Source organism: Lysinibacillus sp. NPDC098008, assembly GCF_044760715.1.
GTDB lineage: Bacteria > Bacillota > Bacilli > Bacillales_A > Planococcaceae > Lysinibacillus.
On the sequence record NZ_JBIWBA010000010.1, the window covers coordinates 1 to 112,387 of the forward strand.

Annotated in this window: 118 protein-coding genes, 1 pseudogene and 2 riboswitches; of the genes and pseudogenes, 85 read left to right on the forward strand and 34 right to left on the reverse strand. The window is 39.3% G+C overall.

Going from position 1 to position 112,387, the window contains the following annotated elements:
• Window positions 1–412 precede the first annotated feature (412 nt).
• The gene (locus ACIQVU_RS10445; protein ID WP_402895377.1) at window positions 413–1,312 is read right to left on the reverse strand and encodes a DMT family transporter; all 900 of its coding nucleotides are present in this window, start codon (window positions 1,310–1,312) and stop codon (window positions 413–415) included.
• A gap of 134 nt (window positions 1,313–1,446) precedes the next feature.
• On the opposite strand from ACIQVU_RS10445, the gene ACIQVU_RS10450 reads away from it, so the two are divergent.
• The 3 genes from ACIQVU_RS10450 (at window position 1,447) to ACIQVU_RS10460 (ending at window position 3,557) form a co-directional block, all read left to right on the forward strand.
• Window positions 1,447–2,325, forward strand: a complete 879-nt coding sequence (locus ACIQVU_RS10450) for a LysR family transcriptional regulator (RefSeq protein WP_340805335.1) — start codon at window positions 1,447–1,449, stop codon at window positions 2,323–2,325.
• 69 nt (window positions 2,326–2,394) lie between these two features.
• Complete coding sequence (locus ACIQVU_RS10455) at window positions 2,395–3,075, forward strand: phosphopantothenoylcysteine decarboxylase domain-containing protein (protein WP_340805336.1); 681 nt, start codon at window positions 2,395–2,397, stop codon at window positions 3,073–3,075.
• A 180-nt stretch (window positions 3,076–3,255) separates the two neighbouring features.
• A riboswitch (SAM riboswitch) is annotated at window positions 3,256–3,342 on the forward strand.
• 59 nt (window positions 3,343–3,401) lie between these two features.
• The gene (locus ACIQVU_RS10460) at window positions 3,402–3,557 is read left to right on the forward strand and encodes a YezD family protein (RefSeq protein ID WP_340805337.1); all 156 of its coding nucleotides are present in this window, start codon (window positions 3,402–3,404) and stop codon (window positions 3,555–3,557) included.
• An 89-nt stretch (window positions 3,558–3,646) separates the two neighbouring features.
• On the opposite strand, the gene ACIQVU_RS10465 is transcribed toward ACIQVU_RS10460, so the two are convergent.
• Window positions 3,647–4,132: a flavin reductase family protein gene (locus tag ACIQVU_RS10465; RefSeq protein WP_340805338.1), complete on the reverse strand. Its 486-nt coding sequence runs from the start codon at window positions 4,130–4,132 to the stop codon at window positions 3,647–3,649.
• Window positions 4,133–4,247: 115 nt separating this feature from the next.
• On the opposite strand from ACIQVU_RS10465, the gene ACIQVU_RS10470 reads away from it, so the two are divergent.
• Window positions 4,248–5,033, forward strand: coding sequence for a VOC family protein (locus ACIQVU_RS10470; RefSeq protein WP_340805339.1), 786 nt, complete (start codon window positions 4,248–4,250; stop codon window positions 5,031–5,033).
• Between the two features lie 50 nt (window positions 5,034–5,083).
• Here the strand turns inward: ACIQVU_RS10470 and ACIQVU_RS10475 are convergent, their stop codons facing one another.
• Window positions 5,084–5,362 (reverse strand): amphi-Trp domain-containing protein, encoded by a 279-nt coding sequence (locus ACIQVU_RS10475; protein ID WP_340805340.1) that lies wholly within the window; start codon window positions 5,360–5,362, stop codon window positions 5,084–5,086.
• 125 nt (window positions 5,363–5,487) lie between these two features.
• Between ACIQVU_RS10475 and ACIQVU_RS10480 the strand changes: the two genes are divergently transcribed.
• The 3 genes from ACIQVU_RS10480 to ACIQVU_RS10490 all read left to right on the forward strand — a co-directional run bounded on the left by ACIQVU_RS10480 (window position 5,488) and on the right by ACIQVU_RS10490 (window position 7,136).
• Window positions 5,488–6,270 (forward strand): NRDE family protein, encoded by a 783-nt coding sequence (locus tag ACIQVU_RS10480; protein ID WP_340805341.1) that lies wholly within the window; start codon window positions 5,488–5,490, stop codon window positions 6,268–6,270.
• Window positions 6,248–6,712, forward strand: a complete 465-nt coding sequence (locus ACIQVU_RS10485; RefSeq protein ID WP_402895382.1) for a hypothetical protein — start codon at window positions 6,248–6,250, stop codon at window positions 6,710–6,712. Before ACIQVU_RS10480 ends, ACIQVU_RS10485 begins: the two co-directional genes overlap by 23 nt.
• A gap of 292 nt (window positions 6,713–7,004) precedes the next feature.
• The gene (locus ACIQVU_RS10490; protein WP_340805343.1) at window positions 7,005–7,136 is read left to right on the forward strand and encodes a hypothetical protein; all 132 of its coding nucleotides are present in this window, start codon (window positions 7,005–7,007) and stop codon (window positions 7,134–7,136) included.
• Between the two features lie 152 nt (window positions 7,137–7,288).
• On the opposite strand, the gene ACIQVU_RS10495 is transcribed toward ACIQVU_RS10490, so the two are convergent.
• Window positions 7,289–7,489, reverse strand: a complete 201-nt coding sequence (locus ACIQVU_RS10495; RefSeq protein ID WP_340805344.1) for a cold-shock protein — start codon at window positions 7,487–7,489, stop codon at window positions 7,289–7,291.
• Window positions 7,490–7,674: 185 nt separating this feature from the next.
• On the opposite strand from ACIQVU_RS10495, the gene ACIQVU_RS10500 reads away from it, so the two are divergent.
• From ACIQVU_RS10500 to ACIQVU_RS10515, 4 genes are all read left to right on the forward strand, one after another.
• Window positions 7,675–9,354 carry a formate--tetrahydrofolate ligase gene (locus tag ACIQVU_RS10500; RefSeq protein WP_402895385.1) on the forward strand — a complete coding sequence of 560 codons (1,680 nt, stop codon included), beginning with the start codon at window positions 7,675–7,677 and terminating at the stop codon, window positions 9,352–9,354.
• A gap of 88 nt (window positions 9,355–9,442) precedes the next feature.
• Window positions 9,443–9,892 (forward strand): GNAT family N-acetyltransferase, encoded by a 450-nt coding sequence (locus ACIQVU_RS10505; RefSeq protein ID WP_402895388.1) that lies wholly within the window; start codon window positions 9,443–9,445, stop codon window positions 9,890–9,892.
• 51 nt (window positions 9,893–9,943) lie between these two features.
• Window positions 9,944–10,243 (forward strand): cupin domain-containing protein, encoded by a 300-nt coding sequence (locus tag ACIQVU_RS10510; RefSeq protein ID WP_340805347.1) that lies wholly within the window; start codon window positions 9,944–9,946, stop codon window positions 10,241–10,243.
• Window positions 10,244–10,417: 174 nt separating this feature from the next.
• Window positions 10,418–11,041: a group-specific protein gene (locus tag ACIQVU_RS10515; protein ID WP_340805348.1), complete on the forward strand. Its 624-nt coding sequence runs from the start codon at window positions 10,418–10,420 to the stop codon at window positions 11,039–11,041.
• A gap of 88 nt (window positions 11,042–11,129) precedes the next feature.
• Here the strand turns inward: ACIQVU_RS10515 and ACIQVU_RS10520 are convergent, their stop codons facing one another.
• Window positions 11,130–11,549: a hypothetical protein gene (locus tag ACIQVU_RS10520; RefSeq protein WP_402895392.1), complete on the reverse strand. Its 420-nt coding sequence runs from the start codon at window positions 11,547–11,549 to the stop codon at window positions 11,130–11,132.
• A 156-nt stretch (window positions 11,550–11,705) separates the two neighbouring features.
• Complete coding sequence (locus tag ACIQVU_RS10525) at window positions 11,706–12,443, reverse strand: hypothetical protein (RefSeq protein WP_402895395.1); 738 nt, start codon at window positions 12,441–12,443, stop codon at window positions 11,706–11,708.
• 161 nt (window positions 12,444–12,604) lie between these two features.
• On the opposite strand from ACIQVU_RS10525, the gene ACIQVU_RS10530 reads away from it, so the two are divergent.
• From ACIQVU_RS10530 to ACIQVU_RS10565, 8 genes are all read left to right on the forward strand, one after another.
• Complete coding sequence (locus ACIQVU_RS10530; RefSeq protein ID WP_402895398.1) at window positions 12,605–14,641, forward strand: hydantoinase/oxoprolinase family protein; 2,037 nt, start codon at window positions 12,605–12,607, stop codon at window positions 14,639–14,641.
• A gap of 2 nt (window positions 14,642–14,643) precedes the next feature.
• Entirely contained in the window at window positions 14,644–16,323 is a 1,680-nt protein-coding gene (locus ACIQVU_RS10535) for a hydantoinase B/oxoprolinase family protein (RefSeq protein WP_402895508.1), read from the forward strand.
• Between the two features lie 159 nt (window positions 16,324–16,482).
• Entirely contained in the window at window positions 16,483–18,057 is a 1,575-nt protein-coding gene (locus tag ACIQVU_RS10540; protein ID WP_340805352.1) for an OPT/YSL family transporter, read from the forward strand.
• Window positions 18,058–18,074: 17 nt separating this feature from the next.
• A complete protein-coding gene (locus ACIQVU_RS10545; protein WP_340805353.1) occupies window positions 18,075–19,118 on the forward strand; it encodes an S-methyl thiohydantoin desulfurase domain-containing protein in 1,044 nt (347 codons plus the stop codon).
• A gap of 697 nt (window positions 19,119–19,815) precedes the next feature.
• Entirely contained in the window at window positions 19,816–20,430 is a 615-nt protein-coding gene (locus tag ACIQVU_RS10550; RefSeq protein WP_402895403.1) for an HD domain-containing protein, read from the forward strand.
• Window positions 20,431–20,681: 251 nt separating this feature from the next.
• A complete protein-coding gene (locus ACIQVU_RS10555; RefSeq protein WP_340805355.1) occupies window positions 20,682–22,568 on the forward strand; it encodes an ABC-F family ATP-binding cassette domain-containing protein in 1,887 nt (628 codons plus the stop codon).
• A gap of 12 nt (window positions 22,569–22,580) precedes the next feature.
• Window positions 22,581–23,708 (forward strand): conserved virulence factor C family protein, encoded by a 1,128-nt coding sequence (locus ACIQVU_RS10560; RefSeq protein WP_340805356.1) that lies wholly within the window; start codon window positions 22,581–22,583, stop codon window positions 23,706–23,708.
• Window positions 23,709–23,911: 203 nt separating this feature from the next.
• Window positions 23,912–24,343 (forward strand): GNAT family N-acetyltransferase, encoded by a 432-nt coding sequence (locus ACIQVU_RS10565; protein WP_340805357.1) that lies wholly within the window; start codon window positions 23,912–23,914, stop codon window positions 24,341–24,343.
• 61 nt (window positions 24,344–24,404) lie between these two features.
• On the opposite strand, the gene ACIQVU_RS10570 is transcribed toward ACIQVU_RS10565, so the two are convergent.
• The 5 genes from ACIQVU_RS10570 to ACIQVU_RS10590 all read right to left on the reverse strand — a co-directional run bounded on the left by ACIQVU_RS10570 (window position 24,405) and on the right by ACIQVU_RS10590 (window position 29,024).
• Window positions 24,405–24,800 carry an RDD family protein gene (locus ACIQVU_RS10570; RefSeq protein ID WP_340805358.1) on the reverse strand — a complete coding sequence of 132 codons (396 nt, stop codon included), beginning with the start codon at window positions 24,798–24,800 and terminating at the stop codon, window positions 24,405–24,407.
• Window positions 24,801–24,894: 94 nt separating this feature from the next.
• Complete coding sequence (locus ACIQVU_RS10575) at window positions 24,895–25,773, reverse strand: DMT family transporter (protein ID WP_340805359.1); 879 nt, start codon at window positions 25,771–25,773, stop codon at window positions 24,895–24,897.
• Between the two features lie 27 nt (window positions 25,774–25,800).
• Window positions 25,801–27,051 (reverse strand): glutamate-5-semialdehyde dehydrogenase, encoded by a 1,251-nt coding sequence (locus ACIQVU_RS10580; protein ID WP_340805360.1) that lies wholly within the window; start codon window positions 27,049–27,051, stop codon window positions 25,801–25,803.
• Window positions 27,052–27,063: 12 nt separating this feature from the next.
• Window positions 27,064–28,158, reverse strand: a complete 1,095-nt coding sequence (gene proB, locus ACIQVU_RS10585; protein ID WP_340805361.1) for a glutamate 5-kinase — start codon at window positions 28,156–28,158, stop codon at window positions 27,064–27,066.
• A 479-nt stretch (window positions 28,159–28,637) separates the two neighbouring features.
• Window positions 28,638–29,024 carry a sodium:proton antiporter gene (locus tag ACIQVU_RS10590; RefSeq protein ID WP_340805362.1) on the reverse strand — a complete coding sequence of 129 codons (387 nt, stop codon included), beginning with the start codon at window positions 29,022–29,024 and terminating at the stop codon, window positions 28,638–28,640.
• Window positions 29,025–29,244: 220 nt separating this feature from the next.
• Here ACIQVU_RS10590 and ACIQVU_RS10595 point away from each other — a divergent pair, with 220 nt between their 5' ends.
• Both ACIQVU_RS10595 and ACIQVU_RS10600 read left to right on the forward strand, forming a co-directional pair.
• Window positions 29,245–29,868: a LysE family translocator gene (locus ACIQVU_RS10595; protein WP_340805363.1), complete on the forward strand. Its 624-nt coding sequence runs from the start codon at window positions 29,245–29,247 to the stop codon at window positions 29,866–29,868.
• A gap of 12 nt (window positions 29,869–29,880) precedes the next feature.
• Window positions 29,881–30,678 (forward strand): DUF1835 domain-containing protein, encoded by a 798-nt coding sequence (locus ACIQVU_RS10600; RefSeq protein ID WP_340805364.1) that lies wholly within the window; start codon window positions 29,881–29,883, stop codon window positions 30,676–30,678.
• Between the two features lie 38 nt (window positions 30,679–30,716).
• Here the strand turns inward: ACIQVU_RS10600 and ACIQVU_RS10605 are convergent, their stop codons facing one another.
• Window positions 30,717–31,610, reverse strand: coding sequence for a LysR family transcriptional regulator (locus tag ACIQVU_RS10605; protein ID WP_340805365.1), 894 nt, complete (start codon window positions 31,608–31,610; stop codon window positions 30,717–30,719).
• 283 nt (window positions 31,611–31,893) lie between these two features.
• Between ACIQVU_RS10605 and ACIQVU_RS10610 the strand changes: the two genes are divergently transcribed.
• Both ACIQVU_RS10610 and brnQ read left to right on the forward strand, forming a co-directional pair.
• Window positions 31,894–32,646 carry an alpha/beta hydrolase gene (locus ACIQVU_RS10610; RefSeq protein WP_340805366.1) on the forward strand — a complete coding sequence of 251 codons (753 nt, stop codon included), beginning with the start codon at window positions 31,894–31,896 and terminating at the stop codon, window positions 32,644–32,646.
• Window positions 32,647–32,850: 204 nt separating this feature from the next.
• Window positions 32,851–34,200 carry a branched-chain amino acid transport system II carrier protein gene (gene brnQ, locus ACIQVU_RS10615; RefSeq protein ID WP_340805367.1) on the forward strand — a complete coding sequence of 450 codons (1,350 nt, stop codon included), beginning with the start codon at window positions 32,851–32,853 and terminating at the stop codon, window positions 34,198–34,200.
• 91 nt (window positions 34,201–34,291) lie between these two features.
• On the opposite strand, the gene ACIQVU_RS10620 is transcribed toward brnQ, so the two are convergent.
• A complete protein-coding gene (locus ACIQVU_RS10620; protein WP_340805368.1) occupies window positions 34,292–35,050 on the reverse strand; it encodes an SDR family oxidoreductase in 759 nt (252 codons plus the stop codon).
• A gap of 145 nt (window positions 35,051–35,195) precedes the next feature.
• On the opposite strand from ACIQVU_RS10620, the gene ACIQVU_RS10625 reads away from it, so the two are divergent.
• A complete protein-coding gene (locus ACIQVU_RS10625; protein WP_340808557.1) occupies window positions 35,196–35,771 on the forward strand; it encodes a TetR/AcrR family transcriptional regulator in 576 nt (191 codons plus the stop codon).
• 96 nt (window positions 35,772–35,867) lie between these two features.
• Here the strand turns inward: ACIQVU_RS10625 and ACIQVU_RS10630 are convergent, their stop codons facing one another.
• Window positions 35,868–37,040, reverse strand: a complete 1,173-nt coding sequence (locus ACIQVU_RS10630; RefSeq protein WP_340805369.1) for a YhgE/Pip domain-containing protein — start codon at window positions 37,038–37,040, stop codon at window positions 35,868–35,870.
• A 59-nt stretch (window positions 37,041–37,099) separates the two neighbouring features.
• The gene (locus tag ACIQVU_RS10635) at window positions 37,100–37,699 is read right to left on the reverse strand and encodes a TetR/AcrR family transcriptional regulator (protein WP_402895414.1); all 600 of its coding nucleotides are present in this window, start codon (window positions 37,697–37,699) and stop codon (window positions 37,100–37,102) included.
• A gap of 161 nt (window positions 37,700–37,860) precedes the next feature.
• Here ACIQVU_RS10635 and ACIQVU_RS10640 point away from each other — a divergent pair, with 161 nt between their 5' ends.
• The 8 genes from ACIQVU_RS10640 (at window position 37,861) to ACIQVU_RS10675 (ending at window position 46,525) form a co-directional block, all read left to right on the forward strand.
• Window positions 37,861–38,175 (forward strand): PadR family transcriptional regulator, encoded by a 315-nt coding sequence (locus tag ACIQVU_RS10640; RefSeq protein WP_340805371.1) that lies wholly within the window; start codon window positions 37,861–37,863, stop codon window positions 38,173–38,175.
• A 1-nt stretch (window position 38,176) separates the two neighbouring features.
• On the forward strand, window positions 38,177–38,689 hold the full coding sequence (locus ACIQVU_RS10645) for a DUF2812 domain-containing protein (protein WP_402895417.1): 513 nt from the start codon (window positions 38,177–38,179) through the stop codon (window positions 38,687–38,689).
• An 11-nt stretch (window positions 38,690–38,700) separates the two neighbouring features.
• Window positions 38,701–39,606: an ABC transporter ATP-binding protein gene (locus tag ACIQVU_RS10650; RefSeq protein ID WP_340805374.1), complete on the forward strand. Its 906-nt coding sequence runs from the start codon at window positions 38,701–38,703 to the stop codon at window positions 39,604–39,606.
• Complete coding sequence (locus ACIQVU_RS10655) at window positions 39,584–40,834, forward strand: ABC transporter permease (protein ID WP_402895420.1); 1,251 nt, start codon at window positions 39,584–39,586, stop codon at window positions 40,832–40,834. Before ACIQVU_RS10650 ends, ACIQVU_RS10655 begins: the two co-directional genes overlap by 23 nt.
• Before the next feature lie 290 nt (window positions 40,835–41,124).
• Window positions 41,125–42,324, forward strand: coding sequence for a toxic anion resistance protein (locus ACIQVU_RS10660; protein WP_340805376.1), 1,200 nt, complete (start codon window positions 41,125–41,127; stop codon window positions 42,322–42,324).
• 277 nt (window positions 42,325–42,601) lie between these two features.
• Window positions 42,602–43,129, forward strand: coding sequence for a hypothetical protein (locus ACIQVU_RS10665; protein WP_340808558.1), 528 nt, complete (start codon window positions 42,602–42,604; stop codon window positions 43,127–43,129).
• Window positions 43,130–43,227: 98 nt separating this feature from the next.
• The gene (gene rarD, locus ACIQVU_RS10670) at window positions 43,228–44,136 is read left to right on the forward strand and encodes an EamA family transporter RarD (RefSeq protein ID WP_340805377.1); all 909 of its coding nucleotides are present in this window, start codon (window positions 43,228–43,230) and stop codon (window positions 44,134–44,136) included.
• Window positions 44,137–44,620: 484 nt separating this feature from the next.
• Complete coding sequence (locus ACIQVU_RS10675; protein WP_340805378.1) at window positions 44,621–46,525, forward strand: endonuclease MutS2; 1,905 nt, start codon at window positions 44,621–44,623, stop codon at window positions 46,523–46,525.
• Window positions 46,526–46,565: 40 nt separating this feature from the next.
• On the opposite strand, the gene ACIQVU_RS10680 is transcribed toward ACIQVU_RS10675, so the two are convergent.
• Window positions 46,566–47,816: a helix-turn-helix domain-containing protein gene (locus tag ACIQVU_RS10680; protein ID WP_340805379.1), complete on the reverse strand. Its 1,251-nt coding sequence runs from the start codon at window positions 47,814–47,816 to the stop codon at window positions 46,566–46,568.
• 121 nt (window positions 47,817–47,937) lie between these two features.
• Here ACIQVU_RS10680 and ACIQVU_RS10685 point away from each other — a divergent pair, with 121 nt between their 5' ends.
• Entirely contained in the window at window positions 47,938–49,242 is a 1,305-nt protein-coding gene (locus ACIQVU_RS10685) for an MFS transporter (RefSeq protein ID WP_340805380.1), read from the forward strand.
• Between the two features lie 20 nt (window positions 49,243–49,262).
• On the opposite strand, the gene ACIQVU_RS10690 is transcribed toward ACIQVU_RS10685, so the two are convergent.
• From ACIQVU_RS10690 to ACIQVU_RS10705, 4 genes are all read right to left on the reverse strand, one after another.
• Window positions 49,263–49,979 (reverse strand): LutC/YkgG family protein, encoded by a 717-nt coding sequence (locus tag ACIQVU_RS10690; RefSeq protein ID WP_340805381.1) that lies wholly within the window; start codon window positions 49,977–49,979, stop codon window positions 49,263–49,265.
• A complete protein-coding gene (locus ACIQVU_RS10695; protein ID WP_340805382.1) occupies window positions 49,976–51,406 on the reverse strand; it encodes a LutB/LldF family L-lactate oxidation iron-sulfur protein in 1,431 nt (476 codons plus the stop codon). The genes ACIQVU_RS10690 and ACIQVU_RS10695 overlap by 4 nt, the downstream gene beginning before the upstream one ends.
• Before the next feature lie 16 nt (window positions 51,407–51,422).
• On the reverse strand, window positions 51,423–52,139 hold the full coding sequence (locus tag ACIQVU_RS10700) for a (Fe-S)-binding protein (RefSeq protein ID WP_340805383.1): 717 nt from the start codon (window positions 52,137–52,139) through the stop codon (window positions 51,423–51,425).
• A 132-nt stretch (window positions 52,140–52,271) separates the two neighbouring features.
• Window positions 52,272–53,015 carry a FadR/GntR family transcriptional regulator gene (locus tag ACIQVU_RS10705; protein WP_340805384.1) on the reverse strand — a complete coding sequence of 248 codons (744 nt, stop codon included), beginning with the start codon at window positions 53,013–53,015 and terminating at the stop codon, window positions 52,272–52,274.
• A 482-nt stretch (window positions 53,016–53,497) separates the two neighbouring features.
• On the opposite strand from ACIQVU_RS10705, the gene ACIQVU_RS10710 reads away from it, so the two are divergent.
• From ACIQVU_RS10710 to ACIQVU_RS10725, 4 genes are all read left to right on the forward strand, one after another.
• Complete coding sequence (locus ACIQVU_RS10710) at window positions 53,498–55,189, forward strand: L-lactate permease (protein WP_340805385.1); 1,692 nt, start codon at window positions 53,498–53,500, stop codon at window positions 55,187–55,189.
• A gap of 227 nt (window positions 55,190–55,416) precedes the next feature.
• On the forward strand, window positions 55,417–56,127 hold the full coding sequence (locus ACIQVU_RS10715) for a cytochrome c biogenesis CcdA family protein (protein ID WP_340805386.1): 711 nt from the start codon (window positions 55,417–55,419) through the stop codon (window positions 56,125–56,127).
• Between the two features lie 52 nt (window positions 56,128–56,179).
• Complete coding sequence (locus tag ACIQVU_RS10720; RefSeq protein ID WP_402895430.1) at window positions 56,180–56,548, forward strand: response regulator; 369 nt, start codon at window positions 56,180–56,182, stop codon at window positions 56,546–56,548.
• Between the two features lie 24 nt (window positions 56,549–56,572).
• Window positions 56,573–57,067, forward strand: coding sequence for a CcdC family protein (locus tag ACIQVU_RS10725; protein WP_340805388.1), 495 nt, complete (start codon window positions 56,573–56,575; stop codon window positions 57,065–57,067).
• A gap of 128 nt (window positions 57,068–57,195) precedes the next feature.
• Here ACIQVU_RS10725 and ACIQVU_RS10730 read toward each other — a convergent pair whose 3' ends face one another.
• Window positions 57,196–57,624 carry a DUF2621 domain-containing protein gene (locus tag ACIQVU_RS10730; RefSeq protein WP_340808559.1) on the reverse strand — a complete coding sequence of 143 codons (429 nt, stop codon included), beginning with the start codon at window positions 57,622–57,624 and terminating at the stop codon, window positions 57,196–57,198.
• 122 nt (window positions 57,625–57,746) lie between these two features.
• Here ACIQVU_RS10730 and ACIQVU_RS10735 point away from each other — a divergent pair, with 122 nt between their 5' ends.
• The 8 genes from ACIQVU_RS10735 (at window position 57,747) to ACIQVU_RS10770 (ending at window position 64,166) form a co-directional block, all read left to right on the forward strand.
• Window positions 57,747–57,962 carry a DUF1659 domain-containing protein gene (locus ACIQVU_RS10735; protein WP_402895433.1) on the forward strand — a complete coding sequence of 72 codons (216 nt, stop codon included), beginning with the start codon at window positions 57,747–57,749 and terminating at the stop codon, window positions 57,960–57,962.
• Window positions 57,963–57,976: 14 nt separating this feature from the next.
• Entirely contained in the window at window positions 57,977–58,201 is a 225-nt protein-coding gene (locus ACIQVU_RS10740; protein ID WP_340805390.1) for a DUF2922 domain-containing protein, read from the forward strand.
• A 74-nt stretch (window positions 58,202–58,275) separates the two neighbouring features.
• Window positions 58,276–58,398: a YvrJ family protein gene (locus ACIQVU_RS10745; RefSeq protein WP_340805391.1), complete on the forward strand. Its 123-nt coding sequence runs from the start codon at window positions 58,276–58,278 to the stop codon at window positions 58,396–58,398.
• 109 nt (window positions 58,399–58,507) lie between these two features.
• Entirely contained in the window at window positions 58,508–59,116 is a 609-nt protein-coding gene (locus tag ACIQVU_RS10750; protein ID WP_340805392.1) for an SCO family protein, read from the forward strand.
• A gap of 74 nt (window positions 59,117–59,190) precedes the next feature.
• Complete coding sequence (locus ACIQVU_RS10755; protein WP_340805393.1) at window positions 59,191–59,727, forward strand: DUF1572 family protein; 537 nt, start codon at window positions 59,191–59,193, stop codon at window positions 59,725–59,727.
• Window positions 59,728–59,923: 196 nt separating this feature from the next.
• Entirely contained in the window at window positions 59,924–61,879 is a 1,956-nt protein-coding gene (locus ACIQVU_RS10760; protein WP_402895439.1) for a methyl-accepting chemotaxis protein, read from the forward strand.
• Window positions 61,880–62,178: 299 nt separating this feature from the next.
• A complete protein-coding gene (locus tag ACIQVU_RS10765; protein ID WP_402895441.1) occupies window positions 62,179–63,243 on the forward strand; it encodes a DmpA family aminopeptidase in 1,065 nt (354 codons plus the stop codon).
• 20 nt (window positions 63,244–63,263) lie between these two features.
• On the forward strand, window positions 63,264–64,166 hold the full coding sequence (locus tag ACIQVU_RS10770; protein WP_402895444.1) for a S66 peptidase family protein: 903 nt from the start codon (window positions 63,264–63,266) through the stop codon (window positions 64,164–64,166).
• Window positions 64,167–64,197: 31 nt separating this feature from the next.
• Here ACIQVU_RS10770 and ACIQVU_RS10775 read toward each other — a convergent pair whose 3' ends face one another.
• Window positions 64,198–64,983, reverse strand: a complete 786-nt coding sequence (locus ACIQVU_RS10775) for a glucosaminidase domain-containing protein (protein WP_402895447.1) — start codon at window positions 64,981–64,983, stop codon at window positions 64,198–64,200.
• 255 nt (window positions 64,984–65,238) lie between these two features.
• A riboswitch (PreQ1 riboswitch) is annotated at window positions 65,239–65,285 on the forward strand.
• Window positions 65,286–65,375: 90 nt separating this feature from the next.
• Here ACIQVU_RS10775 and queF point away from each other — a divergent pair.
• The 13 genes from queF to ACIQVU_RS10840 all read left to right on the forward strand — a co-directional run bounded on the left by queF (window position 65,376) and on the right by ACIQVU_RS10840 (window position 76,728).
• Window positions 65,376–65,876, forward strand: coding sequence for a preQ(1) synthase (gene queF / locus ACIQVU_RS10780; RefSeq protein WP_340805404.1), 501 nt, complete (start codon window positions 65,376–65,378; stop codon window positions 65,874–65,876).
• A gap of 54 nt (window positions 65,877–65,930) precedes the next feature.
• Complete coding sequence (gene queC, locus ACIQVU_RS10785) at window positions 65,931–66,596, forward strand: 7-cyano-7-deazaguanine synthase QueC (RefSeq protein ID WP_402895451.1); 666 nt, start codon at window positions 65,931–65,933, stop codon at window positions 66,594–66,596.
• Window positions 66,593–67,126, forward strand: a complete 534-nt coding sequence (locus ACIQVU_RS10790; RefSeq protein WP_340805405.1) for a VUT family protein — start codon at window positions 66,593–66,595, stop codon at window positions 67,124–67,126. Before queC ends, ACIQVU_RS10790 begins: the two co-directional genes overlap by 4 nt.
• A 138-nt stretch (window positions 67,127–67,264) precedes the next feature.
• The gene (locus ACIQVU_RS10795) at window positions 67,265–68,323 is read left to right on the forward strand and encodes an AAA family ATPase (protein ID WP_340805406.1); all 1,059 of its coding nucleotides are present in this window, start codon (window positions 67,265–67,267) and stop codon (window positions 68,321–68,323) included.
• A gap of 3 nt (window positions 68,324–68,326) precedes the next feature.
• Window positions 68,327–70,126 carry a DUF2201 family putative metallopeptidase gene (locus ACIQVU_RS10800; RefSeq protein WP_402895456.1) on the forward strand — a complete coding sequence of 600 codons (1,800 nt, stop codon included), beginning with the start codon at window positions 68,327–68,329 and terminating at the stop codon, window positions 70,124–70,126.
• A gap of 31 nt (window positions 70,127–70,157) precedes the next feature.
• Window positions 70,158–71,114 (forward strand): ABC transporter ATP-binding protein, encoded by a 957-nt coding sequence (locus ACIQVU_RS10805; protein ID WP_402895459.1) that lies wholly within the window; start codon window positions 70,158–70,160, stop codon window positions 71,112–71,114.
• Window positions 71,107–72,627 (forward strand): ABC transporter permease/substrate-binding protein, encoded by a 1,521-nt coding sequence (locus ACIQVU_RS10810; RefSeq protein ID WP_402895462.1) that lies wholly within the window; start codon window positions 71,107–71,109, stop codon window positions 72,625–72,627. Before ACIQVU_RS10805 ends, ACIQVU_RS10810 begins: the two co-directional genes overlap by 8 nt.
• Before the next feature lie 204 nt (window positions 72,628–72,831).
• A complete protein-coding gene (locus ACIQVU_RS10815) occupies window positions 72,832–73,026 on the forward strand; it encodes a hypothetical protein (RefSeq protein WP_340805410.1) in 195 nt (64 codons plus the stop codon).
• Window positions 73,027–73,037: 11 nt separating this feature from the next.
• A complete protein-coding gene (locus ACIQVU_RS10820) occupies window positions 73,038–73,247 on the forward strand; it encodes a helix-turn-helix domain-containing protein (protein ID WP_340805411.1) in 210 nt (69 codons plus the stop codon).
• 45 nt (window positions 73,248–73,292) lie between these two features.
• The gene (locus tag ACIQVU_RS10825; protein ID WP_445299975.1) at window positions 73,293–73,619 is read left to right on the forward strand and encodes a DMT family transporter; all 327 of its coding nucleotides are present in this window, start codon (window positions 73,293–73,295) and stop codon (window positions 73,617–73,619) included.
• 1 nt (window position 73,620) lies between these two features.
• Entirely contained in the window at window positions 73,621–73,971 is a 351-nt protein-coding gene (locus tag ACIQVU_RS10830) for a DMT family transporter (protein WP_340805412.1), read from the forward strand.
• A gap of 135 nt (window positions 73,972–74,106) precedes the next feature.
• Window positions 74,107–74,526 (forward strand): hypothetical protein, encoded by a 420-nt coding sequence (locus ACIQVU_RS10835; protein ID WP_340805413.1) that lies wholly within the window; start codon window positions 74,107–74,109, stop codon window positions 74,524–74,526.
• A gap of 30 nt (window positions 74,527–74,556) precedes the next feature.
• The gene (locus ACIQVU_RS10840; protein ID WP_402895467.1) at window positions 74,557–76,728 is read left to right on the forward strand and encodes a YheC/YheD family protein; all 2,172 of its coding nucleotides are present in this window, start codon (window positions 74,557–74,559) and stop codon (window positions 76,726–76,728) included.
• Window positions 76,729–76,785: 57 nt separating this feature from the next.
• Here the strand turns inward: ACIQVU_RS10840 and ACIQVU_RS10845 are convergent, their stop codons facing one another.
• On the reverse strand, window positions 76,786–77,988 hold the full coding sequence (locus tag ACIQVU_RS10845) for an ATP-grasp domain-containing protein (RefSeq protein WP_402895513.1): 1,203 nt from the start codon (window positions 77,986–77,988) through the stop codon (window positions 76,786–76,788).
• Window positions 77,989–78,137: 149 nt separating this feature from the next.
• Here ACIQVU_RS10845 and ACIQVU_RS10850 point away from each other — a divergent pair, with 149 nt between their 5' ends.
• Window positions 78,138–79,532 carry a Mur ligase family protein gene (locus tag ACIQVU_RS10850; protein ID WP_340805415.1) on the forward strand — a complete coding sequence of 465 codons (1,395 nt, stop codon included), beginning with the start codon at window positions 78,138–78,140 and terminating at the stop codon, window positions 79,530–79,532.
• Window positions 79,533–79,568: 36 nt separating this feature from the next.
• Window positions 79,569–80,957, forward strand: coding sequence for a UDP-N-acetylmuramoyl-tripeptide--D-alanyl-D-alanine ligase (locus tag ACIQVU_RS10855; protein ID WP_340805416.1), 1,389 nt, complete (start codon window positions 79,569–79,571; stop codon window positions 80,955–80,957).
• A 45-nt stretch (window positions 80,958–81,002) separates the two neighbouring features.
• Here ACIQVU_RS10855 and ACIQVU_RS10860 read toward each other — a convergent pair whose 3' ends face one another.
• Window positions 81,003–82,349 (reverse strand): C40 family peptidase, encoded by a 1,347-nt coding sequence (locus ACIQVU_RS10860; RefSeq protein WP_340805417.1) that lies wholly within the window; start codon window positions 82,347–82,349, stop codon window positions 81,003–81,005.
• 377 nt (window positions 82,350–82,726) lie between these two features.
• Between ACIQVU_RS10860 and ACIQVU_RS10865 the strand changes: the two genes are divergently transcribed.
• Window positions 82,727–84,067, forward strand: a complete 1,341-nt coding sequence (locus ACIQVU_RS10865; protein ID WP_340805418.1) for a PepSY-associated TM helix domain-containing protein — start codon at window positions 82,727–82,729, stop codon at window positions 84,065–84,067.
• 64 nt (window positions 84,068–84,131) lie between these two features.
• Here ACIQVU_RS10865 and ACIQVU_RS10870 read toward each other — a convergent pair whose 3' ends face one another.
• From ACIQVU_RS10870 to ACIQVU_RS10885, 4 genes are all read right to left on the reverse strand, one after another.
• A complete protein-coding gene (locus ACIQVU_RS10870) occupies window positions 84,132–84,737 on the reverse strand; it encodes a response regulator transcription factor (protein ID WP_340805419.1) in 606 nt (201 codons plus the stop codon).
• A complete protein-coding gene (locus ACIQVU_RS10875) occupies window positions 84,734–85,717 on the reverse strand; it encodes a sensor histidine kinase (RefSeq protein ID WP_340805420.1) in 984 nt (327 codons plus the stop codon). The genes ACIQVU_RS10870 and ACIQVU_RS10875 overlap by 4 nt, the downstream gene beginning before the upstream one ends.
• A gap of 135 nt (window positions 85,718–85,852) precedes the next feature.
• Complete coding sequence (locus ACIQVU_RS10880) at window positions 85,853–86,983, reverse strand: DUF418 domain-containing protein (RefSeq protein ID WP_340805421.1); 1,131 nt, start codon at window positions 86,981–86,983, stop codon at window positions 85,853–85,855.
• A 96-nt stretch (window positions 86,984–87,079) separates the two neighbouring features.
• A complete protein-coding gene (locus tag ACIQVU_RS10885; RefSeq protein WP_340805422.1) occupies window positions 87,080–87,787 on the reverse strand; it encodes a class I SAM-dependent methyltransferase in 708 nt (235 codons plus the stop codon).
• Between the two features lie 110 nt (window positions 87,788–87,897).
• Here ACIQVU_RS10885 and ACIQVU_RS10890 point away from each other — a divergent pair, with 110 nt between their 5' ends.
• The 4 genes from ACIQVU_RS10890 (at window position 87,898) to ACIQVU_RS10905 (ending at window position 91,121) form a co-directional block, all read left to right on the forward strand.
• Complete coding sequence (locus ACIQVU_RS10890) at window positions 87,898–88,128, forward strand: hypothetical protein (protein ID WP_340805423.1); 231 nt, start codon at window positions 87,898–87,900, stop codon at window positions 88,126–88,128.
• A 205-nt stretch (window positions 88,129–88,333) separates the two neighbouring features.
• On the forward strand, window positions 88,334–89,281 hold the full coding sequence (locus ACIQVU_RS10895) for a nuclease-related domain-containing protein (protein ID WP_402895476.1): 948 nt from the start codon (window positions 88,334–88,336) through the stop codon (window positions 89,279–89,281).
• Window positions 89,282–89,490: 209 nt separating this feature from the next.
• Window positions 89,491–89,910, forward strand: coding sequence for a MarR family winged helix-turn-helix transcriptional regulator (locus ACIQVU_RS10900; RefSeq protein ID WP_402895479.1), 420 nt, complete (start codon window positions 89,491–89,493; stop codon window positions 89,908–89,910).
• An 11-nt stretch (window positions 89,911–89,921) separates the two neighbouring features.
• Window positions 89,922–91,121, forward strand: a complete 1,200-nt coding sequence (locus ACIQVU_RS10905) for an MFS transporter (protein ID WP_402895482.1) — start codon at window positions 89,922–89,924, stop codon at window positions 91,119–91,121.
• Between the two features lie 142 nt (window positions 91,122–91,263).
• On the opposite strand, the gene ACIQVU_RS10910 is transcribed toward ACIQVU_RS10905, so the two are convergent.
• Complete coding sequence (locus ACIQVU_RS10910; RefSeq protein WP_402895485.1) at window positions 91,264–92,097, reverse strand: pentapeptide repeat-containing protein; 834 nt, start codon at window positions 92,095–92,097, stop codon at window positions 91,264–91,266.
• Between the two features lie 126 nt (window positions 92,098–92,223).
• On the opposite strand from ACIQVU_RS10910, the gene ACIQVU_RS10915 reads away from it, so the two are divergent.
• The 10 genes from ACIQVU_RS10915 (at window position 92,224) to ACIQVU_RS10960 (ending at window position 101,244) form a co-directional block, all read left to right on the forward strand.
• The gene (locus ACIQVU_RS10915) at window positions 92,224–93,822 is read left to right on the forward strand and encodes a PucR family transcriptional regulator (RefSeq protein WP_402895516.1); all 1,599 of its coding nucleotides are present in this window, start codon (window positions 92,224–92,226) and stop codon (window positions 93,820–93,822) included.
• Between the two features lie 122 nt (window positions 93,823–93,944).
• Window positions 93,945–95,213, forward strand: a complete 1,269-nt coding sequence (locus tag ACIQVU_RS10920; protein WP_340805429.1) for a cytosine permease — start codon at window positions 93,945–93,947, stop codon at window positions 95,211–95,213.
• A complete protein-coding gene (locus tag ACIQVU_RS10925) occupies window positions 95,210–96,313 on the forward strand; it encodes an S-methyl thiohydantoin desulfurase family protein (protein ID WP_340805430.1) in 1,104 nt (367 codons plus the stop codon). Before ACIQVU_RS10920 ends, ACIQVU_RS10925 begins: the two co-directional genes overlap by 4 nt.
• Entirely contained in the window at window positions 96,306–97,856 is a 1,551-nt protein-coding gene (locus tag ACIQVU_RS10930) for a hydantoinase/oxoprolinase N-terminal domain-containing protein (protein WP_340805431.1), read from the forward strand. The genes ACIQVU_RS10925 and ACIQVU_RS10930 overlap by 8 nt, the downstream gene beginning before the upstream one ends.
• 580 nt (window positions 97,857–98,436) lie before the next feature.
• Window positions 98,437–98,961 carry a hypothetical protein gene (locus tag ACIQVU_RS10935; protein ID WP_340805432.1) on the forward strand — a complete coding sequence of 175 codons (525 nt, stop codon included), beginning with the start codon at window positions 98,437–98,439 and terminating at the stop codon, window positions 98,959–98,961.
• Window positions 98,962–99,144: 183 nt separating this feature from the next.
• Window positions 99,145–99,525, forward strand: coding sequence for a hypothetical protein (locus tag ACIQVU_RS10940; RefSeq protein WP_340805433.1), 381 nt, complete (start codon window positions 99,145–99,147; stop codon window positions 99,523–99,525).
• 64 nt (window positions 99,526–99,589) lie between these two features.
• Window positions 99,590–100,066, forward strand: coding sequence for a hypothetical protein (locus ACIQVU_RS10945; RefSeq protein ID WP_340805434.1), 477 nt, complete (start codon window positions 99,590–99,592; stop codon window positions 100,064–100,066).
• 115 nt (window positions 100,067–100,181) lie between these two features.
• On the forward strand, window positions 100,182–100,595 hold the full coding sequence (locus ACIQVU_RS10950) for a YhfM domain-containing protein (RefSeq protein WP_340805435.1): 414 nt from the start codon (window positions 100,182–100,184) through the stop codon (window positions 100,593–100,595).
• 20 nt (window positions 100,596–100,615) lie between these two features.
• A complete protein-coding gene (locus ACIQVU_RS10955) occupies window positions 100,616–100,843 on the forward strand; it encodes a hypothetical protein (protein WP_340805436.1) in 228 nt (75 codons plus the stop codon).
• 23 nt (window positions 100,844–100,866) lie between these two features.
• Window positions 100,867–101,244, forward strand: coding sequence for a hypothetical protein (locus ACIQVU_RS10960; protein ID WP_340805437.1), 378 nt, complete (start codon window positions 100,867–100,869; stop codon window positions 101,242–101,244).
• A 64-nt stretch (window positions 101,245–101,308) separates the two neighbouring features.
• On the opposite strand, the gene ACIQVU_RS10965 is transcribed toward ACIQVU_RS10960, so the two are convergent.
• From ACIQVU_RS10965 to chrA, 3 genes are all read right to left on the reverse strand, one after another.
• The gene (locus tag ACIQVU_RS10965; protein WP_340805438.1) at window positions 101,309–101,731 is read right to left on the reverse strand and encodes a hypothetical protein; all 423 of its coding nucleotides are present in this window, start codon (window positions 101,729–101,731) and stop codon (window positions 101,309–101,311) included.
• A 21-nt stretch (window positions 101,732–101,752) separates the two neighbouring features.
• Window positions 101,753–102,139: a DUF4830 domain-containing protein gene (locus ACIQVU_RS10970; RefSeq protein ID WP_402895493.1), complete on the reverse strand. Its 387-nt coding sequence runs from the start codon at window positions 102,137–102,139 to the stop codon at window positions 101,753–101,755.
• Between the two features lie 74 nt (window positions 102,140–102,213).
• Window positions 102,214–103,407: a chromate efflux transporter gene (chrA, locus tag ACIQVU_RS10975; protein WP_402895495.1), complete on the reverse strand. Its 1,194-nt coding sequence runs from the start codon at window positions 103,405–103,407 to the stop codon at window positions 102,214–102,216.
• A gap of 282 nt (window positions 103,408–103,689) precedes the next feature.
• Here chrA and arsR point away from each other — a divergent pair, with 282 nt between their 5' ends.
• From arsR to ACIQVU_RS11010, 7 genes are all read left to right on the forward strand, one after another.
• Window positions 103,690–104,004, forward strand: a complete 315-nt coding sequence (arsR, locus tag ACIQVU_RS10980; RefSeq protein ID WP_402895498.1) for an arsenical resistance operon transcriptional regulator ArsR — start codon at window positions 103,690–103,692, stop codon at window positions 104,002–104,004.
• A gap of 58 nt (window positions 104,005–104,062) precedes the next feature.
• Window positions 104,063–104,464, forward strand: a complete 402-nt coding sequence (locus tag ACIQVU_RS10985) for an ArsI/CadI family heavy metal resistance metalloenzyme (protein WP_340805441.1) — start codon at window positions 104,063–104,065, stop codon at window positions 104,462–104,464.
• A gap of 14 nt (window positions 104,465–104,478) precedes the next feature.
• Window positions 104,479–105,774 carry an arsenic transporter gene (locus ACIQVU_RS10990; protein ID WP_340805442.1) on the forward strand — a complete coding sequence of 432 codons (1,296 nt, stop codon included), beginning with the start codon at window positions 104,479–104,481 and terminating at the stop codon, window positions 105,772–105,774.
• Between the two features lie 272 nt (window positions 105,775–106,046).
• A complete protein-coding gene (locus tag ACIQVU_RS10995; protein ID WP_340805443.1) occupies window positions 106,047–106,208 on the forward strand; it encodes a hypothetical protein in 162 nt (53 codons plus the stop codon).
• A 27-nt stretch (window positions 106,209–106,235) separates the two neighbouring features.
• Window positions 106,236–106,865 carry a hypothetical protein gene (locus ACIQVU_RS11000; RefSeq protein ID WP_340805444.1) on the forward strand — a complete coding sequence of 210 codons (630 nt, stop codon included), beginning with the start codon at window positions 106,236–106,238 and terminating at the stop codon, window positions 106,863–106,865.
• Between the two features lie 2 nt (window positions 106,866–106,867).
• Entirely contained in the window at window positions 106,868–107,245 is a 378-nt protein-coding gene (locus tag ACIQVU_RS11005; RefSeq protein ID WP_340805445.1) for a DUF4879 domain-containing protein, read from the forward strand.
• Between the two features lie 123 nt (window positions 107,246–107,368).
• Window positions 107,369–107,845, forward strand: coding sequence for a hypothetical protein (locus ACIQVU_RS11010; protein WP_340805446.1), 477 nt, complete (start codon window positions 107,369–107,371; stop codon window positions 107,843–107,845).
• Between the two features lie 115 nt (window positions 107,846–107,960).
• Here ACIQVU_RS11010 and ACIQVU_RS11015 read toward each other — a convergent pair whose 3' ends face one another.
• Both ACIQVU_RS11015 and ACIQVU_RS11020 read right to left on the reverse strand, forming a co-directional pair.
• Window positions 107,961–108,191: a hypothetical protein gene (locus tag ACIQVU_RS11015; RefSeq protein ID WP_340805447.1), complete on the reverse strand. Its 231-nt coding sequence runs from the start codon at window positions 108,189–108,191 to the stop codon at window positions 107,961–107,963.
• Between the two features lie 229 nt (window positions 108,192–108,420).
• Window positions 108,421–109,505, reverse strand: a protein-coding gene (locus tag ACIQVU_RS11020; RefSeq protein WP_340805448.1) for an IS3 family transposase whose coding sequence is annotated in 2 segments (ribosomal slippage) — window positions 108,421–109,304 and window positions 109,304–109,505 — 1,086 coding nt in all. Because the reading frame shifts where the segments join, the coding sequence is not laid out codon by codon here.
• Window positions 109,506–109,864: 359 nt separating this feature from the next.
• Between ACIQVU_RS11020 and ACIQVU_RS11025 the strand changes: the two are divergent.
• From ACIQVU_RS11025 to ACIQVU_RS11035, 3 genes and pseudogenes are all read left to right on the forward strand, one after another.
• A pseudogene (locus tag ACIQVU_RS11025) lies at window positions 109,865–110,989 on the forward strand (IS4 family transposase).
• A 283-nt stretch (window positions 110,990–111,272) separates the two neighbouring features.
• Entirely contained in the window at window positions 111,273–111,911 is a 639-nt protein-coding gene (locus ACIQVU_RS11030; RefSeq protein ID WP_402895505.1) for a DUF2975 domain-containing protein, read from the forward strand.
• A 12-nt stretch (window positions 111,912–111,923) separates the two neighbouring features.
• Window positions 111,924–112,139: a helix-turn-helix domain-containing protein gene (locus ACIQVU_RS11035; protein WP_340805450.1), complete on the forward strand. Its 216-nt coding sequence runs from the start codon at window positions 111,924–111,926 to the stop codon at window positions 112,137–112,139.
• Window positions 112,140–112,387 lie beyond the last annotated feature (248 nt).

Consider the following 112,387-nt stretch of genomic DNA (forward strand, 5'->3'; position numbering starts at 1 on the left):
CGTCAGATGGAAAAGAAACTTCGAAAAAAGATGGTAACGGTAATAGCATTTTGATAAACTTGGAGTACAAAGCGAAAACTCCTCTCGTGGTTTGTCTCGACAACAATTACGATACGTGAGTTTTCGCTTTTCTTCTATAGAAAATATGAAATTATTGAATTAATAGAAAGTCAACCACAAGTTATGGTGAAGAACCATAATTATATGTAAAAGCCATTATTTTGAATGAATATTTCAAAATAATGGCTTTTATAATGAAAGGTTATATGGAATGCATATCAGCCATATTACATAGCAACAACATGGATATTACCAATAAACCTGAAAGTCTTCGCTAGATTCTTGTAAAATAGCTGATGATTGTTTTAAGAAAAATAAGGAAGCTGAAGTTACCAAACCTAGCTTCCTTTTCTTATGGCATCACTTTTTCGTGTGCCTCTTTTTTAATAAAGCGCAATAGATGGAAATGCTCTAATTGTGCCACTATATTACCAAGCAGAATAAAGCTACCACCAATCACTAATTTCATTGTTAGCCCTTCGCCAATAAACATCATCGCAAACATAGCTGCAAAAATAGGCTCTAAGGAAAAAATAAGACCTGTATGTGTAGCAGATGTATATTGTTGTGCAACAGTTTGACCAACAAAGCAAAAAGCACTACAGATAATGCCAAGCCCTAGAATTGCCAGCCAAGCTGTTGGAGAATGGGGCAATGCTGGTGTTTCAAATAAACATGTTAAAATGAGTGCATAGAGCCCTGCAAAGCCGAGCTGATAAATTCCGTAAGAAATAGATTCAACATTGCGCGTAAAGGAGCTATTTAATAGTAAATAAAGGGAATAGCATATTGCCGCAATTGCGACTAATATATCTCCCTTTTGGAAAGCAAATGAACCATTCGCTGTTAGCACCGTAATCCCAATCATTGTACAGATTACGGCAAAGCTCACAGCTCTTGAAGGTAATTTTTTATCAATAAAGCTGCTGAAAATCGGCACTAGCACAACGGTAAGGCTTAAAATAAAGCCTGCATTTGATACGGAAGTAGATTGTAAGCCAAATAAGCTAAGTGCGAACACAATGAATAATAACAACCCTTGAATAGCCGCATATTTTAATGTTTGCCCATTTACTTTAAGCATTCGTTTATAAAAAATAAAACCTGCGATTAAAAATGCGATGATGCAACGCAATGCCACTACATTATAAACCGCCAATGTTTCAAGCCCCATGACCATAAAGGTATAGGATAACCCCCAAAACATTGTCACAATGACCATCAATATATTTGCTTTTCCTTGGATACTCATAATGTTCACCTACGATCTGTGTACTAAAACAGTTTTTCTACTAGAAATTACTATATAGCTTGTCTTGTGATTAGTAAAACGAATGTTTATAATGAATAGGATTAAAAATTTTCATGTAAGTAAAGAGGTAATTCATGAGCTTAGTCAAATATGAGATTTTATCAAAGGTGGCAGAGGTAGCAAGCTTTACAAAAGCAGCAGATGCGCTTGGCTTAACACAATCTGCTGTAAGCCATGCGGTATCAAGCTTGGAAAAAGAATTTGGCTTTGCATTGATTCATCGCAGTCGTGCGGGTGTAACCTTAACAAGTGAGGGGCAGACCATGCTAAGGGCGATGCGTCAGGTTTTGGATGCGCAGGAGCTATTGCAGCAGGAGGCTGCGCATATTCTTGGCGTGACACGAGGCAAGGTACGACTTGGCGTGATTTCAAGTATCTCATCGAATTGGATGCCAGAAATTATTCGTATTATGGATAATCAGTTTCCGGGGATACAGGTGGAATTGCGTGAGGGCGATTATTATGAAATCGAGCAATGGCTACTAAGTGGTGAAATTGAAGCGGGATTTTTAAATGGGCAAAAATCAACGCAATATCAATTTACCGAATTGCAGCAGGACCCTTTGCTGTGCATTGTTTCGGATAAAAGCCCTCTTTATGATAAAACAGAGATTGATATTGCGGATTTGGAAGATATGCCCTTTATTATGACCTCCTATAAGGGAACAAATGATGTAAAGGTTTTGTTAGAGCATTATCAGGTAAAACCAAATATTCGCTTTGAGCTATCAGAGGAGGTTGGGATTCTCTCCATGATTTCTCACCATCTTGGGATTAGTATTTTACCGCAGCTTGTTATTCATAATTTACCGCCAACGTTAAAGGCTATACCGTTAAAGCAGGGTGGCTATCGGACAATTGGTATTGCGATGAAACACCATGCCTCTCCTGTAACGAAGAAATTTGCGGAAATTTTAAGTGCTTGGTTAAAGGAGCAAAACAGCGTGCTGTAGCTCTTGAAGCATATCCTTGCATTACGCTAGAATAAAGGTTGTTAGATATTGTAGAAAATAGGTGAGTGTATGGGGACATTACAAGGGAAAACCGTACTCATTACAAGTGGGGGAACGCTTGAAAAATGGGATCGTGTACGGGGGCACACAAATTTATCGAAGGGAACAATGGGCTGTTATTTGGCAGAGGCAGCACTTGCAGCTGGTGCGCATGTTATCTATATGCATGGCTATTTTGCACAGCTACCAGTTAATCATAGCAAAATGCAAACGATTAAATTTGAGGGCATTGAGGACTTAGGCGATAAAATTCGATATGCTGTGCAGAAGCAGCAGGTGGATATTGTCATTATGGCAGCGGCTGGCTCTGATTGGGTCATTGATAAAGTATATGACCAATCAGGCAACTTAATGGAGGAGGCAGGGAAAATGCCTTCCGATGAGCCACCTATTATTCATTTTAAAAAAGCACCAAAAATATTAGGGCAAATAAAGGGCTGGCAACCAAATGTCACATTAGTAGGCTTTAAGCTGGAAGCAACAGATGATGAGGCATTTTTACTTGCGCGTGCAAGATTGCGTATGGACACAGCACAGGCACAATTTATGGTGGCAAATAGCTCTCAATCATTATATGGCGGAGATGAGCCTCATTGGATTGTACCAGCAGAGGGGCAGCCAATTAAGGTAATGGGCAAAGAACAAACAGCGCAAGCATTGATAGCATGCTTACAACAAGAAACTGTGTAGAGGGGATACTTCTGCACAGTTTTTTTATCGTTAGGTGGCGCTAAATGCGTAATTGCCTGCATACAATGCTAGAAGGAATTGAGATAAATAACACATTACAAAGTATTCGACTAGGTTTTCTAATATTTTATATTGACAATTGTATAGCACAATTATAGAATTATTTCCAAGTAAGCAGGGCTCTTATCAAGAGAGGCGGAGGGACTTGGCCCAATGAAGCCTCGGCAACTAATAGAATAGATGCCAATAGTATCTAAGAGATAAAGGGGCTATCCATCAATTGAACTCTTTTGTAACGGAAGCAAGAAAAAGAAGGGGTGTATTATATGGCACAGTCGGTAAAAGTAGATGATAAGAAGTTAGAGGCTATCGCGAAGGCTATTCAAAATCTTGAATATGGTGAAGTGCATATTACGATTCAGGATGGTGTAATTGTGCAAATTAATAGGCTCGAAAAACAGAGATTTCCACAGAAGAAATAATGATCATTTCAGTCGAACGATGTCATAAGGCCACAACTAAGCATAAAGGATGTCCTATGCTTACAAGTGGCCCTTTTTTTGTGGAATGCTTAACGATAAAAGCTTTTTGGAATCTCACCAATATGACGGCGATGATACAGTAAAGGCTCTTTTGGTGAATTTGTAATATCTAGCACCTGCCCAATAAAAATAGTATGGTCGCCAGCATCAATCTGTTGATATGTTTTACATTGTAAAATGGCTGCTGTATCATGTAAAATCGGTAGGTCAAAGGAGGACATAGACCACTTTGCCTGAGCAAAACGATCTGGCACTTTGCTGGCAAATAATGTACATAAATGCTCCTGATCACTCGCTAAAATGTTGACCGCAAATGTTGGCGCTGCTGTAAAATAAGCATGGAGCTGAGATTTTTTATCGAGTGACCATAAAATAAGGAGCGGGTCAATCGAAACAGATGCAAAGGAGTTAACGGTTAAGCCAATCGGTTGTGTGTCATGGCATGTAGTAACAACCGTTACGCCTGTAGGGTAATTACCTAGTGCTAATTTAAAAGCAGTTACTTGATCTGTCATTCAAATCACCTCGTTATTATTGTCAATGAAGTTAAATAGCTATCATTGTCTTGCATAAATTTTAAACGAATCCGACATATAGGTAAAGGTAATCGGGAAAGAAAGGGGAATGACCATGACTTTATATTTCGATCATTTGGTTCAGCAAGTGGAATCACCAGAAAATATAAAGGTTTTCTTCAACAAACGAAATATCCATACAGTAAACGGTGGTCAGCATACGATGTGGGGGACTTATAATACATTAAGCTATTTTGGCTTAAGCTATATTGAGCAAATTGCGGTATATGATCGTGATTTATTTGAGCGGGCAGCATTAAACCCCTACACGCTACATTATACGTTTAAACAGGACGAGGAGCGCCAAGGGTTTTCACGAATTGCCTTGCGCACAACAAATATAGAGGCAGAGGGACAACGCTTGCGTGCATTAGGCTTTGATGTGTATGGACCTGAGGCTTGTAGTCGTACAAGACCAGACGGCTCTGTTGTAGAGTGGAAGCTGCTGCATTTTGGTAAGCCTGACCATGCCATTGATTTTCCGTTTTTCATTGAATGGGCGGAGGATGATAAGGAGCGCTTGTCACAATTGCAGGCAAGTGGTGCGCTTCATCCACAGCAAAGCATTACAATGGAGGCGGTGCTGTTTGCAGTAAAGGATGTACAGGCAACCGTTGAGCTTTGGCAGAAGGCATTGCAATTGCCAAAGCCTGAACAGCACGAGCAATATGTATCCTTACAGCTACCAAATATACGCTTGGATTTTTATGATGAGGCAGTTGCCACAGCTATAACCCTTACACCTTTAAAGCAAGGCCCATTTGGTGTGCAATTAAAAGACCCGTATCGCGTAAAAGAAACATTGGTTTGTCCAGGTGCTTTTTATTGGATTAATCGCTAGAAAAGCTACGGCAAGGGGAGTGTAGAATGTCCCTTGCCGTAGTTTTTCAATTATTCAATCGTCATTTTCTTTGGTGCTTGTGTGCCTGTGTACCAATCAAATTCAATTTCAAATGAATGCTTGTCGCCCTTTTTTGTATAGGAGTATTCGATTTTAAGTGGTTCTGTAGGGCTAACAATAGTTTGCTCTGTGCCTTGCACAAATGTAAATTCACCGTTTTCCTTTAACTTTTGAGCAATTGCTTCAAGCATTGTTGCAAATTCGAGAACGCTTTGCCGTTCCTTATGCTTTAGAACAACCTCCGTCATCGGTTTCATTTGCTTTTGCATCGAAATCCCTCCCTCTTGTATTGTTACCTCTATTATAGCATAAAATGTTAGCGCTACCATTTGCATTGCACTTGTTTCTTGTGTGCTCTATACTATGTTCAATATAAAGAATAGGAGGGCGCGCTATGTGTATTATTGCCATTGGCTATCAGGTGCATCCACAGCATCCTTTACTGATTGCGGCAAATCGTGATGAATTTTATGCAAGACCAACTGAGCGCATGCATAATTGGCAGGATATGCCGCATATTTGGGCTGGTCGAGATTTAGAGAAAATGGGTACATGGCTAGCTGTGAGTAATAATGGGCGGTTTGCAGCAGTCACCAATTATCGCGATCCACAGCTGCCAATTGTCGGTGAAAAATCGAGAGGAGCCGTTCCTATTGCATTTATGAATAGCTCTGTAAGCGCACAGGATTTTGCTGGTCAGCTACAGCAGGAGCGTTATTTATATGGAGGATTAAACGTACTGCTCTATGATGGAACGGAGCTTGTGCATTATAATAATGTACATAATGTGCAAACAATTATTCCACCGGGTATTCATTGTGTATCGAATGCAACCCTCAATACGCCATGGCCTAAAGTAGAGCGTCTAAAGGCAGCTTTTGCTGAAACGCTTCAAACAACAACAGCGGAAGAAGCATTGTTAGCGATTTTAACAGATCCAACAAAGGCAGCCACGAAAGATTTACCAGCAACAGGTATCCCGCTTGCATTAGAGCAACAGCTTTCCTCTATTTTTATTCATATGGATGGCTATGGTACACGAGCCTCAACCGTTGTGAGGCTGCATCAAGCAGGCTGGGATATAATAGAGCGAAGCTTTGAGCATGGCGAATGGACTGGAGATGTACGATTGAAGGTGACAAAAGAGGGGAACAATGATGATTGCTACAATAAATAAAGCTATTCAACAGCTTCCAACTAAATATAGACAGAACGAATTAGCCTACATATCATTAACGGGTAAAAATGAAAGCTTTCTCAGAGATCAAATGGCGCTATACTTATATAGGCTTGATAAAAGTTGGTGTAGGGAATATAAACGAATCGACTTAGCGCAATTATCCACTGCCCACCCAACTATGGTAGAAAATATTATTGAAATAACAAGTCTATATACGTCAGATATTGTTCACGATGCACATTTTAAGCGAGATTATTTGCGAAAAATTAAAAATGATATGACTAAAAATGGTAAATATACAACAATAGCTACCAATACATTTATCGTTATGATTGCAACACATTTAAAGGATAACAAGCGTGTTGATGATCTAAATATTGGCTATTCATTTGCGTGTTGTGAGAAGGAAAACGCTTTGTCTAAAGCATTCTCTCGTTGATTGGCGTGAAAGGTGGCGACTCTAGCGGAAAAAGTGCGAGCTGAAAATCCATTTATTTCGGCATTTGCCGAAATAAATGAGTTGAAGCCGCACCCGCAGAAAGCGTCCACCTGTAACAGAAATCAACGAATTCTAAGCGATTCTCTGTAAAATAAAGGTTAATCAACACGCCTGAAAGGATAAGATTGATTCTAAACAGAAGCAATTTGTAAAATATGCTGATGGTATCAATAGAGGGTTAGCAAACTTTCGAGAAAAGGCGCAACCACGAAATGCTGAGGAAGAAAAATATATGATTCAGCAAAAGCTAGAAGGCTATTTGAAAAATGAGCCAATCGAGGTTAAGCACGCATGTAGCATACATATTGGACAGGCATTTGGTACAGAGGTGGAGTTATATTATTGGATACTACAAAAGCAGTAGGGCTGGCTATTGCAAAAAATGGATTGGAAAAGCGATAGCACTTTCCAATCCATTTTTTATTGAACCTGTATGAATAGCCTGTAAAAACAACGGTTGGTGAAACGTCCAATCAGTGAGAGATGTGCAAAAGCTTCACTGATTGAAGTTTCATTTTATATCTTTATGACATTTGATGCCTGTGGGCCACGGTTGCCTTCCACTACATCAAACGATACTTTTTGCCCTTCTTCAAGTGTACGGAAGCCTTCCTCTTGTATGCCCGTAAAATGTACAAATACATCTTCTCCATTGTCACATTCAATAAATCCGTAACCTTTTTCATTATTGAACCACTTTACGATTCCTTGTTGCATAAGCCATTCGCCTCCAATGCGCTTGAATGTAAAAAGAAAATATGAAAAAATTGCATTTTCTCTTAGAACATACATGAATTAAACAAAGTTGTCAATTGATTGCCGAAATGCTAGTATAACTGCTTTCTTTTTTTTCATCATAAAGACTATAATGGAAATGAACAACATAGAAAGTAGGATGCCAAATGACAACGAAAAATCAACCATTAACAGATTTAGAAATCGCTAGTCAAGCAGTGATGAAACCAATTACGGAAATTGCTGATGCTGCGGGTATTCCAGCGGATGCCCTTGAACAGTATGGGCGCTATAAAGCGAAGATTGACCCATTAAAAATTACAGCCCAAGGCGAGGATGCAAAGGTTGTATTAGTGTCAGCCATTAGTCCAACCCCAGCAGGTGAAGGAAAGTCAACCGTTACTGTAGGGCTTGCAGATGCGCTTCACCAATTGAATAAGAAAGTAATGGTCGCGTTACGTGAGCCATCTCTTGGTCCAGTAATGGGTGTAAAAGGTGGTGCAACTGGCGGTGGCTACGCACAGGTTGTACCAATGGAAGATATTAATTTACATTTCACTGGTGACCTTCATGCGATTACAACAGCCAATAATGCATTAGCTGCTTTTATTGATAATCATATCCACCAAGGCAATGCATTAAACATTGATCCACGACGTATTATTTGGAAGCGTGTGCTAGATATCAATGATCGTGCACTGAGAAAAGTAGTGATTGGCTTAGGTGGCCCCGTGCAAGGAATGCCGCGTGAGGATGGCTTTGATATTACCGTCGCCTCTGAAATTATGGCTGTGTTCTGTTTAGCAACAAGCATTGATGATTTACGCGAGCGTTTAGCAAGTATTGTTATTGGCTATACATTTTTGCGTGAGCCTGTCTTTGTGCGTGATTTACAAGTAGAGGGAGCACTTACATTATTATTAAAGGATGCCTTTAAGCCAAATCTTGTGCAAACATTAGAAGGGACGCCTGCTATTATTCATGGCGGTCCGTTTGCGAATATTGCTCATGGCTGTAATTCTATTATGGCTACACAAACAGCACGTAAGCTAGCTGATATTGTTGTAACAGAAGCGGGCTTTGGCTCGGATTTAGGTGCTGAAAAATTTATGAATATTAAAGCGCGTAAAGCAGGCTTTAAGCCAAGTGCTGTTGTAATTGTTGCAACGATCCGTGCATTAAAAATGCATGGTGGTGTCGCGAAAACAGCACTTGTCGATGAAAATGTAGAGGCACTTCTACAAGGAATTGCCAACCTTGAAAAGCATGTTGAAACAATTCGTACATTTGGTGTCGAACCGATTATTGCATTAAACCGCTTTATTACAGATACAGAGGCTGAGCTAGCGGCTGTCCTAAGCTGGTGTCAGAAGAAAAATGTGCGTATTGCTCGTACAAATGTCTGGGAAGAGGGTGGAAAAGGCGGTATTGCATTAGCGGAGCAAGTGCTAGCCGTACTGGAGGATGAAAATAACTTCTCACCTTTATATGAGGTAACAGAATCTATTGAAGAAAAAGTTCGTAGCATTGTGCAAAAAGTGTATGGTGGGAAAGATGTCCAATTTACAGACCAAGCAAAAAAGCAAATTGCACAAATTGAAAAATTTGGCTGGGATTCTTTGCCGATTTGTATGGCAAAAACACAATATTCCTTATCTGACCAGCCAACTTTACTTGGACGTCCAGAAGGCTTTACAGTCACGATTCGCGAAGTGATTCCAAAGCTAGGTGCTGGCTTCTTAGTTTGTCTAACAGGCGATATTATGACAATGCCTGGCTTACCAAAAACACCAGCCGCTTTACGCATGAATGTTGATAACGAAGGGCATGCGGTAGGGCTGTTTTAAATGAGAGAGATAGGATTTCCAATATTCATTTGAAATCCTATCTTTTATTAATATAAAATGTATAAATATGCGAAAAGGGGATGGTGCTATGCAAATTCAGCGATGTAAAAATCCAGCAGATATAATCCGCATTATCCATGCGGCATTTCAGCGTTATGACAGTGATCCTGTCCCCTCTAGTGCTTTAAAGGAAACGGCACTCTCTATCCAGCAGGAGCTTGATGAAGGCATCATTGTTTTTAGTGTCATAAAGCAGGCCGCTGTAATAGCCGTTGTAAAATGCAAGCTAGAAATAGATACCGTCTATTTTTCCCGCCTAGCTGTGCTACCTGCTGAGCAAGGGCAAGGTATCGCTACACAATTAGTTCATTTTATTGAACACTATGCGAATGCTCACAATTTTAAGCGTGTTAGCTGCAAGGTACGCAAAAGCGAGGATAACAATATTCGCCTCTATACAAAGCTTGGCTATTCTATTATTGCGGAAGAAATAGACGTTATGGTGCCGAATATAACGATGGAAAAAACAATGGTATGATAGGGATAGAGATGTATTTATAGTCATATTAAATAAAGGGAGGCGTTGGAGATGCAACATATTCAAGTAGAGCAGCTTTTACAAAATAAGAGGAAGCATGCAGGCAAGGTTGCCGTTGGTGCGGGCTATGATATGATGACTATTCAATTAAGAGCAGGTGAATCGGTGGCAGAGCATTCAGCACCTGGTGAGGTAATAATTGTTTGCCGCAAAGGGTGCGTGAAGTTTCAGGTGGAAGGACAACTCACAACGCTTGATGCCAATGCACTATTACTGCTTGAGCCAAACGAAAAGCATAGCCTTGAAGCGCTAGAGGATTGCGAGCTTATCGTTATACGCTTGAAAAAATAAGGAATGGAAAAGTTCTGATTATTGCAAATCAGAGCTTTTTTGTTATTTTCTGTTAGATAGAAGGGAGAGGCATAGAAAAAATAAACATGAATAGTGGCTAATTTTAATGCTTTATGCGTGTGGAGGTGTTATTAGGGGGTTTTCAAATTTAAGGAAGAAAGGAATCGGTAATGAATGTTTCATATAAATGAATTCGAAAATAATAACCTTCTTTTAAAAGTAGATTCACCGTATTCTTTAAACTATTTAGTATTTGTTCAAAATGTTTTTTTAAACAAGAGAGATGGTTCAAATCATTTCCCATCCATAGACAGTTCTAAATGGAGCCTATTACAACAAGATGAATTTCAAGTTAAATTCAAAAGCATTTGGGATGAAGTGATTAGAAAAAATATACAAAGCCCTCACTATGATTATAATGGCGTTCTTGAATCGGATGCTCCATTATATAGACAACTTTTTGAAGGGAATGAAAATGGAGAATATGGTTTTTCCGAGAGTATAAAGTTATTCCAATCTTGGTGGGGTAATATATTCTTTGGAAAGGGAGCTATGGAAATTGTCTATGAAGCTGAAGGAAGCAGAATTTATGATGAGTTAGTAATAGCAATAAAATCGAAGAACCTCATCTTACCAAATAATCAATTAACGATCATGCTCCTATACGATAAACAAACGATCGTTGATAAAAATGTTATGCCATATCACTATGTTTTGCCAATTGAAGAGCTGTTTGTAAATAAAAGCAATATAGTAGCAAATATATTGAAAGATTTGAATGTAAAGGGTCATTGTTAAATAATAAAATGCGCTAATAGCCAATGTTCGTCACATTGATTATTGGTGCATTTTTGAGCGAGAATTTTTAGTATGATATGTGGATCAGTTAGTTCATTGTCTTATTCTCCTGTAGCTTTTTGTTTCTCTCTTCCTCTCCCTTTTTATCCGCAAGATTGAATATACCTGGATAGGCATTTGATACGCCCTTAGCACCAACTATTTCCCCTTCATATTCGTATATGTAGGCTCTATAATTTGTATCTTCAAGGTCTTTTTCAGTTAAGTGATAACTTGTTACCATCAATTCTTGTCCGATATATTGCTCCATAAAAGTAATATTAGCAGCTCTATCGCTTTTGAGAATTTCTGGCGGAATATCATCTATTATGATTTGTTCACTTGAATGAAATGATTTAATTGTCCACCCCAAATTTTCTATATAGGCAAGATGTGCTTTATCAATAGTTTCATTGGTACAGGCAACTAGGATAAGTGTAAAACTTAGCATACTCATCAACTTCTTCATAAGTACCTCCTCCTTTGTAATCAGTATACAGGAAGAGGTCCAAAAGATGCTGCAAGTATTGCCATAAAGGCGCTACCATCGAAATGAACGGGCAATTCATGGATGATTGGGTCGCGAATTGATAAAGCAACTCAATCGACTAGTATATAAGCTTGCTCACTTTATTTCTAGTAGAGGGATATCGTGAATAGGAATAGCGATAGGGGTTGCATAGGCTTGCGTATGATAGCTTGCCGTCCGTGACGTGCGTGGCTTTAAATAGATCACGCCATTCTTTACTGTAATAGAAGATACTAAATAATAAATATCCTCATACATATTCAAGTCTAAAAATGCAGCTTTGCGTGTTAGCTGCTCCTTGTAATCATGGTATTCAATAATGGCTGTTGATTTTTCCTGTAAAGATTGAATTTGATAGGAAATGGTCACTTTATATTGGCTTGTTTCCTTTGTTACATGAATGATTTCCATCTCACTGCCTAATTGAAGCAGGAGCTGATAAACATCTTCTACTAAGCCTGCTTGCTGTGCAGTACTAGCGATTTGCTGTAAAACATTGGCGATCAGCTGTAAGAGATAGACCTCTTTTTCCTTTGCTGTTTGGCTATTAAAAGCATCAATCGCCGCACCTACATTATAATAGCGAATGCGCTGCTCAGTTTCTCGATTGGATGGCTGAATCACTTGCGCCTCCAGTAATGGCGTTAATACGATATAGACATGGTCGAAATCGCCTGTCATAAAACCTCTTTCTCGAAGCTTTCGGGCAAATCGTGCACATATCAAATGTGCATCCTTTGCTACTTTATAGATGTGACCAATATAAGCAGGCAATGATTTTGTGTGCGTGAGCTCTTCAAATAGTCTAATATCTGCAATTTTTTTCTCTTTCATCTATCTATCCCTCCCGCTATTATGATTTCCACTACTAGCATCAATTGTCAAATGAATTTTTATTGAAAAAATATTGAATTTTCTTTTTATTTTCACTATAATTTATTTAATTCTAAATCGGAAACGATGTACCGATAATAGAAACGTGGAGGGATGGTATTTTGAAAATCGCAACAGATATTGGTGGTACTTTTACAGACCTTGTTTACACAGATGAGCAGGGCAATCTTCATTTTGATAAGGGACATACGACACCGGGTCATTTTGAGGACGGTATATTAAATGTATTGGAGCGACATGTGACAGAGGATTCGTTAATTGAATCATTTATCCATGGCTCAACGGTCATTATTAATACTTTAACGGAACGCAAAGGTGGCGTTGTTGGGTTAATAACAACAAAGGGCTTCCGTGACGTCATAGAGATTGCTCGTGGTAATCGACCAGATTTATATAATTTTAAATATAAAAAGCCAAAGCCTTTTGTGGAGCGTTATTTACGACAAGAAATTGATGAGCGCATTGATTATAAAGGAAATATTATGAAAGCGCTTAATACCGAGGAAGTCGGTGACATCGTGCATCAATTTAAGGAATTGGGTGTAGAGGCGATTGCCATTTCATTGATTCATGGCTATAAAAATCCAATTCATGAACAACAGCTAAAGGAAGCGATTTTAAAGCTTTGGCCTGAGGTATATATCACACTTTCAAGTGAAACGATTAAAGAATACCGAGAGTATGAAAGAACAAACACAACAGTCCTTAATTCTTATGTAAAGCCCGTTGCACATGCGTATTTAAAAAGCTTACAAGAGAAGCTAGGCACGATTGGTATTACAGACCATTTAAAAATTATGCAATCGAATGGTGGCACAACAAGCTTTGATAAGGCGATGGAATTACCGATTAATCTTGTAGAATCTGGCCCTGTAGCGGGGATGTTTGGTGCAGCAAAATTAGGAGAGCTGCTTAATGAGCCAAATATTATTGCCTTTGATGTTGGAGGCACAACAGCAAAATGCTCACTAATTACAGATAGCAAAGTGAATGTTACAACGGATTATTATATCGAAAGAAATGAAAAGTTTGCGGGCTATCCGATTAAAACGCCTGTTGTAGATATTGTGGAAATTGGGAATGGCGGTGGCTCCATTGCACGCGTCGATCAATTTGGCTCGTTAAAAGTAGGTCCAGATTCTGCTGGCGCAAACCCAGGCCCTGTTGCTTATGGCTTAGGTAATACACAGCCAACCATTACAGATGCCAATGTTTATTTGGGGAGATTATCATTAGCAAATTTTGATCATCCAGCATCAATTGATAAAGTGGAGGAAGCGCTCACTGAAGCAATTGCCAAGCCGTTTAATGTAACGGCAGAGGAAGCGGCACAAGGTATTTTAGATATTGCTAACTCTAATATGTTAAACGCATTAAAGCTAATTTCCATTCGTAAAGGCTATGATCCAGAAGATTTTACAATGGTTGCCTTTGGCGGTGGCGGCCCATTACATGCGATTTATTTAGCGAAAGAATTAGGCATGAAAAAGGTCATTATTCCATATGGCTCCTCTGTCTTTTCGGCATTAGGTATGATGATGACCGAATATCGACAAGATTATATTCAAACAAGCTTAATGAATTTTGATCATCAGCAGCTTGCAGCTATTCAAGAAAATATTGATCAAGCGATTGCCGATGCCTATGCAGATGCACCGCTCACTCAGGAGCATTATGATTTTGAGATCAATTATGATTTACGTTATAAAGGGCAAGAGCACACGGTGAAATTAAATGCATCAACAACGACAATAAATGAAGCGCATCTGGAGCAATTAGTGCAAGCTTTCCATATTAAGCATAAGCAAGAGTTTTCCTTTGATTTACCAGCTACGCCAATTGAATTAGTGAACTTACACATAACGATTTATGGCAAGGATGAGGCTGTGCAATTTAAGGAGCTTGACTTCTCACATATTGATGCGTCAACGTGTATCAAAGCACAGCGTAACCTATATATGAAGGAAACAGGCTGGGTAGAGGTCAATGTCTTTGACCAGCAAAAGCTAGTGCCCGGCTATGTTATTACGGGTCCTGCTATTGTAGAAAATCCAACATCTACAGTCGTTATAGATGAAAACCAATCAATTGAAATTGATAAGTATGGCAATTTGATTGTAGAGATGGAGGCGAAATAATGATGAAAAAAGATGTTTTTGCAGTAGAGATTATTCAGGATTCGTTACTAGCGATAGGTGATGAAATGTTTGTTGCGCTTGCACGTTCTTCGATGAGTCCCGTTATTTATGAGGTATTAGATTATGCCTGTGGCTTAACAGATGCAAAGGGCAATTTAATTAGCCAAGGCAATGGTGTAACAAGCTTTATTGGGATGCTAAGCCCGATGGTGCAGCGTGTTATTGAAAAATTTGATCATGGCAACAAGCTACGTGAGGGCGATGTCATTATTATTAATGACCCATATGTGGGAGGTGGCTCGCATTTATCAGACGTTGGCTTAGTGCTACCAATTTTCTATAATGGCGAAATTATCGCTTATTCTGCTAATAAGGCACACTGGACAGAGGTAGGGGGTATGGACCCAGGCTCATTTACAAGTAATTCCAATGAAATTTATCAGGAAGGTTTGCAGCTACCGGGTGTTAAGCTTTATCAACAAGGTGAGCTAAATGAAGCAATCTATGAAATTATTGCGACAAATGTCCGTTTACCAGAGCTATCAATCGGTGATATGTTTGCACAGGTAGCCGCCTTAAAAACAGGCGAGAAACGCATCGCAGAGCTTTGTCAGAAATTTGGTGCTGCATCAGTGAAGCTGTCCATTCAAAAATTATTGGACAAGGGTGAAAAAATTGCAGAGCTTGAGCTGCAGCATTTACCGAAAGGCGAATTTTATGCGGAGGACTTTATTGAAGGCGATCCATTAAAGGGTGGACCTTATCCAATTAAAGTGAAAGTCACAATTAGTGATGAGGCGTTTATTTGTGACTTTAGAGGCTCACATCCTGCTGTTCATGTACCGATGAACTGCTCACAATTCGGCTTAATGGCAAGTGTGCGTGTGATGTTCCTAGCATTGCTTGGCGATATTGATGTAATTAATGAAGGCGTGTTTAAACGTTTAACCATTATAACGGATGATAATTCCATTGTTTCGGCTAAACGCCCACACCCTGTATCGATGAACTTTGAGGCGCGCATCGGGGCAGCAGATTTAATTTGGAAGGCACTTGCTCCGCATTTACCTGATCGCCTTACTGCTGGTCATTTACAGTCAGTTTGTACGTTTATTTTAACAGGGAAAAACCCTGATAGTCATGAACCATTTTTAATTGTTGAACCATCTGTTGGTGGCTGGGGAGCAGCGAATGATGAGGATGGGCAAAGTGGTCAATACTGTATGGGAGATGGTGAAACATATAATCTTCCTGTTGAAATTGCTGAAACAAAATACGGTATTCAAATTGATGAATATAGCTTAAACTGTGACGACGCTGGTGTAGGGCAATTTAGAGGCGGTTTAGGTGTACGTCGTGTGTATACGGTGAATCATGATGGGCAAAGAGTGTCCGTTAATTTAGGTAGGCATCAATTTGCACCATTCGGCTTAAATGGTGGTGGCGAGGGCTCCCACAATTATTTAGTGATTCATAAAGCAGATGGAACGAAAGTTGGACCAGTGGGTGTACTTGCTAATTATGCATTGCAAAAGGGTGATCGCATTGAGCTTGTTACAGCAACAGGTGGTGGCTATGGCGATCCATTAGAAAGAAGCAAGGAAGCCATTGAGCGAGATATATTAAATGAATATATTTCAGTAGAAGTAGCAAAGCAGCAATATGGCTATCACCATGGCTAAAAGAAGGAGTCCACTACAAGTGAAGCGGTATTTCTAAGCTTATATAGTGTCAGTGTGCTAATAAGAAAGATATAATGCCATTTCTTGTGGATATGCAAAGGGAGAAATATATGCTTGAAACACAGTGTATCACATATTTCAAATAGGGGAGCTGACACTATGAATAATAAAGTATTACATCCTCGGGCTTTGGAGCCTGTTACATTACTAATGATTGTTTTCACATCTGTAATTGGGGCAATTATTGGGATACAGCTAATTACAACGTTAGGGATTTCTGCGAATACATCCATTGTTGGGGCAATATTTGCGATGATTTTAGGGAGAATTCCAATTGGCAAGCTGATTGCCTTTAAATCTATACATCGACAAAATATTGTGCAAACGGCAATATCAGCAGCTACATTTAGTGCAGCAAGTAGTTTAATGCTGCCAATTGGAATTCCATATGTGCTAGGCTATGAAAATTTAGTATTACCATTGTTTATTGGTGTCGTTTTAGCGATGTTTGTGGATGCTTTATTATTATATAAATTTTTTGATACAAAGGTTTTTCCAGCTGCAGGCACATGGCCACCGGGAATTGCTACCGCTGAGGCAATTAAAGCGGGCGATAAAGGTGGGAAAAATGCCAAAGTATTAATTGGCGGTGTTTTAGTTGGTATTGTAGGGTCTATTTTAAAAATACCGATGTCAGCTTTTGGTGTAGCGTTTATCGGTAATATATGGGCACTAACAATGTTTGGTATTGGTCTGTTACTGCGAGGCTATTCAGTTCAATTATTTAATATTGATTTAAATGAGTATTATATTCCACATGGCATGATGGTTGGTGCTGGGGTTGTGGCATTGTTCCAAGTAGGGTTTTCATTATTGAATAAAAGAGCTGCTAAAAAAGTAGAGGAAGTAAGCTATACGAAGGATGAAAAAGAAATTCGCCAAGGCTTTGGTGTAGGGTTTATTGCTTATTTAGTGATTGCTTTATTAATCGCCTTGTTAGGTGGTTTAATTTCTCATATGTCCTTTGGGATGTTGCTCGGCTTCCTATTATTTGCAGCGGTTGCGGCATTTGTGCATGAGCTTATTGTTGGGATTGCGGCCATGCATGCAGGCTGGTTCCCAGCATTTGCTGTAGCATTTATTACACTGATTGTTGGTATTTTATTGGGCTTCCCAGCACCAGCTCTTGCCCTATTAGCAGGCTATAGCGCAGCGACAGGGGTAGCCTTTGCGGATATGGGCTATGACTTAAAAACTGGCTTTATTTTACGTGGTTATGGTAGTGATCCTGCATTAGAAAAAGAGGGGCGCAAACAGCAGCTCATTGCAGGTATGCTAGCCTTTGCCATTTCAGCAATTGTTGTATTACTATCCTATAAATCTTATTTTGCACAAGATTTAGTAGCACCTGTCAACCATGTGTATGCGGCAACGATTCAATCAGGTGTTACTGGCGATGTAGCAAAGCAATTAATGATTTGGGCAATTCCAGGCGCATTGATTCAATTGCTTGGTGGTGCTAAACGTCAAATGGGTATCCTTTTTGCAACTGGTTTACTATTAGTTAACCCAATTGCTGGATGGGCTGTATTAGTGGGGATTGTACTACGTATTATTTTCACATCTATGACAAAAGGGAAGAAAGAATCTGAAATGACTGTATTTGCAGCAGGGGTTATTGCTGGAGATGCCTTATACAGCTTCTTTACCTCTATTGTGAAAATCGGGAAGTAGAAAGGAGCGTATACTAAATGGTCAAAGCATTAACCTATAACGATGGCATTGCAGCAGTTTATGGAGGTGCAATCCTTGGCGGTGGCGGAGGTGGTCTGCTAGAGGAGGGACTAAAGCTAGTGAAGGAAATCTTTGCGGCTGGGGAGCCTCAATTAGTTGACATAACGGAATTAGATCATAAAGATTTAGTGGCTTGTGTAGCAATGGTTGGCGCGCCTTCAGCAGCCGATCAATATATTTCCAATGAGCAGCTTTGCTGGAGCTACCAAAGCATGAACACGTATATGGACCAACGCTTAAAAGGTATTATTACAAATGAAAATGGAGCCATCACAACGATTAATGGCTGGCTGCAATCCGTCTTAGTAAATGTGCCTGTTGTGGATGCTCCATGCAATGGACGCGCACATCCTACAGGTATTATGGGCTCCTTAAATCTTCATGAACAACAACATTATCAATCACTGCAATTTTATGCAGGTGGTAAGGATCATTTGGCAGTGCAAGGTTTTGTGGAGGGGGATTTACAAAACACGGCAAAAACAGTCCGTCATGCTTCGATTTTAGCTGGCGGCCTCGTTGCCGTTACACGCAATCCTATAACAATTGACTACTTGCGACAACATGGTGCGCCAAATGCGATTACAATGGCTATTGAGCTTGGCTATAGCTTTTTAAATGGACGAACATTTGAGGAGAGATTGTCCAATGTTGTGCAGCAATTAAATGGTGTACACATTGTATCAGGTGAAGTCACAAATTATTCATTAACGAAGGACAATGGCTTTGATATTGGTAAATTAGCGGTTGGTGATTACGAGCTAACCTTCTGGAATGAGTATATGACATTAACGAAGGATGGACAGCTACAGTCAAAATTCCCAGACCTTATGATGACATTTGATATAGATAATATGCTGCCAGTGCCAAGCGCTAGTGTGAAAGAGGGGATGCATGTAGCAGTTATCCATGTGGATCAGCGTTATTTAACCTTAAGCTCAACAATGCAAAATCAAGCATTACTACGAGAAATTGATACAGTGATTGCCAAGATTTTATAAAGCGCATAATAAAAGCTGCCATCATCTACTGAACTGTTAGATGGGCAGCTTTTATTGTTCCTTCAGCGGGAGGGTTAGACATTTTATCAAAATTGTTCCTACTTCCTTTATAGCTTTTATTACCTTTGGCTTATATGAATCATCTATTTTGCTTACACAACTCTACTGGCATTTTCACGTAATGGCTAGCACAAATAGTGCAGGATTTTTCATAAATAGAAGGGGCTACGTTCATATATGCTCAATTGTTGATGCAAAGAAGGTAACAGCTATCCATGAAAAAACGATTACACAAATGCTGCATTAGATGAAAGCCCTTTGGTCGTCCAAACAAGCTAATTATTGTTCACATATTTCAGTATGCACATATTGCTATGTGGGTTTAACAAAAAAATCTTAAGGGAAAGTGTTCACTTTTATTGATTGAGATGAATTAATTTTCTATACATATATCATCTTTAACACAAGCTATTCAATTGCATGCCCGCTGAAGTGAAATTTATATTTGTTGAACACATAGCCTTGTACATCACAGAAATTTGTGAGGCACAGAACAAATTATTTGTTCTGTACATTTATAATACAATATTCAGAAAAATTAGTCAATTGAAATATACAAAATTTTTTTATTTTTTTTGATGACCGACTACTGTTAAAAATACCGTATAATCAAATAGGAAAGGAATGAATGTAGCCTATGAATCAGTTAATGGATCGAGTACGTGAAGTCTATGCGCAATTTGACGCTAGTCATGATTTTCAGCATATTGAACGTGTTTATCAAAATGCTTTAGCCATTTTACAAACAGAGCCTACAGCAGATGCTGAGGTTGTGAAAATTGCCGTGCTTTTGCATGATGTCAGCGATAAAAAATATACCGATAGCAAAGAGCAAGAGGATAAGCTGATTGCAGAGCTGGCGCTTAGTGAGGAAAAAAAGCAGCATATTCGAGATTGCATCGCACAAGTTTCCTTTAATGGTGGCAATGAGCTAGCGGCAACCTCATTGGAGGCGAAAATTGTGCGAGATGCAGATCGCTTAGATGCAATTGGCGCCATTGGCATTGCTCGTACATTCGCATATGGCGGCGCAAAAGGTCGCAAGCTTTACGATAAGGGTGAAGAAGTACGTATGAATATGACAGAGCAGGAATACCGTCAGAAAAATACGGCGTCTGTAACACATTTTTACGAGAAATTATTATTGCTGAAAGATTTAATGGTGACAGAAAAGGGCAAGCAAATGGCACTTGAACGCCATCAATTTATGGAAAGCTTTTTACAACAGCTACAGCATGAAATTGGTCAATAACTAAAAGGCATCGCGGCTGAATTGCTCGATGCCTTTTGCTTTTAGCTAAAGTATATTAAGGGTTTTGGTAAGAAAGCTGATTAGGGTGAAGCCTCGCTCATAGCAAGCGTTCTATTATAGGAGGTAAGTAGGGTGTTGCTCTTTGTTTACCTGTCAATTGGTGTTATGATGAATAATGGATAGCAATAATCGTCTACATAAAAATCGTGTGGGCATCAACATACCTAACATGAAAGAGATGGAATAGTGGAATGAGTCATTTAATTGTACAAAACTTAACAAAAACGGTTGGCGATAAAACGCTTTTTCAACATATTGAATTTACGATTTATGAAGGAGAGCGAGCAGGCTTAATTGGCATTAATGGAACGGGAAAATCGACCCTGTTATCCATTTTAGCGGGGGACATTGAAGCGGATTCGATGACAATGGATCACCCAAATAAATACCGTATCGCCTATTTGCCGCAGGAGCCGACATTTGAGGCTGGCGAAACGGTTTTACAGGCAGTGTTTGCAGGGAACTCGCCCATTTTACAGTTGAATCGTCAATATGAAGAAACCGTTGCTGCACTCGCAGTAAACCCAACATCTGAAGGTCTGCAAAAAGCGTTATTTAGCTTGCAACAGCGTATGGATGAGGAGCAGGCATGGGATGTGAATGCGCTTGCTAAAACGGCATTGACAAAGCTTGGCATCGAAACATTCGACAAGGAAGTGCTAACGCTATCAGGTGGTCAGCAAAAGCGAGTAGCCTTAGCCAAAGTCTTAATTGAGCCTGCTGATTTATATTTATTGGATGAGCCGACCAACCATTTAGATGTACAGTCAACAGAGTGGCTCCAAGAAATGGTGCTACGCTTAAAAGGCGCTGTTATTTTCATCACCCATGATCGTTATTTCTTAGATGAATTAGCAACACATATTTATGAGCTGGCAGATCAAACCTTGTATCGTCATACAGGGAATTATGGCGACTATTTAGAGGCACGTGCAATTCGTGAGGAAATGAAGGCTGCCTCTGCACAAAAGGATCGCAACCGTTATCGCTCAGAGCTAAAATGGATTCGTCGTGGTGCCAAGGCACGTTCAACAAAGCAAAAGGCACGTATTCAACGCTTTGAAAAGCTGGAGGACAACCTAGAGCGTAAAACAGAGGATGTGTCATTAGACATGGGGCTTGCAACAACGCGCCTTGGTCGTAAGGTGCTGGAGGCTGAGCAGATTTCGAAAGCCTTTGGACAGCAAAAAATCGTTGAAAACTTCTCGTTTTTACTACAGCAGGGTGATCGTATTGGTATTATCGGTGCAAATGGTGTAGGGAAATCAACCTTATTAAATATGCTAGCAGGGGAGCTGACACCTGATCAAGGTGAAATTCTTGTTGGGTCAACGGTAAAGCTGGCACACTTTAAGCAAACATTGCCAAAAATGAATGAAAATGAACGTATGATTGAATATATACGCGAGGCTTCCAATGATATTACAGATGCAGAGGGCGTGCGCTATTCAGCAGCGCAAATGCTAGAGCGCTTTTTATTCCCATTGCATACACATGGCACACCCATTGGCAAATTATCAGGCGGAGAGCGCAAGCGACTGCATTTATTGCGCTTATTAATGGAACAGCCAAATGTGCTATTGCTGGATGAGCCAACAAATGATTTAGATATTGAAACATTAGGGGTGCTGGAGGATTTTATTGAGCATTTCCCTGGCGTTGTGATTACCATTTCCCATGATCGCTTTTTCCTAGATCGTATTGCGAAAAAGCTATGGATTTTAGATGGGCAAGGGCATGTTGAGGAAACGCTTGATCTTTACAGTGAATATTTAGAAAAGCGTGAACAGGCAACTACTATTAAAGTGGAAGCGCCAAAAGTGGACAAAGTAAAGGCAGATAAGCCAAAATCAGAGAAGAAGAAGCTATCGTTTAAAGAGCAAAAAGAATGGGAAACGATTACAGAGGATATTGAAAAAGTAGAAACAGCGATTATGGAAACGGAGGAAGGCATTGCACAGGCTGGCTCAGATTTTACTAAGCTACAGGAGCTAACAGCGAAGCTGGATACGTTAAATGCACAGTATGAGCATTTAATTGAAAGATGGTCTTATTTAGATGAAATTGTCAATGGATAAGGAGCGATAAAGATGAAAATTATCACAATTGAACCAACACCAAGCCCTAATTCAATGAAGGTTGTTGTGGACACAGAGTTACCGTTTGGCAAAAGCTATAACTTTACAAAGGATAACAAAGATGAAGCGACTGGCGAAGCAGCAGCGATTTTAGCGATTGAAGGCGTAAAGGGCGTTTATCATGTTGCGGATTTCTTTGCGGTTGAGCGCAATGCTAAATATGCATGGGAAGGCATTTTAGCAAGCATTCGCCAAGTGCTAGGAGAAGATGTACAAGCACAGGATGACACACAAGTTGCCAATGAGTTTTATGGGGAAGTCTATGTGCATGTGCAATTTTATAAGCAAATACCATTGCAGGTAAAGGTTTTTGATAATCAACGAGAGCACCGTGTGAGCTGTGGTGATCGCTTTGTGACTGCATTTAATCAAATTATTGAGTCAGCCGTTGATGAAAACTATATTTTCCAACGTAAATGGATTGACTATGGTGTGCGCTATGGCGAGCTTGAGGATATTGCAGAGGCTGTACAGCAGGAGATTGATGCTACGTATTCCGCAGAGCGTTTAACAGAAATTGTAGCAGCCATTAACAATGATGATGAAAAAGCAGTGATTAAGCAGCAGAAGCAAAAGGTGACGGTGGAGCAATTTATGCAGCCAGAATGGGAGAAGCGCTTCCAGCTATTAGATCAAATGGCTGATCCAGAGCTTGATGATTTACCGTTATTAGATTTAGCACTGCAGGATGAGCAAATGTCCATTCGTCGACTCGCTACTGTATATTTAGGGATGATTGAGGATGTTGCCGTTGTGCCGTACTTAGAAAAAGCCCTACAGGATAAAAGTGCAGCCGTGCGTCGAACAGCGGGTGACTGTATGAGTGATCTTGGCTTTGTGGAATTTGAGTCAGCGATGCAACAAGCGCTACAGGATAAAAACAAGCTTGTGCGCTGGCGTGCAGCGATGTATTTATATGAGGTTGGCACAGAGCAATCTTTACCAGCATTAAAGGCAGCAGAAGATGATAAAGAATTTGAAGTAAAGCTACAAATCAAAATGGCGATTGCACGTATTGAACAGGGCGAGGAAGCAAAAGGCTCTGTTTGGAAGCAAATGACAGAATCTCGTCAGTCATAACTAAAAAGGCCAGCCGCCGATGCTGGTCTTTTTGATTTGCTCAAAAGTGGGGTGTTTCGCTCAAAAAATCAGGAACAGCGCTCAAAAGAGAGGATATTTCCGCTCCAGCTAAAATATATTTTTATTGTAATTGCAATAAAAACCGTTCTATACTAATAATAGCATCTCAAAAAGAGGATGATTGACACAAGGAGGACTCGCAAATGAGCACGAAAAAAATAACAACAGCAGAAGAGCTACAAACAGCATTGGATATTCGCCGAAAAGTTTTTATTGAAGAGCAACAAGTACCAGAGGAAGAAGAAATAGATGGCTTTGATGCATTAGATGCCCCATGTGACCATATTCTTGTGTACTATCAGGAGCAGCCCGTTGGCGCAGGTAGATTACGAGTAGTGGAAGACTTCGGCAAATTGGAGCGTATTTGTATACTGGAGGAGTTCCGCAAATATGGCCTTGGCAAGGAAATTATTCTAGGGCTAGAGCAAATCGCACAGGAGAAGGGCTTAACAAAAGTAAAATTAGAGGCACAAACGCATGCAGAAGGCTTCTATGAAAAATTAGGCTATAAGAGTGAAGGCGAAGAATTTTTGGATTGTAATATCCCACATATTTTAATGAAAAAATATTGGTAATATAAAATAAAAATCCGCGTAGCTGAACTGATTAACAGAAAGCGAGGCGGATTTTTACTATTTATAATGATTGATCTTGAACAATTGTCCCTGCAATGCGGTCATGTGGCAGACGTTGTCCATTTTGCTCAGCAAATGCTTGTCGATTTTTTAGATAATCAAATGTGCTAATAGTATCTCGATAAGCCATGCGCTTAATAATTTGCGAGCTTGTTAATGCCTGCCCATCCTCGCTTTCCAGCGTTAGGCCCATTGCTTGATAGCCAATGGTTTGCCCCTTGTTGCGAAGCTGTGCATATTCCAATGCCCACATCACAACAGTTGGTGTGACAAGTGCATGGACAGCTTCATTTTTCACCTTTTTTCGTAGGAAGTATTCAATGCCAAATGTAACCGTTGTGGAAATGGCTACATCAATCATATAGGCGGCTGTTCGTTTTGTCGTAATAGATTTCATATCTTTCCTCCTTTAATAAATGGCAGATTGATACTGGCAACTGCTCTGTGTATGGCTTATAAATTTTGCGCCGATAAATGCATTCCTCTTATTGCTAAGCTTGAGAAGACCGTTTTTTCTTTGGTATATAAATGGTATAGAAAATACCGCCAAAAATAAGCAGAATGCCGATTGTTTGTAGCAAGCTTGGCATAAAATCAAGCAGCAGTATATCAAGCAGAATTGCCACAACAGGATCAACAAACACTAATACCGATACAAGAATGGTAGAAAGACTGCGAATACTATCAAAAAATAAATAGTAAACAAAGCCTGTATGAATAAAGCCTGTGCCTAAAATATAGAGCCAATTCGTTGTCGTTAAGCCTTCAAATAATGCAACATCAATAAAGGGCAATAATATCACAATACCAACAATTGTTTGCAAGTATGTTAAGGCATAGGCACTAAGCTTGACAATCGTCTTGCTTGTCAGCATTGTCAGGGCATAAAAAATGGCTGATAATAATGCCCAAATAAAGCCCGACTGCATAAACTGTGAGAAGGACACAAAGTTATGCACACCGATAATAAAAATACTACCAATAAAGCATGTTACTGTTGCTACAAGTGCCTGAATGGTCAGCTTATCCTTTAAAAAAAATGCCCCTAAAATTAAGACAAAAATAGGTGCTAAATTATAAATAGAAATCGCAATGGAAATGGACATTTCCTCAAACGCTTTAAATAAAAATACCCAGTTTAAGACAAGAAAGACACCACAAATAAGCGTCTGGAGAACTTCCTTTTTGTCCCAAACCTCTGTTTTATGCCCACCTGTTAGCAGCCACATTCCTCCTAGAAAGAAGGTGGCACAAATGCATCTAACAAAGACAAGTTCTGTTGCAGGGATACCTGTATGAACAGTGAAAAAGCCAATGGAGCCAAAGAGTGCCATGGATGCAGTTAATTTAAGAATGGCTGAAATGTTCATACATAACCTTCTTTCTGCATGTCCTGCTTATTCGCGGATTTGCCCATTGCCATAAATAAAGTATTTTGTAGATGTTAAGGCAGGTAAGCCCATTGGTCCTCGAGCATGTAGCTTTTGTGTACTAATGCCAATTTCTGCACCATAGCCAAATTCAAAGCCATCTGTAAAGCGTGTTGAGGCATTATGGTAAACGGCTGCTGCATCAACACTATTTAAAAATGTATCGGCAACTAATTGATCTTCCGTTATAATGGCTTCCGAATGATTTGTGCCATAGCGGTGAATATGCTCAATGGCTTCATAAACATTTTCAACAAGCTTCACACTGATGGTTAAGTCAAGATATTCTGTTGCATAGTCCTCCTTTGTCGCTGGAAGAGCAGCCTCAAATGCTTGACAGACAGCCTCATCGCCAATAATTGTCACACCTGCTTGCTGAAGGGCTGTTAGTAGCTGAGTGCCGTACGTTTGAAACCAAGCAGGGTGAATCAGTAAGCTTTCTGCTGCATTACAAACAGAAGGACGCTGTGTTTTAGCATTTAAACAAATCTTTTCAGCTTTTATGTAATCCGCCATTTCATCCACATAAATATGGCAGTTGCCCGCACCTGTTTCAAGTACAGGAACAGTCGCCTCATTTACCACTAAATCAATCAGAGCCTTGCCGCCACGTGGAATTAATACATCTAAATAGTCCTTTAAATGAAATAATTCTTTCGCTGTTTCACGGCTTGTATCCTCAATAAGCTGAACCGCATCAGCAGGGATGGCTGTTGTAGCTAGTGCCCGATGAATACTTGCCACAAGGGCAATATTTGAACATTTAGCAGATGAGCTACCACGTAAAATAACAGCATTGCCTGTCTTTAGAGCAAGTGTGGCTGCATCAACGGTTACATTTGGGCGTGCCTCATAAATCATGCCGATAACACCAAGCGGTACATTGCGCTTTTCAATTTGTAAGCCATTCTCTTTTTCAATGCGCTCTACAACTGTTCCTACTGGATCCTCTAATTTTACAAGTAAGTGAATAGCATCTGCCATCGCTGTAATGCGCTCACTATTCAGCATAATACGATCTAATGTAGAGGAAGGGATGCCCTGTGCCTCACCATTGGCTAGGTCTTTGGCATTTTCAGCAATAATTGCTTGCTGATCAATTAATAATTGCTCGGCAATTTTTGTCAATGCCTCATTTTTTTCACTAGTTGTTTTAATGTTTAAAACATAGCTTGCTGCCTTTGCGCGCTTTCCTTTTTCTTGAATTTCACTCGTCATAAAATTTCCTCCTTAATTTGCTTGAATTTTCAGCCATTTATTGCGATGAATAACCTCACTTGGGTATTTCGGCAGGGCATCTGTTCGCTTGCCCATTGCTGAAGCTAGCTCTAGTGAGGAATATAACACTTCACCACGCCCTAATAGTCCATTTTCGCTATATACCTCTACTACATCGCCACTAACAAAATCACCCTCTACACGATAGACACCTGCAGGCAATAAGCTTTTGCCATTAACTAATAATGCTTGTTCAGCACCACTATCTATAAAGATTTTACCAGATACTTCCGTAAGCGCAATCCATTGTTTATGGTTCGTTAAGACAGCTAGCTCATCATGCTCAATATATGTGCCATCTCCCTGACCTGCTAAAATTGTTACAAGTTTATCAGCACCTTGTCCAGTGCCAATAAAGACTTTCACACCTGCCTGTAAAGCTGCTCGTGCTGCTAATAGCTTGGAAGTCATCCCACCTGTTCCAACCTTTGAGCCTGCTCCATCTGTAAAGGTAAGCATATCCTCCGTAATGGCTGTAAGTCGGTCAATACGCCGAGCCTGTGGGTTTTTGGCAGGATTGGCATTATACAGGCCATTAACATCCGTTAAAATAATAAGCTGATCTGCATGAACAAGACCGCTAACAAGCGCCGAAAGCATATCATTATCACCAAATGTTAATTCGCTAATAGATACTGTGTCGTTTTCATTAATAATCGGTAGCATGGAACGCTCTAATAATTCTTCAAACGTAGCATAGGCATTTTTATAGCATTCCTTTTTTGAAAAATCCGTGCGTGTTAGTAAAATTTGAGCAGGGATAATATCGTAAATGCTAAATAAGGCATTGTATGTTTGTAGCAGCAAGCTTTGCCCAACAGCCGCCGCCGCTTGCCTGCCCTTGACTGTGACAGGACGGGCAGGGTAGCCAAGCTGTTTAAAGCCCGCCGCGACAGCACCTGATGATACAAGCAATACTTCATGTCCTTGCTGCTTTAATGTGGCAATTGCCTGCACATGATCCATTAAACGGACTTTATCGATTTCACCTTTTGAATTGGTTAAAGAGCTACTACCAATTTTCACGACAATTCTTTTTTTCTCCATGACACTACCTCCAGTTGCCGTTTATTTCACATTTTTCATAGAATAAAGATAAAAAAGCCTTTTCATCCTAAAATTTAGGACGAAAAGACCTGCTTTCCGTGGTACCACCTACATTGAATATCATTAGACATTCCACTTTACTCATAACGCTGGAGACTGCGCCTAGTTTGGCTAGGACGATACACGAAGTAGGTTCATAAGTCTTTCTTGTACAATGCCTTGCAGCCGATGAACATTGCTCTCTAGTCAAGCCGTTTCTTACTACTAGTCTTCGTTCGTTTTGTATTATTGACTCAAGAATGCACTACTTCGCTTCGTCTGTCAAGATACATTCCTAAAATTACTTGAAAATTTTGATAAAGCAAACCTTCAATTTGTGAGGGCATCCTCGCTAATGAGTAGCTTTACCGATCATTTTTTTATAGGCTATATCTGACGCTACGCTAAGATTGTTAAGACGGGATAAAAAATGAAGGGTTTTAGGATCGAAGCCACCAAATGGCGATGAGAAGTGGTAGCATGGCTAATATCATCACAAAGAAGCTCCAAAGAACTTGTTTAGCGGAAGACATATTTTTCGGTTTAATGCTCATTTGTTCATAAAGCTGATTAATGGCACGCTGTTCTTTTGTATAAAGCATTGCCTGAAATTCCTCATAATCTTGAATATAACTATCTGGAGGGCGCGGACTAAAGCGTAAATCACGAATGGAATCCGTAATTTCCCGACCCTCCATCCAATAGGTAATAACAGGGGCTAAACCTGCATTTTGTGTTGCTTTTACCTCAATATTATGTGATTTCATCTTATAATAAACCTGACCATGCTCATCCTCGTATCGTGTCACAATATCGCTAACTGCCAATCACAACCACCCCTTGTTCACAGAAATTTGATGTTATATGGGTTTCTTCTATATAAGTATAAGGGATTAGGCGAGAAAAGTATTGCGGAAACGAGAAAAATTTGTGACACGAAAATGTATGAAAAGTTTTCGATAAATTCATAAAGTTACAGCAAATGAGAACTATGTCATGTAGTATAATGTAAATAGTTTGTAAAAGAAGTTGAAGGAAGGGAACATATTGGAACTCTCTACAATATTCGCATTTTTAGGAGCTGCGATTATTTTAACGCTAATGCCAGGGCCAGATAATTTATTTGTCCTTGCTCAAAGCATTACACAGGATAAAATAGCTGGTATTGCCACATCACTTGGGCTTTGTACGGGATTGCTTGTTCATATTAGCGCAGCAGTGCTTGGTATTTCTGCCATGATGTATCAATCCACGGTTATTTTTTCGATTGTAAAGTTCGCAGGAGCAGCGTACTTATTGTACTTAGCTTGGCAATCGTTTCGCGCGAAGGAAGATGCCCTGTCATTGCAACAACAAAGCATACAAGCCTATAAGAAGCTCTATAAAAAAGGCATTTTCATGAATATATTAAATCCAAAGGTATCGTTATTTTTCTTAGCGCTCTTGCCACAGTTTGTCGATCCGTCACAGGGGCATGTGGCTTGGCAGATGCTATTATTGGGTATTGTATTTTTAGTGCAGGCACTTATATTATTTTCATTGTTTAGTATATTTGCGGGTAAAGTACGACAAGTTATTATTGGTAAGCCAACAATAGCAAAACGCTTAAATATTGTGCAAGGTATGTTATTTACATTTATCGGTATACAAATTGCATTAAGTAAACAGTAGGGGGGAATAGAGATGGCTATTTTACATATTACCTTAAGCTTAGCGACTCAGGGCTCCATGAAGCTTGCCATACGTCAACATCATTTACAGCGCAGTGAAGCAGTTTTAAATATTCATGATATTTTCTCGATTGGTCCGCTTGAAAACATGGAAGAACGCAAAAGCTGGTTAGCTTCCCATATTTTTAGAGAGCAGGAGGACCAGCAGCTATATGATGATCTTTATGCAAACTGGCAGAAAAAAATTGCGAATGTGCCATGTGATGTAGATGTATGGATTTGGTATAGCCAAAATGCCCATGAACAAATCGGATTGCGCTATGTGATAAGCGAGTTTGTCAATAAATGCAATATGGTCTATGGCGTTGATGCCACAGAGGGCTTGCAGCGTCTACAAGCAAATACAGATATTCGTTATACAGGTGAGCTATCATCTGAGATGCTGATGAGGCTTCGCGCTGATGCCAAGCGCTTTTCGATTCCAATGTGTCAGCGTCTTGCCAAGGAATGGGAGGAGCTAAAGAGATATCCAAGCACATTGCGTCTATGGGATCAGGGGATTGTCCATGTGGAGGAAAATGCGCTGGATGCGATGCTGTTATCCGCCGTACAGGAGTTACATCAACAGCATCAGCAGGAATGGATTGAGCTTATGCATATAATTGGTGCAGCCTATGATACATTCCATGATTATATTAGTGAGGAATTTTTAATAAATCGTATTATGATGTTAAATAAGCAAGGCTCTTTACAGGTGGAGGGAGATTTAACGGATATTCATGCTTGCCGTGTAAAATATATGGAGGCATAGTAGAACAGGGTTGTGCAAAATTTTGCACAGCCCTGTTTTTATAAGGAGGCATTTTTTTGTTCGTAAAAATCAAAGACAAACTGTTGGAATTGGCGTGCAGATGGTGATAAATAGCGGTTATCCACCCAAGCCATACCAATAATACGTTCACATATCATATCATCCACATGAATTTTCACAATTTTTTTCGGATTGAAGTCCTCATCATCTGGCAATAGTGAAACACCAAGACCTGCACCGACAAAACCAGCGATGGTTGAAACCTCATCACCCTCATAAGTAATATTCGGCTTAATGCCTGCTGCTTGCAGCAAACGATCAGCAGTACGACGCAATGCATAGCCCTTTTTCATTAAAATAAAATTTTCATGCTCCAATTCCTTCATTTTAATGCTTTTACGATGTGCCATTGGATGGTCAATGGGCACGATAATAAAAAGCTCATCACGCCATAGCTCCTGCCAGCAAACAGGTGGCTCCGTATCAATTGCCGCAATTAAACAAAGGTCTAGCTCACCAGCGAGCAATTGCTTTACCTGTGAATGTGAATAGTTTTGTGTAAAGTGAAAGTGGATACGGGGGTGCTTTTGACGAAAGGCACGAATCAAGTCTGGTACAATACTCGTCCCAAGTGTATGTAAAAAACCGAGTGACACATCCCCAAACTCTGGATTATTGAGCTCCTGTAATTCTAAAACAGCCTTTTCATATTCTTTACGCATTCGCTGTACGCGATATAAAAATAGCTCACCATAGCGATTGAGCATAATGGAACGTCCCTGTCGGTCGAAAAGCGGCACACCTAATTCTTCCTCTAGCTTAGAAATTGAACGACTGAGGGCAGGCTGTGAAATCGCTAATGCTTCCGCAGCTCGTGTCATATGCTCTAGTTTTGCAACAGTGACAAAATATTCTAATTGCTGCCACTCCATTTTTTCACCTCTTTTCCCCATAGCAATCAGGTTAACTGCATTATAGCGAGAAACCGCTAGGAAGTATAGGGCGTAAAAATTTTTTCAGAGAATGCAGCATTTTACAAACAGCTTGGAAAGTTTAGGCATGGAAAGCATGATAGTAGCGCTGTTAACCTCACATCATTCATGCATAAGGTGGATTGATTTGATAAAAACTATAAATTATACATTATGAATAAAGGATGGTAAGATAGACACATAAAATACACAATTAACATTTCCGCGAAGGGGATATCATAATATGAAGTTGACAAAACCAGAACCTTTAACAATTGAAGGCGGCAAAAAAGCCGTATTATTACTGCATGGATTTACAGGTAGCACAAAAGATGTAAAAAAGCTAGGGGAATTTTTATCCAAGCGAGGGTATACTGTACATGCACCTATTTACAGTGGACATGGTGTAGAACCTGAAGCATTATTAGAAACAAAACCAGAGGACTGGTGGAACGATGCTGTGAAAGGTTACAAATTTTTACAAGAAAAAGGCTACAAAGAAATCGCTGTTGTAGGGATTTCACTTGGAGGGGTATTCTCATTAAAAGTGGCAGAGAAGTTCCCGGTAAAAGCTTGTGTTGCGATGTGTGCACCGATTACACGTGATAACTCTAAAGGCTTATTTACACGTTTATATCATTATGCTCGTTTATATAAACATTTTGAAAATAAATCAAAGGATCAAATTATTTCAGAGTTGCACGAGCTACGTATTTCACCAAAGGACTCATTAGATGGTGTGACACGTTTAACAGAGGAAACACGTAAAGAATTATCAGAAATTCATGCACCAACATTAGTGCTTCAAGGTGCATTAGACGATGATTTATACCAAGAAAGCGCACCTTTTATTTTAAATACTGTGGACACAGATGACAAGGAAATTATTTGGTATGAAAACTCTGGACATATTATCACATTGGATAAAGAGCGTGATAAAGTGTACGAGGATGTTTATAAATTTTTAGACCATGTGGAATGGTCTGTTGCAAACTAAGAAGGTTTAATCCATTGAAAAGCTGGGCGATAGGATGAAATAGTCATTCAATCGTTCAGTTTTTCTATTTTTACTTAAAATTAAGATAATAAAAAAACTATTGTAATTATAATAAATGCCTGCTACTATAGTGAAATTGTAGAGAAAAATCACTTGCTTACAATAATTTGTGATTATTAAAAACTTCTAAGGAGTACATCTAAGATGCAACAAAAAATACCTTTTTCAACGTATGCAGTCATTGGAACAATGCTATTCGGACTGTATTTTGGAGCAGGCAATCTTATTTTTCCGATTCAGCTAGGTCAACTAGCAGGCACTCATTTTTGGTTTGGCTTAATTGGCTTTTTAGTGACAGCGATTGGGCTACCATTCCTTGGTATTTTAGCAATTGGCTTATCAGGCAGCAATGGCTTACGTGATTTAGCAAGCCGTGTTCATCCTGTATTTGGCATTGTCTTTTCATTAGCCCTTTACTTAACAATAGGCCCATTCTTTGCGATTCCACGTACAGCAACAGTGCCTTTTGTAGTGGGCTTTGAACCATATATTCAAGCACAGCATGCAACATGGCTACTCGCTATATTTAGCTTGTTATTTTTCGTTGTTGTTTATTATTTCTCGTTAAATCCAGCCAAAATTATGGATTATGTTGGGAAATATTTAACACCTGCTTTTTTAATTGTATTATTTATATTGATTATTACAAGCATTGTGAAGCCGATGGGGGAGTTTCAGCAACCGATGGGTGATTATATGGATGCTGCCTTTATGACAGGCTTTAAAGAGGGCTATAATACGATGGACGCCCTTGCCTCACTTGCCTTTGGGATTGTGGTGATTCATGCTATTAAAAATGCAGGTATTTCAGATCGTAAGGCAATTGCTAAAGCGACATGGACATCAGGGATATTTGCGATGGCATTAATGATGCTAATTTACGGTTTGATTACGTATATGGGCGCTTCCAGCATTCAGGCAGTAGGCACTTTTGATAATGGTGGTTTAATTTTTGCCGCAGTAGCTGACCATTATTTCGGCTCATTTGGGGCTATTTTATTGGCGCTTATTATTGTGCTTGCCTGTTTAAAGACAAGCATTGGTTTAATTACCTCCTGCAGTGAGTTCTTTCATGAGGTGTTTCCAAAAATTAGCTATAAATGGTTTGTCTTTTTATTATGCTTTGTATCCTTTACCATTGCGAACTTTGGCTTAAACAATATTATTCAATTTGCGATTCCTGTCTTAATGTTTTTATATCCGTTAGCAATCGTATTAATTTTGCTTGCTTTAAGCTCCTCGTTCTTTAACAATAAGCAAACAGTGTATGCCATCGCAATGCTGTGTACATTTTTTATTAGCCTTATAGACGGCTATAAAGCATTGGTGGACAGTGTGCCCGGAGCACAGCTTGGTATGCTAGATGCCGTGGAAAAGCTCTATTCAACAATATTGCCTTTCTATGATATTGGCTTAGGCTGGATTTTACCAGCGCTAATTGGAGCAGCGATTGGCAGCTTATTCCCAGCGAAAAAAGAAACACGCGCAGAGTAGTCATATACTGCGCGTGTATTTTATAATAAAGCGCGAGTAAATGCTTCAGTATCGCAGGTATTTTATAGTAAGCCGCGTGTATTGTTATACCTTAATACGCTGTCCAGCCACCGTCTATGGCGATCACTTGTCCGTTGACAAAGCTTGCTTCATCAGAGCCAAGGAAAATCGCTAATTGCGCAATTTCTTCTGGCTGCCCAGCACGAGGATTAAGGGATAGACCAAGTGCCTGACGTGCAGCTCCTGCCTCACTAATATTTGTCATCGTAGAGGCGATATTTGTCATAACTGCCCCCGGTGCAATTCCGTTGCAGCGAATATTTTTATCCGCATACATAAAGGCTGTATTTTTTGTTAGCCCTACAACCGCATGCTTAGAGGCTGTGTAAGCAGCACCTGCACGTGCACCATACAAGCCACCAGCAGAAATATTATTCACAAAAACACCATGCCCCTGCGTGAGGAAAATGTCTGTAGCCATCCGCATGGCGCGCATAACCGCCGTTGTATTCACCGCAAACACTTTATCCCAGCGCTCATCAGAAATTTCACCAACTGGCTCCATACCATCCATAATGCCTGCATTATTGACTAATATATCTAATTGACCATAGTTCGTTTTTGTTTCATCAAATAAACGTTGTAAGTCTTCTGTTGATGCGACATTTGTTTGAATCGCAAATGCTGCTCCTCCAGCCGCTTCAATACCTTCTACAACTGCTTGAGCACCCTCTAAATTTAAGTCCGATACAACAACCTTAGCACCTTCTTTAGCATACCCTTCCGCAATGGCTTTGCCCATTCCTGAAGCCGCACCTGTCACAATAGCTACTTTTCCTGCTAATCTCATCTCAAAGACCTCCTAGTTAGATATTGAACATCTGTTCATTAAAATCATATAATAAAGCTGAAAGCGATTTCAATATGCAGAATTTCTCGATATGTTGAGTAATCAACGCTTTTTGGAAAAACTGTTGAATAGGGAGCTGAAAAAAATGCGTACAACGGATTTACGTGTGATTAAAACAAAGCAAGCCTTGCATGCTGCTTTATTGACCTTACTTAGCCAAAAGCCATTGGAGCAAATCTCTATTGCTGAAATATGCAGGGAGGCGAAGGTAAATCGAGGAACCTTCTATTTACATTACGAGCAAAAAGAGGGGCTTTTTGAAGAGTATTTTCAGGAAATTATGGAGGATTTATATCAATGCTATGAAGAACCTTATCGTGCTGTTGCGACGCTGGATACCAATCAATTAGACCCCACTACCATTCGTATTTTCCATCATATTGAGCGCTTTAAAATGTTTTATCGTATCGTATTTTCTAAAAATGTGCCATTAACTTACTATTACATGCTATTTGATGGTATTTATGCGCTGTTAAAGCGCGATATAACAGCACAGCACCATCTGGTAGAGGATATTGCCGTTGATTATTACAGTGCTTATCAGGCAAATGCCATTATTGGGCTTATTATTCAATGGTATCGTAGTGATTTCAGCGATAGCATAAGCTTTCTTAATCAACAATTAGCAGCTATTTTAAAAAATATGGGGACTGATGGATAGAATGAGAAAAGAGGTGGAAAGCTCGCCCAAAAGTAATAGCTAAAGTAGCAATTAAATGCGATGGACCATGTGTGCATGGATCCATCGCTTATTAGTTTATTGAACGGGTGCTGGCTTTAGTGCTACTACTGTGGTGGAGATTGCCATTGTTATAAGAATAATGATGGCTAAGGCACTCGTATTTTGGAGTAAATTATCGGCACTTCCGCCAAATATAATCGTGTAATAGCCATCCGCTCCATAAGTGGCAGGTAGCATAGCTGCCACTTGCTTATAGCCCTCAGACAGCATTATTTTAGGAACAAGAACGCCTGATGTAACTAATTGGAGAGAGAGCGCACAAATATTAAAAACCATGCCCAGATTACCAAAGGCAATAACAAAAACCTGCGCTAAGCAAAGGAAGGCTAAAAACATCACAGATTGAAAGCAATAAATAGATAGCAGGCTTTCGTTACTAGCAATCCCAAAAAGATGCATCAAGCTAATTGTTAATAGTGGTAAGGTAAAGGCTACTGCAATATTCAGTAACTGTCTTGCTAAGAATAATTGCCACTTCGATAGGCTAGCTTGCACAATTTGAGCGGCTTGCTGGTGCTGCATAATCATCACCATAGCACCTACAAAGGAAGAGATAATGACCATGAGGGGTATAAAGTTTGCAGCAAATCCTTTCACATTATTTGTTTTAAGAATGGTTTCATCTGCTGCGTGTGCTTTCACATTCATCATAGTCGTTTTGACAGAAGCAGTAATTTGTTGTGCTGTATTTTGCTCAAAAGGAAGCTGTGCAATTTGCTGTGAAAAGGCTTCTATTGCTTGATTTTGCTGTAATGGATAGAGCGTATGATTTAGCTCTTCTGTTATCTGCTTTGCGGCATTCTCCATGATATTTTTCGCTACACTGGCATTTGCCTGATTAATAGCATAAATAATTTCAGCCTCTTTTCCAGCTTGGATATGATGCGTAAAATCGTCTGGAATTTGCACAATCATATTAATTTGTCTGGCGTTTAATGCTCGTTCTGCTTGAGCCATTGATGAATAGTCCTCTATTGAAAATGGAATGGCACTTTTCATATTCTTTGCTACTTGCTGATCTAATTCAGCATCTTCTGAAACAAAGCCAATTGTTAATTGTCCAACTCTTTCATCGACACCATCATAAGCTGTCATCCAGATTGAAAAGAAGATTAATTGAAAGGCAATGGTAGCGACAATGCCAATATAGGTTTCACGAACACGTAATAATGCCTGTAAACCGCTCATTTAGATATCCCTCCTAAATTTAAGTAAGTACTTACTTGCATTTGTAAGAAAAATTTTTTCTAGGAAACGAGTCCCCTAGAAAAAATAGCTACACTTGTTTGTAGAAGCTCTTCAGTCGGAATGTCAGATACAATCGTTCCAAGTCGTGCACGTGACATAAAATGACCAAAATTAAGGGCAATTAGCGATAACGCTGCTGCTTCAAAATCAACTTCTCTTATTTTCCCTCGCTGATGCATTTCTTGAAAGTAGTGAATAAGCTCCTTTTTAATAAGAAGGGGAATATTCGCAATTTCTTCACTAATTTCAGGAAACTGGATAGACTCCTTAAAGCCGATCATGACAAAATCTTTAATCGACATTAAAAACTGAAAATGCTTCAATGAGAAATTTAATAAATCCTTTTCTAATTCCCATGTTACATTTTGATTAATCTCCTGCTGTAAAAGAGGATAATAAGAAAATTGCTCAATAATGGCTTTTAATAAACCACGCTTATTGCCAAAATGTCGGAAAAGAGTGACCTCATTGACACCTGCTAATTCTGCAATGGATTTGGTTGTTGCAGCTGTATAGCCTTTTTCACTAACCAATTGTAACGCTGCTTCAATGATTCTTTCTGCGGTTCCCTTTGTTGCCAAGTATATACTTCCTTTCATGCAAGTAATTACTTACATGCTAACATAGTGCATTATTATGTGCAATATAAATTATGGTTAAACTTTTAACAGTAAGAGCATTGACAACTATATCGAGTGCTGATATATTTTGGATATATCGACTGGTGATATATTGCTAGGCGATATAAAGGAGGGATTGTATGACACAGGAGCATCCGCCATTAACAGAGGGCGTTTATTATATTTTATTAGCTTTGTATAAGGCAAGGCATGGCTATGGCATTATGCAATTTGTGGAGGAAATTAGCAATGGTCGTGTCCGCTTGGGCGCAGGGACCATTTATGGCGCGATTAAAACCTTACAGGACCGAGGCTGGATTGAGGCGCTTGGTGGAGATGGCAGAAAGAAGGAGTATTTGATTACTGAAGCTGGCAAAACAGTGGTGGAATATGAAATTTTACGATTAAGGGAACTTTTTGATAATGGTATCCGTATAACGAAGGGAGCAGAATAAAGTGAACAAACGGGTGTATCGCTTTTTTATTGACTATGAAAAAGAAGAGCAATGGATTAATGACATGGCTGCTCAGGGCTGGCATTTAAAAAAGGCGTTGATCGGCTATTTTATTTTTGAGCAAGGTCAGCCAGGGGAATACATCTATCGCAATGAGCTGATTTTAGGGAAATCAAAGGATTATTTTGAGTTTTTGACATCGATGCATATTGAGTATGTCACGAAAAATGGTGCATGGGCGTATTATCGAAAAAAAGCAGTAGAGGGATCGTTTGAATTACTATCAGATAATCATTCGAAATTGAACTATTTAAGATGGGTTCGCAATATGATGTTAGTGTTTGCGGGCTTCGGTATTTTTGCTGGCTGTATGAATATTGTGCAGGAGCATACCCTCAATAAAGGTATTGGACTAGTAGATGCATTGCTTGTATGTTTGCTAGGCATATCCATTCTACAAGTATGCAAGCGTGTAAAAAGGTTACAAAAAGAAGCACAGTTATTTGAAAGGTAGGAGGAGAAAAGATGACATTACAGCTACAGCATGTCACAAAGAAGTACAAGGATTTTACGGCTGTCAATGATTTGAATTTTACCATTGAAAAGGGTGAAATTTTTGGGCTAATTGGGCAAAATGGAGCGGGAAAAACAACGACATTTCGTATGATTTTAGATTTACAGGAAACAACGGCTGGCACAATTACTTGGGATGATAAGCCCGTAAATGCTATTAATCGTGATATTCTTGGCTATTTACCTGAGGAGCGCGGCATTTTTCCAACGATGAAGGTGGAGGAGCAGCTCTACTTTTTTGGCGAGCTACGTGGCATGAAAAGAGCAGAGCTAAAAAAGGATATTGATTTTTGGATTCAGCGCTTTGAGCTGGAGGAAAAACGCAAAGATAAGGCTGAAACGCTGTCAAAGGGCAATCAGCAAAAGGTTCAGCTGATTGCAAGCTTTATTCATAAGCCACAGTTTTTAATTTTGGATGAGCCGTTTAGTGGCTTAGACCCTGTCAATAAAGATTTATTAAAGGATGCTATTTTACTATTAAAGAAGCAGGGCACAACGATTTTATTTTCCAGTCACCAAATGGATAATGTGGAGGAGCTTTGTGATCATTTATGTCTTTTAAAGCGAGGTGTTTCCTTATTTTCTGGTAGCTTACTAGATTTAAAGAAACAATATGGCAAAACAAAGCTGGCGGTGCGGACAGATTGGTCGACAACGCAATTATTGGCGCTTGAAGGCGTGAAGGATGTGCGCGTGGAAAAGGAGCAAATTGTGTTAATGTTAGAGGACGAGCGCTATGCCCAAAGCATTTTTGAGCAGCTTTCCAATGGCAAGTACATTGAAAAGTTTAGTTTAGATTATTTATCATTGGATGAAATCTTTAAAGACAAGGTAGGTGGTCAGATTGTCGAAGTTTAATTTACTCATGATGCAGTTATATAAATCAAAATTTAAATCAAAATCCTTTATTTTGATGACATGCTTATATGTAGTATTAATGTCTGTGGCTATATTTTGGTCGGATATTAAGGCACTTTTTACAGGGGATGATGAAGCCCAGCAAATTGCTATTGTCAACGACACCTCTGCGGATTTAAGTGGTATTTTTGTATCCAATGGTGATATGGCTTTTACGCAGGATGAACAGGATGTTGCAGCGCTTGAGGAACAGGTGAAGGACGGCAAGCTAGACGCCATTGTGACGATTCAGGATGAAGGTGGTCAGCTCCATGCAGAAATCGCGACATTTACACCATTAAAATTAAATGATCAGACAACATTGTCATCGTTATTACAGTATGCTGGTCAACATTATGCTGTTCAGCAGCTTTCTCTTTCATCTGAGCAAGCAGCACAAATTATGGCTGCTCAAACAACGATTTCTACGAAAAATTTAAATGAGGCATCAGCAGGTGGGAAAAGTGAGGAAGAAAAGCAGTCGGGGCTATGGGTATCGTATGGTATTGGGATTTTAATTTATTTCTTTATTTCCACATTCCTTTCCATGATTACAACTGAAATTGCCTCTGAAAAAGGCTCTCGTGCTATGGAAATGCTGTTAGCAAGCGTCAAGCCAGCCACCCATTTTAAAGCAAAAATTGCAGGTGTACTATTATTAGCCATGACACAAATGGGGATTATTGCTATCGCCTTTTTACTATATGCAAAATTTGCGAAGAATGGCGTCATTTGGGATACAGCCGCTACCATTATTCAAGAGCTCTCAATTAGCTATGTGATGTATGCTATTGTGTTCTTGCTATTGACTATTGTCCTTTATTTAATTGTTGGTGCACTGTTTGGCTCACTTGTATCAAAGGTAGAGGAAGCGGGGCAAGTATTAATGCCTGCCATGATGGTGACATTAATCGGCTTTTATGTCATGCTATCAGGTATCGGCAATCCAGATACACTATTAATTAAAATCTTCTCGTATATCCCCTTTACATCTGGGATGGTCATGCCAATGCGTATAGGTGCTACAGATATTGGGGGCATGGTACCACTACTATCATTAGGTATTTTAATCGCAACAATTGTTGTGGTGTATCTATTTAGCTTATCCTTCTATAAACGCAGTGTGCTAACCTATAGCACGGGTGGCGTGATTCAAAAAATTAAAACAGTCTTAAAAGTGACAACATAATGATTGGAAAGTAGCCTATGCAATATGGCTACTTTTTTTTGATAATTTGCAAATTTAGTCGAATTTCCTCGGTTAACAGGCTATACTTGAGGAATAAGGTGATAATATGCTATCAAGTTTACAAAGTGGCATAGCTATCGAGCGGATAGCTACAACTTGTTATAGTATAATTGACGAAGAAGGTGTTGATTCGTACACCTTACGAAACGCTTCCTTTATTCGTTTAAGATGAAACTTTTTTGCAGCATGATTCGTATAGTACAAGAGAGTAAGTAATAGGGGGTATAGATATGTCTAATAACGAATACCAATCAAAGGACCCATTCGCTTCAGAAAATCCTTTATTTCAGCAGCAACCACAACCAAATCCAGTGATCCAGCAACCACAGGAAAATCCCTTGATGCAGTCAGAGCCACAGCAGCCACCAGTGCTTGTATCAGAGCAGGAACTGTCGCAAATTGCACAAAACCAGCTACGCTTAAAGCAAGACCCAGAGGTACATGCGCTTGCACAAAAAATTGATGTCAAAGACCAAATTGCTATGCTGGAGCTTGGGAAGGAAACCGCAAATGGTATTTCCACTTTTTCCGATAAAATGCTTGCGACGATGAAAGCGAGTAAGCTTGAAGAATCAAGTGTTTTACTGAATAACTTGAATAAAATTATGGATAAATTTGATCCCCAAGATTTTTCAGAGGAGAAAAAGGGCGGCTTTTTAACAAGGCTCTTTAATAAAGGCAAAGAGCAATTGGAGAGATTTTTAGCCAAATACGATAGCATGAACAAAGAAGTGGATGTTATTTATCGTGAAATTCAAAAATACGAAGGCGAAATGAAGCGAAATACAGTAGACCTTGAAAATTTATATGACCAAAATTTAAACTACTTCCAATCATTAAGCAAGTTTGTAGCAGCGATTGAAGTAAAAATAGATGAGGTTCGCGCATCATTGCCGGCACTTGAGCAAAAGGCACAAACTGGCGATCAGCTAGCAGCAATGGAATATGAAACAATGCTACGCGCTGTGGAATTATTAGAGCAGCGCCGCTATGATTTAGAAATGGCACAGCAGGTATCCTTCCAATCCGCTCCGCAAATTCGTTTAATGCAGCAGGGGAATAACCATTTAATTGCAAAAATTAACTCTGCCTTTGTAACGACGATTCCAATCTTTAAGCAGGGCTTGATTCATGCGGTTACATTAAGACGTCAAAAGCTTATTTCTGATTCCATGAAAGAGTTGGATGACCGTACAAATGAGATGCTTGTACGCAATGCTGAAAATATTAGTAGAAACAGCGTCAATATTGCTCGCCAAGCAGGTAGCCCAAGCATTAAAATCGAAACGATTGAAACAACATGGCAAACGATTATGGCTGGTATTCAGGAAACGAAGCAAATTCAAGCAGAAACAGTTAGAAATCGCGAAGAAGGACGTAAACGCATTGAGCGTTTGCAATTAGAGTACGAAAAACTAAAAAAAATGTAAAAATAGGACTGTTGAGGAAATCATTACTTTCTCAGCAGTCTTTTTTATTTTGCTTCTTATATCGAAAGCATAGAGAAGGTTTCTACTCAACAGGTGTCATGGATTTTGAAGGGGCATTTTCGAAAAAATTCAGACGCAATTGATCTTTTGACAAAAGAATCATGAATGATTATGATAAAATTAAATGAGAATGATTATCATATGAAAAAGGAAGCGAACCAATGATAGACAAAGCAACACGATTACAGAAAATTGTTTGTGGGGGCGTGAAGAAGTGATGGGCAATAAAATAGAACCCTCTACATTGTTATATGAGCCTTTGAAGGATGGAACGCTTGCCCTTCATACAGCGGAAGCTTTAATGCTTGTCCCAAACAATCGTTATCTCCAATTATTGCATATCGAAGAGCTGTACAATGCTATGCATACAGATTTAGATAAAAAGCACAATGGGTTAGAGCAAGAACGAAAAGCGCTCAAAAAGCACAATACACAGCTAATGGAGGAAACACAAAAATTAAAACAGCAAAACACTATCCTGCAGAAAAAAGTAACAGAATATAATTGCATGGTAGATGAGATGAAGGTGCTGCGTCAGCAAAATGCAGAGCTGCTTATTGAATTAAGCAAATATACAACTTTATCACAGGAAGCACTGACAGGTCCCTTAAAATCAATGATTCGTGATATGCGTGAGCAGGGTGTAGGCATTAAAGAAATTCATATTCGCATTAAGCGTCAAATCAATCCACATATTAGCTATAGTACAGTGCGCAAATATATTGCAGAGCTAGAATCTGAATAACGTAGGCAAGAACATTTACAGTTGCTACGCAAAGTCCTATAATGAGTCTATTCTTTAGCTAGTTTACTATTATACAAAGAGTAGGAGCGTTAATGGCAATGTCAAATGGGAAAAAGGGAGTTTTGGCAGCATTTTTAGCCTATATGATTTGGGGAGTTTTCCCGCTGTACTGGAAGCTATTAGAGCATGTGCCAAGCATGGAGATTTTATTATCTCGCGTGATTTGGTCCTTTGTTTTTACGGTGCTTGCGGTGAGCATATTTCGCATGCGTAAGGAGCTGCTGGCAGATTTAAAGTATTTATGGTCACATCAAAAGCATTTTTGGCAGCTTGCGGGTGCGTCCTTTGTTATTTCAATGAACTGGTATTTATATATTTGGGCTGTGACACATGATCATGTGATTGAAACAAGCTTAGGCTATTATATTAATCCACTGTTGTCTGTGATTTTTGGTGTTATTTTCTTTAAGGAATCGTTAAGCCATGTCCAATGGATTGCTACGGCAATAGCCTTTATTGGGGTGCTAATTTTAACGATCAATTACGGCTCTATGCCTTGGGTAGCACTATTAATTGCTGTATCGTTCGCTATTTATGGCGTGCTAAAAAAGAAAATTACGCTTGATGCGACAAGAGGCTTAGCCATTGAAACATTATTGATTTTGCCATTTGCCTTAGGTTATTATGCGTATTTATTTACAACACAGCAAGCTTCATTTTTACATATTGATGTTAAAACAGATATGTTGATGATTGTAAGTGGTATCGTTACAGCAGTTCCTTTAGTTTTATTTGCTAAAGGCGCACAAAATATTCCATTATATTTATTAGGCTTTATTCAATATATGACACCAACGATTGTATTAATTTTAGGCGTGATGCTGTACAAGGAGCCATTTAGTCAGGTAGAGCTTCTGGCTTTTAGCATTATTTGGGTAGCCTTACTACTATTCTCAGGCTCCAAAATTATAGAAACAAGAAAAGCCCATCATAAATCCGTTTCATAAAAGACTTGTAGATTTTTCTACAGGTCTTTTTTCTAAAATCTTAAAGCCCATATTGGAAGTTGAAGCAAGCTGACACCTTTACTTTCATGTCAGCATATAGTAAAATGTCAATAATTAGATAACAATGATGAATTAATGAGAGGTGCTTTTTGTGAGTGCGGTAGGTTCTAACTAGGTAAAAATTGAATGAAATAGTGGCGATGACGACAGCAGGGGATATATGTTATGAACACCCCTTATTTTGTCATGGACCTATTTCAACAACCTATGTAGATACCTACAATACTTTATTAAGCGTGGCATACAGGATAGAAACTTTAATTAGCTGAAGTTTTATTTGTGATGTCAGGAAAACGCGCCTTTTAAAGATAGAGCTGTGGGGATTCCTCGCAGCTTTTTTATTTTGTTTAAACTATCATTGCTATCTATTATTGGGTAGGTATCTTCATGTATGATAAAACATTACAATGAGGAGCAAAAAGAAATGAATAATACTACACTTGAAAAATTACAATATCATGAATTAAAGGACATCGTTAAATCCTACTGTGTCAGCGGATTAGGAAAACAGCTTTTAGATAAATTAATGCCAAGCTCAAGCTTAGCAGTGGTAAAAAATCGGTTGAATGAAACAACAGAAGCTCGTGCCATATTGGATGCAGAGGGGCATGTTCCGTTTTTAGGGGTATCAAATATTGAGCATATTATGACGAAGCTTGAAAAGGGCATGATACTAGACCCAAGTGAGCTAGTTAGCATGTCAGACTTTTTACGAGGCTGCCGCAACATCAAAAAATTTATGCTGGATAAGGCATTTTTTGCGCCTGTTCTTTCCACTTACGCTCATTCTATGGCTGAATTGACAAGCGTGGAGGAGGAGATTAATTTTGCGATCAAAGCCAATCGTGTAGATTCGGCTGCTAGTCGTGAATTAAAACGTATTCGTCATCATATGGAAACGACAGAGGAAAAAATAAAAGAACGCTTAACGAAATTTTTAAATAACAGTGCCAATAAACCGTATATTCAGGAATTTTTTATTAGTCAAAAGGATGATCGCTATACGATTCCGATTAAGGCGACCTATAAAAATCATGTACAGGGAACGGTCGTTGAAATTTCCTCAAAAGGGGCAACCGTTTTTATGGAGCCAAGTGTTGTCGCTAAATTAAATGTAGAATTAGCTACCTTGAAGGCTGAGGAAGCGGTGGAGGAATATCAGATTTTAGCGACTTTATCAGGTCTTTTAATGGAGCATCTGAAAGCTATCCATATTAACATGGAGTTGATCAGTCAATACGATATGGTTTTTGCCAAAGCGAAGTTCAGTAGACAAATTGGTGGCATGGAGCCGCGTTTAAATGATTATGGCTATATCAACATAGTGAATGGCAAGCATCCATTATTACCGGGAAATGCTGTGCCCCTTCAGTTTACTATTGGTGAAAACTACCGTAGCTTAATTATTACAGGGCCGAATGCTGGTGGGAAAACGGTCGTATTAAAAACAATTGGCTTACTAGCATTAGCTACGATGTCAGGCTTTCATATCGCGGCGGATGAAGGAACGGAAATGGCTGTATTCGACCATATCTTTGTAGATATTGGCGACAATCAAAGTATAGAGAATGCACTTAGTACGTTTTCTTCTCATATGAAAAATCTTTCTGATATTATGAGAGCTGCTAATAATCATACACTCTTACTGTTTGATGAAATTGGCAGTGGAACAGAGCCGAATGAAGGGGCAGCACTGGCAATTGCGATACTAGAGGAATTTTATCAGATGGGCTGTATAACCGTTGCAACAACACATTATGGCGAAATTAAACGATTTTCAGAAATGCATCCTGATTTTATGAATGCGGCAATGCGCTTCCATGCTGAAACACTAGAGCCGTTGTATCAATTAATAATCGGCACGTCTGGAGAAAGCAATGCCCTATGGATTTCTAAAAAAATGAATGTCCGCGAAGCTGTTTTACAAAGAGCAAAGGATTATATCAATAATAAAGAATATCAGCTGACGCTCGTTCATGACAGTAAAATTCGTAAGCCTAAGGCAGAGAAACAAAGCGTGACGGTGACATATACATTTGCCAAAGGGGATCGTGTGAAATTATTGGACTATGATGATGTGGGATTGGTATATGAAGAAATGAATCCGTACAATAATGTCAGCGTATTCTATCAGGGGCAACTACTTGAGGTGAATGTGAAGCGGCTTGCCTTAGAATTACCTGCAACGGAGCTATACCCTGAAGGCTATGATCTAGAAACATTATTTATAGACTATCGAGAGCGTAAGCTTCAGCATGATATCGAACGAGGCTCGAAAAAGGCGTTACGCAAAATCCATCAACAAATAAAGAACGATCGTCAGCCGTAAAAACAAGGGATTGCACAGCCTCGTGCAATCCCTTTCCTCATTAAGTTATGGAATCAATTTGTGCCTTAATTGTTCGATAGACTTCCTCGATTTTTCGTTTATAGGGTAAATCCACTAAATCCAGTGAATCTGTATAAGCCATTTTTGCAATTTCATAGGCTGTTGTTAGCTCACCAAAATGTGCATAGCAAAGGGCTTTATAGGAAAAGCATTCATTTAAGCTTAAAATATCATAAGGATGGCTAATAAAGCTTGGTATTTTTGTATAATGTTCAAATGCGATCCTTGCTTCCTCATAACGACCGAGTAAGTATAAAGATTTTCCCTTTTCAAAATAAATATAGTTTGGATCAAGCTTGTTAAATTCCTCATGTTTGAGTTGATTAAAACGCTCTACTTCTAAAAGTGCCTGCTCATAATGATGAACATAATTATTGTAATAATGTGCGCGTATGACAAAGATTAACGCATCTACCTCATCCCGCCCAGCAAAAGCACGGTATTGATCAAGCTTCTTCAACATATACTCAGCTTGTTCAAAGTCATGGTCAATCATCGCACAATAGGCTCCAATTCGATACATATCATCGATTTGATAGAATAGCTGGTTTTTATGGGCATTGACAATTGTTTCGTTAATTAACTTTTTACCTGACTCATGCCTACCAATAGCAAGCTGTAGAGTGCTTGTATAATAGGTCATTAATAAGGCATCACGTGAATCAAGCTGATAGCCCTCCTGCTCAATGGTGTCCTTTGCCCGTAACATACAGGAAAAGGCTAATTCATATTGACGCTTTTTCGCTAAAATCGTTATCTCTAGGACAAATGTTTTGAACCAATGGCTGAGTAAATTAATTTCTTTAAAAATAGTGCGCGCCTGCAGAAGCGGGGCCTCCCACCCTGTTAATCCTGCTTCATATTGTGCCTCTGCGTATATATACAATAAGCGACCTGCCTCATAACTTAGTGGTAGCCCCTCCACAGATGGCTTAATCAAATCGACAATTTGCTGCTGATGATTGGCATCACCACGCTTTACTTCTGCAAATAAAATTTCGACCTGCTCTAAAAGCGGGCGAATAGAGGATGGGGTTACTTCCTCCAGCAATTCACTAGCTTTTACACCCAAACGTTCAGCAATATAGTCAAGGCTTTCCATGGAAGGCTTGGCCTTATCATTTTCTATTTGGCTTAGCATTCCTTTTGTTAGACGATCACCGGCAAGTGCCTCTAATGTTAATTTTTGTTCCTTCCTTAATTTGCGAATTCGTGTGCCTAAAGAGTCCACTGCCTCGCCTCCTTTTGTTTAATTATATTAAACTTTTGCTTGCGTGAAAAGGAGGAACTATGGTATATTTTGTTTAATATAATTAAACTTTTTAATTTAGTTAAAAAACGGAGGGATTTAGATGAATGAAGCGGAAAAGTTAAAAAAGGCGACCTATCATTTATGGACGTTCACAGCGAGTAAAATGATTGCCATGTTGGGTGCAAATGTGATGGCATTCGGCTTTAGCCTATATATTTTAGCGATGACTGGGTCGGCGATGAGCTTTGCGACGAATATGATTTGTTCCGTATTACCACGCGCACTTGTGGCACCCTTAGCAGGCTATGTCGCAGATAATTTCTCAAAAAAACGCACGATATTAATAGCGCAGGCGGGCACCATTTTGACAGTAGGAGGATTATTGCTTTATACAGAAACAGTAGGAATGTCCGTTTATGCTATATACATAGCTACTGTTTTTAATACGATTTGTTCAGCCTTTTCTGGTGTTACGTTTTCATCTGCTATTGCCACGCTTGTCAATCCAGAACGATTACAGCGGGCGATGTCATTTAACCAAATGTCAATGTCTGTAGCTGCAATTGGGGGACCAGTTATTGGTGGTATGATGTATGGATTTTTTAATATGGATGTATTTTTAATGGTGAATATGGTAGCCTATGCGATTGCGTTTTGTTTAGAGGCAACAATGGATTTTAACCTCTATAGTACAAGAGGGGAGGATACGAAAAAAGAGAAGATGTGGGAGGGGCTGAAAAGCGGTTTTCATTATATCAAGCAGCGTAACGTCATTAAAACCATTATGTGGGTAGCATTATGGATCAATTTATTCTTTTCTGCCATCGCTGTAGGAGGAACGTACATTATCATTGAATTGCTAAAAGTGAAATCCACACACTTTGGCTTTATTGAAGCGTCGGGTGCATTAGGTATGCTTGTGGCTTCTCTTTATTTCGCAACAAGACCCGAAGTCAAAGTACCATTACGTTTCTCCAAAATCAGCTTATTGTTATTGGCGGGAAGTGTTGGCTTAGCAGTTATTCCATTAGTCACTGATTTTTCCTATGTAGCTATTGTGATCTTTTATTTAATGATTTACTTTATTTTTGCGATTTTTGAAATGGGTATTAATATGCCAATCGGGGTGTATATGCAAAAAATCATTGTAGAAGAGTATCGTGGGCGAGTTTTTGGGCTAATGGAAACAATGGCAATGTCTATGATGCCAATTGGTATGGTTATTTATGGTATATTATATGATGCCATACCAGCGACAATTATTTTACCGATTACAAGCATAATTATCATTTCTATTTCACTTGTGATGCTACGACCAGCCATCTTAGAGGAAGCACATCCAGAATACTATGACAAAGAGGTCATAGCAGAAAGTATTCCTCATTCAACAACAGGCATGCATTGACCTTGCATGCCTGTTATCATTTATTGATCCTCAATGACAATATATGTTGCTTTGATAGGTCCATGGACGCCAACGATAAGAATCATTTCGATATCGGCTGAGTTACTAGGACCCGTAATAAAGTTAATGCATGAGGCAATTTTTTCACCCTTACGCACTTTTTCACTAATCCAGCGTGCAGCCTGTGTCATACGTGGCACAATAGTGCTTTTAGGAATTAAAATAATTGACTTTTCAGGTAAAAAGCTGACGCTTCTACCTCGCTCCTTGCTGCTAAAGAGCACTGCCGTTCCTGATTCTGCTAATGTTATTTCGCTAATGGTAATGCCGATATTGGCTTTTTCAGCTTGTCGAATATTTTCCTCAGGCTGCTGTGCATTCCATTCATAATGCTCAATATTGGCTTGTTGCCACTGTGTTGTCATTAATGCGGATAATCCATAGTCTTGGAATCGTTTATCTTGCCATGTAATAACGGATTGACCACCATAATTGTCGATAACCGCTTGTAAATCCTGTGGAAGCTTCGCTGTATTTGTTATCACAATATCTGTATGAATATTTTTACATTGTTGCACTAAAACCTCCACTAGCTCATCCTTTGTTGCATCTTTTAGCACACGATCTTGGGGCTGGTATTGCCATGTTGGGCGTGGAAGCTCTGCTTGTGGAGAGCGTCCAAGCTGCTTGGCAATATTGGCCAAAAAGGTTTCTCGATTTTGTATTGTGCCTGTCATTCTGACTTACCTCCTTTTGTACGCTGCTTTATCCAATCCCTAAAGCTATCTTTATTTGGTGCAGGGAAATCTCTAGCCTCCGTCCATGCCTTTAAAGGTCCTGGCCCCTTGGAAATCGTGTTATCTTTCGTAAAGGGGGACATAGCTGGAGAAGCCATTTTTGTTGCCATTTTATATAAAGAAGGGGAGGAAGCCCCTAAGCCAAATGCTTTCATTAATAGTTTTTCAGAAACAGGTGCTTTGCCTTCATTTTCTACAATGACTTGTCGATGTCGGTGAATAAGCTGGTGAAGCGGAATTTTCACAGGGCAAGCATCCGTACATGCACCACATAATGTAGAGGCGTATGGTAGCTCCTTAAAATCATCATAGCCGCCTAAAAGTGGGGAAAGTACAACACCTACAGGGCCAGAATAGATAGAGCCATACGTATGCCCACCAACATGACGATAGACAGGGCAAGCATTGACACAGGCAGCACAGCGAATACATTGTAAGATCGGCTGAAACTCCCCGCCTAAAATATTTGAACGCCCATTATCGACAATGACTAAATGGAATTCCTCTGGTCCGTCCGTATCTCCCTCGTCCTTTATCCCTGTTAGCGTTGTAATATAGCTCGTTAGCTTTTGCCCAACAGCACTTCTTGTTAGTAGGCTAACAAGCACCTCCATTTCTTCAAAGGTCGGGACAATTCTTTCCATCCCCATCACCGTAATTTGTGTTTTTGGCAGGGCTGTCACTAAATCGGCATTGCCTTCATTTGTCACAAGGGTAATCGAGCCGCTTTCGGCAATGGCAAAGTTACAGCCTGTAATACCAATATCTGCGGTTAAATATTCATTGCGTAATTTTTCACGTACATAAAGAGCAAGCTCCTCTGGCTTTTCACTTTGCTGATAGCCTTGCTTTTCTTTAAAAACATCCCGAATTTGCTCTTTATTTTTATGCAGGGCAGGTGCAACAATGTGTGATGGTGGCTCATGGTCTGCTACCTGCAAAATATATTCACCAAGGTCTGTTTCAATGACCTCACAGCCAAGCTCCTCCAATGCAGCATTTAAGCTAATTTCCTCTGTTACCATTGATTTTGATTTCACAATTTTAGCGGCTTCTTTCTTTTTCACAATGCCTTGAATATAGTCCGTTGCTTCCTGTGCTGTTTGTGCAAAAAATACATGTCCACCTCGCTTGGACACATTTTCACTTAATTGATATAAATAATAATCGAGATTTTCTAACACATGCTGGCGAATTTCCTCACCATGTGAGCGCCATTCCTCCCAATGTCCAAGCTCCTCTGCCTGTTGTAGGCGGCGTGTTTGAAAGCGTTCCTGAGCACTGGATACAGCACCGCGCATAAATTGATTATCTAGCTCCTTTGTTACACGCTGATTAAAGCGATCATCACTTGTTTTCATTGCCATTATCGATTTCCCCCTTTTATCGGCTATTTAAAACTTCCGCAATATGCATTACTTTAATCGGCTTTCCTTGACGTTGAATACGCCCACCAATATTTAATAAACAGCCCGCATCTGCGCCAATTAAAATATCAGCGCCCGTTTCTTCTACATTGCATACCTTTTCATCAACCATTTCTCCAGAAATATTCCCCATTTTGACCGAGAATGTACCACCAAATCCACAGCACCTCTCCTTGCCGGGCAGCTCCACATACTGTAAGCCTTTAACATGGCTTAATAGTTGAAATGGCGCTTCCTTTACACCAAGTAGGCGGGTCATATGGCAGGATGTATGATAGGTTGCTGTGCCCTCTAACTGTGCACCAACATCCGTTATCTTTAAAACATCCACAATAAACTCTGTCAATTCATAGGTTTTATCTGCTAATGCTTGTGCCTTTGACTGCCAAATAGGGTCATCCTTAAAAACCTCAGGGTACTCTTTAAACATATAGGCACAAGAGCCAGAAGGGGACACAACATACTCAGCATGCTCAAAGGCACTAATCATTTTTTTCATCGCATTTTTAGATTCCTTTACATAGCCGCTGTTATAGGCAGGCTGTCCACAGCAAATTTGATTTTCTGGAAAGTCAATCTCACAGCCAAGTCTTTCTAATACTTCAACAGTTGCTTTGCCTACCTCTCCTTGAAACATATCTACTAAACAGGTTGCAAACAGTGTTACTTTCATTTTTATCGCTCCTTTTACATAATCAACTGGTCATCTGATGACTCACGAAACAAATATATTGTTTTTATAATACTACAACTATTCAGAAGAATAAAAGAGATTCATAAAAATTTTTAAAAAGCTGCCCTGTTATCAAGGCAGCTTTGGTGATTGCATAGATTCTGTTGTTTTAAAATATTGCAGCAACACTTTCTCGACATTGCTTAAATGGGAGGTCATTGCATGCTTGGCTAGCTCCTCATTTTGCTGTTTAATGGCAAGGAAAATTTGCATATGCTCATCATACAATTTTTCACTTGTCGTTTTTTTGGAATAGAGCCAAATACGGCGCGTTTCCTTCATTGTTTCCAGCATCAGCCCTGACACTTGATCGAGAATCATTGTCAGCAGAGGGTTTTGAGAGGCAGCAGAAATCGCAGCATGAAATTGAAAGTCAACCTTTTCACCTAATTCACCATCACCTTGCACACGTTGCATTTCTTCAAGTATTTGCGCCATCTTTTGAATATCCGCGTCCGTGCGATGTATGGCTGCGCTTGCGGCTGCACCAACCTCAATAATTTTACGAACCTCCAATAGATGAGAAACATCCTGCTTATTCGTTAAAATAGCCGTAGAAAGGGGGAAATCAAGCTGGCTGGATGTGACGCTTTTAACAAATGTCCCTGAGCCTTGTTTGATTTCAATAAGTCCCATTGCTTTTAAGGCGGAGAGCGCTTCACGTACTGCGGACCTGCTCACTTGTAATTGTTCGGCTAGCTGTTCCACGGAGTCAAGTCGATCCCCAGGCTGTAATAGCCCAGCTCTAATTTTCTCGTGGAGGATTTCGGACACTTCTTCATATATTTTCTTTGGCTTTATTTTTCGTAATTCCATGGAACAACACCCCTTAGCTCTCTATGTTTACATAATGATTATATGTATTATACATGAAGAAAGGCGTATTAGGGTGCTATTGGAGATTTTGAACGTTTTATCCGTCAGATTATAGGTTCAATCCGTCTATTTCAGGAGTTTATCCGTCACACTTGCCACGCTATCCGTCAAGTCAAGTATCCTATCCACCACATAGTTGTCGAATTTTGATGTTTCGAAAAATATATTGAATTTTAAGAATATAGTTAATATAATCATAGCATACGGTCATCTGATGACCTAATATCCTGCTGATTAATCGAGGGCAGGCAATATGAAAGGTTTATTGCAATAGCATTTGAACGGTGGCGCATTTCTAATAAAAGGGCGATGCTTCTACAAAATAAGGATGAAATCGACATTGCAAGAAATGTGACGAATCGCAAAGGGGTGGACAATACTTAAATGCATTTTTGTAGGGAAGATTTTAGGAGAAATAAAATATGGGGGGATATCATGTGATTTTTACACAAGATTTTACAGCTGTTGGAGGAAGCTTGGCTTGGTCAGCAGTGGTGGCTATTGTGCCGATTCTTTATTTCTTTTGGGCGTTAGCCATTAAAAAGATGAAGGGTTACATGGCGGGGCTAACAACGCTTCTTGTATCATTAGTATTGGCGATTTTTGCCTTTAAAGTGCCTGCTGCAACAGCCGTTATGTCTGCTACACAGGGCGCAGTTTATGGACTGATTCCAATTGGATGGATTATTATCACATCTGTTTTTTTATATAATCTTACGGTAAAAACAGGGAAATTTAATATTATTCGGCACTCCGTATTATCCATTACAGAGGATCGACGTATTCAAGCATTGCTTGTGGCATTTTCATTCGGTGCATTTTTAGAGGGAGCGGCGGGCTTTGGTGCACCTGTTGCTATCTCAGCCGCGCTATTAGTGGGATTAGGCTTTAATCCACTGTATGCTGCTGGGCTTTGCCTGATTGCGAATACAGCTCCTGTGGCATTTGGAGCAATTGGTGTACCGATCACTGCGATGGAGGGGCCAACAGGTATATCTGCATTGGAAATTTCAAAAATGGTTGGACGTCAATTACCATTTTTAGCGGTGTTTATTCCATTCTTTTTAGTTTTTATTATGGTAGGGTTTAAAAAGGCCTGGGAGGTTATGCCTGCTATTTTAGTGTCAGGGATTTCCTTTGCGGTGACACAATATTTAAGCTCCAACTTCCTTGGACCTGAATTACCAGATGTATTATCGGCTTTAGTATCTTTATTTGCATTAGCAATTTTTATGAAGTTTTGGCAACCAAAAACGATTTACCGCTTTGCATCAGAGCGCGAGGCAGCGACTACAGCATTCAAAACCGAATCGTATAGCGGGGCAGCGATTGTAAAGGCTTGGTCACCATTCATTATTTTAACGCTCTTTATTTCCTTCTGGGGAATTCCAGCAATCAAAAGCGCCTTAATAGGTCATTATGAAGGTGCTAATAGTTTATTGAAAGGTGTCAATACGTTAGGACAAGCACTAACATTTATGCCAGAAGTACCTTTTTTACATAATCAAGTATTAAATGGTACAACAGGTGAGCCAATTGCAGCAGTATATAAGCTCGAATTACTAGGGGCAGCGGGTACAGCTATTTTATTAGCAGCGATCGTGACAAAATTTATGTTACAAATTTCGTGGCGCGACTGGAGCAAAACATTTGTGGAAACCGTGAATGAAATTAAATTCCCGCTGCTTACCATTTGCTGTGTTGTTGGCTATGCTTATGTGACAAATACAGCAGGTATGATGACAACACTTGCCTTAGTGCTAGCAAAAACAGGCGCACTATTCCCATTTTTCTCGCCTGTGCTTGGATGGCTTGGGGTATTTATTACAGGCTCGGATACATCCTCCAATGTATTATTTGCCAAGCTGCAGCAGGTAACAGCAGAATCCATTGGTATGGACCCTGTGCTGGCGCTTGCCGCAAACTCATCGGGTGGGGTGACAGGGAAAATGATTTCACCACAATCGATTGCAGTAGCTGCGGCAGCCGTTGGACTTGTAGGCAGAGAATCAGAATTGCTGCGCTTTGCCGTGAAATATAGTATTTTGCTACTGCTATTTATTTGTATTTTGACATACCTACAAAGCAATGTTTTAGCTTGGATGATTCCATAAAAAGTAAGGTGAAAGGATGGAAACGGTTAACGTTCGCCATCCTTTTTATTGATGGAGTATTGACAGAAAATCTGAAGGAGCGCATAATGCAGAAAGAAAACTTGTTTGGCAGGGATTTCTTATAAATCTCATGATTTTGCCATGAAACGTTCACAGGCAGGAAGGGCGCATTTTATAGTGTTTTTTGGTACGATGGATGCAGTAACTGTAAGGAGCGATTTCAACATATGGGGTCTGATATTAACGTATTTTTAGCTTTTGGTGCAGGCTTTTTAAGCTTTATTTCACCTTGTACGCTTCCCTTGTATCCAGTATTTTTATCGTACATAACGGGAATGACATTAGATGAGCTAAAATCGGAAAAGGGTATGTTACAAAAACGTGCTATTTTCCACACACTATTCTTTTTACTAGGATTTTCAATTATTTTTATTGTAATTGGGGTGGGCGCATCTTTATTCGCCAACTTTTTCCATAATTATCAAACATTATTACGCCAGGTTGGCGCTATTTTAATTGTTGTATTTGGGTTAATGATTGTGGGACTATTACAAATTGACTTTTTAATGAAGGATCATAAAATCCAATTTAAAAATAGACCATCTGGCTATTTCGGGTCGGTATTAATTGGTATTGCTTTTGCAGCAGGGTGGACACCGTGTACAGGTCCAATTTTAATGTCGATTACAATGCTAGCTGGCACAAACCCAGGTGCAGGCTTTAGCTATATGCTTGCCTATTATTTAGGCTTTGCGATACCGTTCTTCGTGCTATCCTTCTTTATTGCACGTCTAACATGGATTCGCACACATAGCCAAAAAATTGTGAAAATCGGCGGTTATATTATGATTGCTGTAGGGATTTTATTGTTCTTTGATGGATTAACGTATATTACACGTATATTAGAGCCTATTTTCGGTGGATTTACAGGCTTTTAATTTGTTAAACTAAAGAAGGCTATACCATAATAACGTGGAGGGAGATGAACAGATGCCTACAGTTTTAGTAGTGGACGATACGTTATTTATGCGTGTTGCCATCAGTAATATGTTTACAGAATGGGGTTATGAGGTCGTTGGAAAGGCAGTGAATGGTAAAGAAGCTGTGGCAATGTATCGAGCGTTACAGCCAGATTTAGTAACGATGGATGTAACGATGCCCGTTATGAATGGTATTGCAGCAGTAAAAAAAATTATCCCTGAATTTCCAGATGCAAAAATTATTATGATTACAGCGCTTGGTCAGCAAAAGCTTATTGTAGAAGCGATTGAAAGCGGGGCAAAGGATTTTATTACAAAGCCCTTTGAGCCAGAAAGATTAAAGGCTGTGGCCGATCAATTATTGGGACAAAATTGCTAATTAGACATTAGAGGAGGACTTTTTATGTTAAGCAGCATCCCTTCTCACTATTATGTTATCGGGTCAACCATCATGGCCATTGTAATGGGAAGCTTTGTGATGGTTATACGAATGCGAGCTTCCAAAATGCCAACAAATGAGAAGAAAATTATAATTCCACCGATTGCTATGTCTTCAGGTGCGCTGATGTTTTTATTTGAGCAATTTCGAGTGCCGCCTATGCAAATTTTAGAGGCAGCCGCTGTAGGAATGGTGTTCTCGATAATTTTAATTGCGACTTCGAAATTTGAAGTAAAGGGTCGAGATATTTATTTAAAACGTTCAAAGGCATTTGCTTTTATATTAATTGGTTTGTTAATATTCCGCGTGGTGGCGAAAATAATTTTAAGTAGCTCCATCGATGTTGGGGAATTAGCAGGTATGTTCTGGATTTTAGCCTTTGCCATGTTACTACCTTGGCGAATAGCCATGCTAATCCAGTTTAAAAAAATAAAAAAAACAATCCCACAACTACACTAGTATGCATGCTAGTGTAGTTTTTTGTTGGATAGAGCGGCAAAAGTGACGATTAGAACCTGCAAATAAACGGATAGCACATGTGCTAAAGGCAAGAAAAATGCTGCACGAAATTTCGTGCAGCGATGTGATTATTCGAATAAATGCTCGTATGGAGCGATATCAATTTGCATTTCCTCTAATTTTTTGCGTAAAAATTTATGGTCACGCTTTGGGGTTGCTTGTATATAGCCTCGAATAATAAGGTCGTGATTAATAGCCTTTGCTTTTTCTTCTAAAGCAAGCTCGCCAATTTTCCCAGCGATTTTTTCCTTTGCGACCTGTCTAAAAAGCTCAGGTACAGGGCTTACAAGCTCATATAGCAGCTCCTTTTCAGCTTGTCCCCATAAGTGAATCGTTTTATCTAAATAATATTCTTGCCAATCTAAATCAGATTTGCCATCCTGCTTTGGCAATGCCTTTAAAAACTTGCGGAACATGAAAAATCCGCCAATCGCCATCAATGAAATAAGAACGACAACCCAAAATAAAATAAACCATAAAAACCAACCTTGTAACAAATCGTTCACCTCTTTGCCTTCTCTCATTCTATTATAAGAGCTTACGATAAAAAATTCATCTTTAATTGTCCCTTTTTTAGCAAGAAGTCTGTATATAGTGTGTAAGAAAGGGGGGATGTTCCATGGCAAACGTTACCTTTGTTAATGCCACATTGCGCCTGAAGTATCAGATTGGCTATGATGAAAAAAACGAACCGCAATTCGTCACAAAATCGTATCGCAATCTGAACAGCACACATAGCACAGATGATTTAGTGGCAGTTGGCAATGCTATTGCTAGCTTATCAACACTGCCACTTGCCAGCATTGAAAAGCAAGAAACAACACATTTATCTTAGAGGGAGGTTATCCGATGACACAAGTATTAGAGCTACAATTTGCCGCAGCGGATGGCAAAGCGACAACATTGACGATTGATGCACCAAGACCAGCGCTTACAGCCACTGACATTCAGCAAGTGATGGCAATCATTATTGAGAAAAATGTTTTTACAGGGCAATCAGGCGCATTAACAACTATTAAAGGAGCCCGTATTGTTGATCGTCAAGTGACAGAATTTGATGTAGCAACAGCATAATGGAGCAATGGAGTCATCTGAAAAGTCATTTTAAGATGGCTCCTTTTTTACCGTCTAGGAAAGGAGGAAGCCTCATGGAACAGTGGTTCAACATGTTATCCGATATCGGTTTTCCGATTTTAGTGTCATTTTATTTATTGCACCGCGTCGAAGTAAAGCTGGATGCGATTCATGCTGCACTCGTTTCTTTAAAATAACATGAAATGAATTTCACAAAGATGTACGAAAGCTGTCACCTTGAAGTTCTTGTCAATGTTGACAACCTACGATAGGATGAGAATAGTGTAGGTTAGGGAGAGTGTTGAGATGAAGCGTAAATTAATAGGGCTAGTCCTGCTGTTAGCCTGTACCGCTATACTAGGTGCATGTGGGAACGCAAAATTTAAGGCAGATTATAGCCTGGAAATACCTGATTTTGAGCATATCAATCAGCGTGGGGAAACGGTATCTTTAGAAAGTTTAAAAGGAAAGCCGTGGATTGGGATGTATATTTTCACAAACTGTACATCTATTTGCCCGCCAATGTCATTGAATATGGCACAAGTTCAAGAAAAGCTCCAGAAAAAAGGTGTGGAGGATTATAATATTGTAGCCTTTTCAGTTGATCCAGACGTTGATAAGCCAGAGGTGTTAGCTGATTATATTGGTAAATTCAATGTACCAGATGACTCAAAATGGAACCTTCTTACAGGGTATTCACAAAAATATATCGAACAATTTGCTGTGAAAAATACAAAGATTTTAGTAAAAGACGACCCTAACAGTGATCAAGTTATCCATGGTAATCAATTTTTCTTAGTTGATAAAGATGGGCTTTTAGTAAAAATGTACAATGGCTATGCGGAAAATATTGAAGATGTGCCTATTGATACAATTGCCTCTGATATTGAAACATATATTGATGAAAACCTATAATAAATAGCAAAAGCATGTTTTGAACAACTACAGCAAAACATGCTTTTATTGATAAGATGAAGGAAGTGGTGACAATGACTTTAGCACAAACTTATCTACAGGTTATCCAAAAAAGATTTCATATAATTAAAGAGCAAGGTGATCAAACATTAGCCCAGCTAGAAGACGAACAGTTACATTGGGCATATAATGAAGAATCCAATAGTATTGCTGTTATTGTGAAGCATATGAGTGGTAATATGATTTCACGCTGGACGGATTTTTTAACGTCAGATGGAGAGAAGCCTTCGAGAAATCGAGATGATGAGTTTATTGATAGCCTCCATACAAAAGAGGCTATTATCGCAGCTTGGGAACAGGGCTGGCAAGTATTTTTAACGGCTTTATCAAATTTAACAGTAGCTGATTTAGATGGATATATTACCATTAGAGGTGAGCAACTAGCGATTATTGATGCGATTGAAAGACAAATGGCTCATTATGCACAGCATGTTGGTCAAATCATTTATATTGCAAAGCAAGTAAAGGGTGCTGAGTGGCAAACATTAAGCATACCAAAGGGGCAATCTCAAATATTTACAGAAGCAATGCGCACAAAATATCAATCGTAAACTATAAAGGTCGTAGCTGATGAGATTTAGGTCGCTACGATTTTTTCATTGTTTGTAAAATCCAGAATAATAGGAAAATGTTAAAGCTGTTTGAAATGATAAATTTTGTCCGATAAAAGGTTTGAGAAATATAGAAAAGGAGAACAGATCATCAGAGAAGTATTTTTCACATCAAGAAATAAAAGGAGAGAATTGTATGAAACAATTCATGGGAAGCTTTAAGGGCAAGCTTTATATGTTATTCGCTCTTATTCTATTAGTTCCAGTGTTATCTGTTGGGAGTCTATCTTATTTTTCAGCCAAAGATGCCATTGAAGAGGAAATTTTATATAGTGCAAATGAAAGTGTGGCAATTTTAAATAAGCTAATCGATCAAACAATTAGTGAAAAAGTACATGATATTGATATTTTTAGTAATGATCTTCATATTCTTGAGCAATCGCAGGAGGAAGTACGTGAAGGCTTACAACAATATGCAAAGCTTCATCCTGATATTTTAAGTATTTATGTAGGTGCCCATGATGGAACCTTTACACAGGAGCCACGAATAAATGATGCAGACTACAATCCTTTGGAAAGAGATTGGTTTAAAGAGGCAGCCGCTTTAAAGGGTGAAACATTAATTACAAGCCCTTATAAAGATGCAGGTACAGAAGATATGGTTGTAACAATAGCAAAGCAGCTAGCCGATCAATCAGGTGTTGTAGCTGTTGATATTAAATTAGCAGGCTTACAAGAAGTTGCAGACTCCATTCGAATTGGTCGAAATGGCTATCCATCTATTTTCGGTGAGGATAATATGGTGATTGCACATCCTACATTACCATCAGGTGAGGCTGTCAATGAAAGCTTCCTTCAGAAAATGTACGATAGTGCATCAGGTATATATGACTATACATATAATGGTGATAGCCGTATTATGTCCTTTAATACAAATGAATTAACAGGCTGGAAAATTTCAGGAACAATTTTTGCGAGTGAAATTGATGAGGCGGCTTCAACAATTTTATTCCATACAATGCTTGTGCTTGTAGCAGCCATTATTTTAAGTACCATTGTGTTTTATTTTGTGATGAGGGCTATTATTAGACCAATTAAAGCGCTAAAAGATAGCGCAATTACGATTAGCCAAGGCGACCTAACAGCAAGCGTTACCGTGACATCCACAGATGAAATTGGACAATTGGGGCAAGCCTTTAACGATATGCAGCAAAGTTTACGTACACTTATTCAAAAAATTGAGCAAAATGCAGAAGAGGTAGCATCCTCTGCTGAACAGCTTACAGCCAATGCCAATCAAACAAGCACTGCAACGGAAAAAGTAGCGATTGCCATTCAGGATGTTGCAACAAGTGCTGATTCGCAAACTGTCAATGCTAATAAAAGCGCAGAGTCGCTGCATGAGCTATCAACAGCTATTCTGTATATGGCAGAAATCTCCTCCACTGTTACAGACCTGACACAGGATGCAACATTACAAGCAGATGAGGGCGGACAAGCCGTTCAAAATACAAAAAATCAAATGCAATCTATTCATGCATCTGTAGCCGATTCGAATGCTAAAATTCAGACATTACACGAACGTTCACAGCAAATTACAGCGATTTTAGATGTTATTACAGGCATTGCTGACCAAACAAACTTACTGGCACTAAATGCAGCAATTGAAGCGGCAAGAGCAGGCGAGCATGGTAAAGGCTTTGCTGTAGTGGCAGATGAGGTGCGTAAGCTGGCTGAGCAGTCACAGGATTCAGCAAAGCAAATTTTTGAATTGATTCAAGGGATTCAACAGGAAACAGAGCAGTCAGTGAGTATTATGGCGAAGGTAACAGAGGATGTGCAGGCAGGCTTGCATATTTCGGATGAGGCGATTGCCAAATTCCAAGTGATACTGACAAGCATGAATGAAATTATGCCTCAAATGGAGGAGGCGTCCTCTGCCTCTGAGCAGATGTCTGCAAGTGTACAAGAGGTAGCGGCTGTTACAGAAAATTTAGCCTTAAGTGCGAAAGGCAATGCAGCCGCTTCAGAGGATGTAGCAGCCTCAACCGAGGAGCAATTAGCATCCATGGAAGAAATTAATGCCTCTGCGCAAGCACTAGCATCTATGGCAGATGAACTAAAGCAGCTTATTAGTCAGTTTAAATATTAATAGGAGGGGCGTCTGAAAAGTCGTTTTGAAACGCCCCCTTTGCGACGAGGATAGTGACAATGGATTGTGATTACCACAGGAGCAAGCATTGTTCGCGAATATTTAATATAGAAGCTGGGGCTGTCTGAAAAGATATATACTTTTCGGACAGCCCCTTGCGTGTTTGGTGGTGGGTAGTGCGCCAAAAACTGTATTTTCATATTAGCTGTAATATTTCATAGTCAAAAGCTATCTATGGGAACAGGTGATGTATTTTAACGTATAATAGATGATAGCATCATATTAGTGGGAGGCAGCATATGCGAGGTAAAGCAAGAGAACTAGGGATAACAATTGGTACATTACCAACAGGATCAAAAAATTGTATAACAGATGTTGCAGGTGTCCAAGTAGGTCATGTGACATTAGATCAGCCATTAGCTGCTCAAGGTGCATATGCATGTACAGGTGTGACAGCGATTTTGCCACATGATGGCAATTTATTTCAGCAGAAAGTGACAGCAGCAAGCTACGTGCTCAATGGCTTTGGCAAAACAACAGGGCTTGTGCAGGTGAATGAGCTTGGAGTGCTGGAATCGCCCATCATGCTAACAAATACATTGAGTGTGCCTGCTGTTACGCAGGGCACATTGCAATATATGCTTGAAGCAAATGAGGATATCGGTCTGACAACAGGAACCATTAATATTGTTGTAGGTGAATGCAATGATAGCTATTTAAATTCAATTCGCGCATGTGCCATTACACCTGAGCATGCAATGGAAGCCATTCGTACAGCTACCGATTCTACAGCGCAAGAAGGGGCAGTTGGGGCAGGGAAAGGGATGATGTGCTTTGGCTATAAAGGAGGAATTGGTGCATCTTCACGTCTTGTGAAGGTGGAACAAACGGATATTTGCTATACAGTAGGCTGTATGGTGCTTAGCAATTTTGGGCAAAGTGCCGATTTTTTAGCCCATCATTATCGTGCTTCTACTTCTCAACAGTCATCAACATTAGCACCAACAGATGGCTCCATTATGATTGTGCTTGCCACAGATGCACCACTGAGTAGTCGTCAATTAACGCGTGTTATTAAGCGTTGTGGAATAGGACTAGGCAGAACAGGCAGCCATTTTTCTCATGGTAGTGGTGATATTGTTATCGGCTTTACAACAGCACATCATATTCCACACACAACAGATCAGCTTATAGTAACACGTACACAACTACGTGAGGATCATCCAGTGATGAATCAACTATTTGCAGCAGCCGCTGAGGCTACAGAGGAGGCTATTATAAATTCACTATTTCAAGCACAAACAACAGTAGGACGGGATGGACATAAGGTGGAGGCTTATATGTATGAATCATGTGAAAAGTGACAAATAAAGGAGGGGAAGGATTGCTTCGTCCAAAGCCATTAAAAAAAGGGGATACGGTGGGGCTAATCAGTGTGTCAAGTGCTGTTCCACCCGAAAATGTAAAGCCTGCTATTGCCAGTGTTGAAAGGCTAGGATTCAAGGTTATTGCTGGGGAAACATGCTATGCGCAGCATGGCTATGTAGCAGGCACGGATCAGCTACGGGCAGCGGATGTACATCGTATGTTTCAAGACCCTACAATTGACGGGATTTTTTGTATACGTGGAGGCTATGGCGCGACAAAAATTTTAGCACAGCTCGATTTTGAAATGATCAAGGCGCATCCTAAAGTATTTGCGGGCTATAGTGATGTAACAGCTTTACATATTGCCTTTAATCAGCTTTGTGGCTTTATTACGTATCATACACCAATGCCATCCACGGAGTTTATCAAGCAGGAAATGGATATGTATACATGGCAATCATTTAAGCAGCAAACGATGGCAGTGGAACATATAAATGTGGAGAATCCAGCAGCACAGCCAATGACTACGCTTGTAGGGGGCAGTGCAGCAGGTTTGCTTACAGGGGGCAATCTAACATTAGTAACCGCATCACTTGGCACACCCTATGAAATTGATACAAAGGGAAAAATTTTATTTTTAGAGGATATTGATGAGAGCCCCCAGCGCATTGATCGAATGCTTACCCAGTTAAAGCTGGCAGGAAAGCTTGATGAGGCAGCAGGAATTTTATTAGGTGCTTGGACAAATTGTGGCACACAGTCTTCGTTACAAACTATTTTCCAGGAAATATTAGTGCCGTTAAGCAAGCCTATTATTGCCAATATTGCCTGTGGGCATTGCCTACCAACGATGTCATTGCCCTTAGGCGGCATGGTTGTGATGGATGCCGATCAGCCGCAAATTCAACTAAAAAAATGAACTATTACGAAATGTAATAGTTCAGAAGACCTTAATAATGATAAATATTTAGCTGCTGTCCTGCCTCTAAACGATCTGAACGTAGCTGATTCCATTGTTTAATTGATGTGACTTTAACATTATGAACTTCTGCAATCTGCATTAAGGAGTCACCATCAGCGACCGTAATCGTTTTCTTATCTTTAACAGGGCTATCATATTGCTGGAGGTCGTATTTGGCAATAAGGGCATTTAATTTTTCGTTGTATGATGAATCAGTGGCATAGGAGCCTGTTAGAAATTTTGTTGCCTCTGTGTAGGATGTTGTATTGCTTTTAAAGACGCCAGCATAAAAATTTTCATTCCAAGAAACCCCATTTCGCATTAGCTTTACATAATCTTGCATGGATGCCTCATAGGAAGGGTATTTCCGAAATTCAGCCATCACAGTTGAGAGCTTGCCTGAACCATCATCTTCAACGGTTTCAAGTGTGACAGAGTTGTTTTGATAGTTGCCTTTCATACCAAAAAGATTATAGTTAGGAGCGGAGCCAAGCCCACTTTGACCATGCTGACTTTCCAAAATAGCTTGGGCTATCATCACGGACGCATATAAATCATTTTTAGCACCAAGGTCCCGTGCAGTTTCAGCAATTGTGCCAATAAACTCTTCCACACTTGGACGATCATCAATCACAACAGGCTCTTCGATTTCAGGCTGATTGAATAGCTGTGTGACCATAAAAAATGAAAGACAGATCACAACAACTGTAACGATAAATCCTTTAACAAATTTAACTACATATTTCATAGCACTGCTTGATGTTGAGCGTGACAACATCTCCCTCCCTTCTATTAAAAATTTAGCTATCTCTCATTATTGCAGAGAGTGAAAGAGAAATAAAGTGAAACTACCAATCGGGTTTTTACAGGCTGTTAATACGGGATAAAGGGATGTACGATAGAATTACTCTCATTATTAATAAAACGCTATAACGATGGATTGGTTCCTTTGCTAGTGACAGAGCAGGTGTGCATATTTTGTATTGACGTGTTTCCAAATAGTTGATAGAATTTCGTATGTAAAACTTTCATAACAGAGGTTCATAGCTTATACCCTCTATAAAAAACTATGCATAGGATCATTTTTCCTCTTACATATGATATAGAAAATAGCTGAGCCTCTTTTAAAAGTTTTGTTGTACACAACTTTGAAGGAGGCTTTTTTTGATGTCTAGTCGTACAGAACAAGAAGGTTTAGGAGATTTAACATTGTTAGGCAATCAGCAGGTGAAATATCCAATGCAATATGCGCCAGAAGTGTTGGAGGCTGTGGATAGCTTACATACAGAGCGTGATTATTTTGTGAAATTTAATTGCCCAGAATTTACAAGCTTATGCCCAATTACACAGCAGCCTGATTTTGCGACAATGTATATTTCCTATATTCCAGATAAAAAATTGGTGGAAAGCAAGTCGTTGAAGCTGTACTTATTTAGCTTCCGCAATCATGGCGATTTTCATGAGGATTGTGTGAATATTATTATGAACGATTTAATTCAGCTATTAGACCCTCGCTATATCGAGGTGTGGGGCAAATTTACGCCGCGTGGAGGCATTTCAATTGACCCGTGGTGCAACTATGGTCGTCCTGGGACAAAATATGAAAAAATTGCGGACCATCGCTTAATAAATCACGATTTATATCCAGAGAAAATTGATAATCGTTAAGATAAAGAGGTTTTTAGCAACCCTCTGAAAAAAACTAAGAAAAGAGGCTTTATGATGAAAAAGGAAAAAGCCATCGTTGTATTTAGCGGCGGGCAGGATAGCACAACTTGTTTATTTTGGGCATTGCAGCAATTTGGTGAAGTGGAGGCGGTGACATTTGATTACGGACAAAACCATCGTTTAGAAATTGACTGTGCCAAAAACATCGCACAACAGCTTGGTGTTAAGCACCATATTTTAGATATGTCATTATTAAATCAGCTTGCGGCTAGCGCATTAACACGTGAGGATATTAACATTGAGGAAGGACAAGATGGTGAGCTGCCATCAACCTTTGTACCGGGGCGCAATTTGCTATTTTTATCCTTCGCAGGTGTACTGGCAAGCCAAGTTGGAGCAAAGCATCTTGTGACGGGTGTTTGTGAAACCGATTTTAGCGGCTATCCTGATTGCCGAGATCAGTTTGTAAAAGCATTCAATGTAACGCTTAATTTAGCGATGGATGAGCCATTTGTTTTACATACGCCATTAATGTGGCTTGACAAAGCACAGGCGTGGGCATTAGCGGATGAGCTTGATGCATTCGACTTTGTGCGAGAGCAAACACTCACTTGCTATAACGGTGTTGTGGCAGATGGCTGTGGAGAATGTCCGGCATGTAAGCTGCGGCAAAACGGGCTACAAAGCTATTTAGCGACGAAAGCGGGGCAAGAAGCATGAGAATTTTTTGTTATTTAGCTTCGATTGTGATTGCTAATGTTGTGACAGCGCGTTTTGCACCGTTGGAAATGGGCATGTTTATCGTGCCGATAGGGACATTTTTTGTTGGAGCAACATTTATATTCCGTGACCTTGTACAAAATAAATATGGACGTAAAAAAACATATTTCTTTATTTTCATTGCATTATTTTTATCCGCTGCTGTATCGTTTTCCTTAGGTGATACATTGATGATTGTGGCAGCATCAGCGCTGTCGTTTATTATTTCTGAAACAGCAGATACTGAAATTTATACACGCTTGAAGCTTCCAATGGCTTGGCGTGTGCTTTACAGCGGTACTGTAGGAGGGCTGCTTGATTCAACGGTTTTCGTTATTGTTGGGCTAAGCCCACTTGGTGCGGGCTTTCTTCCGTGGGCAGCCGTACCTGCAGCAATTGTTGGACAAATCATCGTCAAAACAGCGCTGCAACTAGTTGGTGTATGGGTCATTGTCCAAGGACAGGCATTGCGTGAGAAACGACTGGCTTAAAAAGAGGATGTGTTCAGAGAGAAATTCTGACACATCCTTTTTCCTATTTAGTAAGAGCCAAGTCGGGCACAAGCATGGGTCCATAAAAAATGGTATTATGTACCTTTAAAGTGATCAACTATTGAAAGGAAGTTTGTATTGAATACAATTTTTAGCGTCACACAAAAACAATTATATGATTTTTTATTAAATGTAGCGCCTGTACGACCTGTTTTTATATGGGGAGCACCGGGTATTGGAAAATCAGCAATCGTTGAAAATTTTGCAAGTGAATTAGGCTTGCCATGTGTTTCTTTATTGGGCAGTCAGCTAGCGCCTGAGGATATTATTGGGGTTCCGCAAATTAAGGATGGCCATAGTGTTTTCTGTCCACCGAAAATGATTGCTCGAAATGAGCCTTATTGTCTTTTTTTAGATGAATTAAATGCTTGCTCACAGGAGGTACAAAAGGCATTTTATAGCTTGATTCATGAGCAAAGGATCGGTGAGTTTATTTTACCAGAGGGAACGATTGTCATTGGAGCGGGCAATCGAGCACAGGATAGTGCCATAGTCAAGCCAATGTCCTCTGCATTAATCAATCGCATGGTGCATGTGCAGCTAAGAGCCTCTCATCGAGATTGGCTAGAATGGGCTTATGCACATGAAATTCATCCATATGTGATTGAATATATTCAAATGCGTCCAGATCATTTATGGAGTGAGCCGCCAAAAACCGAGGAGCCCTTCTCCACACCACGCTCGTGGCATATGCTAAGCGATTGCCTCTATGCCTATGGGAAGAGCTTAGGAGAAACAGATATTGATATTTTAGCAAGTAGCTGTTTATCGCCACATACGGCAAGTCAGTTTAAAGCCTTTATCAAACAAATACAAAGCAAATATGATTTAGCAAAAATTATTAATGGTGAACTACGTTGGCCAGATCAGCCTGATGAAAGAGATTTATTGTATTTTATGGCACAATCCTTGCGTGCCCAGCTTATCAAGGAGCTGCCAAATGAACATACAACATTAAAGGCGAATCAACGACAGCTTGCCTTTCGTGCCAAGGATTTAATCAAGGACCTATCAGCCATTAGCTTAGAAATTGCACAAATGGTTGTAGCAGAGCAGAAGGGTGAGGCACTGCCTGCATGGTTTATGCTAGAGGTGATTAGAGATTTACCACGTTTGGTCGCTAAAAAGGATGGGTAATAGATGGCGAAAAAAAGGAAAGCTGCACAGCAGGAACATAAAAATAGTAAAAATATTGCGCTTGGACATGCCATTGTAGCTGAGCATCCACTATTTGCGGCGCTTTGTCATGCCGTTTATTTGCAATATGAAAGTATGCCGCAAAAAGATTGGGCTTACGTGACAAGCACAGGCATGATTAGTGTCAATCAGGATCAAAAAGGACAGCCAAATGAATGGGCCTATGTGATTGCCCATTGCTTATTGCATCTTGGCTTATCCCATCATCAGCCGAAAGAACAGCCTGAATTATGGAATATTGCCTGTGATTGCTATATTACAAAATTTTTAGCAGAGCTAAAATTTGGGCAAGCACCGAAGGAGATGAATGAGCCGCTTTTTGAATCCTTTAGCTCTGAGGAGAAATTATATGAAAAATTGCTGCGCGAAGGTGTACCAGAGCATTTAAAGGGCTATAGTACAATGCCAGGGCAAACAGATTTTATCACTACAGCACGAGGCAATGATTATTTTTACAGTGGTTATCGTAGTAATTATCCGATCCTATTTGCTGAGGGCTTATCAAAGGCTGTACAAAGCGCGATTCGTGTAGCAGGAGGTGTAGATAGCACACTAGCAGGCTCAATGATTATTACGCAGGCAGAGCGTGCAAGGGCTTGGTTTATGAGCTCCTATCCATTGTTTGGCGCACTAGCCGCAGATTTTACGATTATTGAAGACCCACTTATTTGTACACGAATGGATATTTCGGTTGCAGCGATTGCAGTTGATACAAAGGAAATTTACATTAATGCTTCTGTACCGATGACGGATGAGGAAATGAGGTTTCTGATCGCCCATGAATTGCTGCATGCTGGGCTTAGTCATACTACACGCAGACAAGGGCGTGATGCATATTTATGGAATGTTGCCTGTGATTATGTCATTAATGGCTGGCTTATGGATATGAAAATTGGGGAGATGCCAGCAATTGGGGGACTCTATGACCCTGCGTTAAAGGGCTTATCAGCGGAATCCATTTATGATCGAATTGTCACTGATATAAGAATGTATCGTAAGCTGCGAACGTTTCGAGGGCAGGGTACTGTGGATATAATGGAAACAAAGCCACCTGATTTCTGGGAAGGGCAAAGAGGAATGGATTTGGATGCATTTTATAGACGAGCGCTAAGTCAAGGGCTGAGCTATCATATGGCACAGGATAGGGGCTATTTGCCACAGGGGCTTGTGGAGGAAATTCGCAGTCTTGCACAGCCACCAATTGCATGGGATGTGGAATTAGCGCGCTGGTTTGATCGTATGTTTCAGCCGATTGACAAGGTGAGAACATATGCACGACCAAGCAGAAGACAAGCATCAACGCCTGATATTGCACGCCCAAGATGGATATATCAAAGCGGCGAGGCAGATGGACGTACATTTGCGGTCATTATTGATACATCAGGCTCAATGGATCGTTTACTGTTAGGCAAGGCACTTGGTACGATTGCCAGCTATAGTATAGCAAGAGATGTACCCCTTGTACGTGTTATTTTTTGTGATGCTGTTGCCTATGATGCGGGCTATATAGCGCCTGGGGAATTGCTGACAAAGGTCAAGGTAAGGGGAAGGGGCGGCACGGTATTACAGCCTGGTATCCAGCTAATTGAAGCGGCACAGGATTTCCCAAAGGACGGTCCTATTCTTATTATTACAGATGGGCAATGTGATCGCCTGACCATTAAACGGGCACATGCCTTTGTGCTACCACAAGGAGCTAAACTACCATTTGTACCAAAGGGCGAGGTCTTTAGAATGAAATAATGGCAGCGCATAGTGAGGAAGGAGCGCATCAATGATTAAATTTGACAATGTTTCTAAAAGCTATAGTCGTGATCATACGGCTGTTAAAGCATTGAATGTAGAAATTAACAAGGGCGAATTTTTTGTGATTATCGGTCCAAGCGGCTGTGGTAAAACGACTTTATTAAAGATGATTAACCGATTAATCCCTGTCACAGAGGGAACAATTTGGCTTCAGCAGCAAAAAATTAGCGATTACAATATTCATGAATTGCGCTGGCGCATTGGCTATGTTTTACAGCAAATCGCTCTTTTTCCGCATATGACGATTGCAGAAAATATTGCCATTGTGCCTGAATTAAAAAAATGGTCGAAGGCGGCAATTGACAAACGGGTGGATGAATTACTCGCAATGGTTGGGCTAGAGCCAGCTAGCTACCGCCAGCGCAAGCCAAAGGAGCTTTCTGGCGGTGAGCAGCAACGGGTTGGGGTTGTTCGTGCTTTAGCGGCTGACCCTGATATTATTTTAATGGATGAGCCCTTTAGTGCATTGGACCCGATTAGCCGTACAAAGCTACAGGATGATTTGCTGGAAATGCAGCGTACCATTCAAAAAACAATTGTCTTTGTGTCCCATGATATGCAGGAGGCACTTAAATTAGGGGATCGGCTTTGTTTGATGAAGGATGGCAAAATTGTGCAAATTGGCACACCTCACGAGATTATCCAAAATCCTGCCAATGACTTTGTGCGGCAATTTATAGGAATTAAAGACGATATGGCTAATATCTTTGATATCCAAGCAGTGATGCAGCCAATCGTTAGCTCACAGCCATTAAATGCTATGGTTTTGGCGGATGCTTCATTGGCAACCATTCTTGAACAGCTTGCACAGCATGATGAGTTAGCTGTGGAAAAGGATGGGGAACGTATTGGACGTATTACACGAGCATCTATGCTGCAATATTTAGCTAAGGATTATGGAGAAAGAGGTGCTGCTGATGACTAATTTACTAGAAGTGTTTGATGAACGTAAAGGTCAGCTAATGGCAGCATTGCTTGAGCATATAGAAATTTCCTTTATCGCGCTATTTTTTGCAGTGCTAATTGCCATTCCTCTAGGCATTTATTTAACCAATAAAAGGAAGATTGCTGAAAGTATTATTGGTATTAGTGCCGTCTTGCAAACAATTCCTTCGCTTGCCTTACTTGGTCTATTGATTCCGTTATTTGGCATTGGGAAGGTGCCTGCGATTATTGCGTTAGTTGCCTATGCGCTATTGCCTATTTTACGGAATACCTATACAGGTATTCAGGAGGTAGATCCATCGTTGAAGGAAGCGGCATTGGCAATGGGGATGAATATGCCCAAGCGTTTAGTAAAGGTTGAATTGCCGCTTGCGATGCCTGTTATTATGGCAGGTATTCGAACAGCGATGGTATTAATTGTAGGGACAGCTACGTTAGCCGCATTAATTGGTGCTGGTGGCTTAGGAGATATTATTTTGCTTGGCATTGATCGCAATAATACAGCGCTTATTTTATTAGGCGCTATACCAGCAGCCATTTTAGCACTTATTTTTGATGTATTGCTAAAAAAATTAGAGGCATTATCATTTAAACAAACAGTGACCACATTAAGTCTTATTAGTGTCGTCGCTCTTGCGATGATGTTTTTCCCGCTTCTGCAAGGAAAAAATGATGAACAACAGCTTGTGATTGCGGGCAAGCTTGGCGCTGAGCCTGAAATTTTGATTAATATGTATCAATTATTGATTGAGCAAGACACAGACTTAGAGGTGCAATTAAAGCCAGGGCTTGGGAAAACATCATTTGTTTTTAATGCCTTAAAATCAGGAAGCATTGATCTTTATCCTGAGTTTACAGGAACAGCCATTGCAGAGTTTTTAAAGGAAGAAGCGGTAAATAATCAGCAAGAAGATGTTTATGAGCAGGCAAAGGAAGGAATGCTTGCGCAATTTGATATGGTGCTGCTAAGTCCCATGCGTTATAACAACACATATGCACTTGCTGTATCAAAGGAAATAGCGGAAGCTCATCAGCTCCAAACAATTTCAGATTTAAAGCCGCTCGCGCAGACGATTCGAGCAGGCTTTACACTAGAATTTAATGATCGTGAGGATGGCTATGTCGGTATGCAAAAACGCTATAATATGACGCTTGCCAATGTGACAACAATGGAGCCAAAGCTACGCTATCAAGCCATTGCAGCAGGGACTATTGATGTACTGGATGCTTATTCAACAGATAGTGAAATTCGCGAATATGGTTTACAGGTATTAGAGGACGATCAAGCATTGTTCCCGCCTTACCAGGGAGCGCCATTAATTAGAAAAGAAACATTGGCGAAATATCCTGAGATTGAAGCAGCGTTAAACAAGCTTGCCAATCAAATTACTGACGATGAAATGCGTGAAATGAACTATCAGGTGAACGTAGAAGGAAAGTCTGCAGCAGATGTAGCGAAAGCCTACTTACAAGAGAATGGATTGCTTCAATAACAGCAAATAAGATAAAAAAACGAACTATGGCGAAACATGAAAGGTGAAGTTTCGCAAAATAGTTCGTTTTTTTATTTATATCAGTAAATATTTAATGTTTATCATTAATTAATTATTGACAAGGATAAATCAAGCTGTATAATAAAAACAGGAAAAGGGATGCTGATTATGGAGCAAACAGTTTAAAGTAAGGAATTTCGATTATTGGCAAATTGCCTACAGGGTGATTGTGTTAAGCTTGAGTCACTATTTGTAAAGACGGATATTATTAAGGGCATTAGCTATCATTTTACAGGTATTAATTGGACACTATTATTATGTAGTTTGGTCATTTGGACAATTGCGCGTATTTTCCGATATGGTGCATTTTTACAGGATGAATATGATGCAACAGCTTAGGAAGTGAGAATATGGCTATAATTATTCGCTTGGATCGCATGCTAGCAGATCGAAAAATGCAGCTAAGTGAGCTAGCAGAGAAGGTTGATGTGTCAATCGTCAATCTCTCTAATTTAAAAACGGGCAAGGTAAGAGCGGTGCGTTTTTCTACATTGAATGCAATCTGTAAGGCGTTAGACTGTCAGCCGGGCGATATTTTAGAGTATGTAGAAGAAGATTAAAGACTGCCTCCTAGTCAAAGCAGCAAGAAGGAAGGACTTTTCAAAATGACAGCTTTTAGTTTTTTATTGATTGCCATTATAGCAGAGGTGTTTGCAAGCTCTATGCTCAAGCGGACGGAGGGCTTCACACGCGTTTGGCCATCCATTGGCGTTGTAGCTGGCTATGGAACGGCTTTTTATAGCCTATCGTTAGCATTAAAAACCGTTCCCCTCGGCACTGCCTATGCGATATGGGCAGGCTTAGGCACAGCATTAACAGCCGTTGTTGGTGCCGTGATTTATAAGGAATTTTTTAATCGGAAAAAGGTTATCGGTATTTTCTGCATTATTTTAGGTGTGGTGATGCTCAATCTTGCAGGGGGTCATTCGTAATATGAAGGGCTATTTATTGTTAACATTATCCATTATGAGCGAGGTCTTCGCGACAACAATGCTGAAGCTTTCGGATGGCTTTACAGTGCCTGCCCCTTCAGTAGCGGTGGCAATTGGCTATGGGATTTCATTTTATAGTTTATCGCTATGCTTGAAAACCTTGCCATTAAGCTTAGCCTATGCTATTTGGTCAGGCGTGGGCACGGCGCTTACGGTTATTGTTGGTATGGTTATTTGGCACGATATTTTTAACCTTTACTCTGCGCTTGGGATCACGCTCATTATTGGCGGCGTTATTTTATTAAATCAAGGGGATAGAAACAGTAAAGTGACGGATAGATTACAAGAATAGACGGATAGAATCACAAAAGCCTCTCGCCTTATTTGGTGGAGGCTTTTTATGATTCAAGTCGCCATATTTTTTCTTGCTACATATGATAACGAGAGGGCTATTTCTATGGAGGCATTAAGGAAGGGGGCTTGAAGGTTGAAGCGACAACATTTTTTATGTGAAGCATTACATGATTTGCAAACATTGCAGGAGATGATGAAGAGCTTTCATTCGAAACATTTTGGTCAGCTACTTGTAAACATTGTAGGGAGCGATACGATTCCATTTTTTTTAATTACGCATAGTGGCGCACATTTACGGTTAATGGATACAGCGAAGCAGTTTGAAACGGAGTTTTTTCGTATTGAGGCGGTTGATCGGGAGCGCTGTCGTGGCATCGTATCGCTCCTAAGGGCTTTTGATTATGAGGGGAAAGATACCAATCATATTGGAGATGTGATTAGGCTAGAAAAAACGACTACGGAGAAAGCTATTGAGCTAAGTGGTATTTCTGCAATTCAGCTTCTAAAGCCAGATATGTTAAAAGGGAAATTTATTATTGAGCCTAAATGGTAGTGTGAGATGACAATGAAAGGAAGTTTAGTAATGACGATTATTGGTATGCTACATCACCGACTTGACCCAACAACGGTTCTTAAGTCTTATGCCTATGCAGCGGTTGCGAAGGCGGAGGGGGCGCAGTTTTTTTACTTTACGCCTAAAAGTGTGGATTTTGCCAAACGCTCCATTCAGGCAAAGGTTTATGAAAATGGACAATGGCAGGAAAAAACAATGCCCTTTCCAGATGTAATTTATAATGCGGGCAGTCCTGAAAAATTATCGGTATCGCAAGCGATTATTGATCGTTTAAAAGAGGAGATTCCTTTTACAACACATTCGATAGGGAATAAATGGAATGTAATGAAGCGCTTAAAGGAAGCACAGGAGTTTGAGCAATATTTAATTCCATCTGAAATCGTGAAAAATGTAGAATTATTCCATAAGTTTATTCAGTACTATAAAAAAGTTGTGTTTAAGCCGATTGATGGACGAAAGGGGAAGGGCATTTATTTTATTACAAAGGTTGGCAAAATACATTATGAGGTAAGGAAGGATCAGACAACTAACTACTATTCACAGCAGCAGCTAGATGCACTGCTAAATGAGCAGCTTGCCACAGGAACATTTATTATGCAGCCTTATATTCAATCGGTTACAAAGTCAGGGCAAGTGTATGATTTCCGTTTGCACGTCCAAAAAAATGGAGAAGGGAAATGGGTCATAACAACTGTCTATCCACGTATTGCTCCAGCAGGCTCGATTATACCGAATATTAACAATGGTGGCTATACGAATTATTTAGACCCTTTTTTAGAGCAGGAATTTCAGGAGGAGGCTTACAATATTCGCCGCATGCTAGAGCATTTCTCCCTGGCACTAGCCCATCATCTTGATGAAATTCAAATGGTGAAATTTGGCGAGGTCATTGATGAAATTGGAATTGATGTTGGCTTAGATCAGCACCAAAAAATTTGGATGTATGAGGTCAATTGGCGTCCGGGCTGTCCTCCTGCCTTTTACTTAGAATTAGATGTGGTGATCAACTCCATTCGCTATGCTATGTATCTTGCCAATCATCAAAAGCAATTAAAGCAAGAGATCGTCCAACAAAAAAGTAAGCATCTTGCAACGAAAAAAAGCTTGCCAATTATTGCGATTACAGGCAGTGCTGGTAAAACAACGACAAAGGCATTTGTTGGCTCAATTTTATCGAAAAAGTGGAATATTTTTGAATCGAAGGATTATTGGAATACAACAGAGCATACGAAAAAGCATGCAGAGGAAATTAACGATACACATCAGGCTGTTGTATTAGAGTATGGTATGGCTTATCCGGGCATTATTACAAATCATTGTAGCATTATCCAGCCGAATATTAGTATTGTTACCAATATTGGCTTAGCGCATGTTGGGAACTTTGATGGTGATGTAAAAGGCGTAGCCAAAGCAAAATCGGAGTTAATTCACGGCATGGATCAGCAAGGCGTATTAATTATTAATAAGGATGACGATAATTCTAAGTTTTTGGAAATCGAGCAGTTTCAGGGGAAAATCCTAACGGTAGGGCTTCAACATGATGCGGATTACCGTGCATATGATTTGCGCTATAAGGAAATGGGCATGTCCTTTAAAATGCAGCTACAGGGGCAGGAAATTGAGCTATATATCCCGATTTTAGGGCAGCATCATGTTTATAATGCATTAAATGCAGTGGCAGTAGCAGATTACTTAGGATTTAGTCCATTGGATATTCAGGCAGGGCTGAACTTTAAAAAGCCGCCACGACGTTTAACGCTTTATCATTGTCGTGATGGGATTACATTAATTGATGATACAGTGCATTCTCATCCACAGGGCGTACGTGCTGCCATTGATGTGCTAACAAATATTGCAAAGCAGCGCAAAGTCGCCATTATTGGGCAAATGCGTGAGCTTGGTATTTTAAGAGAGGAGGAGTATCGCAAGGTTGGGGAGTATGCTTATGAGGCTGGTATTGACGAATTAATTACCTATGGATTCCGCACAGATGAAATTAGTAATGCCGCGATTGCGAAAGGGATGGACCCATCGAAGGTACATCATTTTATCAATAAAGATCAATTACATGCACTGCTAGAGCAGCTTGTACAGCCTAATGATACGATTCTTGTAAAAGGCGCTAGTAAAACAAATATGTTTGAAACCGTGAAGTTTTTAGATCAAACATTTAAAGAATAATTAAAAAAGCCCGAGTAACTGTCCACTGGCAAGCGGCAATTATTCGGGAAATTTTTTTCATACGCGTAAAATAAATTTAATTTCCTTGGCAGCATTGATTGCATTACTGCGAGCCTCGCTTAAGGTTGCTCCTTCTGCAATGACATAGGCATAGCGATGACCCATTGATAAAGGGGGGGTGAGCATTGTGCCTTTTTTCGGCTTCACATAAACCTCCACCACACCCGTTGCTCTTGTCGCTCGTGCTTTGCCAATCACCTTTTCTAAAATGCCCTTATTTTCCACAATCATATATTTGGTGTAGACAAATTTTTGATGTCTTGGCTGAATATTAGGCTGTTCACCAAGCAATAGCTTGAGTGTTTCCTCCACTAAACTAAATCCGAGTGCCGCATGTAACATATTATTCATCGCACCACCAGAAATACGTGGATTAATCTCGATGAGCTTCCAGCCATGTGCTGTAAAGCGCAGCTCTAAATGGAGCGCACCGTTTTCAATATTAAACGCTTTAACAATGGAGTGCAGCACTTCCTCAATGCCTGCTTGAATAGCTGGCGGCGCTTTAACCAGCACGCCATAGCCTGTAATAATAAAGCGTTTACCCTGTGTAATTTCCTGCTCAATAATGCCGATAATATGTGCCTGTCGCTGAAAGACAAGAGCCTCTACTAAATATTGTGGACCGTCTAAATATTCCTCCATCATAATGTTTTCCTTAGGGTTTTTGGCGCGTAATGTTTGGAGGTGCTGCTGAAGCTGCTCAAGATTATGTGCGAGTAAGACATCTTTTGAGCCTGTTGATTTTGGTGATTTCACGATTAATGGGAATGTTAAGTTTGCTGCAAGGGGATCATTCGGCTTGAGCAATGAGAACTTCGGTGAATATGGCTGATCCTTTAATAAATTTCTTGTTTGTTCCTTATCCTCCATTATTTCAATGGCAGAGGAGGATATATAGTTATGACAAAACTCATCACAGAGCATTGCAGCAATATGCACAAATGGATCAACAAAGCTCACAATATTTTTAATCTGCAATCCGCTTTTCTCTAGTCTATCAATTTCCTCTTTCATTTTTTCGATATTGAAAGTATCAATGAGTATCATTTTATGAATATCAGGATAGGCTCGGCGCTGCTGGAGCTGCTTTTCGTTGTTGGTAAACAGTACGGTGAAGTAGCCTAGCTTTTCGGCTGCTTTTGTTGCTTCGCGACTTGACCCAGATTTGTTTGTACCGATAAAGATAATGGCTTTCAGGTATATCACTCCTTCTATTGGTACTTAGATACTTAATCACCTTTATATATATGCAACCATCTAGATTTCTTCTAGTTATGTATCTTGTCTTCATCCAAGCAACTTTCAAAAGGTTACATATACTAGAAGAGAAAGGAGGGAGAAAAGATATGAAGCCTCTTTCGGTGAAAAAATTAGCAATGATTACGACAGGCAATCTTGTGCAAGGGGCGGAGGAAGTTCTAATTCAGCATGGTGCTTATCGGCTAAAGCAAGTGAAAAAGCCTAATACAGCCCTCTTTACAAGTAAACGTATTGTTAACTGGAAAAGTCTTGAGCCACTTTCTCCTCTAATACTAGTGACCGATAGAGCTTATCGCCCACAGGAAATGCCTAAGCATGTGATTTTTATACAGGTAACAGATGCAGAAGCAGCGTATTGGCAGTTTGTGCATTTTTATCGCAATCAGTTTCATATTCCCGTTGTTGCGATTACAGGTACATCAGGTAAAACAACAACAAAAGAGATGATTAAACATATTCTTGCTGCTGATCGACAAGTAACAGCAACAACATTAAGCAGTAATTCTAGAACGGCATCGTTACAATATTTACTTGGGATTGATGATGATACGGAAGCGGCTGTTTTTGAAACGGCTGTTGGTTCACCAGGGGATGTGACAAATGCGGGAAAGTATTTTAAGCCAACAATTGGTATTATTACAAATATTGGCGCACATCATTTAAACTATTGTAAAACGCTGGAGGGCTATATTCAGGCGAAGGCAGAAATGCTTGATATTATTCATCCAACAGGCACGTTAATTATCAATGCAGAAGACTTGAATACGAAGAAAATTGAGTTGGCTAAATTTCGAGGGCGTGTGCTAAAGGTAGGAAAGCATGAGTCCTGTGATTTTCGAGCAAGTCATATTCATTACGATCAAAAGGGCATGAAATTTATATTGCAGCATGGCAAAAATAGCTATGACGTTGTTGTGCCGGGATTTGGTGAGCATCAAGTATACAATGCCCTTGCAGCAATTGCGGCAGTGTATGAAATGGGTGTATCCATTCCGATGGCAGCTAAGCAGCTTCAATCATTTCGTCAATTGAAAAAACAGCTACAGCTTTTTGAGGGCATTCATCATTCCATGCTATTGGATGATACATGGAGCATTACAACAACGTCCTTAGAGGCAGCCTTACATGTATTAAATGCACTAGGGAATGGCAAGAAAAAGATAGCAATTATTGGAACGATTACCGATTTAGGCTCGTGGGGCTATATTATTCACGAACAAGCGGGGGAATGTATTCAACGCATTGGCGTGGATGTGCTGATTACCATTGGGGAGCACGCCAGAATTATGGCTGACCATGCCGTAAAATTAGGGTTTAATGCACCTGTCTATACATTTAAAAATAGCACATTGGTCTACCCATTATTACAGAAAATTGTAGATGCCAATACGATTATTTTAGTAAAGGGTGATATGTATAGTCAGCAGGTTTCTAAATTAGCAACTGAGCTTAGATTAAAACCTACACCGCCTGTAGAATAGCGGTCTTAATTGATAAAGAGAGGAGGCGTCGTACACTTGCAATCCATTAGTGTGCAAAAGCTGAAGAACATACTACAGGGAAAGCTTATCCATGGCTCAGAGCAATGGTCTGTACAACACGCTATCTACTATAATCGTCATGAATTAACACAAAGTCATACGCTGATGTTTGTTAGTCGCAACGATCATATCAACTGGCAAGAAGTCGATCGCAAAGGTCCATCCCTCATCATATCCGATAAACCGTCCACGGATTTAAAAAATGCACTAGCCAATACAACAGTCTTACAGGTCAAAAGTGTGGCACAGGCGTATTGGACATTTATCGAATATTATCGAGGTCTTTTCCAAATTCCTGTTGCCGCATTAACAGGAACCTGTGGTAAAACAACGACAAAGGAGATGCTGAAGCATATTGTTAGCAAGCATTGGCATGTGCAAGCATCCGTTAGCAGTAAAAATGAGCCAAGGCAATCATTACCTTACTTAACAGGCATTGAGCAGCAAACACAAGCAGCTATCTTTGAGCTGGGGCTAGGCAATACAGGCAATATTAAGCATCAATGTATGATCTATCAGCCAACGATTGGCATTATTACAAATATCGGCGTGCATCATTTAGATGGCTGTTTAAATCTTGAAGGCTATATTAAGGCAAAGGCAGAAATTGTAGAAGGCATTCAAGAGGGTGGGACATTAATTATTAATGCAGATGATGCCAATATTAAAAAAATTTCGCTGCAAAAATTTAAGGGCAAGATTATTCGCTTTGGCTTACAGGACACAGCAGATTACAAAGCTTCCAATATACAATTTGCCAATACGGGCATGAAGTTTGTCTTAGAGGTAGCTGCAACAAAATACAATGTATTTGTGCCTGGCTATGGCGAGCATCAAGTTTATAATGCTTTAGCCGCAATTGCTGCTTGTCATGAGATGGGGCTGACAATTCGTCAGGCAATTGCAGGGCTACGGTCATTTAAACCAATGGCAAGGCATTTAGAGCTCACATCAGGGATTGGTAATAGTACAATTGTTGATGATACATGGACAAATAACCCAACATCCGTAGAAGCAGCCTTAAAGGTATTAGATACAATCGGAAAAGATAAAAAAGTTATTTTAATTTTAGGTGATATTAAGCGTTTAGGGCATTTTGAAGAGCATTATCATCGTGAAATTGGCTCCATGGTTGCTGAGCGCAAGGTTGATACATTAATTACCATTGGCAAAAGGGCACAGGCGATTGCCGACCAAGCACAAAAGGATGGCACAAGCGCAGAAGTCTATACATTCCATGAAGTAGCAGGTGTATTAGAGCTATTGCAGCCAAAGCTTGATGCCAATACAATTGTGTTAATTAAAGGGCCCATGTCAAGCAGGTCTATGATTGAATTTGCCCATCAGCTTAAAAATTTACCTTAATGAAAAAGAAGCATTCCTCCATATTGGGGAAAGCTTCTTTTTACATTATTTGATAACACGTCGAGCCGTTACATAGTTTTTTTGCGCCCAAGTGGAAGTAAGATTTTGCTTTACAATATTATTTGTGGTCATACTAATATATTGGTTATTGCCAAGATAGATACCTGTTTGTGTGATGTTTTGTCTGCCATTATCCGTAGAGAAGAACAGCAAATCGCCCTTTTGCAGCTGTGACTTTTGTACATGTGTACCTGCTAAAGCCTGTTTGCTTGCTAATTTTTCCTTTAGATTAATGCCGTGTTTTTGAAAGACATAATACGTAAAGCCTGCACTTGTAAAGGTTAATGTTTGCTCATTATACGTATAACCAAATTTTGCTTTATTCGTTAAATTTGTAGCTGTTGCAATAATTTGATTGGCTGAGGGGCTTATGCTCACAGTAGGTGCTGAGCCGCCTTCAGAGAAAACCCGCTTAGCCGTGATATAGTGCTCCGTATAATAATCAACAAGCAATACTCTTGTCATAACACCATCTGAGTTAGGGATGATAACACGGTGATCACCCGCATAAATCCCTACAAGAGTAGGTGTTTTCGAGCCCTTGGCACTATTGAAGAAGACTAGGTCACCTTTTTTTAAATTACCGCGCGCCACTGTTGATCCTTGCTGCATTAAATCCTTTAAGGTAGTAGCGCCAAGTGTAATGCCGCTTTTACGATAAATAAAGTCCACAAAGGCTGGCGCTGTAAAACGAAGGCTTGATTCATTTGTTGTGGCACCGATAGTTACTTTATTTTTATAAGTAAGCGTATTTTCTACAATTTTATCGCCCTTTGTGGCAGGGTTAGCTGAGAGTAGTGTTGGTAATACACGGCGGGCAGCTACATAATTTTCAGTATAGTATGGCTTACTATTTAAGTCAGAAATTATAATGTTTTGCTTAGGGTCTGCCATATGAATCATTTTATTATCCCCAATATACATCCCTACATGGTCGGGATCAGTTCCTGTTTTTTTGCTTTTAAAGAACAGTAAATCGCCTTTTTGCAATTGGTTTCGTGCCACAGGTGTTCCTTGCTGTAGCATATAGTTTTCATTATATGTGCCAAGGTCTACACCATTTTTCTCGAAGATATACATTAAGAAAGAAGCACAAGAAAATTTATAGGGATAGGTAGGCTTGTATTCTGCATCGCTATATGTTGCTTTGCCCATTAAACCTTTGGCAGTCTGAATAAGTTGGTCTGCTTTGGCAGCAACCGCCTGTCCATTATTTTGTGCATTCGTTGTCGCTGCTTCTACTTGAATTGGCTGCACCGCTGCTTGCATTAGACTCAAAGAGCTGAAGCCAATCGTTAGCGCAAGTGTTGTTGATAAAAATCGTTTATTCATGTTGTTGATAACCTCCTGAATTGCTGTACCATGGCAATAATCGTAGCATGAAAAAGTAGGGCTTCTGAGAGGTAAATGTTGCCAAGGAGTGAGTGCGATAGGCTTCAGCACTTGCTAGTAAAGGCTTCACCGTAGGAATTTACAGTTTTATTACAAATGTTTCAGTAGGTTGTCATATAGTACAGGGAGAGTGGCGGATAGAATCTCGAAATAGACGGATAGCGCAGCGAAAGTGACGGATAGAACACAAAAAAATAGACGGATAGACAAATATTGAAGTAGCTATTTTGCTTGTAATAAATAGCTAAATTTCATTCATATTTCACTTTTACCCTATATAATTAGTAGGCGATTGGTGAATAGATGGGAGAGGAACGATGAAGAATTTGCTTTACACAAGGTTTTGGCGTCTGCATTTTTTTGCGGCACTTTTTATTACACCGCTATTGTTATCATTAACATTAAGTGGAATTGGCTATTTATTTTACACAGATGTTGAAAATCAGCTATATGATGATTATTTTTTTGGGCAAAGTAAGGGCGAAGAGGCTTTAACGATTGATGAGGCAGTGGAAAAGGCTGAAGCGGCGTTTGCTGGCTATTCTACACGTAAAGTGATTATGCTGGAGGAGCCCTATAATACGCGTTTAACATTATCAAATGGACACGATGAGAAATATGTGTTTTTAGATGACCATAATCAACGGGTTGGTAGTCAGGATGCAAATTATACATTTTCAAATATTATGCGTAATATCCATAGCTCCTTATTTATTGGTGGGACGTTTGTTAATTATTTAGTGGAGCTAGCGGCTTGCTGGACGATTTTCTTGCTCTTATCAGGACTTTATATGACATTTAAGGGGAATCACTTAAAAAAGCACAAAGCCGAGAATAAAAGACAAAAAAATAAACGATTGCACGCCTTAGTTGGCACAATTATTACGATTCCAATGGTTATTTTTATTTTTACAGGACTTTTATGGTCTGCTTTGTTAGGCTCTATATTGTCAAATATTGCTTCCGATAGCTATCCAGCCTTACAGCAACAGCCACCGACCTCAGAGATAGCTGAAATTCCATGGGCAACACGACAGTTAGATGCACCTGCTTCTGATGGGGATGCACATGCGCTTCATCATGGCGGTGGGGCAACACGTTATACAAATCCAAATCAAATTACGATTGCTCAGCTTGAACAGGAAATACAAGCCCAGCATATTGAGAAGCCATATACAATTCTTTATCCAGCAAATGAAGAGGGCGTATTTACAGTGGCAAAGGCAAGTAACTCTGGTGTCACGGGTCTTGATGTGAAGCCTTCCGAGGAAGCAACGATGTATTTTGATCAATATAGTGGGAATTTGATTGATCAGGTGAACTATGAGGATTATGGCTTGCTAGCGAAGGTCTTTACATGGGGCATTCCTTTACATGAAGGACATTTATTTGGCTGGCCTAATAAATTATTAAACTTAGTAGTTTGCTTAGCCTTTTTAGCCGTTATTATGTGGGGCATTCGCACATGGATTTTACGAAAGAAAAAAGGTGAGCTATCTGCACCACCACAAATTTCTGCTAAAATATCACGATCTTTTAGTGTTTTCTTACTATTTTTAGGTGTGATAATGCCGTTATTTGGCATTTCATTAATCGTTGTTGTCTTGATTGAATGTGTGCTAATATGGCAGCGGAAACGTCGTGCTTTAGGAAGTTGAGAAAAGCAAATGTAATGCAATACAAATAGACAAAGTCGACATCATCGGCTTTGTCTATTTTTTATTATAGCCAGCCTTTTTCACTGGCGATTTGAGCGGCTTGCTGTCGTGATTCCACTTGAAGCTTTTGAATGGAGGTTGATAAATAATTGCGGATAGTGCCCTTTGTTAAAAATAATTGCTTGCTTATTTCATTTGTGGTTAAGCCCTCTTTAACAAGCTTTAGCACGGCGATTTCTCGTTCATTTAGAGGGTTTTGCTCCTTTATAAACAAGGTTGCGGCTAAATCCTTGCTTACAACTTTCTCCCCTTGCATAATTTTTCGAATCGTAGCAATTAAATAATCAATAGGCTCATCTTTTAATAAATAGCCATGTACCCCACAATCCATAGCTTTTTGTAAATAGCCAGGACGTGCAAAGGTTGTCACAATCATTACTTTACAGGGAAGGCCTGCTTGCTTTATTTTTTCAGCAAGCTCTAATCCTGATAAATTAGGCATTTCAATATCAACAAGGCAAATATCTGGTAGCTCCTGCTGGATAGAGTCCCAAGCCTGTTGCCCATCCGCAACCTCAGCGATTACATCAATGTCGGGCTCAAATGCTAGCAATGATGTTAAGGCTCCACGTAACATTTGCTGGTCCTCTGCTAATAATACACGTATCATATTGGCGACTCCTTTCCACCTTGAATAGGGATGCTACATAAAACGGTTGTACCAGTGGGCACACTACCTTCAATCAAGGCATAGCCTTGAAGGAGATGCATTCTTTCTTTTATTGAGCTAATGCCGTTGCCGAGCCCCTGCTGCTGTAAGCCAATGCCATCATCTTTTATCACAAGCCTATACTGTCCATTTTGACATTGTATCGTTATAGAGCAATGTTTTGCTTGGCTATGCTTCAGTATATTTGTCGTAGCCTCCCGCATACATAAAGCAAGCATTGTTTCCTCCACGCTTGAAAGAACGATTTGAGGACATTGTTTGGGGAGTGTTACGGTGATATTAGCGCTTTGCAGTAGTTGCTGACAGTGTAGCAGCTCTGTTTGTAAGGACACGAAATTCATATCAGATACTAGCTCACGTACTTGCTTTAAGGCTGTTCGTGTTGTCGCTAATATATCATTTAGTTCTTGCTTAACGCTTGTAGGGTCATGGTCAATCAGCTTTGTTGTGAGCTCTGTTTTAATTTTAATCATTGTTAAGGTATGACCGATTGTATCATGAAGGTCCCTAGCAATTCGCTGTCGTTCCTCTTGCTGCACAAGCTGCGTATTGACATCGGCTAATTCAGATTGCAGATTTTGCGACTTTTCTACAAAATAAATAAGGATAGGGAACAACAATTGAATAATCATCATAGGGATTAAAAATTGTAACTCAATAGACACAAGAGAGTCTGTTGTCAATTGCATAACGGTCCAAAACATAATAGCAATGGCGAACATACCACATGCAATATGCCATTTTGAGCGCGCTCGTCCAAGTAAATCTGCAAAGGTAAAGCCAAATAGAAGCATTAAAGCATCCTCATAAATGCCTAATATGGTGATTAACAGAAAGGCTACTAATGATGCTAGCAGCAGCCTCCAATCCTGATACCATAAAGCAATATAGAAAGCGACTAAATATAACAGTAGCAGCATGATTTTAGCACTGAGAGGAATTGCTGAATTTGATCCTAGCACAACGGTTATCAGCAAAATTAACGATACTACGTCAATAATTAAATAATGTTTTGCTTGCTCTCTTGGATAAATTTTTATAGCTTACACCATCCTTTATTGCTGGGTTATGGCTTGTGTCATTTTTTTACGAATCCATTCCATGGGACCGATCTGAAAGTGCCGTAACCAAAGTGATGCGACAACAAGCTGTAGAAGTGTCAGAGCAAGCCAAATACTAATAATAAGAACGCTATTTAATTGCCCGCCTAAACCAAGTCCCCAGCCGTAAAAAATAATAGATGCTACTATATTTTGTAGCACATAGCAGCTTAAAGACATTTTACCGACATTTGCAAAGTATTGCCAAAGCCAATCTAGTTGCTTATACTCTACCAGTTTACCAAAAAGACCAATATAACCAATTGATAAAATTGGTGCACATAAATAGCGCACAGGCAAATCAAACAGCCCACCCGGTATAAAAATTAACAGATTAAGAGGAACACCAATAAATACACCTATTAGCAATAGCTTGTGGCGAGCTTGACGTCCTTTAGCTGTTTGGGCAAATATATCATTGCGCATAAATTTGACACCAAGTAAAAATAAAAAGATATTCATTGGAATAATAAAAATAGCTTCTGTTCGATAAAATAAAAAGTTGGTTAGACGATGCTGTACTTGTGCAAGCCATGTTCCATCTTCATATAATACTGCAATGCTTTCCATGCCACTTAGGGAGATAGGAGCGCCCTGTAATGAAATGGTGAAAACAAGCAATATTAGGAGAATATGGAAGCTGCCAAAAAGATAGTAAGCCACTGTAATCGCTTTGTCGCCCCAGCGCATAATAAAGGCAACAATGAAGGCGGTGACAGCATAGCTCATTAAAATATCATATTCCATCACAAGTGTGTAATGAAGTAGCCCTTCCAGCCCTAAAAAGGCGATTGTCCAAAGATAGACACCAGGCCAAGCATTGCCTTTTCTTAATGCCTGCTGATATTTTAACTGTAAGCCTACACCAAACATAATTGTTAAAAGCCCAAGCAGCTTACCATTCACCAAAAATAAGACGACCATGCGCAAAAAATCGTTGAAGGACCACCAACCAGCATAGGTAGCCGTTGTAATATACGATAAATTCCCTAGATAGGCAAAAATCCAAATATTTGTGCCAAGTGTTCCTAAAACAGCGAGCCCTCTTACGATATCAATAAAGGGTAGTCTTTGCTGTGTTTGCATCCTATAATCCCTCTTTCTTTGTCTTCTTACATATATGATAAGAAAACAGAAAAAGAAAACCTATTCACACCAGTCAAAGAATTGTGATGACAGGTGTCATTTTGTGCAGGAATAAATGCGGTAGTCCAAACTATTCGCATATTTTTCATTCATCATCATATGCTGCTCCATTACTTGATAAAGTGCAGGTTCAATATCTTTGGAGAGCTGAAATTCAGTGGGAGATGAGAGCGTTTTATTTTTTTGGATACGAATTGCTTGAAAGCCTGCCTGTTGCAATAGATCAACCCATTCCTTTTTTGTCAGAAGCGCCTCAAATCCATAAAATTGCTGAATTGTCTTTGCTAGCGGAGAGGGCAGCGATGTCGGAATGGTGCATTCAATGGCAATAAAGCGACCACCATGCTTTAATAAACGATGCATTTCTTGTAAAGCACGTTGCTGAGGAACAAATGCCAGCACAGATTCGGCAATAATTAAATCAAATGATTCATTTGGTAATGGTAGCTGCTCCATCGAACCGTGTATAACTTGAACAGGTAATTGAGCCTTGTGCATTCTTTGCTTCGCTTTAGCTACCATAATGGGATGGCTATCAATTGCTGTTATATTGGCTTGATAATGAGCAGCCAAATAGGCAGCCGTTTGCCCTGTACCACATCCAATATCTAAAATATCGGAGGTTTGCTGAATGTTTTCTGCCTTCAATAGCTCCTTTGAAAGCTGAATGCCACCGGGATGTGCGCCACCAATGCCAAATTTAGCTAAAAAATCGAGATAATATGAATCTTGAATGAGTATCACCTTCTTTTTCTTATCATATGTAAAGAAAGCGAGCTACCCACTGCGAATCACTAGAGAGTGATATCTCCTTCTACATATACTAGTAAAAAATGTAGATAGGGGGTGAATGGATGCCATTTTTTCAGCCACAACCTAGAAGAAGACCCTATCCGCCAAGGTATCGTCAAAACTTTGGCCCTCCTTATCGAGCTAGACAGATGCAGCCCTATGCTTCTCCCAATCAGCCAGCACAAAATAGACTACCAGACCATGTCAACACCATTATGGGGCATGTTGGAACAATTACAAACGGTGTCAATATGCTAAGACAAATGGGCTCATTGCTGAGTTTATTTAGGTAGAGAGAGGCGGATAGATTGTACGGAGTGACGGATAGAATATCGAAGCAGATAAATAATACGTAGCACTCGTTTCAGCTTGAATACTCAAGCTTTTTATCTAGCAAAACTTTATGAAAAATTTATTTTGCATAAGATGGATGACAAGTTTTTAGGAACCTCCTTTGTTGGGGTTCTTTTTTATATAATGCTAGTAGGAGGTGAATAGATGATTGCACTTGCACGACAGCCATCAGATGGACAAAAAATAGTAGAGGCAATCATTCGAAGATTGCCTAGCACGCATCCTGAATACCCATATTATTATGAGCATTTACAGCGCATACTGGCAGGCTTTGCGGGTGAACAGCGCATGGATGCCGAATGGCTGGAAATCGAGTTACCTTACCCATATTATTTTCTTCATGGTCTTCAAATGATAAACCGCTCCGGCTCCACACATCAAATAGATACCATTTTTCTATATGCTCACTTTGTCCTTATTTTAGAGATTAAAAATATAACAGGCATTCTCTCCTATCATGCACCCTTTTCACAGTTTACACGCACAACGGCAGAAGGTGTATTGGAAAGCATGGCCGATCCATTTCAGCAGGTAGCACGACATGTAGCATGGATAAAATCATTACTACAGCAAGAGCGCCTTGACCTGCCTGTTTTGTCTGCTGTTGTTATAGCAACGAAAAACGGAATTTTAACAGAAGGCTTTAGAGAGCAGCCTGTTTTTCATGTAACAGGCTTACGTACACATCTGCAAAAATGGCTGCAACAATATCCGCAATCGGAGAAGGATACAAAGATGCTTTTTCGCTTTGCTATGCTACTGTTGTCGATGCATCAAAAAATAACAAAAGAAATGAAAGTGCCGCTTCAAGATATTATAAAGGGTGTGCTCTGTAGCCGATGTGCCAATGGGCAACGTTTGCGTTATCACTATAAAAAATGGCTTTGCCCGCGCTGTGGAGTAGAAGAACACAATGCATTGCACCGAGCATTAGAGGATTATCGCTTATTAGTTGGAACAATGCTAACCAATAAAAGCTTTTGCGAGTTTTTTGCTATTGATTCTCCAAATATAGCCTATAAATTATTACAGCAGCTTCCTTTAAAAGCAGAGGGCACTAAAAGACATCGAAAATATTGGATTACACATTAAAGGAGAGGCTACCAATTCAAGTGGTCTGAATGGTAGCTTATGTTATTACAGACGGATAGAATAACGAGAGTGACGGATAGAACACAAAAAATGACGGATAGGCATGAATAATAGTATATGTCATACATATTTGCTCATATCTTACTAGACAAATGTGAATTCAAGGTATATAGTTAGTTAAGCTAACTAATTTATAAGGAAGTGAGATTGTGACGATTGAGCAGGATTTTTTTAATCAGTACCGTTTGATGTACAGACCTTTTATTAAACAGCTGAATGTTCAGCTTGAACCATACCATCTATATAGCTCGCAATGGGCGGTGCTGCGCTTCTTAAGAGATAATGGGCCGCATTCTTTTGTGGAAATTGCTAATTTTATGGCGATTGAGAAGCCGAGTGTGACAAAGCTTGTTCATAAATTGATCGAGCTAGGCTATGTGGAAACAGCGACAGGCAGGGATAAGCGTGAAAAGCTTGTGCGTTTATCGCCATATGGGGAGGAGCTTGTGCAGAAAATTCAACTACAGCTACAACCATTTTTTGAGCAGGCATTAGCAGGAGTGGCAAAGCAGGATATTGACATTGCCACACAAGTTTTAGCGAAAATTTGTATGAATATCAATCAATAGGGGCGAGTAATGTGGAAGCAACACAACAGAAATTATGGACAAAGGATTTTTTAATTGTTTCATTAATTAATTTTACGATTACATTAATTTTTTACTTATTAATGGTGACGATTGCTGCTTATGCGGTGGAGCATTTTCATGCCTCTACAAGTACAGCAGGGCTTGTATCAAGTATTTTTATTATTGGGACGCTTTTTGGACGTCTTGGGACAGGACGGATTATTGGCGATTGGGGCAGTAAAAAGACATTATTTATTGGCTTACTATTATTTATGCTGTCAACGATGTCTTATTTTATAGCAGGCAATTTGCCACTGTTGATGTTAAATCGCTTAGTACAAGGGATTGCGCTTGGAGTGGCAAGTACAGCAACAGGGACAATTATTGCGCAAATTTTACCACCTGAACGCCGTGGGGAGGGCATTGGCTATTATAGCTTAAGCGCGATTTTAGCGACAGCGATTGGTCCATTTATTGGCATTTTATTAACCCAGCTATTTGAGGATTATCGGATGATTTTTGCAGTGGATTCAGTATTAGCAATTATTTGCTTTTTTATGTACTTTGTTGTGACAGTTCCAGATGCACCGAAAAATGTGAAGCATACGGCTGTGAAGGCTGGCTTTAAAGTAACGAGCTTTATTGAAATGCGCGCTGTACCAATTGCTTTTGTAGCGCTGGTAATTGGCTTTGCTTATTCTGGTGTTATGTCGTTTATGACGTTTTACGCAAAAGAGCTGCATCTTGTAACAGCAGGTAGTTATTTCTTTATTATTTATGCCATTGTGATTTTAGCGACACGTCCCTTTACAGGAAAATTACTAGATACTAAAGGTGGTAATATTGTTATTTATCCGTGCTTGGTGATTTTTGCCATCGGTATGTATGCCTTTAGTTCAGCAACAACAACGATTGCCTTTTTCATTGCTGCTGCTTGTATTGGGATAGGCTATGGTAATTTTAACTCCGCTGCACAGGCAATTGCGATTAAGGTGACGCCACATGAGCGATTAGGACTTGCAACATCCACTTATTTTATCTTTTTTGATTTAGGTTTAGGTGTTGGGCCTTATGTATTAGGCTTATTCGTACCAATAATCGGCTACAGTGCCATTTTCTTTGCAATGGTTTTTGTTATTGTACTGTCCATTGTGCTTTATTATTTCTTGTACGGAAAGCATGAAAATTTGAAACAAGCGGAAATTTCGTAGATGAGAATCGGTATACTATGTAGGCTTACTGGCAACAGCCATGATGATTGGTCAGGCTATGTTGCTTGTGCTAGTAGCAGCAACCATTTTCTATAAGAGGCGACAAGCACGATAGATGGCGTTTATGGCCATCTATCTTTTTTCACTGCCAGTGTGCAGGGCGCTTTATATAAGAAGGTAATTTCGTAGCATGATCCCCTTGTGCAGCATTGATTTGCATTTGTGTTAAAAACATACTAGTGGATAAATCAGCCCCACACAAATTAGCATCTCGTAAGTCAGCCCCAATAAAATCTACCTCACGTAAATCAGCATTTTGTAGATTTGCAGCAATTAAATAGCTACCTCTTAGGTCAGTAGCACGTAAATCCTTGCCCTTTAAATTTTTCCCCATCCAATCGGCTCCGCGCTGATTCAACTTTTTAGAGGGCTTTTTCTGTAAACGAATATATTCGCTTGTTTGCAGCAGCAGTGCGTTCACTGGCATACGGATAGTGACAATATCGAGTGCTAGGAGGGCATCTGCATCGCATGCTATTAGTTGCTGGAGCTGTTCCAATTGGGCTAAAAGCTGCTTATAAAGCGACTTGTCCACCTTATAGGATAATGCCTCAGCTACATAGGCAATCATTTCATAAAGCTGCTCCATAATCGGGAAAACCTGAAACATCTTCTCAGCATGTTCGCGCGACTGTCGCCAATCCTGCCCTTGAAATGTCATTTGTGAAACATGCTGCCCTGCTCCTAAGCAGTCAAAAACTGTACAGCCCTTAAAGCCTGTATCTCTTAGCTCATGATGAATACGACAGCGATAGTCCTCCTGCAAATTTGGACATGGCTTGCCCGCTGGTTTATGTATTGCAAAGTCACTGGAAGCGACAATATTTAAAGCTGTACAGCATAAGCCAAAACAATTTTGGCAATCTGCCTGTAAGCTTTTTCGGGTAGTTATACCGATGGATGCATCGTTAGACATTGTTGTTGCCCTCCTTCATTTAGTGTATATTTTATCATGAATAGGCTAGCTATTGAACGTTGGACATTTTGAAAGATGCTAGGGAATATGGTATTCTTCTTCGCAAGAATGATGGAAAAGTCGGTGATGAAACATGGGGTAACGGTCAAGGATTTACTACAATTGCCCTCCTTTCGAGGAGCAGAGGTGTTAACGGGTCAGGATAATTTGCATCGCACGGTATCTTCATTATCTGTACTAGAGGTATCGAATGTTGATTTTTACTCTAAAATTGTCAATCGTGTACAGGAGGAATGGTATGCGGAGGAGCTTGTTATTAGCTCGTTTTATTCCATTCGCGATAGTGTGGAGAAGCAATGTGAAACGATTCAGCATTTACATGATTTAGGGGAGCTTGGACTGATTTTATATTATGTAGGAATTGTGCTGCCTGATATTCCTGAGGAGGTTCTTGCTTTAGCAGAGGAGCAAGGCTTTATTATTATTTGTATGCCAAGAAATGATTACTCCTTGCGCTATAATGAGGTCATTTATGAGGTGATGGAGGCAATTGTTAACAATGAGAGCGTCAATGATCATTTTGTTCAGGAAACATTAGAAAAGGTATCCTTGCTGCCAGAGCATTTAAGAAGTGTGGAAATTACGCTAAAAATGCTATCGGATCGCTTAAAGGTCAATATTGTGCTAACAACTAGCCATTTTGATATTATGAACCAAGTGATGTGGCCTAGAAATTCCACATTGGATGTGGTGGATGTTATTGCTACATGTGCTGAAGCATATACGCACCGAGAAGCAGGCAAGCTGGCAGTGGAAAAAAGGGATGTTTCCTGTGTTGTGGAATATAAGCGTTTACAGCAAAAAAATGGTGAGCCACTTTTCTTATTTTTAATTAAGGAAAATACGAAGCTACCTACGAAAACAATGGAAAAGGTTAGTGAGGTTGTGCAAGTAGCCATTAATTTATGGGGAGATAAGCATGATGAGGTGAGTGAGTATGCCCTTGTAAAGGCGATTATTAATGATGAAAGTGAAAAAATGCGAAGATTGGCTAACCGCCTGCAGATTGATGTTTCTGCCATTCAAATGATGTGGCTTGTTTATATCCACGATTTGGCGGATGAAAAAAGCATTCGAGAGGAGTTAGAGGGACAGCTTTCCACCTATTATCAAACAAGGGTAATTCAATGTATCGACCATTGTATTATTGTGCTATTAGGCAATTGCTTGTATAAGCATCATGAGTTTGATATTGCGGTGGAATATAGCGAAACAACGATGTATGATGCACAGCTTGCCAAAATTGTCTATGCGCCAAAAATGAAAAGCACAAAAACCGTAAGGCAAATGTATCAATTGGTCAATCAAGTAGGCGACAAGGCACAGACCATTTATCCGATGCGTAAATTATTTACAGCCGCGGAAGTGCGGTCAATGAAGCGGGCAATTGATGTCAGCACACAGGGCGAGGCAATGCTTGAGGATTATTTAATGGTGATTGAGCCTATTTTGCATGATGCGGATTCCTTGCAAACCTTAATTGCCTTTTTACTTGATGCAAATGGCAGTGTAGAGCGCTGTGCGGAGCTGCTCTATATTCATAAAAATACGGTGAAATACCGCATTAAAAAAATTAGTGAGCTGCTTGGGACAGATATTACAGCTTACTCGGAATTTTATGATGTTTATATGGCTTGTATGCTGTATCGATTGATTAATGATTAGAATAATCTGAAATTTTGTCATTTTGAACAAAATTTCAGATTATTTTTTTCATTTAGGCAAAAGACGTGTAGTGTAGCTTTCTCTTATAATTAAAAACATTCATCTAACAGGGAGGGAGTCGCATGAAAAACGACAATAACGTTCAATCTTGGTATAGCCTAGGTATTATTTGGGCTGGGGCTATGATCTGTATTCCCAGCTTATTAGTAGGAAACGCACTTATTACTAATATGAGCTTACCAAAGGCACTTGCTGTTGCTTTGGTCGGCTATGCCATTGTGGTTTTTATTATGGTCTTGCAGGGCATGCAAAGCAGTGATTTGGCAAAGCCAACCGTTCATATTGCTGGACAAGTATTTGGCAAAAAAGGCTCTCGTACCATTTTATCTATTATTTTAAGCATTGCTTGTTTAGGGTGGTTTGGGATTCAGGCAAATGTTTGTGGGGTTGCACTTGCCAATTTATTAGCAGCCTATAATTTGACGATCCCCGTACCGCTTGCATCATTAATGAGCGGGCTAGTAATGGTTGTATCTGCTATGTATGGTATGAAGGTGCTACGTGTTTTAAGCTATATTGCCGTACCTATTTTAGTTATTATTTGTATTTATGGTCTAGTCCAAACATTAACAGGTGATCAACTGCAATTAATTCGTAGCTATGAGCCACAGGGCACGATGAGCTTTATGGATGGGCTAGCAGTAACAATTGGCTCCTTTGCATTGGGGGCAGTGATCGCAGGCGATTATTCGCAATTTTCCAAAAAGCGCTCAGATGTTTTTAAGGCTGCTACCTTAGGAATTATTCCTGCGGGTGTGCTGATGATTGGCGTAGGAGCTGTATTAACAATTGCTTATCAAACAAGTGATTTAACAGCCGTATTTTTGCATATTGCTACACCGTTTATTGGTGGCGTTGCTTTAATTTTAGCGACATGGAAAACAAACTTAGTCAATGCGATTTCAGGAGGCATTGCGCTTATTAATGTTTTTGATATTGCTAAAAAGAAAGAAAAAATTGCAATTGGCGTTGCAGGAACAATTGGCACAGTTTTAGCGGTGATTGGCATTTTAAACTACTTTACACCGATTATGTCGATTTTATCAGCGATGATTCCACCTGTTGCAGGGGTAATGATTGCTTCATATTGGGTGATTCATAAAGGCAATAAGGCGAGCTGGCAGGAGGTAGAGGGTGTGAATCGATTAGGCGTCTTCTCTTGGCTTGTAGGGGCAGTGATAGCTTGCTTACCTGTTGTCTTCTCTTTATTCCCTGAGTTACCAGCATTACCGAATAATCCGATGATTGGTATTATTATTTCCTTTATTCTTTACTATATTGGGTATCGTATATCCGCACAAAAAACGGTCGTACTGGAGGAACAGCAATGAGATATTTAGATCAAGCAGCTATTGAACATATTGCGATTGGCGCAGCATTTCTAGGAACAGGTGGAGGTGGTGATCCATATATTGGCAAGCTAATGGCACTTTCCGCTATTGAAAAAAATGGTCCTGTCAAGCTATATTCAGTCGATGAAGTGGCAGATGATGACTTTTTTATTCCAGCAGCGATGATGGGTGCACCATCCGTACTAATTGAAAAATTCCCGCGTGGCGATGAATTTGTCAAGGTTTTTCAAAAGCTTGCCCAATATTTAGGTAAGGATAAAATTGCTGGCACATATCCTATGGAGGCGGGCGGTGTCAATTCTATGATTCCGATTGTTGTAGCAGCACAGCTAGGCTTACCATTAATTGATTGTGATGGCATGGGACGCGCATTCCCAGAGCTGCAAATGGTAACCTTCCACCTTGATGGTATTTCCGCAACACCAATGGCGATTACAGATGAAAAAGGTAATATTGGTATTTTTGAAACCATTGATAATAAATGGACAGAGCGCATAGCACGATCAGCTACTGTTGAGATGGGGGCTAGCTCCTTAGTAAGCTTGTATCCAACAACAGGCGCGCAAATTAAGCAAAGTGGTGTGCATCATATTATTACACTATCTGAGCAAATCGGTGCAATTATTGCTTCTAAAGATCAGGAGGTAAATGATAAGCTAGAGAGCCTGCTTACGCTTGTAAAAGGATACGAGCTATTCCAAGGAAAAATTGTCGATGTTATTCGTGAAACAAAGGGCGGCTTTAACCTTGGAAAAATGGTGCTAGAGGGTATTGATACGTATAAAGCAGACGAAATGAAGGTTCATTTCCAAAATGAAAATTTAATTGCAGAGAAAAACGAGCAGGTTGTTGCAATGACACCAGATTTAATTTGCTTGGTGGATTATGAAACATTACAGCCTGTTACAACAGAAAGCTTAAAATATGGTAAACGTGTGCGTGTAATTGGCTTACCAGCGCATGAAAAATGGCGTACAGCTAAGGGCATTGAAACGGCAGGTCCAAAATACTTTGGCTATGACTATGACTACACGCCAATTGAGGAAATGGTGAAAAAGGGGGAAGCAGAGCATGTATAAAATTGGAATTGATGTAGGTGGAACAAATACGGATGCCATCCTTTTAGACCATGATAGTCAGTTAATTTACAGTGTAAAATCACCAACAAGCCTAGATATCAAATCAGGCATTGAGCAAGCATTGCAGGAGCTGCTACGGGGTGCAAATATTGATAAAACAAAAATTACCCATGCCATGCTAGGCACAACGCAATGTACAAATGCGATTGTAGAGCGTAAAAAATTAGCAAAGGTCGGTGTGATTCGACTAGGCTATCCAGCAACAGCCTCTGTACTTCCTTATACAGCATGGCCAAGGGATATGATTGATACATTATCAGGGCAATATGTGATTGCACATGGCGGCTATGAATATGATGGTCAATTACTAAGTGCGCTTGATAAGGAGGAAATTACAAAGCTATTAGCAGAATGGCACGATCAAGTAGAGTCAATTGCGATTGTGGGTGTCTTTTCTTCTATTAAAAATGACCAAGAATTACAGGTTCGCCAATGGATACAGGAGATATATGGTACGGACTTTCCTATTTCCTGCTCTTCATTAATTGGCTCTGTTGGCTTAATTGAGCGTGAAAATGCAACAATTTTAAATGCTGCTTTGTGTAAGGTAATTGATACAACGACACAGGGCTTTGTGCAAGCACTACAGGCGGAGGGAATTTCAAATGTAGAGGTCTATCTCTGTCAAAATGATGGCACATTAATGTCCATTGATTATGCCAAGCAGTTCCCGATTTTAACAATTGCCTGTGGACCAACAAATAGTATACGTGGTGCATCGTATTTATCCCAAATTCAAAATACAATGGTGCTAGATGTCGGTGGCACAACCTCCGATATTGGTGTATTGCAGGATGGCTTTCCACGAGAATCCTCTGTTGCCGTGGAGGTAGGGGATATTCGTACAAACTTTAGAATGCCTGATATCATTTCTGTTGGTCTTGGTGGCGGCAGTATTGTGCGTGTACAGGATGATAACATTACGGTAGGGCCAGATAGTGTTGGCTATCGCATTAATGAGGAGGCACTTGTTTTTGGTGGCTCTACATTAACAACAACAGATATTGCTGTGCGACTAGGCTTGGCAGACGTTGGTGATCCTCAATTAGTGGCACATATTGATGAAGCCTTTGCCAAGGCTGTGCAGGAGGAAATCGCTAGCTTACTAGAGCAGGCCATTGATAAAATGAAAACCTCCTCAGAGGATGTATCGCTTGTATTAGTCGGTGGTGGCAGTATTATTGTCCCTGAGAAAATCAAAGGCGTTTCCCGTATTGTGAAGTCAGAATATGGCGGCGTAGCCAATGCCATTGGTGCATCCATCGCCCAAATTAGCGGCCAATACGAGCAAATTTATATTTATGCAAGAGAATCTCGTGAGGATTCCCTCAAGGATGCCCAAAGCAAAGCCGTTAAACAGGCTGTTTTAGCAGGCGCAATCGAGGAATCAATTGAGCTTGTGGAGGTGGAGGAAGTCCCACTTGCCTACCACCCAGAAAACGCTACACGCTTAAAGGTGAAAGTGGTTGGGCACATGGTTTAATAAGAAAAGTATGAATTTTAGTGATTCATCAACATGTGAGCGAATGACAACTTTGCTCAGACGCTTCTATGATAAATATATAAAATAAGTGTAAAGCCAAGTCCAGTACTCAATTGATTTTGAGGCTGGTCTTTTTTGCTTCTGCAAATTAATAGTTATTAAAACGTAACTAGAGCTATTCATTCGTAAATATTTAAAAAATATCATTAGATTTTATATACAATGATGAAAGGGGAAGCGTTATCGAAATAATATAGTTTATCAGGCATGTTGATTAACCTTTATTTTACAGAGAATCGCATAGAATTCGTTGATTTCTGTTACAGGTGGACGCTTTCTGCGGGTGCGGCTTCAACTCATTTATTTCGGCAAATGCCGAAATAAATGGATTTTCAGCTCGCACTTTTTCCGCTAGAGTCGCCACCTTTCACGCCAATCAACGAGAGAATGCTTTAGACAAAGCGTTTTTCTTCTAACAACACGCAAATGAATAACCAATATTTAGATCATCAACACGCTTGATGGTTTATTATAGTATTGATTTGATGGAAGAACAGTAGAAGAAAGGAATGGAAATTATATGATTAATAAGGAAATTCAAGAGTTGTTTGATGATTACAATTCATTTGCCAGACAAATTGCAAATGTAAGGTTATCAAATTTATCTTTTGATGTATATGAATTCAGAGATAAAGCTGTCATGCAAGTGGATTTAATATTTGCGGAAAAAAGTCAGTTTGATCATATTCAAGAGGCATTTTCTGCAATATTTAAAAAAGAATTGTTCGATGCAGAGGAATGGGCTATTAATGATGACCCAGACCCTTCAGATGAACGATGGATAACAGCATTAAAAGATCGCTGGATTAATGATTATTACCCCCAAAAATATGTTTGTATGGAGATAGTAAACAAAGATGAGTTTCTATGTAGATTTAAAAATGAATTAGCCTATCTGGATGTAACAGAATCAATTGTTAAAGAGCTTTTCACTAGATTGAATCACATTGAAGCTATTCAAATAAAAAAGGGCTATACATATGATTACATATTTGGACAATCTGATAGTCATTATTTTTTGTTTGAATGGGGAATATATGATTAGTGTGACCTCTCTCTATTTTTAGGCAAATGCCAATATATCTCATAATAGATAACAATTTTCATTGTTGGTTATTTACTTTAGATTAAATAGAGGAAGCCGATACTACATATAAGGAAGGAAAGGAATACTGTTCATAGTTTACGGTAACAAAATGATAGATGGAGTGAAAGGAGTAGAATGTTAATGAAAATGACTAAGGAATTAGCTGTTAGTATGCAGTTATTTATGCTGAGAGGCGCATATGGCTACAAGGGATTTAAGGTAGATATAAAAGACGAACATGGACAAGTTATCGGGTATAGAAATGATACGAAGGGGTTTATGGATGCGCTAGAAAATGCCACTGAACCGATTGATGCAAGTAAAGTTTCTCAATTATCATTTGGTCAAATACGTATGTTAAATGGTGCATCAAGTGGCAGTTGGCTAGTTCCTTTACTGAACAGAATGGGTGAGCTAGGCATGATGGATTTACGTGAAGGGCTCGGCAATCCTAAATATGCTAGGTTATTTAAGCAAAACACCTTTACTTCAGCTATCAATGCATATACAAGGGCAATTTAAGATTTAAGTTTCTACTGTGCTTCAATATCGTAAATAACTATTATGAGGAAAGGGTGAAAATAGAATGGTAAACGCAATTACTGCTCAGCAACTTGGTTCTTGGTACACTGCCAGTCAGCGTATGGCAACACCGTCACAGCAAGCTTCATTTTCAATACAGGAGGTCAATGACACAACACCTGCTGCTACAAATAACAATGTGTGGGAGGAGCTTTCACAAACGTATAATATACGAAATGCTACATTTAATGAGGTGAAGGAAGTAGCAGCAAGGCTTTATAAAGCTGGCGAAATTACGCTTAAGGAAGTGGTAACCTTAACATTCGATTATGAAAGGGCTACTAATTATATTAAACAACATGCTCCTATACATGTTTCAGCTAATTTTAATATGTATGAAACGGATGCAGATGAACTTGGTCGAAGGGATTGGATTGCTGAGTTTGGTGCACGTGCACAAAAAGACCTTCAATTTGGAAATTTAGTAGGTTATTCTGCGAAAACGAAAATACTAACTATTTTGCAACAGTTAGAAAAGTAATGACAGGTAGGTGTAAAGAATAGCGGGGGTAGCTTTTTAAAATAAGTGGAATTTGCAACATTTTAACAATAGATGCGTCTAATTTGATGATAAATATAGCGTATAGGAGCTTATTATGACAAGAACTCCACTTGTGATTATATTGCTATCTTTTTCTCTGTTTCTTATTAGCTGTAGTGAAGAAGAACAGCCAACAGAAAAATTTCAGTTTACAGCAGAGATTGACAAGGTCATTGTGATGGGTAAAGGAATGAAAAGAGAGCTAGGAAGACGTACAATTGATGATACTGCTGACATAACTATTATTCAGGAAGCGATGCACAATGCCAGTGTATCCACAAGGAATCATACAGATGAAGGACCTTTATTTGAACTTGAAGTAATCTATAAGGATGGTTCAAGCGAAACCTTTGGGTTAAAGTATTATATTTCAGCTGAAAGAGGGATTTTTTATACAGATTCCTTCTATTATGCATTTAACAATCAAGCTTTTCCTGCGTTTATGGAACTTTTTGAGTCTTTTAAATAGCTGGTGAGAGGAGGCTGTGTATGCTATTACTTTGGAGCATATCTTTTGTTATTGCCATTTTTTCCATTGTTTTAGCCATTGTGAAACACTCATGGATGTTTATGCTTATGAGTACAATTACATCTATACCTGTTGCAGCTTATTTTTGGGGTGCTACGAATGCTTGGCAAGCTATTAGTTTTATACCGATGTTCTTATTTATGCTCACCATAGCTTTTTGGTTTTTCGAAAAGAGAGCAATAGCATAACTTAAAAAATGGAGTGGATGTAGTTGAAAAAAGTTGGAGGAGTGCTAATCATTCTTATAGCAGGTGTTCTAGCCTTGGGGTTTGTTAATAAATGGTACTATCCTGCACTGCCAATAGATGCTCTAACGCCAAAGGAGGCGCTTCAAAAACTAAAAACATCCGATCAAAAGCTTGTAGCAATCGGAACTGATAATGATGTGACTTGGTATATTACAAAGAATCCTGAAAAGGGCATGTTAGAAGTAGATGAAACAATCCAGCAATTGCTGAGCCGTAATGGATGGGCATTGAAGGAGAAGGAAGGTAGCGGTCTTTTCTTTGAAAAAGATGGTGAGCGTTTAATTGTTAGTAAGGAAATGTGGACATCACGCTATGTGCTTATTAAAGTTCCTTCATTTTAATGGAGCTGACCAAAAGGAGCATACTTTTTGGTCAGCCCTAGCTTCGATAATAACTATTGGCAGTTTATCTGACATCAACATCAAAAATAAAAGATTCTTTTCCTTTATCCCACGTTGCTTTGAGTTCATAAATATAATAGCCTTCGTTAGTTGGGGCAGTGATTTGATTGTCGTCCATTTCAACAATATCACTTGAACCATCCTCATTCCATTGAATCACCGTAATAGACAGAGGATTTTGATCAATATCAAACTTTAAGCTTTCTCCTTTTTCTACTTCTAATGTTGGAAATTCATCTGCTAATGTGTCTATATCAGGAGAACCTAAGTCTTTTATTTCAATGTTATCTTCGCTCCACTCAAGCTCATGTGGTATCATAACATACTGTTCTCCAGCCACAATTACTTTCCCTTCTGGATTACTGATAGAGCCATTACAGCCATGTAAAAAAGTAATAAGTAAGGTGGATAATACCAGTTTTTTCATGCCAACACCCTTTTTAAAAATCTATATTGCTAGCTCTTCTTTATTGGCAGGGTTAAATATACCTGGTGTTGCATTCGGTATTTTTCCGACAGCGCCAATTATTTCTCCTTGATACTCATAGATATATACAATGAGATGATCGTTTTCAGGATCTTTCTCTTTTAGTGTATAGCTTGTGACTGTTACCTCTTTTCCAATATACGCTTCCATAAAGTTAATCGTAGCGTCTTTGTAGCTGGCGATCGTTTCAGGTGCTAATGCCAGTGTTACCTGCTCAGTTGAGCCAAATGATTGAATCGTCCAGCCTAAATTTTCTATATATGCAAGATGTTCCTTGTCGATATTTTGAGAGGAGCAGGCAGCTAGTAGCAAAAGACAGCTTACAAGAAGTATGAAATTTCTTATCATGATCCCTCCTATTTAAGTTGCTTTCATTATAATAAATTGGAAGACGTTAGACAAATAGTAATCGATAACTATGATTAAAATAAAGATAATAGTGAGCCACCTATAGCTCCAGTAAGCACGATAGCCCATGGTGGTAGTTTCCAATAGACAAGCATACTAAACAATATGACGGCTAATGCAAAATCCAGAGGCGCTGCTATTGAACTTGTCCAAATAGGATGATAAAAGACAGAGATTAATATACCTACAACTGCCGCATTTACCCCCATTACCGCTCCATGAATGCTACGGTTATTGCGTAAATAGTCCCAAAGCGGTAAAGTGCCGACAATCAGGAGAAAGGCGGGTAAGAATATGGCAGCTGTTGCGATTAACCCTCCTTGCCAGCCATTCATAGCAGTTCCTAAATAAGAAGCGAAAGTAAATAGAGGACCCGGCATTGCCTGTGTCACGCCATAGCCTGCTAAAAATGCTTCTTCGCTTATCCAGCCAGTTGGCACAAGCTCCTGCTCTAATAAAGGTAACAAGACATGCCCACCACCAAAAACGAAAGAGCCAGCTTGATAAAAGCTATTAAATAAAGCAACCCAGTACGATCCAGTTATGCTCTTCATAATCGGTAACAGCAAAAATAAGCCAAAAAACAGCAGAAGACATATCACTGAAGCACGTTTAGAAATGGGGAATTGCGAATTAGCTTCTTCCGTTTTAGGATGCTGTTTATATAGAAGAAACCCGAAAAGCGCAGCACTTAAGATCACAGCTACTTGCGTATAAGCCGTTTGCCATAAAAGCGTACAGAGGAGCGCAAATAAAGCAATGTTTTTTCGAGTTACATCAGGCGTTAAATTTTTTGCCATACCGATGATAGCGTGCGCCACTACTACAACTGCTACAATTTTAAGCCCATGTATCCAGCCAGCATGGTCAATGCTAGCCCCTGTGAGAACAGAGGCAAAAAGGATAAGTGCTAGAACAGAAGGTAAGGTAAAACCAAGAAAGGCTAGTATGCCGCCTACTATACCGCCTCGCATAATGCCAATACCGATGCCGACTTGACTACTTGCTGGGCCTGGTAAAAACTGTGCTAAAGCTACTAAATCCGCATAGCTTTTTTCATCCAGCCATTTTCGTCTTCGTACATATTCTTCATGAAAATAGCCTAAATGCGCAGTTGGTCCACCAAAAGAGGTAAGCCCAAGCCGTGCTGAAACAAGTAATATTTCTAATAGTAGATGGAAGCCTCTAGTTGGATTAGTTTTTTTCATTATTAGCTCCTTTAGATCAACCTTGAATGTAGGGTGGAATAGAAAGCCTCTGCATGAAATAGCTTTCATAGTTGCTTGCGATATTGTGAATATAACATCTTTAATACCATTAACCTACACTACAATAAGAAACTTTACATATGCTTAATATTTTTGTAGCTTCCCACTAGTTACATGAAAGAATTTTTATAAATCAAAAAAAGTTGATTTAATAGCTGCAATTATTTTATTATAGTGTATATACTCTATATATCAAAAAAATTGATGAAAGGAAAGTTGTATATGGATGCTATTAAGAAGCAATTTGAACAATATGAAAAGCAATTTAAGGCACTAGCTGACCAAAAACGTTTGGAAATACTGTATGCACTTTGCCAACAAGGGCAGACCTGTGTATGTGATTTAACAGAAACTTTTGAGATGAGCCAATCGAAGCTTTCGTATCATCTTAAAATTTTATTAGATGCGAACTTGATTACAAAAGAAACGAAAGGTACATGGAGCTATTACGACTTAAATGATGTAGAAGTAAATAATTTACTATCCGAAGAACTTTGTTGTGTCTTTAGAAAAACTGGAAAAGGCTCTTGTTGCTAATTTTTTAACCTATAAATCGAATTTTTTTGATTAAATAAAATTATTGGAGGCATAACGTATGAAGTATGTTCATATTGGCGTTAATGTGACAAATTTAGAGAAATCAATGGCATTTTATCAAAAGGTATTTGGCGTAGAGCCTGTGAAGGTAGAAGAGGACTATGTGAAATTTTTATTAGAAAAGCCAGGGCTTAACTTTACCTTAAATGTTCGTAATGAAGTGAAGGGGAATCAAGTCAACCATTTTGGCTTCCAAGTTGAAACAGGCGAAGAAATACGCTTCCATAAAGCACGGCTTGAAAAAGAAGGGTTCTTTACACAAGATGAAATGGATACAACATGTTGCTATGCTGTTCAAGATAAATTTTGGCTAACAGACCCAGACGGGAATGAGTGGGAATTTTTCTTTACAAAAGCAGATTGTGACACACATAAAATAGAAGCTGCTTGTTGTTGCTAAATGGGGGTAATTTAGTGATTACAGCAATATTGGCAACAGCACTATTTTTAATAACACTTATTTTAGTCATTTGGCAACCAAAGGGGTTAAATATTGGTTGGAGTGCCTGTGGTGGAGCGATTGTTGCGCTCTTACTAGGTGTAGTAGGCTTTAGCGATGTAGCGGATGTTATTGGCATTACATGGAACGCTACGCTTTCTTTTGTCGCCATTATTCTTATCTCTTTAATTTTAGATGAGATTGGCTTGTTTGAGTGGGCAGCTCTTCATATGGCAAAAATTGCGAATGGCAACGGGATTAAAATGTTTGTTTATATTAGTTTGTTAGGAGCGATTGTGGCTGCTTTATTTGCAAATGATGGTGCAGCATTGATCCTAACACCAATTGTACTGGCAATGGTGCGCAATTTACAATTTAGTGAAAAAATGATTTTCCCATTTATTATGGCAAGTGGCTTTATCGCAGATACAACTTCGCTTCCATTTGTTGTTAGTAACTTAGTCAATATTGTATCAGCAGATTTCTTTCAGATTGGCTTTGCAGAATATGCTTTTAGAATGGTACTGCCAAATCTTTTTTCCATTATAGCGACTATCACTGTCTTGTTTCTTTATTTTAGAGGAAATATCCCTAAAAGATATGATTTATCGAAGCTAAGAAAACCGACAGAAGCGATAAGGGATAGGATGATGTTTCGTCTGTCATGGCTTATTTTAGGGCTGTTAATGCTCGGCTATTTTTCGAGCGAATTTACGAAAATACCTGTTTCCATTATTGCTGGGAGTATTGCTATTTTCTTTTTAGTAATGGCTCATAGAAGTTCCGCTGTACATACAAAGAACGTTCTTAAAGGAGCACCTTGGGCAGTGGTTTTCTTCTCTATCGGTATGTACGTTGTCGTATATGGTTTAGGAAATGCTTGGCTTACAGAATCATTAGCTATGATCATTCAAGCAACCGCTGAACAAGGCTTATTTATCGCAACAATCGGTATGGGGTTTATTGCCGCTTTCCTATCATCCATTATGAATAATATGCCAACTGTTATGATTGATGCATTAGCTATTGCCGAAACTTCTACAAGTGGTACGTTACGTGAAGCGTTAATTTATGCCAATGTGATTGGCTCTGATTTAGGACCCAAAATTACACCGATTGGGTCATTAGCAACATTAGTGTGGCTGCATGTACTGTCACAAAAAGGCGTGAAAATCTCATGGGGTACTTATTTCAAAATAGGGATTCTTTTAACCATTCCAATCTTATTTATAACACTAACAGGACTATATCTTACATTATTAATGAAGTAATCAGAATATAGCGATTGCTAAATTGGACGTCGATGATTAGATAATTTCTTTTTCTGTAAATATATGACTATTATAGAGGTGGCTGAATACGTATTTTGTTAAATTTTGGAAAATATAATATATACTATATCATAGTATGATTATGCAAAAGAATTATGGAATGGAGGGTAGGCTTGATTTGAAAAGGGAACGATTACTTAGTATGCCAGCAGTTGTAGGGCTAGGTTTAGCAGCTTGATGTAACAGCAATATCGTTGTCTGCGGAGAATGGGGTGGCAACGCTTCATGATATTTATCTAGACGCGAAGTTATCTGTAGCAGAGAAAAAATTTAAGCTTGTTTACGATATAAATGGCTTTGATGATAATAATTCAACAAGTGCAAAATCTGGTATAATCTTGCTAAATGAATCCTCTGATGAGATTTTTACTTAAAAGGAGGAATTAGGAGGGTGGTAGTTTATGGAGATAAAACCAATTTCGTTTAAAAATTTAGGAACTATTGCTAGTTTGCAAGTCCATCAAAATCAAAAGCCTTTTCAATTGGAAGAAATGAGAACAGATTATAAGCAAGGTAAAATTGAAGCATCACGTAAAAGTTATGCTGAATTAGTACAATCCTATAGCAATATTCGTAGAGAGATAAGCCCAACAAAACTCGTTAACGAGCAAACCAATTCCATTGATATTGCGAATGGTGTGTACTATCATCTAGGTTTAGTAAATGGAAAACCTCTGAATGGGACACTTTTAACTGGTGGCGGTTTTAATTCAAATTTCAGTCCTATGATATGGGATAATCCAAACTCTAATGTTGTAACACCAGAGCAACGAGAAGCCCTTAAAATACATCGCTCTTATTCACAAGTTGAACGTCAAGGAGCCAATGAACTTGTGAATGTTTTCATGAGGCTTGCTCGTATGACCGATGGAAATGCTGTAGCAAATGCCAATAATGATAAAATGTTCACACAACATTTTCCGAAGTTTGCGGAAGGAGTAGGACTTGATTTAAGTAAGCCCTTCACTATTAATGGCAAGTCATTTATGTATTCAAAGGGGGTATTACAGGCACTAAATAACGAAGTTTAGAGATGGTAGTATTGGTATTGTCAGTTCCGCATTTACTCATAAAACATACCTACCTGTTTCCATTTGTTGATATAACACCTGAGGAGTATGAGCAGCAGAAAAAAATAAGTGTTATACCTTATGCTTCTGCCCCACCTTTCAGTTATGTAGAAGTTTATGTAGCAGTATCAACTAATTACCCTACTTATGAGTATTTTAGCCAAAATCAATTATCTTTTGTTCAAGACCATGGTGGAGCTGAAATATACATCGTAACAGAAGAAATCGGTTATGGACATATAAGAAAAGCAGAATTAAACGGTAGTAAACTAACAGAAAAACAACGCTTATTTATAGATTATAATAATGATACTATTGTAGATGGTTACTATATTTGGTGAGATGCTAGTGGCTACGAGGATGGCTCTTTCTATTATGAAAATACATCTACGAATTACCCATGGAATAAAATGTTTGATTCAATGTATATTAAGTAAATATTAATAGGAAAGGGTGAAAATAGAATGGTAAACGCAATTACTGCTCAGCAACTTGGTTCTTGGTACACTGTCAGTCAGCGTATGACAACATCGTCACAGCAAGCTTCATTTTCAATACAAAAGGTAAATGACACAACACCTTCTACTACAAATAACAATGTGTGGGAGGAGCTTTCACAAACGTATAATATACGAAATGCTACATTTAATGAAATAAAAGAAATAGCAAGTACACTCCATAAAGCAGGTGCAATTTCTGGTAGGGATGTAGCGATCTTAACATTTGATTATGACAGAGCTGCGAATGATATTGGAAGATATGCACCAATATCTGTTTCTACTAATTTCAGCCTGTATGAAACGGATGCAGATGAACTTGGTCGAAGGGATTGGATTGCTGAGTTTGGTGCACGCGCACAAAAAGACCTTCAATTTGGAAATTTAGTAGGTTATTCTGCGAAAACAAAAATACTGAATATTTTGCAGCAGCTAGAAAAGTAAGCTAGGCATTTCATTTAGGTGATAAATATAAATAAAGAGTAGCAAATGAGTAGTCATTCAAAGTAAATTTTACTTTTGAAGATACCAACTTTGCTACTCTATTTTTGTCATTATTTTAGTTAGCAAAGGAAAAGAGTTTAAAAACTGGAGTGTCCTTATCTTCATCATAGTTATCTAGTGTGTAAAGTTGATTTGCTTCCTGAGGTGTAAGGTCAGAAAAGGTTGATTCTTGTGCTTGTTGTTTTCGCTTTTGTCGATAAACATCAACCGCTTCATGCTTTAATACTTGTTTACAAAAGCTATTAAATGCACAACGCACTTGCCACTCGGTACGAATAGATTCCATGCGCTCACCTCTCTTCACTAGCGCAAAGGTGTCGGTGATTTCCCCTTTCATAACCTTCAACGGAATTTTTTCTAAAATGCCAAAACTATGATGAAAATTTTTAGACTTTGAAGTAAAAAGTTGAATCTAAGTCAAGTAGATATAAAACAGCATTCAAATAGGTTTTATGTAATAAGGGAATTTAGGTAATAAGAGATGGTTGGAATGTCAACACTAAACTAGACAAAAATTATGTGGGCTGTAGCTTGAATTCCATCGGCGTTAAATAGCCCAAAGTTCCATGGATACGGATGTTATTAAACCAGTGAACATAATCATCCAGTTCAAGAGCGAGCTGTTGAAGGGAAGAGAAGTGGGCTTGGTTGGCGAATTCGGTTTTAAATACCTGAAATGTCGCTTCGGCCACGGCGTTATCATAAGGGCAACCCTTCATACTTAACGAACGCTGGATACCAAACGTTTCAAGTGCTTCAGAAATCAGCTTGTTATCGAATTCCTTCCCTCGATCGGTGTGAAACATGTTCACTTCATTTAGGTTCGTTTTCATACTTGCTAATGCTTTATACACAAGGTCTGCTGTTTTGTTTTCTCCAACACTATGACCAATGATTTCTCGATTGAAAAGATCAATAAATAAGCATACATCGTGCCACTTTTTTCCGACACGGACGTATGTTAAATCACTAACAACGACAGCTAATTGCTTGTCCTGTTTGAATTTTCGTTGTAATTCATTCTTTACTGGTGCTTCATTACCGTTTGATTTATGTGGCTTAAATTGCGCTACTGTGTAGTTTGAAACCAAGCCGATTTCACGCATTAAACGGCCAATTCGGCGTCTTGAAACTTGTTTTGGCTCTGCTAATTTCATTAGTTCCTTTTTGATTTTGCGTGTACCATAGTTATTTCGACTGGCTTTGAAAATACGTGCAATTTCTTTTGAAAGAGCCGCATCTTCTGCTTTTTTCGCACGTTCACCCGATAAATCTGCATGGTAGTAATACGTGCTTCTTTTAATCTCGAGGACGGCACACATTGCTGATACCGAATACTTGTGAGCGTTATGACGAATCACATTTATTTTCGTCCCATGATCAGCGCCGCTTGCTTTAAAATATCGTTTTCCATCAGTAAGCGTTGATTTTCTTTTCGTAAGCGATTCAGTTCATTTTCTTCTTCTGTACGGTTATCCTTTGCAGCGAAAGAACCGGTTGCTTGGTGATTTTTGATCCATTTATCTAAGGCTGACGCAGTTAAATCGTATTCACGGACAATATCTGCACGTGACTTTCCGTTTTCATAAAGCTTCACCATTTGCAGTTTAAATTCAGGTGTAAATGTTCGACGTTGACGTGTTATAAAAGCACGCTCCCTTTATTTAATAGTCTAAGTTTACAACCCCTCATTTATTCTGTCTAACTTAGTGTAGCCTATCCACTACTAGGTCATCGTTTTGAGTACTGTATCACCTAAACTGCTAATTTCCGAAGTGCTTATTATATAATATGGTAAGCCATTTTAAAATATCTATTTATAATCACTAGCGTCGCATTAAAATAATCTAACACATTCAAGGAGATTGAATTTTCTGTAATATAAGCCAAGCACAAAAAAATCCTTTATACTGGTTGGGCGGTAGGTAACCATCCAAATCCAAAATAAAGGACACATACATGAATAAGTTTACACGAAAAACATCCTTTGAACAATGGCTTTCACCAATTTCTACTACAAAACTTGCGGAATTGGTTGAAATCCATCAATTAAATGCCTATACCAAGAAGCTACACATTACTTCCTTCTTGAAATTACTGCTGTTTGCGCAGCTAAATGAAATTGAAAGCTTACGTGCGGTCAGTGAAACACTGTTTTCAGATGACCTTCAACAAGCAACTGCATTGGATTCTATCAGCTTTTCACAACTAGGCCGCCGATTGAATCAAGTCCCAACTGAAGTTTTTCAACAGGTGTTTCTCGATTTAGTCACGCAAATTCATAAGAAGTCGCAGTATGAACAACGTCGTAAGGACTCGACACCGCTGAAAATCATGGATTCGAGTACATTGCCACTTCATTTAAACCATCACAAATGGGCTGAATTCCGCAAAACCAAATCGGGCATCAAGCTTCATTTGCGCTTTGTTTTCTTAGAAAAAGGCTGTTCCTACCCAGATAAAGCGGTGCTAACAAACGCGAAAGAACACGATCGAGGCCAGCTAGAAGTACTCGTTGACGACAAGGAATGCCTGTACGTGTTTGACCGTGGTTACTTGGATTACGAACGCTTTGATCGCATGACAGACGATGGTTATTTCTTCGTCTCTCGCTTGCGGAAAAACGCTGTTATTCGTGTAGTTGAACGGTTTGAACGTTCAAAAGATTCACTTGTCTCATCGGATGAGATGATTTTAATTGGCAGCACACAAAATCGAGCAGAAAATGTCTTTCGTCGCATCCAAGTGTTGGATTCAAGAGGAAACGAACTGCAACTCATCACCAATCGGTTCGACCTCAGCGCTGACGAAATCGCGGAATTGTACAAATCACGCTGGGCCATCGAGCTGTTTTTCAAATGGTTAAAGCAGCACTTGAACATCAAAAAGTTCTACGCGCAGCGTGAGCAAGGTGTGCACAACCAAGTGTACATCGCGCTGATTGTCTATTGTCTGCATGTGCTAGCACAGCTGAACACAAACAGCTCAAAAACGTACTGACAAATCAGTCGTTTACTCCAAGCAGCACCGTGGAAATCCGCTCACTTATGGATTCGAAAAATCGCCGGAAAAGTAGTACCATAAAGGCTTGACCATTTCTGTCGCATTCGCCAAAAGTTATAGTAAAAAAATGGATGATTACTACCGCTGTTCAAGTGTCTTTGTTTTTCTTCTCAAACGGAAAAATAAAAAAACAGAAAATTCAATTAAAATTTATGCAACGCTAGTGATTTATAATATATACTAAACTCAAACTTAAAGTTTGAAGTTAGAGTTGTTTAAGAAGTAATCTTTAGAAGGGAGGCTATAATAATTTATACTACAATAATTAGAAAAGGACTATATAAATGAGGGGTGTTAAGTATTTATGGATCAATCGTTAGCTATTCGGAATATTAAAATTGTTCTGAGAATATTAAATGTATTATTAATATCTACAATAGTAATCATATCTTCATTAATTTTATTACTCTTGGGTGTATTAGTTGTAGCTTTAACAGTCTCTGGTGATAAGATTAGTGAACTAGTTTTACATTCTAACATTGACATTTCTTTTAATTTTAATGGAATAACGATTCTTTTAAATAAAGATATTGTAAGTAATTTTGTTTATGATAAAAGTGAAACTATCTTATTAATAATACTCTCGACGATCTTTACCTTGGTTATTATGTCAATTCTTGTTTTATTAAAAAAGTTTATTAAAGCAGTAATTGCTGGGGATATATTTACTGTTAGAAATAGTAAAAGAATAGAGTTGGTAGCATATAGTTTATTGGTTTTAAGTTTTTTAAGTAATACGGTTCATGCATACTTAATTTCAACTGTATTACATATGTTTTTAAATAATAATGAATTACAAAATATTGAATGGATTCAATCAGTTTCTCTTAGATTTTTTGATATAAATTGGAGTATACTACTTTGTAGTTTTATAGTTTGGACAATAGGTAGGATATTTAGATATGGATCTTTTTTACAAGAAGAGTATGATGCAACAGCATAGGAAGTGAAGAGATTGGCGATTATAGTAAGGTTGGACCGTGTATTGGCTGATAGAAAAATGCAATTAAGTGAGCTTGCAGAAGCAGTAGATATTTCGATTGTCAATTTATCTAATTTAAAAACGGGGAAGGTAAAGGCAATACGTTTTTCTACTTTAAATGCAATTTGTAAAGTTTTGCAATGTCAGCCAGGGGATATTTTAGAGTATGCTGATGATACCAATGAATAAAAAAATATATTTTCTAAAATGGGGCTGGGACAAAACCCATTCCCAAATTTAAAAGCCGGTGAAATTTTACTGATTGTAAAATTTCACCGGCTTTTATTTTCGGATTAAAAATAAGGACCTCTTCTGATAAAATTAAGTTACCACACAAAATCAATCTATATATAAGGTGATTAACTTTTAGACTTACACTCTTTTTCTTCGTTTTCCTGTATACTATTCTTAATAGATATGAAACGGAGAAAAATGAT

What these genes read in the sequence shown, in the direction of transcription:
- ACIQVU_RS10485 (WP_402895382.1), top strand. Translation starts at nt 6,248, where the DNA reads ATGATGATTGCTACAATAAATAAAGCTATTCAACAGCTTCCAACTAAA.
- ACIQVU_RS10810 (WP_402895462.1), top strand. Translation starts at nt 71,107, where the DNA reads ATGACTAATTTACTAGAAGTGTTTGATGAACGTAAAGGTCAGCTAATG.
- ACIQVU_RS10895 (WP_402895476.1), top strand. Translation starts at nt 88,334, where the DNA reads ATGATTGCACTTGCACGACAGCCATCAGATGGACAAAAAATAGTAGAG.
- ACIQVU_RS10800 (WP_402895456.1), top strand. Translation starts at nt 68,327, where the DNA reads ATGGCGAAAAAAAGGAAAGCTGCACAGCAGGAACATAAAAATAGTAAA.
- ACIQVU_RS10665 (WP_340808558.1), top strand. Translation starts at nt 42,602, where the DNA reads ATGGGCAATAAAATAGAACCCTCTACATTGTTATATGAGCCTTTGAAG.
- ACIQVU_RS10790 (WP_340805405.1), top strand. Translation starts at nt 66,593, where the DNA reads ATGAGAATTTTTTGTTATTTAGCTTCGATTGTGATTGCTAATGTTGTG.
- ACIQVU_RS10805 (WP_402895459.1), top strand. Translation starts at nt 70,158, where the DNA reads ATGATTAAATTTGACAATGTTTCTAAAAGCTATAGTCGTGATCATACG.
- ACIQVU_RS10945 (WP_340805434.1), top strand. Translation starts at nt 99,590, where the DNA reads ATGGTAAACGCAATTACTGCTCAGCAACTTGGTTCTTGGTACACTGCC.
- ACIQVU_RS10830 (WP_340805412.1), top strand. Translation starts at nt 73,621, where the DNA reads ATGAAGGGCTATTTATTGTTAACATTATCCATTATGAGCGAGGTCTTC.
- chrA (WP_402895495.1), bottom strand. Translation starts at nt 103,407, where the DNA reads ATGAAAAAAACTAATCCAACTAGAGGCTTCCATCTACTATTAGAAATA.
- ACIQVU_RS10715 (WP_340805386.1), top strand. Translation starts at nt 55,417, where the DNA reads ATGGGGTCTGATATTAACGTATTTTTAGCTTTTGGTGCAGGCTTTTTA.
- queF (WP_340805404.1), top strand. Translation starts at nt 65,376, where the DNA reads ATGTCTAGTCGTACAGAACAAGAAGGTTTAGGAGATTTAACATTGTTA.
- ACIQVU_RS10650 (WP_340805374.1), top strand. Translation starts at nt 38,701, where the DNA reads ATGACATTACAGCTACAGCATGTCACAAAGAAGTACAAGGATTTTACG.
- ACIQVU_RS10515 (WP_340805348.1), top strand. Translation starts at nt 10,418, where the DNA reads ATGTTTCATATAAATGAATTCGAAAATAATAACCTTCTTTTAAAAGTA.
- ACIQVU_RS10820 (WP_340805411.1), top strand. Translation starts at nt 73,038, where the DNA reads ATGGCTATAATTATTCGCTTGGATCGCATGCTAGCAGATCGAAAAATG.
- ACIQVU_RS10765 (WP_402895441.1), top strand. Translation starts at nt 62,179, where the DNA reads ATGCGAGGTAAAGCAAGAGAACTAGGGATAACAATTGGTACATTACCA.
- ACIQVU_RS10850 (WP_340805415.1), top strand. Translation starts at nt 78,138, where the DNA reads ATGAAGCCTCTTTCGGTGAAAAAATTAGCAATGATTACGACAGGCAAT.
- ACIQVU_RS10535 (WP_402895508.1), top strand. Translation starts at nt 14,644, where the DNA reads ATGAAAAAAGATGTTTTTGCAGTAGAGATTATTCAGGATTCGTTACTA.
- ACIQVU_RS10710 (WP_340805385.1), top strand. Translation starts at nt 53,498, where the DNA reads ATGGGGGGATATCATGTGATTTTTACACAAGATTTTACAGCTGTTGGA.
- ACIQVU_RS10600 (WP_340805364.1), top strand. Translation starts at nt 29,881, where the DNA reads ATGGCTATTTTACATATTACCTTAAGCTTAGCGACTCAGGGCTCCATG.
- ACIQVU_RS10630 (WP_340805369.1), bottom strand. Translation starts at nt 37,040, where the DNA reads ATGAGCGGTTTACAGGCATTATTACGTGTTCGTGAAACCTATATTGGC.
- ACIQVU_RS10750 (WP_340805392.1), top strand. Translation starts at nt 58,508, where the DNA reads ATGAAGCGTAAATTAATAGGGCTAGTCCTGCTGTTAGCCTGTACCGCT.
- ACIQVU_RS10840 (WP_402895467.1), top strand. Translation starts at nt 74,557, where the DNA reads ATGACGATTATTGGTATGCTACATCACCGACTTGACCCAACAACGGTT.
- ACIQVU_RS10725 (WP_340805388.1), top strand. Translation starts at nt 56,573, where the DNA reads ATGTTAAGCAGCATCCCTTCTCACTATTATGTTATCGGGTCAACCATC.
- rarD (WP_340805377.1), top strand. Translation starts at nt 43,228, where the DNA reads ATGTCAAATGGGAAAAAGGGAGTTTTGGCAGCATTTTTAGCCTATATG.
- ACIQVU_RS10605 (WP_340805365.1), bottom strand. Translation starts at nt 31,610, where the DNA reads ATGGAGTGGCAGCAATTAGAATATTTTGTCACTGTTGCAAAACTAGAG.
- ACIQVU_RS10860 (WP_340805417.1), bottom strand. Translation starts at nt 82,349, where the DNA reads ATGAATAAACGATTTTTATCAACAACACTTGCGCTAACGATTGGCTTC.
- ACIQVU_RS10500 (WP_402895385.1), top strand. Translation starts at nt 7,675, where the DNA reads ATGACAACGAAAAATCAACCATTAACAGATTTAGAAATCGCTAGTCAA.
- brnQ (WP_340805367.1), top strand. Translation starts at nt 32,851, where the DNA reads ATGCAACAAAAAATACCTTTTTCAACGTATGCAGTCATTGGAACAATG.
- ACIQVU_RS10505 (WP_402895388.1), top strand. Translation starts at nt 9,443, where the DNA reads ATGCAAATTCAGCGATGTAAAAATCCAGCAGATATAATCCGCATTATC.
- ACIQVU_RS10685 (WP_340805380.1), top strand. Translation starts at nt 47,938, where the DNA reads ATGAATGAAGCGGAAAAGTTAAAAAAGGCGACCTATCATTTATGGACG.
- ACIQVU_RS10610 (WP_340805366.1), top strand. Translation starts at nt 31,894, where the DNA reads ATGAAGTTGACAAAACCAGAACCTTTAACAATTGAAGGCGGCAAAAAA.
- ACIQVU_RS10635 (WP_402895414.1), bottom strand. Translation starts at nt 37,699, where the DNA reads ATGAAAGGAAGTATATACTTGGCAACAAAGGGAACCGCAGAAAGAATC.
- ACIQVU_RS10760 (WP_402895439.1), top strand. Translation starts at nt 59,924, where the DNA reads ATGAAACAATTCATGGGAAGCTTTAAGGGCAAGCTTTATATGTTATTC.
- ACIQVU_RS10745 (WP_340805391.1), top strand. Translation starts at nt 58,276, where the DNA reads ATGGAACAGTGGTTCAACATGTTATCCGATATCGGTTTTCCGATTTTA.
- ACIQVU_RS10880 (WP_340805421.1), bottom strand. Translation starts at nt 86,983, where the DNA reads ATGCAAACACAGCAAAGACTACCCTTTATTGATATCGTAAGAGGGCTC.
- ACIQVU_RS10930 (WP_340805431.1), top strand. Translation starts at nt 96,306, where the DNA reads ATGTATAAAATTGGAATTGATGTAGGTGGAACAAATACGGATGCCATC.
- ACIQVU_RS10865 (WP_340805418.1), top strand. Translation starts at nt 82,727, where the DNA reads ATGAAGAATTTGCTTTACACAAGGTTTTGGCGTCTGCATTTTTTTGCG.
- ACIQVU_RS10620 (WP_340805368.1), bottom strand. Translation starts at nt 35,050, where the DNA reads ATGAGATTAGCAGGAAAAGTAGCTATTGTGACAGGTGCGGCTTCAGGA.
- ACIQVU_RS10690 (WP_340805381.1), bottom strand. Translation starts at nt 49,979, where the DNA reads ATGACAGGCACAATACAAAATCGAGAAACCTTTTTGGCCAATATTGCC.
- ACIQVU_RS10825 (WP_445299975.1), top strand. Translation starts at nt 73,293, where the DNA reads ATGACAGCTTTTAGTTTTTTATTGATTGCCATTATAGCAGAGGTGTTT.
- ACIQVU_RS10735 (WP_402895433.1), top strand. Translation starts at nt 57,747, where the DNA reads ATGGCAAACGTTACCTTTGTTAATGCCACATTGCGCCTGAAGTATCAG.
- ACIQVU_RS11030 (WP_402895505.1), top strand. Translation starts at nt 111,273, where the DNA reads ATGGATCAATCGTTAGCTATTCGGAATATTAAAATTGTTCTGAGAATA.
- ACIQVU_RS10700 (WP_340805383.1), bottom strand. Translation starts at nt 52,139, where the DNA reads ATGAAAGTAACACTGTTTGCAACCTGTTTAGTAGATATGTTTCAAGGA.
- ACIQVU_RS10445 (WP_402895377.1), bottom strand. Translation starts at nt 1,312, where the DNA reads ATGAGTATCCAAGGAAAAGCAAATATATTGATGGTCATTGTGACAATG.
- ACIQVU_RS10575 (WP_340805359.1), bottom strand. Translation starts at nt 25,773, where the DNA reads ATGAACATTTCAGCCATTCTTAAATTAACTGCATCCATGGCACTCTTT.
- ACIQVU_RS11000 (WP_340805444.1), top strand. Translation starts at nt 106,236, where the DNA reads ATGGAGATAAAACCAATTTCGTTTAAAAATTTAGGAACTATTGCTAGT.
- ACIQVU_RS10925 (WP_340805430.1), top strand. Translation starts at nt 95,210, where the DNA reads ATGAGATATTTAGATCAAGCAGCTATTGAACATATTGCGATTGGCGCA.
- ACIQVU_RS10480 (WP_340805341.1), top strand. Translation starts at nt 5,488, where the DNA reads ATGTGTATTATTGCCATTGGCTATCAGGTGCATCCACAGCATCCTTTA.
- ACIQVU_RS10550 (WP_402895403.1), top strand. Translation starts at nt 19,816, where the DNA reads ATGAATCAGTTAATGGATCGAGTACGTGAAGTCTATGCGCAATTTGAC.
- ACIQVU_RS10660 (WP_340805376.1), top strand. Translation starts at nt 41,125, where the DNA reads ATGTCTAATAACGAATACCAATCAAAGGACCCATTCGCTTCAGAAAAT.
- ACIQVU_RS10695 (WP_340805382.1), bottom strand. Translation starts at nt 51,406, where the DNA reads ATGGCAATGAAAACAAGTGATGATCGCTTTAATCAGCGTGTAACAAAG.
- ACIQVU_RS10525 (WP_402895395.1), bottom strand. Translation starts at nt 12,443, where the DNA reads ATGAAAGAGAAAAAAATTGCAGATATTAGACTATTTGAAGAGCTCACG.
- ACIQVU_RS10490 (WP_340805343.1), top strand. Translation starts at nt 7,005, where the DNA reads ATGATTCAGCAAAAGCTAGAAGGCTATTTGAAAAATGAGCCAATCGAG.
- ACIQVU_RS10570 (WP_340805358.1), bottom strand. Translation starts at nt 24,800, where the DNA reads ATGAAATCTATTACGACAAAACGAACAGCCGCCTATATGATTGATGTA.
- ACIQVU_RS10460 (WP_340805337.1), top strand. Translation starts at nt 3,402, where the DNA reads ATGGCACAGTCGGTAAAAGTAGATGATAAGAAGTTAGAGGCTATCGCG.
- proB (WP_340805361.1), bottom strand. Translation starts at nt 28,158, where the DNA reads ATGGAGAAAAAAAGAATTGTCGTGAAAATTGGTAGTAGCTCTTTAACC.
- ACIQVU_RS10625 (WP_340808557.1), top strand. Translation starts at nt 35,196, where the DNA reads ATGCGTACAACGGATTTACGTGTGATTAAAACAAAGCAAGCCTTGCAT.
- ACIQVU_RS10510 (WP_340805347.1), top strand. Translation starts at nt 9,944, where the DNA reads ATGCAACATATTCAAGTAGAGCAGCTTTTACAAAATAAGAGGAAGCAT.
- ACIQVU_RS10970 (WP_402895493.1), bottom strand. Translation starts at nt 102,139, where the DNA reads ATGATAAGAAATTTCATACTTCTTGTAAGCTGTCTTTTGCTACTAGCT.
- ACIQVU_RS10560 (WP_340805356.1), top strand. Translation starts at nt 22,581, where the DNA reads ATGAAAATTATCACAATTGAACCAACACCAAGCCCTAATTCAATGAAG.
- ACIQVU_RS10890 (WP_340805423.1), top strand. Translation starts at nt 87,898, where the DNA reads ATGCCATTTTTTCAGCCACAACCTAGAAGAAGACCCTATCCGCCAAGG.
- ACIQVU_RS10470 (WP_340805339.1), top strand. Translation starts at nt 4,248, where the DNA reads ATGACTTTATATTTCGATCATTTGGTTCAGCAAGTGGAATCACCAGAA.
- ACIQVU_RS10720 (WP_402895430.1), top strand. Translation starts at nt 56,180, where the DNA reads ATGCCTACAGTTTTAGTAGTGGACGATACGTTATTTATGCGTGTTGCC.
- ACIQVU_RS10580 (WP_340805360.1), bottom strand. Translation starts at nt 27,051, where the DNA reads ATGACGAGTGAAATTCAAGAAAAAGGAAAGCGCGCAAAGGCAGCAAGC.
- ACIQVU_RS10940 (WP_340805433.1), top strand. Translation starts at nt 99,145, where the DNA reads ATGAAAATGACTAAGGAATTAGCTGTTAGTATGCAGTTATTTATGCTG.
- ACIQVU_RS10450 (WP_340805335.1), top strand. Translation starts at nt 1,447, where the DNA reads ATGAGCTTAGTCAAATATGAGATTTTATCAAAGGTGGCAGAGGTAGCA.
- ACIQVU_RS10910 (WP_402895485.1), bottom strand. Translation starts at nt 92,097, where the DNA reads ATGTCTAACGATGCATCCATCGGTATAACTACCCGAAAAAGCTTACAG.
- ACIQVU_RS10755 (WP_340805393.1), top strand. Translation starts at nt 59,191, where the DNA reads ATGACTTTAGCACAAACTTATCTACAGGTTATCCAAAAAAGATTTCAT.
- ACIQVU_RS10935 (WP_340805432.1), top strand. Translation starts at nt 98,437, where the DNA reads ATGATTAATAAGGAAATTCAAGAGTTGTTTGATGATTACAATTCATTT.
- ACIQVU_RS11005 (WP_340805445.1), top strand. Translation starts at nt 106,868, where the DNA reads ATGGTAGTATTGGTATTGTCAGTTCCGCATTTACTCATAAAACATACC.
- ACIQVU_RS11015 (WP_340805447.1), bottom strand. Translation starts at nt 108,191, where the DNA reads ATGGAATCTATTCGTACCGAGTGGCAAGTGCGTTGTGCATTTAATAGC.
- ACIQVU_RS10740 (WP_340805390.1), top strand. Translation starts at nt 57,977, where the DNA reads ATGACACAAGTATTAGAGCTACAATTTGCCGCAGCGGATGGCAAAGCG.
- ACIQVU_RS10545 (WP_340805353.1), top strand. Translation starts at nt 18,075, where the DNA reads ATGGTCAAAGCATTAACCTATAACGATGGCATTGCAGCAGTTTATGGA.
- arsR (WP_402895498.1), top strand. Translation starts at nt 103,690, where the DNA reads ATGGATGCTATTAAGAAGCAATTTGAACAATATGAAAAGCAATTTAAG.
- ACIQVU_RS10965 (WP_340805438.1), bottom strand. Translation starts at nt 101,731, where the DNA reads ATGAAAAAACTGGTATTATCCACCTTACTTATTACTTTTTTACATGGC.
- ACIQVU_RS10640 (WP_340805371.1), top strand. Translation starts at nt 37,861, where the DNA reads ATGACACAGGAGCATCCGCCATTAACAGAGGGCGTTTATTATATTTTA.
- ACIQVU_RS10555 (WP_340805355.1), top strand. Translation starts at nt 20,682, where the DNA reads ATGAGTCATTTAATTGTACAAAACTTAACAAAAACGGTTGGCGATAAA.
- ACIQVU_RS10520 (WP_402895392.1), bottom strand. Translation starts at nt 11,549, where the DNA reads ATGAAGAAGTTGATGAGTATGCTAAGTTTTACACTTATCCTAGTTGCC.
- ACIQVU_RS10475 (WP_340805340.1), bottom strand. Translation starts at nt 5,362, where the DNA reads ATGCAAAAGCAAATGAAACCGATGACGGAGGTTGTTCTAAAGCATAAG.
- ACIQVU_RS10705 (WP_340805384.1), bottom strand. Translation starts at nt 53,015, where the DNA reads ATGGAATTACGAAAAATAAAGCCAAAGAAAATATATGAAGAAGTGTCC.
- ACIQVU_RS10920 (WP_340805429.1), top strand. Translation starts at nt 93,945, where the DNA reads ATGAAAAACGACAATAACGTTCAATCTTGGTATAGCCTAGGTATTATT.
- ACIQVU_RS10870 (WP_340805419.1), bottom strand. Translation starts at nt 84,737, where the DNA reads ATGATACGTGTATTATTAGCAGAGGACCAGCAAATGTTACGTGGAGCC.
- ACIQVU_RS10495 (WP_340805344.1), bottom strand. Translation starts at nt 7,489, where the DNA reads ATGCAACAAGGAATCGTAAAGTGGTTCAATAATGAAAAAGGTTACGGA.
- ACIQVU_RS10565 (WP_340805357.1), top strand. Translation starts at nt 23,912, where the DNA reads ATGAGCACGAAAAAAATAACAACAGCAGAAGAGCTACAAACAGCATTG.
- ACIQVU_RS10915 (WP_402895516.1), top strand. Translation starts at nt 92,224, where the DNA reads ATGAAACATGGGGTAACGGTCAAGGATTTACTACAATTGCCCTCCTTT.
- ACIQVU_RS10950 (WP_340805435.1), top strand. Translation starts at nt 100,182, where the DNA reads ATGACAAGAACTCCACTTGTGATTATATTGCTATCTTTTTCTCTGTTT.
- ACIQVU_RS10955 (WP_340805436.1), top strand. Translation starts at nt 100,616, where the DNA reads ATGCTATTACTTTGGAGCATATCTTTTGTTATTGCCATTTTTTCCATT.
- ACIQVU_RS10540 (WP_340805352.1), top strand. Translation starts at nt 16,483, where the DNA reads ATGAATAATAAAGTATTACATCCTCGGGCTTTGGAGCCTGTTACATTA.
- ACIQVU_RS10675 (WP_340805378.1), top strand. Translation starts at nt 44,621, where the DNA reads ATGAATAATACTACACTTGAAAAATTACAATATCATGAATTAAAGGAC.
- ACIQVU_RS10465 (WP_340805338.1), bottom strand. Translation starts at nt 4,132, where the DNA reads ATGACAGATCAAGTAACTGCTTTTAAATTAGCACTAGGTAATTACCCT.
- queC (WP_402895451.1), top strand. Translation starts at nt 65,931, where the DNA reads ATGAAAAAGGAAAAAGCCATCGTTGTATTTAGCGGCGGGCAGGATAGC.
- ACIQVU_RS10875 (WP_340805420.1), bottom strand. Translation starts at nt 85,717, where the DNA reads ATGCTGCTACTGTTATATTTAGTCGCTTTCTATATTGCTTTATGGTAT.
- ACIQVU_RS10455 (WP_340805336.1), top strand. Translation starts at nt 2,395, where the DNA reads ATGGGGACATTACAAGGGAAAACCGTACTCATTACAAGTGGGGGAACG.
- ACIQVU_RS11010 (WP_340805446.1), top strand. Translation starts at nt 107,369, where the DNA reads ATGGTAAACGCAATTACTGCTCAGCAACTTGGTTCTTGGTACACTGTC.
- ACIQVU_RS10985 (WP_340805441.1), top strand. Translation starts at nt 104,063, where the DNA reads ATGAAGTATGTTCATATTGGCGTTAATGTGACAAATTTAGAGAAATCA.